Genomic DNA, 115,343 nt, shown 5'->3' on the forward strand with positions numbered 1-115,343 from the left:
GAGATGGTAGCCGTGTGGTTGACTATTCGATGGTAGATCGCTTGAATATGGTGTGGCTTTTGACTATCGCATCGTGGTCTATCAAGGATCGAAACATTGCTGCATCCCGACTTCAAAGACATGTTGTCCGAGTTCATCGACTCAGCCGTTGATTTCATGTTGGTGGGGGCTTATGCCTTGGCCGCCCATGGATACCCCCGCTCAACTGGAGATATCGATATTTGGGTCCGGGCAGACAAACAAACGGGTCCATTTATTTACTCTTGTCTCAGGAGATTTGGTGCCCCCCTGCACGACTTAACTGTTGACGACCTATCCACACCTGGGATGGTATTTCAAATTGGAGTCCCGCCAGTTCGAATTGATATTTTAACCAAAATTGATGGTGTCGTCTTCGAAGATGCCTGGGAGAATCGTACGACCGTAGATTGGGATGGGCTGAAGATATCGGTAATAGGTTTGGAGGATCTGATAAAGAACAAACGGTCCACTGGACGTACCAAGGACCTAGCGGACGCTGAGCAACTCGAGGCAAACCGAGGCGAACAGCGAAGGATGATAGAATGACAACAGTGAATTCCGCTTAAATCTTTTGGTGGTGCCTCAGGAACTTCCCGTTAAGTACTCGTTTGCCTCTCACGCCAGTGTTGATGCGTAGAGATAAGTGTTACTCCCTCATATCTCTCTCGAAAGTGCTACTCACCTTTGAGTGAATAGCCACGGAAAGCTCCTTCGGCATCCATTCTTTCCAAACCGTGCTGACTATCAAAATAAAGAACGGTCCAGCCGGGACGGAAGTCGGAATGATATACCCAGCTCGATTCCTTCTTCTCCGTCGGTTCACCCAATATCGAAAGCACCGTAGCTTTCTCCATACCAACTCGCAGCCGATTCAAACTCCACAATCCGCAAGGCGGCTCGGCAAGAAGCTTCAATCCAAAACCAGAGACTGCGAACAAGGCGACCAGGATAGCGCCAATGCTTAATCTTGATCGCATGTGCTTACTCAACACCTTGAGCATCCTTATGCCAGGATGATGATTACATCGAACAACATGTTCCGTTTGCCGCCCAGTCTCGTAGGGATTCAAATTAGATTCTGCAATGTGCAAGGATCTGTTCGGGGGACGATAGATAGCCGGTGTAAAATTGACCGAACTCGCCGAAGGTCGCGCTGGCTTTGTCGTAACGCATCGTATAGACGATCTCTTTCAAAAACTGAGGGTTGCGAGCCCAAAGGGTCACTCCCCATTCCCAATCGTCCAACCCGACCGATGAGGTCACCAGTTGCGTCACTCGGCCTGCGAATGCCATCCCGCTTTGCGCGTGTTCCGCCATCATCTCCATCCGCGAAGAAAATGGTTGCAAGAACCAATTGGCGCCGACATCGCGACTCTTGTTCATGGGATAAAAACACATTGCCGGCCAAGTAGGAAAGTCCGGTGCCAGTCGCTGCGCGAACATCATGGGGAGCCGCTTCTCATACGACGACACCTTGGCCAGAAAGGTCGGTGAATTGGGATCCTCGCCCGAGCGAATCAGCTTCTGTGCATACTGATCCTTATCAGGTAAATACTCACTGATTTCGGAAACCGAGACGAATGAGTAGACCGCTTCGACTGCGGCACCTATCTTGCTAGACATGATACGTTGATGAACGTGATCGATCACCAGCGGATTTGGGTCCATCATTACGAGACCAAAATCTGCTTTGTGCCCACTTACGATGAACGATTGAATCCGCTCGGGACGTGTGATATCCGCAGCCGTGATCGCTTGGCAGAAGTCACTCCGAGTAGCAGAGTCGATGAACAAATCTTTCAGAACCGTCCGATTCCAGCGGTAAAAGTAATGACCGCAGTGCCAACCTTGGACAGGTACGACGGATGGTTCGGGTAGTTGGGCTGGTGCTCCGTGTGGATTCATTTTTTGAACTCTAGGGTTAATTGGAATTGCGGGCGATAACGCGATGAAAGTGCAAGTGAACCTCTCGAGCGCAGACTCTTCGTACGCCTTCGACCAAACAGCGAGGTTCGTTCTCCGTTTGGCCACGAGCGATCACCTCCTCAAGCTTAGTGCCTGGTGGGACGGTGAAGGCGGTTTGTTGTATAGTCTGATTCCCGGCGTCGAGCTCTGGGACGATAAAGTGGCATGTTGCTCCGAAGGTCAACATTCGAGCTGCGTAGGCATCATGGTACGGACGCAAGCCGCGAAAGCCGGGTAACAATCCGTGATGGAGATTGATTATGCGTCCCCCCGCGAACTTCCAGCAGGTATCTGGTGGTAGGACCCGCATATATCTGGCTAGGATCACATAGTCAGCTTGATAGCGATCGATAAGGCTGACCATTTTCGATTCATCCGCGATTCCCTCGTCATCGCCAATCATCTCAAAGGGAATGCCGAACTCTCGGGCCAAGGGTTCACATCTTCGTCTGTTGCCTATCAGCACGACAGGGGTGGCGCGAATGACCCCGTCCCGAATGGCTTCCAAGACAGCTCGGGGCGTATGTTCGAGGTAGGTTACGCAAATCGCCAGATTCGGCCGAGCGGCTCTTGCCTCGGGGCTCCATACCCGGATTTCCAAGTTGGTTTTCTCCGCTATAGCCTGCATCGACTCCTTGAGTTGAGCAAATGCGTTGGAAGCAATCTGCAATCGACACATCATGGCGAACACGGCCGCTTCGTCGTGGTCGTACATCTGAATCTCGGCAATATTCGCGCCGCGACTGGTTACATCGTGAATGATCGGGTCGGCCAATCCGACATTGTCAGGCCCGACCGCAGTGATGACGACTTCCATTGGGGGTAATTCTTCCTAGGCGACGTGGTTGCTAGCAAAACGAAAGGCTAGCCGACAGTCAAGATTGTACAAAGATCCGAGATTTCGGTGAGCCCCCGGAGATAGTGATCTTGCGTCGCTTGCCCAGATTCTAGAGACTTCCAACGGGTGGCAATCAGCCGAGCTGGTCGCTGTCGATCATACCGGGAATGGATTCCTCGGCGATGAGTAAAGAGTTGAGTTTCGCATTGGTTCAGTAGGACGCTGCACGATGAGTTGCATTGGGAGCCGCATTTGGTGTGGTCGGATCTGGTTGCTTCTTTGGAGCGGGCTAATGGTCGCTGCGTTTATGTCAGGCGATCTGCAAGCCGCCGTCGAACCCAACGGTGATTGCGTCGGCATCTTTTTCTACAAATCCGGCTCAAAAGATTGTGAAGCCGCATGGCCCGATGTCCAACAAGCTATCAACGCGGGTTGGGCGATTCGAATTAGCAACGTAGATACCGAGTACGATTTGGCCAAGCGAATGCAGATTCGAACGCTGCCGACCCTGTTGTTGCTAAGAAGCGGACGGGAAGTCGACCGTATCCTTGGTACTACTTCGCTGCGAGACATTGAGCATCGCATGAAAGCCGCTTCCTCGCCCGATAGTTTGCGCCTCCAGGCTTCTCATTCCTTATCATCCGAGCCAACCGTACGGGGGCAATCCCAACCCGTTTCTGTTCCGATGGCCTCTCCAGGAATCGCTCCACCCCTGGACTCAACGGGAACAGTTGTGCAAGCGGGAAGTCACACATTTTGGCAGAGCAATCCGACTCAACAGCCCATCGACCAACGCCCACCCTCCGATCCGGCGGGAGCTACAGTTCGAATTCGAGTAGACGAGCCGTCTCACGAGGCGATTGGAACGGGAACCATCATCGATACCTACAATGGCGAAGCGCTAGTACTTACGTGCGGGCACTTGTTCCGTGACACCCGAGGCTCCACTCCGATCATCGTGGAAACCTTTTTTGGTGGTCAAGCTCGCTCCTATCAAGCCTGGTTGATCGATTTTCGTGCGGATGAGACCGACATTGGTTTGATTTCGTTTCGTCCCGAAAGTCCTGTGCCAGTTGCCCGGTTAATGGATCACCGAGAGCGGCTGCGAGAGGGTGAAACGGTTTTCAGTTGGGGGTGCGATCACGGTGCAACTCCATCGAGACGAGACAGCCAAATCAGCAAACTGAACCGATACCTGGGACCTGCCAACGTTGAGGTATGGGGCAAACCGGTCCAAGGACGAAGCGGGGGCGGGCTCTTCAACAGCCGTGGGGAACTAATCGGCGTATGCTACGCTGCAGACGATGAGCTAAACGAGGGATTGTACAACGCCCCTGAAGTGGTCTACGAGCAACTATTGAAGCTCGGTTTACGTCGATTATTCGAACATCAAACCGCGATGAGCCAGCCAACTCCGCAAAGTGTCCAAGACACTTCGCCATCGTTGGCAGCATCCATCGCTCTAGCGAGTGCAATCGCTCCAGCTCAGCCCAGAAACCGACGCATGCTGGTGACGCTCGAAGAAAACGGCCAAACGCAACAGATCGAAATCCAAGACCCATCGCCAACTCTCATTGATGCCATTCATCAACATCGCTTGATTCGATAAAACCATCGATCGGCGATTCGTGGTCGCTGCTTCTAATTTACTGCGCCAGAATCGCTGCTGGTGATCGCTGCCCGATATCCTAATCGCCAGCATTCTTAGAAAAAAATCCAATTTCGAAGCCTATTTCGCGTGAATTCTCCGCCAAGAGACTTAGGCCATGGGTTTTGGTTGTCGAGTGTCTTCGTTAGACTACCGCAAGACCAGACATAGGTGGACGCAAAATTCTGCGGTAAATTTTTTCGATGCCAACTAGCTAAGAACGAGGTAGGTGCGATGACGGGAACATTGATTACATTGGGGGTCTTGGTGGCGATCGGTTTGCTGCTGATATTCCTCGTCGTAGGGATCTACAACAACCTTGTTGCTTTGCGGAATCGCTACAAGAATGCCTTCGCTCAAATCGATGTGCAATTGAAACGTCGGTATGACCTTATCCCGAACTTGGTCGAAACCGCCAAGGGATACATGAAGCACGAGCAAGAAACGCTCGAGAAAGTGATCCAGGCTCGGAATCTAGCCTTCGCTGCAGGGCAATCAGCCGCCTCTAATCCCGGTGACCCGACCACAATGAAGAACCTTGGGCAAGCCGAAGGGAATTTGAATGGTGCTCTCGGTCGCCTCATGATGCTGGCCGAATCGTATCCTGATCTCAAGGCGAACCAAAACATGCTCGCCATTCAGGAAGAATTGACGTCTACTGAGAATAAGATCGCTTTTGCACGACAAGGCTTCAACGACTCCGTTACGCAGTACAACACCAGTCGAGAGCAGTTCCCAGCGGTGCTTTTTTCGGGGGCATTTGGATTCTATCCTGCACAGCTTCTAGAGATTGAAAATCCAGTGGAAAAAGAAGCGGTCAAAGTCCAATTTTGATTGCATGTTCGGACTTGATCGGATCGTTATTCGGAAGAATCTCTCTCGGAGGTTGATGTAGTGGATTTTTTTGCGAGCCAGGATTTAGCCCGCCGAAACACTCGCAAGCTGATCGGACTGCTCGCGGTAACGGTCGTAGCGTTGACTTTGGCGGTCTACGGTGTCGCGGCCGTCGCGTTCATGGCCGGCTCTACCTACCAAACGAAATCCGAGGCTACAGCACCATTCGACGTTTCGAGCTGGCTGTTTAGCTATGAGAGTCTGGTCTTGCTAGGAGCGGTCGCTGTCTTAGTGACTGGAGTGGTTAGCGTCGGCTCGCTGATGAAGATCTCCGAACTCAATCAAGGTGGCGCGGGGGTCGCTAATCAACTGGGGGGGCGTAGGCTTCAACCGGGAACAACAGACTTAGCCGAGAGACGTATTCTCAATGTCGTGGAGGAAATGGCACTCGCATCGGGTGTTCCCGTTCCACCGGTTTATTTGTTGGATAACGAACAGAGCATCAATGCGTTCGCTGCGGGTAACTCGATCGATGACGCTGTCATCGGCGTTAATAAAGGGACTATTCAAAAGCTGAATCGCGAGGAGCTCCAAGGAGTCATCGCTCACGAATTCAGCCATATCCTCAACGGGGACATGCGAATGAGTCTGCGCATGGTGGGGCTTCTTTACGGGATTCAAGCCATTGCGTTGATCGGGTTGACTTTGTTTCGCTTCACTGCCTACGCTGGGCACGCACGATCCAGCAACAACAAGAATGGGAACATAGCAATCGTCTTGATGATTCTCGGAGGTGGGCTCTTTGCGGTTGGCTCCATCGGTCTTTTCTTTGCGAGGCTTATCAAAGCGTCCATTTCCAGACAGAGAGAGTTCCTAGCTGATGCCTCGGCAGTTCAATTCACTCGGATTCCGACAGGCATTGCCGGTGCCCTCAAGATGATTGGGAACGATAGCCGGACTTCGAAAATGGAGTCCCCCAATGCGGAATCGATCAGCCACATGTTTTTTGCCAACATGTATGGTTCTCTTACTCAGAATTTGCTCGCAACGCACCCGCCCCTCGTTCCTCGCATTCAAAAAATCGAACCCGATTTCAATGGGCAATTCAAAAGCTACCTGGAGCGACGTTCGACCGCCTCCATCGTAGCCGCTGACGAGCGATCAAAGAAAAAGTCCAAAGAGAATGAAAACCCTTGGGGAAATCGCTTTGGTACCATGATGGGGCAACTCGGGATGCCGACACAATCCCTTCCGATTGAGCCGCACCTTTTCATTGCAGCGATCGGAAACCCCAATCAAGACGACATGCAGTTCTCGCAGAATCTTCTAGAGAATGTTCCACCGAAATTTTTAGAGCACTGCCATGACGTTTACTCGGCCCGTTGCATCGTATTCGCCTCATTGCTCGCCTCGGATGAGGCTGTCAGGCGTCAGCAGTTAGATGATCTTAAGAAACGCGAAGATGAACCGACGGCGGAAGAAACTTTGCGAATGTCTGCCGAGCTAACCAAAATTGGTGAACGCTTTCGACTGCCAATCTTCGAGATCCTACAAGGAACATTGGTGGGGTTGTCGAAACCTCAATTCCAGCGATTCCAAGAGACGGTCAAGTCACTGATCCTTGCAGATCGTAGCGTGTCGCTCTTCGAATTCTTCTTGCTTCACCATTTAGTTCGTCACCTTTCACGGCATCTTGGAGCTAACAAAGAGCGAGAAACGACGTTCCCCAATCTGACCCCACTCGCATCCGAGATCGAGCTGTTGTTATCGATTGTTGCGAGACAGGGGCACAAAGATCAGACGGAGATGGAAAAAGCTTTTCGGGCTGCCACGAGCTCTTTGCGAACGATGAACCGATCTTTGCGATTTACGGGCGGTGAGTGGGATTTCTCTAAACTCGACGCGGCTGTCCGACGATGTGGTTTTTTGGCTCCTCAAGCGAAGAAAGAACTGCTTGCCGCGATCGCTCATTGCATCATTCACGATGGGGTTGTAACCGTTGAAGAAGCAGAATTATTCCGTGCCATTGCCGAATCGCTCGATTGCCCGGTCCCGCCGATTGTTGCTACCTCCAATGCCAGTGCCGCGAGCGGAGGTTGAAAACAAGTAATCGTTTAACCGCACGGGCATCGCCCTGCGCTGAGGGCTCCAGCATCTTCACCGCCCGTCATTCTACCCAGTTATCTCACTCCGCCGATACTTTTGTATTCCGTCGCCAGAGGCGAGTCCCGGCTCGCTACGCATCGCCCGTCACCGTATGGCTTGCGCCATTACGCTCCTATTTGCTTAGGGGCCGCCTCAATCGTCCTGCCGGGGCGATCACATTTCTAGATTGCCAACTTTGAAAACAATTTCCGATCTCTGAAATCCGATCGACTCGTAAAGTTTGATAGCTCCGTAGTTGTGGATGGTCACCTCGAGGGTTACGTAACGGCAGCCTTGGGACTGAAACCCTAGGATCGCGCGTCGGATTAATTCGCGTCCGATTCCCTTGCCCCGAAAACTGGGTATCACCCCTATGTTCTGGATGGCACCATGCGTCAAGTTGGTACGAAGGCCCTGGATCGTTCCTACCGCAAGCAAATTTCGCTGATTGCTATCTTTAGCCAACGCTAACCAAGTCGCCTCGGGAACGAACGAATCCTTTTGAGAAATATCCCGCATCAGCCTGCGACAGCCCTCGCGATCGCCGAGACAAGGGAAAACGTTCACATCCATTTCCCTGCGAAAACTCTCCCATTTGCACATTCCGTGCATGGGCAGTAGCTTGTCCTCCCAGGCTGCGAAAAGAGTCTCTCCAGATAATTGAGACTCCGGGATGGCTTGGGAATGCACATCGAATTGCATTCGGAATCGCTTGAAAAAAACGGACGTCATTTTATCTATCCAACGCGGCTGCACGACCGCCTGCGCGAACGTCGCAAGCTGCCTCCAAGATGCCAGAATCGTCGATTCGCTGGACTCCATGCGCGACTGCCAGAGAACCGCTTACCTTGACATTATGCCCTAAGGTTTTGAGTTTCGCTAACAATTCATCGTTTCGTTGATCTGAACGATAAGATGCGCCGAGGCTCGCCTCGCACATTAAAGTATCAGGCTGCCACTGATGATGGATTCGTGACTCGCTGATGGCATCTCCGACATTCATGCCGTAATCAATACAACGCACGACGGTTTGCAACGTGGCGTTTATAATACGAGGCCCACCGGCCGCCCCGCACGCAAGCACAGGGACGCCGGAGTTATTCAGGACGATCGTAGGGCTCATGCTTGATAAAGGGCGTTTGCCTGGCTCCACCGAGTTTGCATTGGATCCAATCAAACCAAATGCGTTCGGTACCCCTGGAGAAACACTGAAGTCGTCCATTTGATTGTTCAGCATGACACCCGTGCCGGGAACCATCATTTTGTTTCCCCAACTCGTATTAACCGTGGCGGTCAACGCAACCCAGTTACCTTGGTCGTCCGCAGTCGAGAGGTGTGTTGTATGCTTCTTTTCATCGTCGTGCTGCGACGCTTGGCTAGGCAAATGCCCCGGCACTACTGAGGCATGCTGTAGATCAATTTTGGATGCTAACTCATCGGTATAAGCCGTCGAGCTGAGAAAGTTCGGGATATCTACAAAATCCGAATCCCCTAGATAATACGCTCGATCCGCGAACGCCAGCTTCATTGCCTCGGCCAACAAATGATAAAAGCCAGCGGTTCGACCGGTTTCTGAAACGTCCTGCATCGTGTAGCGAGACAACATCTGGAGCATTTGCAGAATGTGAAGCCCTCCCGAACTCGGCGGTGGGAAGCCTAAAACGCGGTAGCCACGATAGGATGACTCGAGTACCGTCCGATCTTTCGATTTGTAAGCCGAGAAGTCCGTTTTTTCTAAGATGCCCCCCTCTTCACGAAGATAACGCGAGCACTTTTCTGCAAACTCTCCCTCGTAGAACCAACCCGGCCCTTGTTCGGCAATCGTCTCGAGAGTCGCGCCGAGTTCTCGCTGTACCAGCGCTTGCCCAGCATCGAGGCCTGTGCCATCCGCCTTGAGCAAGACGGCTGCCGAGGAAGAGAAGCGACTCAAGACTCGTAATTCATTCTTGATGCTGGTGGCCACTCCCTTTGAAACAGCCACACCATTTTTCGCAGCTCGTATCGCAGGCTCAAAAAGATCGGACCACGGTAACTTGCCGAACCGCGAGTGCATCGAGTGAAGGGCTGCGATCTGGCCAGGAACCCCGCAGGCCAGCGGGCCATCTTGACTAAGCTGAACATCGCCGACTCCGTTTCGAAGGTACATGTCTCTATGTGCCAATCGTGGAGCGGTCTCTCGGCCATCGATCGCATGGGTCGTGCCGTCTGACAAGCGAATTAAGATTAGGCACCCCCCGCCGATCCCAGAGTTATGTCCGTCGACAACCCCTAAGCACAGTGCAGCCGCAGCAGCCGCATCAACGGCATTCCCGCCTTGTTCGATCATCTTCATAGCGGCCACTGACGCCAAGGGATGCACGGTCGCTGCAACATTGCGTCCTCGGATAACAGGTCGTGTTTCCGTCGTAGCATCAGCAGCTAAGAGACGTCGCGCCACGCCTGGTCCGCAGGCCGTTGCTGCTAGTAGCCCACCTAAAAACTCTCTCCGCTTGACCATCAATACACTCGTAGAAGTAAAAGATAAGATAACGAGATTACTTTTTTCGCAAGACAATTTTGCGAATGTCCATGACTGCGACGTTCGTTTTGTTTTGGGGGCGAACCTCGATGGTTGCTTTACCCATTTGCAAGTTCAGTGCACCGAGAGGTTCATAAATCATGTGCTGAAAGTGCCCCGTCTCTTTGACATTGAACTCGATAGCCTGATCCTGACATACGAGATTGACTCGCGAGCCACCATTTCCCCCTCCGCAACCATATTGCATTTCGATCTCGTACTCGCCATCTTCAGGAACAGTGAATTGCCACTCGGCCCAATCATCTACCTCGGTCCAGTAACCCACTACATTCTTGTGAGGTTCGGGCTCATAGCGAATGTTTTTTCCGTGAACTTTAACCTCGGAAGCCCATAGCGTAATGGTTCCTTCGGGAGACTTTAGGATCGACTTTTTACCCTGAACGGCTTGATCCATTAGGTTTCGCCATTCTCGCCAAGCCAAACCAATCTCATTCGCTGATCGATCGGCTTCTAGCTTGGTGGAATCCTTTTCCACATAAATCTTGCGGTGTAACTCCGGATCCCATTCTGGATTTAGCGTGCAGCGTTGGGCACCGACGGAGTCTCGCCATTTCTTGAGCCTGGCTGTCATAGAGGCCACCTTTTCCGGTTCCAGTTCTGCTAGATTGTTTCGTTCCCCCGGATCGGTCGCCAAGTCGAACAGTTCGAGCGTTTCGTCCTCATGATGAAAGACCAGTTTCCAATTCCCTTGTCTCATTGCTGATGCGGGGCGGCTCCCTTGGTTGGTGTAGTGTGGGAAGTCCCAAAAGAGTGGTCTGTCGATGGGGAGCGATTTGCCTTGAAACCAATGGTCGTACAAATCATTACCATCGATGGGGCCAACGCTGGTCGCTACTTTACCACCTGCGGAGCGAATCAAGGTTGGAAAAAGGTCGAGTTGACTGATTGGTTCGTCGACTATGCGTCCGCTTTCGATATTTCCTTTTATGGAACGCACGAGGAACGGGATGCGCAGACCACCTTCGTACAAGTATCCTTTGCCGGCACGGAAGGGGGCGTTGTGTGAAACCGGTTCGGGGTGCAACTCGGGAACATGCAAGCCGCCGTTATCGCTTGTGAAAATGACCACTGTATCGCGAGTTGTTGGCAGCTTTTCGATCGCTGTCATCAACATGCCAAACGACTGGTCCATGGATTCCATGTTCGCGGCGTACAGAGGGCTATATGCGTCTTTATGCTTAGCAAGAGCACCTTCGGTCGCTTCCAGCATGATGTGTGGGATGTGGTGTGGGATGAAGCAGAAAAAAGGTGCACCGTCGTCGGCATTCATGAACTTGATCGCTTCTCGCGTAATCAAAAACTCGTTCTTGCCGCCACCGATTCCCGTAGAGTCTGCTGTGGAAAGGTCACCCAAAGAGCCGCGGGCTGGAGCTTCGACGGCGATATCAAATCCTTGGTGAGTAGGACCATGTTTGCCACCACCCAGGTGCCACTTTCCGAAAAGCCCGGTCCGATACCCAAGCAGCTTCAACTCTTCTGCGATGGTCTTTTCTTCGAGTGGTAATGCCGAGTGGATTCTGGCGTTGAGAAGTTTCTGCGACGGGGCGTCGGCGCGACCCGGTAGATACGAGGTCAAATGCAAACGAGACGGAGATTTGCCCGTCATCAACGCTGCTCTCGACGCTGAGCAAATCGATAGCCCACAATAGGCATTCGTATAGCGAATGCCTTGTGCAGCAAATGCGTCTAGGTTAGGTGTCGCATGTTCTGTGCGACCATAGCAACCAAGATCGGTTATTCCCAAATCGTCAACGAACACCAAGACGATATTAGGGGGAAGCTCCTCGTCCCCGATGGCATTCGCTGAAGCGTTAAAGCTGAACCAAGCAATGCTCACCCCGTAGATTGCGATGAGGTTGATTATCGAGCGAGATGAAGAGGATAATGATTCTGGCATCGCCGGACTACTCCTATATTGAACCGCGTATGATGAGACGCACGAAAAGCAAAATAACTAGTATGTAAGGAACGCTGATCGCGGTGGCAACCCAAGCTTGAATCTTGTACTTTGAGCTCAGTTTCCCTTCGCCTAAAAGGACGTGAAAAACCAACAAGTAGACTGTGAAGAACTGGATTGGAGGAATAAACAATCCGATTATAGCTCCTCGAAACGCCCTTTTGGCACTATCCTCCCGCTCATTGACAGTTATTAATTCTTCATTGAGAGAATGTTCACTTCTTGAGTTTTGTTGAGCGAAATCACCAGCCGCTTGATTAAATTCTGCCTTGAGCTCAGCTGGATCGACTGGATTCTTGAGGATCTCGGCGGCTACTTTTGCATCAGAGGAGTCGACCAATATTTTGACCCCTCCAACAGTGTCAGTTAGGGTCCAAATCAAACTAGAGACCCACTCGTTGTCTAAATAGGATGGGATTCCTTCTGCGTCTAATGCAAATCGCGCGGCATGAGCAAGTTCCGTGGTTGAGTAGACTCCGACACAGACAAGCTCTTTTGGCATTTTATTTTCCTCTGTCACTTATTACTGAGTTATCGGAAAGCTAATCTCGAAACAACTACCTTCACCGAGGCGACTCGTCACTTTTAGTTCTGCGGACACCAGTTGGCATAGATGCTTTACGATTGCAAGCCCCAGGCCTGTGCCACCGGTTTCTTGGCTGCGAGCTTTCTCAACACGGTAGAATCGTTCAAAGATTCTTTCGAGATCTTCAGGAGGAATTCCAATGCCAGAGTCTTCGATTCTGACCAAGCAATGCCCGTCGACCTCTTGAGCGGTGATCGACACAGAGCCGTCGGGTTTGTTGTATCGAATCGCATTGCTGACAATGTTGGCCAAGATCGTTTTTAGTGACGCCAGATCGGAAAGGATGCGATCCGAAAACACTGTCCCAACGTCGACAGAAACCTTATGTCGTTTGGCGATGGCGGAATGATCGTCGACGCAGGAGTTTATGACATCTCGAATAGAAATGGGGACCAGAGCTGGTTTGTCGGGCTGAGACTGCAACCGGCTTAATTGAAGCAAATCTGCAATAAGCGCCTCCAGTCGGCTCGCTTGCTCCTCGATCCGCATGATGAAGTGTTGTCTGGCATCGGGATCGTCCATTGCTCCCATTAGTAGCGTTTCTGCGTAAGCTTTTATAGACGCCAACGGGGTCTTTAGTTCGTGCGATACGTTTGCGGTGAAGTCGCGACGGAGATTCTCCAGTTGTTTAAGTCTCGTCTCATCGGCTATGGATACTAAAACGCGATAGGCGTTGTTCGTGGGATCTTGCTGGCCAATGGGAATGGCTTTGAGGCGGAGAGAAGTTCGGCCCTGATTCCTTTGGAACTCGATTTCATGAGGTTTACCCGATTCGTGGGTTGCCAGAATGCAATCGAAGACTTCTGGTATTCGGACCACCTCGATGAGACGTTGACCGACCTCCGCTAGCTCGATCCCTAAGAGTGCTTTGCCGGCTGGGTTCACGAAATCTAACTTGAGCTTCTCGTTAAAGGTGAGAATGCCTATGGGCATGCTGGTCATGGCTTGCGACGAACGCTCGTAGGTTTGACTGACCCGCGAGATTTGGTTTTTCATGGAATCAGCCATGGCGTAAATGCTTTGTGCCAGCGATTCTCGTACTCCCATCCATTCGTTTGCTTTGAGGGTCTCTTGGTTGACACCGATTTGAGACGAAAAACGTTGTATCCAGGCTTCTTCCTGAGCTCGCTCAGCTCTCGCTTTGATCCACATGAGACCAATAACTGCACCGAAGATGCCAAAGCAATGTGCTAGCATGATGGCTGTTCCTACAACACCGGAGACATCGGAATCCGTAAATCTACGGATAAGAGTCGCGGAATATAGGCGACCATCCGCCGAATTCCAATCGTGTTCCAGTTTTAGTCGCCGATAGCCACTGGGCTCCGATTGCCACTGTACCCTTATTGGGCTGCTGTTGTCAGATGGGCGTGCTCTCTCCGTTTTTTCGTTCCAGACTAGGGCCCCTTTACTTAACTTAAAAAGCAGTTCATCCAGGTCTCTTTGTCCGTCAAGATCGGTTTTCAATGTCTGGATTACCTCAAAGTCTCTCACCGCAGACTCAGCAATTTGCGATTGCCAAAGCTGGATACGGCCTTCTTGAATGGGCCATTGCAGAACCAGCCCAGCCCCCCAAAAAAGGGCAGAGATACCCAGCCAAATGCCGATCGATTTCGGTGGTATGAGGTAATAAGGTGGGGTTGGAATCGAAGGGACTCCCGTTTATTCACGATTTGGTTGTAGATTGGCGAGATCCATGACTCATGGATTGGGGACGCCTGGATCGGACGGTTGCAAGACGCCTGTTTGTACTAGCTTGATCACCTATAATACTACACCATCCGGCCCTTACTCACTACACCACAAAAGATATGTCAGATCCAGCATCCCCTGCTCCCGTTGCGACCCGACCAGCAGCCCCCACGGCCCCGCTCCCGAGCTTGAGCGAAGTCCCTATTGATTCGATCCTTTTCGTATCCTTTGGGGGGCCTGAGGGCTTTGATGACGTCATGCCGTTTCTGGAAAACGTGCTTCGCGGGAAGAACGTTCCTAGGGAACGCATGCTCGAGGTGGCTGAACACTATAACCACTTTGGCGGCGTCAGTCCGATCAACCAGCAGTGCCGCGATTTGATCGACGCTGTCACGAGCGAATGTCGGGCGCGTGGCGTGGACTTGCCCATCTATTGGGGGAACCGTAACTGGAACCCGATGCTTCCTGAGGAACTGGCCAAAATGGCCAACGACGGTAGAAAGCGAGCTATCTGTTTCTTTACCTCGATGTTCAGCTGCTACAGCGGATGCCGACAGTACCGCGAAAACTTGGCGGACGCCCAAGCTGCCGTGGGCTCGGAAGCTCCGCTAGTGGAAAAGGTTCGGATGGGATTCAATCACCCCCGCTTCATTGCAGCTCAGTGTGATTGTGTCCGTGATGCCTTGAATCAGCTACCGGAAGAACATCGCAGTTCTACCAAGTTTTTGTTTGCCGCTCATAGCATTCCGCTGTCGATGGCACAGTATTCCAGATACGAAGCCCAACTGCGCGAGGCGGCGAAATTGATATGCGAGGAGCTAGGTCATGAAAACTGGGAGCTGGTGTTTCAGAGCCGATCCGGTCCCCCTCAGCAACCATGGCTAGAACCTGACGTTTGCGATCGAATAGAGGAATTGCACAACGGCGAAGGCCTGGCTAGTTGCGTTATCGTTCCGCTCGGGTTTATCTCGGATCACATGGAGGTCCTGTATGACCTGGATGAAGAAGCGGCCCATCTTTGTAAGGAAAAAGGGGTTCCGTTCGCACGGGCGAAGACGGTTGGAGTTCATCCGGAATTTGTCGGAATGATCGTTGACTTGATCCAAGAGCGACTTGCTGAGGGGACGGAGAGACCGTACGTCGGCAGTTATGGCCCGAGCCACGATCTATGCCCAGCCAACTGCTGCTTATACCCTCAGACCGGCAGACCTGGAGCACGGCCGCCACAATGACCGCCACAATGACGGGCAGGATGCCGGGCAGGATGCCTGTTACCCCACCGGCATCTCGATCTGGCGGATGCCGGTTTTCAAAGCCCATACTGCGGCGGCGGTTCGATCGGTTAACGATAGTTTTCGAAGCAGGTTTTGCACGTGCTCCTTGACTGTTTCGACACTTATGCCGATGGCTGACGAAATTTCGCGATTGCTCAAGCCGAGCGAGAGATGCAAAAGCACCTGCGCCTCACGCTTGGTGATCTGGGCAGGTAATGTTGTAAGATCGGCATCCATTCCATCTAGAAACGATTTCACGATCAACATGGGGGATCCGCTCGGCAGTTGCCCGGTGCCGACCGAATGGATCGACCGAATGAGTTTCTCGGCACTGCCGGTTTTGAAGACCGCGTCATGGAACTGGTGGGAAAGTGCCTGTGCAACTAAGCAAGCATTCGGGACCGCTGTGTAAAGGATCGCCTTCAAATCGGGTAACTGCTCTTTGAGAGTACCGACGTATTCGATCATGTTGATCGCCCCTAGTCGTATGTCTGTGATGAGTATGTCGTAATGCTCGCTTTGCAGAGCAGACTCCAGCTCCATTACACTGGTCACAAATCGATCGACCGGGCACTGATTTAGATTCGTAATGGCTTGAATACCTCTCCGGATCGTCTCGCACTCATCTGCGCAAAGAATTCGAAAGGACACACGAGGCCTCATTGAAAAGGGGGGGGCTTTAGTGGGACTAGTGGCACCGAAAAGCTGGTCTAGCGGGGGTTAACCCACTCCTAGACGACGCTGCTTCTTGGTCTGCGGTTTATCGTAGCAGATTTCTGTAGCGTTCTGTTCCAACTGAGATCTCTTTTTTGTGAAATTTTTGGGCGATTGAGGAAAGCGAAAAACCTCGAATCGACCTGCTCAGATACAGACACATTTGATTGATTGGAGCTGATTCGGAGTTTTTCTTCCTTTAGCTCAACGTCGTGATCCGTTTCGATCGATTTCGATTCTTGGTTCGATTGCATTTCCAACCCTTGGCTGAATTATGTCTGCTAGCATTACCGCGATCGAGAGACCCGTTCGTTGGGACCATCCCTTCGACCCTGAAATGCCATCGACTGATGTTTCGTACCTTTTTCGGTACACCCCTTTTTCGACTCTCGATCCTACGCTTTTTCCGGGCTTGGGCTCTCTGGAGATGATACTCAAGCACGATGCGCGAATCCGTCGGTATGAACCGGGGGATGTCATCGTGCGAGAAGGTGACTATGGCAATAGCGCATTTATCGTCCTTCGCGGTACGGTCAGAGCCTTTCTGGTCAGTTTGTGGCACAGGCAAACTCCGACAAAGCGCGAACAGACAAACAGCATCTTTGCAAAGCTCCTTGCTCCGTTCTCGAATCAAAAGACCAAGCCCGAGCAGGCAAAAGAACACGCTTCCATTCCCCAGGACGAAGAGAAACGGACCAATCGCAACCGAAGCCAGAATGGCCAATATGCGATGGCACCGCTACCCATTGTTGAAAATCATGAAGGACACAGTCGCATCTACCTTCAAGATTTACCGAGCGTTATCAATGGCTTTCAAAGCGAACCACTGTCCTCAGGGCAAATCTTTGGTGAGATGGCTGCCATAACCCGTACGCCACATCGATTTAGCGTGGTGGCCGATTCCCCGTGTGTGTTGGTGGAGATTCGCTGGCAAGGACTGAGGCTTCTGCGTAAGGATCCACGATTCAAGGCTTATCTCGACGAAAGATATCGACAGTCTGGCTTGGTAACTCATCTCCGCGAGACACCATTGTTTCGATTCTTGGATGATGAGACTATCGCTACAGTCATAAGCAGTACGCGATTGGATTCATTCGGGGAGATGGAGTGGTTCGCAGACTACAAAACACTTCAAAAGGAAGACTCTCGCAAGAGAATCGAATCGGAACCGTTGATTGCTGCAGAGGGGGCACCAGCAAACGATCTAATTCTGGTTCGTGCAGGCTTTGCACGCCTTAGTTATGAGCATGGCAACGGCCATCAGACGACGGCCTATCTTGGCTGTGGTCAAATGTTTGGTCTGGAGGAGCTTGCCGATTCCTTTCGTCATCCGGAAGCCAGACCTCTGCCCTACCAGCAGTCGTTACGGGCGTTAGGATTCGTCGACCTGCTCAGAATCCCTCGAGATACAGTTATCAAGACCTTGTTACCGAAAGTCCGGAAGTCAGAATTGCCACCCGCGATTATCAATCCACGCTATGATGCAGGGGGCAGCATTGTGCCTGACTTCGAACGTGATGATCGGCGTTCGGCGCTCGAGACTCCCCTTATTGAGTTCCTAGTGGATCAGCGCCTCATGAATGGTCGGCAAACCATGTTGATCGATTTAGATCGCTGCACGGGATGCGATGATTGCGTAAAGGCCTGTGCCAGTACCCACCAGGGGATACCACGCTTCGTTCGAAACGGCCCGCAATACGGCGCTCTCATGTTCGCCCATGCATGCATGCACTGTACGGATCCTGTTTGCATGATCGGATGCCCGACGGGTGCCATTCACCGAAATCCCGACTCTGGTGTGATCGCGATCAATGCTGATACTTGTATAGGCTGCAAGACCTGCTCCGAAAGTTGCCCCTACGAAAACATCGTGATGCAACAAGTCAAAGATGGCAAAGGTAACGACGTCATCGATATGGAATCCAAGCTTCCCATTCTTCAAGCTTCGAAATGCGACCTTTGCCAATCCTCTAAGTTAGGGCCAGCATGTCAATCAGCATGTCCGCATACCGCTCTGTTTCGTCTCGACACTAGTAGTACACAACCTCTACTGGATTGGTTGGAACGAAAGGCAAGTTGAAAACGATGAGCAATGCAACTTTGAATTCCAACCCTCTGCCTTCTACTGCAAGTAGTTCGCTATCATCCACACTCTTTGGAATACGTTCAGCAAGATTAGGACGGATCCTGAAAGCTCTCGGTATCATCGCGGTCGCTTATTGGTGCCTTCAAGGTTGGCAGCAATTCGTCGGAAACCGACTTGGAAATGAATCGTTCGCAACCGGCTACACGCTGTTGGCCGTAATTGTTCTCCTGGTGATGCTGGGGGTGCGCAAACGCCTGCCAAGGTGGAATGCTGGACCGGTGGCCGTTTGGCAAACAACTCATCATTATTTGGGTTTGTTCTGTTTACTTGCCTACATTTCCCATGCGGGTATCCTAACCAATGGCATTTTGGAGTCCGCGCTTGCTGGGCTCTTTTGGTTTATTCTCCTCACAGGATTTGTCAGTTGGTACGTCAATCGTTCGTCCCCCAGGTTGCTTCGTGCGGCGGGGCAAGCGGTCTTAAGATCCGATATACCAGAGGCACGAGCTAAGGTCGCGGAGGAAGCGTACCAGCTTGCTCTTTTGGCCGCAGGATCCTCTAGGGCCTTCGTGATTTCTGATTACTATCGGTCAGTGTTGAGCTCTTTTTTTTCAGGCTCACGCGGAGTCTGGTATTATCTAGTCCCCACCGGCAAGCGCCGCCGAGACCTTCAGTACCAACTTAGCGAACTCACTCGCTATTTGGATGAAGCCGGGCTTGAGCTCCAGGCGCAGATGATGACTTTGATTCAGCGTCGTGATGATCTAGATTTTCAAGCTGCAATACAAAACCGAATTCGCTGCGTTGCTGCCATTCATACTGTATTGCTGGGGGCATTCATCGTCTTTTCTGCTGCCCATATCGTGGTTGCTCACCTTTATTCCAATCAGTGGTGAGCCATGGAGTTTCGAAACTACTATCGTCGTCCAAAACAGACTCACCGCTGCGGCTTAGCAAGTTCTGGCCGCGCTTGTATTCACGGACCATTCGGTTCTCACTGTGGACAGTCCCGCGATGTACCTGAACGTTGTCGTCCGATGCGTACCTTGGTCGGTTGGACTCGATTAGCATCGGCGATTTGTACCCTTTTAGCCATTGTGACTGTTACCTACTGGTTGACACTTTCCAGGAATCCGCTCCCCATAGCTCCAGGACCGTTGACCAAAGCTCACGCTCAGCTCTTGGTGTCTGGTACAAGTGAGCATCCGCTCGCAATTGACGACGAAAAGCGCTGCGCCGCATGTCATATACAATCAACTCTCACAAACTCAACCAAGTCCCACGATCCTGCCGGTTCGCATCTCGTTAGTCGTAACGAGAGTGCTACACGGCAGTCAGAACTTTGCATGAAGTGCCACCTCGATACGATGCCCAATGGCTTACTGGGAAATCCGCATGATTTAGCGGGAGATGACTTGGCAATCCTTTTTGCATCAGTATCAGGACGCCCACCATCCAAGCTGGCCCAGACTCCGACCGAGTGCAGTCAATGTCACCGAGAACACCAGGGGGCTGACGGTCAGCTTCAATCGATTGCTTCCACAAAATGCCAGGCCTGCCATAGAAATCAATTTGAGTCGTTCGAACGTGGCCATCCCGAGTTCTCGACCTATCCTCCTGCTAAGCCACGAAGCATCGGATTCGATCACGCTCGCCATGCAGAGTTGCACTTTGCTAAGAAGGGAAAGCCTTTCGATTGCAGCGTTTGCCACTTAAAGAGTCAGGAATCAAGTCTGGTGGGGTCAGTCTTTCGCAGCGTCTCTTTTGAGCAAGCCTGCGCGGATTGTCACAACGACTCACTTAAAAGCGCCGGGCTTGAGGGAATCGTTGTGTTTCAAGTTCCCAGCCTGGACAAAGCCAAGCTATCTAGACAGGGTTTCGATATTGGACCATGGCCGGAGTCGGCGAGCCTGCTAATGGATGGCGAACTGACTCCTCTTTTGACACACATGCTCCGATCGAACGAAAAGGGGAGGGAGATCTTGGAACGATTGCCTGCTACCATGCGACTCCAGGACGTCGATATGAACACGGTGGAGCAATGTCAGGCTATCGTGGATCTTGCGGATTTCGTACGAGATGCTTGGGGACAAATCGCCAGCAGTGGCCAACCCATGCTTAGAAACTGGCTCGACACCAAGGTGCCTCCTCCCACGACCACGATAACGACCGCTACCCCCAGCACCTCGTCAAGTCTAGCGCTCTACTCGCGCTATGTGAACACTCGGGCTTCCAGGATGGAAACGCCACATCCTACAACAGAGACACCTCGCGATTCCGCAGGCAGCAAAGAGGTTTGGCTAGACCAATTGGCCAGAGGAGTTCCACCAGATTTGCTTCGGTCAGCCGAGAGAACTTGGTTCCAGCCAGCCAGTTCCGTCGACATTGCTAGGCTACCGGTGAGTATCCTCTTAAGCAGCGCAGAGTCGATCCCAATCTCTAATCGGGACGAAGATGATGACGACTTGCTCTCGAATGTTGGTGACGACGATCTGCTGGGCGATGATGACGATAGTCTGTTGGGCACTGTGGATGAAGGATCCGTAATGCCCAGCCAGCAAAAGAATCTTGGGGAGATAACTAAGCCGCTAAAGGCGTGGGAACATCTTCCTTTCGGCGGGTGGATGCTCGATGAAAGTCGGGTCGCCTTGGTGTACGTTCCAACGGGACACGCTGATCCATGGCTCGCCAGATGGATCGAATGGAACGAGTTGAGCCAGCATCACTCAATGGATGTCAACAATGGTTCAACTAGAAATGATCCCCTTTCAAAGCAGTGTATTCAATGCCACTCCTTTGATGCTAACAGAGTCAGGCTTATGCTGTCAGGTAAATCAGACAGCAACGACGCATTAAAATCTGTTGCGTTGCGAAAGCCTGCTGATACCGCTTTAGATCCAGATTGGCTGCAGCAGTGCTGGAAAATTGAGCAACGGCCTAACGGCCTTCGCGAGTTAACTCGATTTAATCATACTCCCCATTTGACCATCAATAGTTTACGGGACTGCCAGTCTTGCCACGCGATGAAAAAGTTGGATGCGACTCAGGTGTCAGAACAGGGTTGGAGCACAATGGGGCGGACAACTAGGAGCGAGTTCCAATCTCTTCAGAAGGAGATGTGTGCGACTTGCCACACGAAAAAGGCCGCCGGTGACGCGTGTACGCAATGCCACAATTATCATGCCCACATTGCGCCTGGGCGTTAGGCTGGCGTTGGGCGGTCGTTAGGCCCGTTTTCTCGGAGTTGGGGCCGGAGCGTCAATCCATTGATCGTCGTAGCGCAGCCAGTATTCACGCACCCAATCGACAGGTCCAAATCCATACCGTCTCTTTGTTCCCCATCGATAATTGCCGAGAGGTACAACATCGATGGGTCTGGGCCGACCATGGAACACGACAACCTTTGCCTCGGTCGGTTCTATGACTTTTGGCAGAAACCTGTTCGCGGGAAAGTACCGGGTGCAGTGCCATTTAAAACTCGCCGTCCAGTCGTAGGGCCAGTAATGCCGGGGCTCAAGGCAATCCGTTAGAAAGTCTTGATCTAATCCATAACGCTCAGGAATAGTCGGGTCTGCAAGAAAGTCATGATAGATACGATGGCAATCCTGCGGAATAAATCCCAAAATGGAACCTTGTACACCTCGATCTGGCCGAAGTGACAACGGTGCTAGATTCCATAAGGTTGGGTTCCATTCACGCAGGGCATGCAATCCAGGTCTCGACTGGATCTGTTCAAAAAATGGACTCAAGTCGTCGCGAATCAAAACATCCAAATCGAGGTATAGTGTCGGGACATCAGCAGGTAAAAGTCCGGGAGCAAAAATCGATAATTTCGGCCAGCAACCTGATTTTTGAAAGCGTAATGGGATACCCATATCTGGTAGAGGCACCGACTCGATTCCAGTATCCAAACCACCCGGGTTATCCGTTACGCAAATAAAACGGTGCTCTACTGGTAAGTTAGCCCTGACCGCGTTCCTAAGAACTCGGATATACGACGCGGGAAAAGCATCGAGCCATCTCGTGCAAACGACAGTGACCATAGCCACATTTCCAGAATTTTACCCCGGGCGGGATTACGATAGGCCCATGCATCGGTCGCCACTTGGCAACAACGCATGAGGCGGGTCGGATTCTATCCATCTCTTTGCAAGAAGTTTAGAGTCCGGAAGATTCAACCGTCAGATTTCTTCCGAAATTTCCCCTTTCGGTTTGGTAGTAGACGGCTATCCACGCAGTGCTTGCGGCACTATAAGATCGCCTTAAGAAGATCTGAGACAAGGTTGCTCAATGGTCTTCAGCGGGAGAACGTCCATTAAGAATGGTATCCCAGATGGTTCCTGCCAATTGGTTGACGCTACCTTTACCGTTCGGATGTAACCGACTGCTCAGAAAACAAAAGTACATGCCGCGTGCCCGATCAATCCAAAGCACCGTTCCGGTGAATCCGCCATGGCCGATAGACTGTTCAGAAAGGAGAGTCCCTTTGTTGCTAGAATAACGCGATTGCATATCCCAACCGGGACTGCGAAGATCTCCATGAACGTCAAAGGAGGAAAATAGAGTGTCGATGGTTTCCTTTTGAAAAACCTTTCGCACGGATCCATCAGTGCTAACAATCGCCCCGTCGTTAAGGATGAGCCTAGCAAATTGGCCTAAATCCCCCGCTGTGGAGAACAGCCCTGCATGCCCAGCAACACCTCCCAATAGATGCGCTCTTGGGTCGTGTACCTCACCTCGAATCCATTCACCGTTCCTCTTCTCTGTTGGTGCGACGCGATCGATCTTTTCTGCATCGACGCCAAAGTTCGTCTCATGCATGTGACACGGAGTCAGCACTTTCTCCTGAACGAATCGCTCCAAAGACTGCTGGGACAGTACCTCCACCAACTTGCCGAGCACCAAGAAATTGACATCGGAATATTGAAACTTCTGACCGATCGGGGCATGTAAAGGTAATTCGTAAATCCGTTCCCATGCTATTTGTGGACCTTGTTGATAATCGCGAAGTGCATTGTCGGGAATCAATCCGCTGCGGTGCACGAGACAATCTAGAACTGTGATTCGATCCTTTCCGTTTTGCCCAAAGTGCGGTAGGTGTAGCGAAACGCGATGATCAAGCTTGAGTTTGCCCGATTCCACTAATAGGTGGATTGCAGATGCGGTAGCGATAGGTTTCGTCAAAGATGCCAAATCAAAGATCGTGTCGGTGGTCATAGGCTCAACCAGTGGTTCGATGCTTCTGTTTCCAAAAGCTTTCAAGAATAGAGGTCCCTCCGCATTCCCTACTTCGATAACACAACCAGGCAACGAGCTTGAACGAATCGATTGATCTACCAGTTCAGATACAACCGCTTTTACTTCGGCGGAAAACAGATGTGGACGATCGTCTGGCTTACCAATGTCGTCAAGCCGTCCGAAGCCAAGTTGAATAGCCGACGTAAACAAGAAAACGAAAGCGACCAGCTGTGTAGAGCGCAAACGGTACATTTCAACTAAGCAACTGAGATAGTTCGCCTGCTGCTTCTCGTTCCATTCGATGCTCTCCGAATACTTCTACCGCATTGACAACATACAAGTTTCTCGTCGCAGAACGAATGGTTTCTTGAGCGAGCTGCTTTAGATAGAAAGATTCTACCCTACCATACAAGTGTAGATGATCATCCTGAACACAGACTTTGAGGTCGCGGATCGACGACACTCCACTGTTTTTAAGTAGCTTAGTTGCTAAACCAGCAACGTCCTGAAATCCTGAGTCAATCATGAGACAACTCTCCTAGGCGTCCAAAAAATTCTGCCGCAATAACCTTCCTAGAGTTTCTCGAAGATAAAGGAGTTAGAGTTAATGTCAAGCATTTGTTCGGGACAATCGGTTGATTTGTGGTAAACAACATGACCGACCGAACCGGCACACTCGGAATTTACCATCGCAATCTGCGTGTTTCACATTACTTGAAGCGGGGTAGTAAAAGGTTTCCCTACAATCTGCCCGATAGAATAAAGATGGCTCACTCCGCCTTCCCTTTGGTCCGCGATCTATGTCTTGGTCAAGATTCATTACGGTCGAAAATCTATGCATAGCTGCGGAGGTAACAGCGGCATTGCTATTGCTAGCTTTCGCGTTCCCGGAAAAACGGACGCCGTCTAAAGGATCCGAGGGGGGGGATTCCAGGGACTCGATGGAAGATTTGAAAAAGCTCTTCATGGCTTGGAAGCTTAACCAAGGCCTAGCGGTTCTCGCGGCCCACAGAGCCCTGCAGCCGATACCGCCAGAGCTGGAGTTTCCCGAGGACGATTTGAGCAGCGTTGATCGTCTGAATTGGCTCGACCGTTTAAGCGGTACTTACAACCGGTCTTTTTTTGATCTGTTTCTGACCAGATGGCTTTCCTTGCCCAGCGAATTGCGGGCAGGGTCTTTCCTATCGATGATCTCGATCGAGGATTACTCGGAACGCGTTCGGGAATCGGGGGCGATGAATGTCGAGCTTACTCTGCGAGAGATTGGTAAGAAGCTTAACGACGAGTACGCTCATCGGGCAATTATCGCTCGGCTACCTCCGGATCGGTTCGTGCTGGTGAATTTTGATCTTGATCCATCGATGAGCCTTGAGGCTATGGAAGTCGCGAATGCCCCCGCAGATGAGGACGAAACAACAGCTGCGTCCGAATCCAACAAGGTGCCTTTTGTTGCGAGCTGCGTAGATCTCGCCGATGAGATTGGTTCCCCGGATGATGCCCTGGGAAGCCTTGAGGAGGGGGCGGCATTGGCTAGTCAGAGTAGCCAGAAATGCGTTCTGAAGCGAGGCGCCGACTGGTCTGAAGAAATTCCACGCAGCAACCGAAGCCAACCGAGATCCAACAAAAATGGTAATCGCGGAAACCGTGCGAGAGGAGCCTCGGGCAACACGGAAACGAACGCTGAGTCTCCTGCGGAGTTGGCAAAAGAAAGTGCAAACTTAACAGCAGGCGAGCTGGAAAACGCAGTAGCGAGGGAGGCCAATTCTGAAACCAATACCAGTCAAGACGACGGACCGCTAGTTTCGAAGCAAGTGGAGTCGGAACCAAGCAAAGCGGCAGACGTATCGGCCGTCGCTAGCAACGAAGAAATCGCAGCCCTATTCGCGCAGATCAAAAAGAACGGCAAGAACGCGGCTAGTGGCGATTCGGTCCCTGAATCTCCCCAGGTGCAGCAGGCGACTTCTAAAGATTCGGGGGCCTCTCCGGCGCAGGTTGGTGGTAAATCAGAGTCGGATCTGGTTTCCGCAGACGACATCAGCGCGTTGTTTGCTGCGACGAAGAAACCAGCCACACCTTCCGCTGCTCCCGCAGCTACGCCCGTTCCCGCTAAGAAACCGAGTGCGAGCGTCTCAGAGCTAGATGATATGTCCGAGACGGTATCCTCTGATGATATCTCCGAGTTGTTCAAAGCCGTGCAAAGCGAACAAGCAAAACCATCATCACCGACTTCTGCCAACCCAAAACCCAAGGCTACCAAAAAAGAATTCGTCGCAGAAGTCGAAGATCTCTCAGAGACCACCACCACGGATGATATCGCAGAGCTATTCAAGGCGGTTCAATCTGGAATGGCACGCGGAGGTTCGGCTTCGTCGCAAACGCCACCTCCTGCACCCCAATCTTCTCCGGTAGTAGACGATCCTTCCGAGACGGCTACCGCAGACGATATCGCAAGCCTTTTCGCGACGGTCAAAGCGGCTTCATCCCCCGCCACAAGTGCTACTGCATCAAAGACAGAGACGCAATCGAAACCTGCTACGCCCGCCCTACCTGCCGAAGATCTCTCGGAGAAAGCGTCGTCCGACGATATCGCAGCGTTATTTGCGCAGGTGAAATCTGGTAATTCGTAATTCTGTAAGCACGCAAAATAACAGCGTAACGCCGCAAGGCGTACGGTGACTCCCGCAATGCGAAGCGAGCCCGGGGAGTCGCCTGCGGCGATGAAATCCGAAAGTAACGGCGGAGGGAGACAACTGGGTAGAATGACGGGCGGTGAGGGCGATGGAGCCCTAAACGCAGGGCGTTGCCAGTGCGGATAGGTATGAAAAAGCAACTTGCTGCACCTCGAATTACAATCGAGCAGTTAGCCCATAATCCTTGTGGTGCAGCAAGTTGCTTCCATTCTATCCCAAATCCCTGAAAGTTCCATCATGTCGCAAATTCTAGATTTCCCGCAAATTCCTGTGTTCGCCGGGTTAGATTACCATCAAGATTCCGTGCAAGTCTGCGTTCTGGACCAGGATGGCAAGAAACTTCTCAACCGCTCGGTCGCCAATTCTACACCTCTGATTTTTAGTACCCTTACCCAGTTCGGTACCCCTCTTCGCATTGGTGTGGAAGCGTGTTGCGGAGCTGCGAACTTAGCCGACGAGCTGGTAACGCAATACAACCTGCCCGTTCAGTTAGCCCATCCCGGTTACGTTAACCGCATGAAACGCTCTCCTGACAAAACCGATTTCGGTGATGCACAAATGCTTGCCGATCTATCACGCGTCAACTACCTGCCCAAGGTTTGGCTAGCTCCCAGCTATCTGCGTGAACTGCGCCGACTGGTGCGGCACCGTGGCCAATTAGTCAAACGACGCACTGAAACCAAGCTACGCATCCGTGGCTTGTTACGCGAGAATCGCGTTAAGTGTCCAGAGCCTGTTACGGCTTGGAGCAAGCCTTGGTTGGCGTGGCTACAACAAGGAGCCTCACTGAGTCCTTCGGACAAATGGGTGCTCAAAGACCACCTGATAGAGCTCAATTCCTTGACCGAACGCATCGGAGCGACCGAGGCGCAAATCTCCGAACAAACCAAAGACGATCCTGTGATTGTCGAGCTTCTTAAGCTCAAAGGGGTTGGACTAATCACAGCTGTGACGTTGAGGGCTGAGATTGGCCGTGTCGACCGCTTCTTGACAGGAAAGCAGTTGGCCCGTTTCTGTGGTGTGACACCTCGCAATGCCAGCAGTGGTGCTAGGCAAGCCGATGCGGGTTTAATCCGCGCCGGTAATCCAGACTTGCGTTGCTTGTTGATCGAGTTAGCACACCGTCTGATTCGCTATGACGAGTCCTGGCAAAAGCTGGCCTACTCGCTGATCTCGCAGGGCAAACACCGCAACGTGGCCGTGGCTGCTGTGGCCAATCGTTGGGTGCGAAAGTTGTTTCACCTTTGGAGAGCGGACTTCACTCCGAACATGGATTTTTTAAGGGATGGCAGGGTCGATAGAATCTCATCTAAATCCGAGCCGTCACCCAAGAAAAAGAGCCTGAAGAAAGCTCCTCAGGCTCGACGAGATTCCCCCGCCCTGACCTGATTATCCCTTGTGAGGTTGCTTCCCAGCAGAGCCACACTCCGTTTCACCAGGCGTTTTTTAAGTTAGTAAGCGTAACGATTTAATCAAGGAAAAATTCAGTAAGACATTCAGTGATCTTCGGGGAAAGGTGAGCTCGAGTTTAACCTGGGCCACAATCAACATGGGGCTCGTCTGCGGATGGGGCAGCCTTTCCCTCTTTCGAAAACAGCCAAATGGGCTATCCCATAACTGGGAGATGCTCGGATAGAGGAAGGGGATTACCGAATGGAACAACACTGAGCATTTCCGCGAAAAAAATCGTTCACGACTACTTGACGTTATCCGTTTTTCATAGAGGTTAAACGCAATGTAAGCGTAATGACTGTTTAGGCCGTTCCTGCATCTTGCGGTAGATTTCTTTCCGCGTTCGCATTACCCACCGGATAACGCGGGCACGAGGAGCAATTCGTCACCATCTCGCAGTGTTTTTGCCTGCCCAATGTCGACAACTTGTTGGTCATTGTGAAAGATGGAAATGTAGGACTGTGGTTTTCCGGTCTCGTCGGAAAAATGGTTGGCGAGGCCCGGATATTTTGCAACCAAAATTTTCAACGCGGGTAATACTTCGGGTTCGGAGATTTCCACTTGGACTTCGGAATGACCATCCGTATGCTGCCGGAATAGACTCGGTATGCACCAAGTGATTTGAATCGAGGATTGCTCTTTCTGATCGACGGAATCTTTCATGGATGTTTCCTTGTGTTTCAGATGTGGCCGCAACACTGGCAATTTTTTCGGCGCTCGATGTTTAACGTTCTAAAGCTCATAGCGCCGAGATCGCACCTCAACATTTTGCCAAACAACGGCTTGCCAAAGTTAGCTAAAATCTTGATCGCTTCCATTGCTGCCATACAGGCAATCGTGCCTGAAACGGCCCCAAAAACCGGAAACTGACGCTTCCAGTTGGCGGGAATTTCGGGATAAAGACACTCCAGGCACGGGGTTGTGCCAGGTTGTATGCATGTGATTTGCGCTTCGAGTTCATACATCGCGCACTCTACGAGCGGTTTGCGTTGTAGAACGCATTGTCGATTCATGGCAAAACGTTCCTGAAACAAAGGGGCACAATCGATCACGATGTCCGCTTCATTTACGAGTACTTCTGCGTTGGAATCACTGATGTTCTCACTCACCACCGTCAGGTCCATGCGAGGGTTGAGTTCGGCCAGTCGCCGCTGAATGGACTCTGCCCTTGGTTTTCCAATCCAATCATAAGTCATCAATAGCTGGCGGTTCAGATCGCTCGGACGCACATTCCCAGCGTGGGCGATGGTCATCTTGCCGACTCCGGCCGCTGCAAGCTGCAAAGCGACCAACCCTCCGACACCACCACATCGGGATATCAGAACCGACGCGTTCTTGAGCTTGCGCTGTCCCTCTTCCCCGAAATCCGAAACCCACATCTGCCATTCGTAAACAGAACGTTCTTCTTCGGTCAGCTCAGGAAGTGCGATTTCGTCGTCCATATCTAGTTCGTCATCAGGTGCGGAGGAGGCTGTAATGTAGTGAAGTCAGCTGACGAGTACATGGAGCAATAAGACCAACTGGGAAAATTCGCGGAATCTTGACATTAATTCGGGGGGCGGCTCAAGTGTCGGCCTGGACGTGAGAAAACATTCGGGATTCAATGCTACAGTAGCCAGTGAGAGAATACCACGCGAAAATAGTCTAGTCGACCATGACACCGATCGAAAGCCATTTACGACTTCACGTTGATCGATTGGCGGGATTGATTGGGCCGCGATACCTGAAGAAACCAAAAACGATAGAAGCGACGATTGGCTACATCGAAGGACAATGGCAATCGATGGGCTACGATGTGCAGAGTGAAAGTTTTGATGCACTCGGCGATGAGGCCTGCAATCTAGTTGTTGAGAAACGTGGGACAGCACGCCCTGAAGAGATTGTCTTGCTCGGTGCTCACTACGACACGGTACTCTCCACACCAGGAGCAGACGATAATGCGTCGGCAGTCGCTGTGCTGCTCGAGGTTAGTCGGTTGCTTGCCGAACAGGATTGCAAGCGAAGCGTTCGATTCGTCGCCTTTGCTTGTGAGGAACCTCCTTACTTTTCGCTTGATTCGATGGGGAGCCAAGTTCACGCTCGCGAGTCGCATCGCCGTGGAGATAAGATAGTCGGCATGTTGTGCCTGGAAATGGTCGGTTACTACACCAAGGAGGCAAATTCGCAAAGAATTCCTCCGCTGATCCCGAGATGGCTGCGACGATTCTTTCCCTCACGCGGAGATTTTTTAACCGCTGTAGGAAATCTTGCATCTTGGAAACTGTGCTGGCAGTTTCGACGTGGGTTTAAGAGAGGTGCTCGCGAAATGCCATTGTTTTCGATCTGCTTGCCTGAACGAATCCATGAGATTCGGTTGAGCGATAACAGTTCGTTCTGGGACCAAGGTTATCCAGCCCTCATGCTTACAGATACGAGCTTTCTTCGAAACCCAAACTATCACCGCTCGACCGACACCCCTGAGACCCTAGACTATCCGACCATGGAGCAAGTAACGCTCGGAGTCGCCGCAGCCGTACGGCATCTGGCCCGTTAGCGGAATGTTTCCAGCCATGGTCGTTTGACCGCACGGGCAACGCCCAACGCTGCGGCCCCCAGGGCGGATGAAGTTCGAACTAAGAAGTATGAAAACAAGTTCAGAGGCCATAGGCCGTAACAAGGCTCTGCGCTGTTACGGCATGTTTCCCTTTGACACAGGCCTATTCCCACAAGTCGCAAGCCAGCGGGATTCACTGCTCAACCGAGCTTACTTCTTGTTAGCTTTTTCTTTCTTAAGCTCTTCAAGAAATTGCTTGATTTCTTCCTGGTCGCCATCCTCCAAGGTTACGGCTTTACTCTGCAATTCGATCGCTCGATCTAAATCGCCGGCCATGTGAACCAAATGCGATAGCGTATCAAGAGTCGCACCGGACTCGGGCATAACCTTGACCGCCTTTTCAGCCGCCACAATGGCACCCTTTAGCAATTCTGGTGCTGGCTTGTCCATCTGGGCCAGCATTTCGAATGCGTTCCAAGCCATCATGTTGAGCATCATGCCATCATCGGACTCGGCAGCCTTTGCGAGCACTTTACCCATGCCGGCGTAGTCCTGAACCTGGGAGTAAATCATCATTTTAATATTCAGTACTTGTTCGCCAAACTCTGCATTTCGGGTTGCAAGCTCATCCAGTAACTTCATCGCTCCCTCGATATCGTTCTTTTGCATCAATGGTCCGAGACCCTGCAATTCAACCTGTAGTACGAGGCGATCGAGTTGTTGCTTGAGGACTTCGTTGTCCCCGGCGTCCGTGCGAGCTTGTTCAATGGCTTCCAGCGCCTTTTCCTTCGGCATTCGCATAATCCGATTAGCCAAAAATTCGATCCGCTGCATCGCTTTAAACTCGGACGCGAATGCGTCTCGATCCCATGTGCCATCCACAACGGCAGCAAGCGGGTCGTCCATCTCGATCGGGTGACCAATCCACTCGATTTGGCCAGTCTTTCCCACGATAAAGCAGCATGGGATACCATTTTGGCCAGCAGCGTTCATGTAAGCAGAATGAACCGAACCGTCCGGATCGGTCGTCAAGCAGTAAGCACTGGTTAGCTCGCCGTAGGTAGATGCTTTATCACCCTCTTGGCTGCCACGCACCTTACGACTCAAGAAGCCTTCGACCGTTTCGAGATCTTCATCGCTTACACTGATGATCTGTACGCCTTTTGCAGCGAACTTGTTTTGCATCTCTACTAGGTGGGGCATGCTTTGAACGCACGGTCCACACCACGTGGCCCAAAACTCTACGACGTAGACCTTATCCTTTTCAAAGCTCTTGATCGCTTTGAATCGGTCATTGCCTAGGCTGACCCAATGCTCGATATCAATCTCAGGCGCCTTAGACCCGATGGTTAGCGTGGGTTCATTCTGTGCCTGCAACGGCAAAGAACCTGGAACTAAAGAAACCGCGATCGCCAAAAGCAGCGAAAAAAACTTTTTACGCACGAAGGAAACTCCGTAAAGATTGGACACTATTGGCAGAGCTCCCCGTTGCAGTTCTATTACGAACTCCTACCGAGTTCCAAAACCCAGCCTTTCCCCCCGTATGATAACGAATTAGGGAGGCTCATAAAAGGCAAGTGAACTCGCCCCCGCAGTTTTACTTGTTCTAAATGGTGGTATTTGCTTTGAAAATCGTATCCTTGATCCCAGCAGCCACAGAAATCGTTGCACTTTTGGGATTCGAAGACAGTTTGATTGGGATCTCACATGAGTGCGACTTTCCATCCAGCGTAGCGCAAATCGAGCAACTCACGTTTTCCCGCATCCCTGCGGGAGTTGACAGTGCGCAGATCGACGCTTTGACAGTCGAGAATGCGGGAACGGCTGACGGATTGTTCGGAATCAAATCAGACCGTCTCTTGGAACTCGCCCCAGATTTCATCATTACGCAAACCATTTGCGATGTCTGCGCGGTCTCTTCGAATGCGTTGTCGGGGGTCATGAAGGTTTTGTCTCCCTCGACGCGATTAATCGCGCTGTCCCCCACGTCGCTAGCTGACGTATTGAATTCGCTAAAGCAGGTCGCGGCCATGCTCGAGTCGCCCGAACGTGGAATGAACGCATATAAAGAACTATGTGAACGATTGGATCTATTGATGGCCAAAAAGCGAAATGTTGCGCCGAAGACGGCGGTCCTACTCGAGTGGCTCGATCCGTTGTTCTCCGCAGGCCATTGGAATCCTGAGATTGTGGAATACGCTGGCGGACAGGAGCTGATTGGTCGCAAGGGAGAAAAGTCACAGCGAATCGATTGGAATGACCTGCGCAAGGCTGATCCTGAGCATTTGATCGTTGCCTGCTGCGGCTACAACAAGACTAAGACTCAGAACGATTTCGATCGCTTCCTAAAAGCGAACCCGGCTATCGAGTTGGCGGCAGTCCGTTCGGGGAATGTTCATATCATGGACGGTAACGCCTATTTTAATCGCCCCGGACCAAGACTCATTGAAGCCGCAGAGATCCTTTGCGATCGGCTTTCCGGACCGAGGGGCGCTATTGCAAAATCGGGAGCACACGATTCAGCGAACCGCTTTGACGTGCCATAAGATCCATGGTCACAAACAGAAAACCCATCTTGATTGCTGCGTCGTTAATCGCATCACGAACCTCGTGATCCAAGAGCTTACTCCAGTCTTCTTGGTGCAGTTCGAGTCGCAGGAGTTGGTCGCCATGTATTCTGGCTCGCACGTCACGAAAACCAAGCTCCTGCAAACACGACTCCATGTTTTCGACCCGTCGCAAATTCTCAGGAGTCACAAGTTGACCATAGGCGATTCGACTGGCGAGACATGGCGAAGCGGGTTTCTCTGCTACGATCAAGCCGAGCGTGCGTGCCATGTTGCGAACAGATTGCTTGCCTAGGCCGAGCTCTGCGAGTGGTGCCCGCACAAGATTTTCCGCTGCGGCTTTGAGTCCGGGGCGATGGTCTCCTAAATCATCGAGGTTGGTACCCGACACTAGTGTATGAAACCCGTTCGGAATCGCCCATTTTTTGATCGCATGGTAGAGCGTCGATTTGCAAAAGTAACATCGATTGGAATCGTTTCGTACGTAATTGGGATTCTCGATTTCGTTCGTTGGGACGATGACATGCCGAATACCGATTTGATCTACAACCTTTTGGCAAGATTCCAGCTCTGATTGCGAGACAGCTTGCCCGAGGCCGGTAACCGCTACTGCTCGATCACCCAATACAGAGTGGCAGACGGCTGCGACAACGGCACTGTCCACACCACCTGACAGAGCCACAACAGAGTCTCCGTAGCTCATCACAAGTTCTCGGAGCTGGCCAATCTCAATTTGGGTTTGGGAATCTTTTGATTCAAGCGCGGGTAGCGACGTCATGGTTTACGTAGGACTTTTATCGCCTTCCGATCAAGCGTGAGTTGGATCATGCGTGAGGTAGTTGTAAGAGACTAACTCGGATCAGCCCCTTGCTTCGAGTCTGTGTCTCCCTCTTTCTCTTTAGACTTTGGTTGCGGCAAGGGCATCGGTCCGCCAAAGGCGTCGAAGATTACCAAAAGGTTCAACAAACCCGCTACGGCCGTAAACAACGAACCTAACTCGAATCCAGCCGATGCGTGATGGTGCCATTGCGATAACTGGGTGCGATCCTTGGGGGGGGCCATAAACTCGGACCATTTCCACTCCGGGGTAGACTGAGATTCAAAATCATTTTCCATTGCAGATTGATTCATCTTGCTACCTCGAGCGAAATGATAGACGGCCGGGAATGCCGGCACCCCCACGCAGACTTGGGCCGGAAAATGCAACAGCCGAAAATCCTCAGCAGCAGTCGATGCGTAAACCACCCTGCCCTTGCCGAGGTACAACCCGAAGAAAAAGAGCCCCAGGATACAAACGGAAAATAAATAGGCTTTGTTCGTCCTGCCTTGATAAAAATGTCCAGCCCCCGGAACCAGAAACGCAAGCAACGCGGCAAAGTATCGATTCTTGAGGTCGATTGCGCATTCATCCACGTGAACGATATGGCCTGATCCGGAGGATGCACTCATTCAAATTCCTAATATTTTGGGCAAATCCACGCTTTAGCGGGAGAGCTTGCGGCGGTAATACGTTTTGGGGAAACGCCATGATTTTAACCTATCATTCGATCTTTTCACCACAGCAAATCGATGTCAAATCAAAGTTCCCGACATACTTCTCGGGGAAAAATACAGGGCAATCGCGTGATGCTGTGAAAACCAGGAGCGGTAGAATGGCTTGCCGAGTTTCACCGGCGCTTCGCTGGCTGCAATAATGGGATAGACTGTAATTCCGGTACGGTTTACTCCCCACAACTCTGTTGCACCGCACATGATCTCCAAGCGTTTATCGCAATTCTTTACGTTCTTCGACAGTCGCTTTGAAGATCTCACCAAGGACAAATGGAAGAGTATCCTATACCGCGACTTTAGCGCGGGGCTGATCGTTGCAATGACCGCGATTCCCATGGCCATGGGGTTTTCCATCGCCATGGGGCTCCGGCCGGAACAAGGAATCATTGCCGGTGCGATTGCATGCCTAGTCGGTCGGACTTTCGGCGGCTCCAAGTACCAGGTCTACGGTCCTACGGCGGCATTCATTCCGCTCATCGCTGCTCTCATTTACAAGTATGGCGAAGCGGGGGGCGGAAGCACGGAACAAGCCCACGGATTCTTGGTTCTCGTAAGCATCGTTGCAGGACTCGTTTTGATGCTTATGGGTGTATTGGGAATGGGTCAATATGCTAAGCATGTCCCTGACTCAATCGTGGTTGGCTTTACCGTCGGCATCGGGATCGTTATCGCATTGTCGAATATCGGTCAAGCGTTAGGGGTTGAGTTACCTATCAAAGGTAGCATCGTTAACAAGGGACGCACACTGATCGAGAACGCAAGCCAGTTCAATTACTTCGCGTTTAGCTTGGCTGTTTTGACCTTTATTCTGACTCGAGGCTTATTGAAGATTTCGATTTACATACCGGCTCCGCTTATCGCTATGGGAGCCAGCACCTTGATCGCTGTTTTCCTTTTTCCCACCGGACGTGTGGCCCTTATCAAAGATGTGTTTCCGGGAGGGATTCCTACTGATTTTTTCGTGTTCACCCCTCCCTATTTGCCAGCGTTAACGACAGGGGTTGTGTTCGATATCGCTTACTTCGCATTTGCCATCGTTTTCGTTTCTGCGGTGGAAAGCGTCCTGTGTTCGACAATGGCGGATCGCTTGGCCGACAATCGCAAAACTCCATTCAATCCAGATAAAGAACTTTGGGGGCAGGGGCTGGTTCAGATCATCACCCCGCTCATTAATGGTTTCCCTTGTACTGGAGCGTTAGCCAGAACAGCAACCAGTATTAAAGCAGGCGCTGTTACTCCGATTGCGGGCTATTTCAAGGGGGTTTTGAAGTTAGCGTTGGTCTTCTTTCTGGCCCGATATCTTGAGTATGTCCCGATGGCATGCATCGCAGGGATTCTTCTTTGGGTCGCTGGCAATATGATCAAGTGGAGGGAGATAAGCTACGTTTGGGGGCAAAGCCGCTTGCATGCGGGACTTATGGTTTATACGGCCGTCATGGTCCCACTAACCGATTTTCTGACCGGTGTCTTGAGTGCGTTAATTCTGTATGCGATTGCATTTCCCTTTTTTGAAAGTCGACCTCCTAAGCCGCAAACTCACAACGCAGAATCCCCTCAGGATTAGAGTTTTGGAAAACCCTTTGCACATAAAGTCGTCTGGAAGCAGCGTGCTTTGTGGAGGCATTCTCTCTCGTTGGTCAGTTTAGTTTGTCGCTTGAGATCGGGCGACGCATGGCACGAATCCGGTCGTATTCAAAGTGGTACTTTCCGTCATTGCGTTTGTTTCCAACCTGAGTTGAGTAAAACAGGTAGAGCCATTCTTTTCCATCGATGGTTGTCGTGAATGCTTGGGGGACGTGATTCGCATCTGCGTCATCGTCTGGCGGGACGAAATCAAGCAGTTTCCAAGAGACCCCATCACTCGAGACCGCTTCTCGGATCTGTCGTCCTGCCCACCCCTTCTTTCCAGGGAATCCCGGCGCATCCGAGAAACAGTGGTACGTCTTGCCGATCCGGATTACGTCAGGATTGGGCCAACCTCGCAGGAGAGGCTTGTCCAGATCGTGCTGGATTTGAAAGCCCCCCTCCGAACCAAACCCTGCCGAGTTCTCTGCATAGCCCATACAAACTCCTTGACCTGGGATCCAATAATCGAACCACAGACGCCATTTCCCCTTGTCCCAAAGGAGTGATGGACGGTGAAAGTCACCAATCCGACTTGGTTCAGGCATCGGATCCGGCGTGTCACCCTCGCGAAAGAGGAGTGGTTGCTTCGTCTTTCGCCAATGGATTCCATCGTCGGAGACCGCCCCCATGACGCATTGAACCATCGTTGCGGGGTATCCGTCGCGTTTGCTGAAGTGTTTCGATGTAGCACTGTAAGCCATATAGAACTTACCTTTTCGGAAGACGACCGACGGGTCTCCGACATGCCAAGCTTCGTACCATCGCTCACTGGCGGTCAAAACAGGCTGCCAGACCTTAGAGTTCATAGTGTTGTCCCACTGATCGTTCCCGCAGTAGATCTCCCAATTCAGCAAGTCTTTCGAGCGTGCATGGAAGATCGCGTCGCAGCCTGGCCAACCAGGATTAGTCTGAGCCGCGGCCCATCCAAAAAACCACATTTTGTATCGGTAGTCACCACCTGTTTCCACAACACACGGTTGGTACATATTGTTGAAATCAAAGAGCAAGTCCCGTTGATCTCGTTCCCACAAAGTCGCATCGTCAATCGTGGGAACAAGTAGAACTATCTGGCAGAGTATCAACCAGGCAACTTGGATCAACATTTATGGGTAGGCTTATTGGGGAGGGGATAATGATAGCAGTAGGGCTTGGATTCGTTGCGATTCGAAGCCGCAAGTCGACCCGCTGCTCCTTTATTCTATTCCATGCGTCCCTCCCACGCGACCTCCTCATCGTTCAGCCACAAGAGGACCCTCCTGTGCCATTTCAGTCCAGGTGGCACGCCCTGGGGAACGAAATGCGTGATGGTTCTCCTCGCAGTCTTCTGGGCAAGCGGTCAATCGCCCCTTCACACAACTAACCATCCTCCTCGCCACACCGCGAAACCAATTCATCAACCGCGTAGGTGTCGTCGCCGGTTGCGAGTTCACATCCTCCGATACAGCCGGATTCACCAACAAACCGTCCTGTCCCGTTCCCTCATCGCTTGCCGATTCGCGGTTTACACGTACAGCATCCTCTCTCCCTCTAGACTCCTGCGTTGCAACCCGTTTCGCAACCGTTACCCGCTTCTGCACCTTGGTTTCTTGATCTGACCCAAGATCGCTGAGCATATTCACAACCTTTCGATCCAATGGAATTCTCGGCTTAGAAGCCTTTGCCCCCGCTTTACTAACCTCGACCGATTGCGGTAGATGATCAAGCGGACTGGTGATCTTCAGATCGGGGCGTGCCAGGACGTGGGTGTAGATCATGGTTGTCGCAATATCTTTGTGCCCGAGTAACTCTTGAATCACTCGGATGTCCGTGCCAGACTGCAATAGATGGGTTGCGAACGAATGCCGAAACGTATGTGAGGTCGCATGCTTTGGCAGTTTACACGCATCAACAGCCTTTTTAAGCTGATCGGGGAATGTGTCGGTGTGAATGTGATGTCGGTGCATTCGACCGGTCTTGGGATCTCTGGAAAGCTTATGCGAAGCAAAAAGAAATTGCCATTTCAGTTCGCGATTCGCATTGGGGTACTTGCGCTCCAAAGCAAAAGGTAGCCAGACCGAGGCAACACCATCTTCAACATCACGTTCATGAAGAGTCGTTCGCTGCGAGACGAGCTGCCGTAGCGGCTCTACCAGCTGCTCGGGAAAGGGAACAAATCGGCTCTTTTCTCCTTTGGAACTATGGATTTCGATGAGTCTTCGATCGAAATCCAAATCTTTAACTCTCAGTCTCAAGCACTCTGTAAGTCGAAGACCACATCCATAGAGCAATCGTCCGATGATCGCGTACTTTCCAGATAAATGCTCAAGCACTCGGGATACTTCCGCTTGGCTCAATACTGTCGGTATCCGAGTCGCTTTGGTGGAGCGTATCGCCTCAATCGAACCAAAATCCCGCTTAAGCACATGTTCGAACAGAAACAGGCTTTGATCTTAACACGGGCCGGCGACAAGCTTCATTGGAATGGATTCTATCGGGTAATTATCGCGATGGGTGGCTGTTCTGCGAATTGACCTATTTTGTGGAAATGCCCCACGCTTGACGTGGGGAATGTTACGTTTCTCGCTAAATAGGTGGAGACTCTCCCCCTCCTCCCGGTTCGGCGGCGAAGCCGCCGAACCGGGAGGAGGGGGGAGCGTTGGATGAGCTATTACTTAGCGAGAAACGTGAAGCTCCGCAGGGCAAGCCTGCGGCATCTTCCCTCTATCTGCGGCCCGAATTAAGATCGAAGCAGCAACGTTGCCATCGACAGCAAGGTCGGTGAGATGGGATTCCACGTCCCTGCTCGTTATGGAATCAAAATCAGCTAGCGTTTTAAGGTTCCGCTCGGCCATAAAGGCTCGAACCTTCTTCACGTAAGCTTTTTCCGTGTTGTAAGCATTCCCTTTGGCTCTCATGACCCGTCGAAGCTGTTGAATGACATCTGGTTCGTTCGGATTAATCTTGCCAACAATCCCCTCGATCTCATCCTGGTTGGGCATTGCCTCAATCTTCTCTTTCACCACGTAGCGTTTGAGAATTTTTTCCAGGTCTAGCAGAAAGTCGGGAGTACGGCGTTGGATATGGACGCGATGCCAGATGAGCCCTTCGACGATTTTCAGACGTTTCCAAGTAGGAACGCCCGAATTCATACGGTCCCGAAGAAATTCGATCACGTCGGATTTCTCGTAAGACCAAGAATTGGAAGCAGGTGTTTTGTGGAACTTTGCTAAATTCGCGAACCAGATCTTCGCATACTTTTCTGTTTTGTCCTGGCTTTCAGAACGGCGATGAAACTCAGAGGAGGAGAAGCGTTTGGAGTCGACCATTTTGTCCCTCGCGATTAAGGTCAATACAATCCATTTAGAGTTGCCTCGAGTTTGGCGGCAACGGGCGGCAGATGCAACCCGGGGGCAACCGTTAAATTGCATCAAAACAGAAAAAGTCTGCTCACCCCCCACATTAGAGGGGGACGATAGTGGAAACCGGGATAATAATTATCCCGGTTTCCAATCGAGTGAGGAAAAAATGTTTGACTTCCGGGGATAACACCCGACAATAACGGCTTTCCCGGTACCGAAGCCGGGATAATTACAAGTTCGGCAACAACATGACTCAATATATCCTTCTTATCCAAAATAACACCAAGACCGATTCGACCTCGGACGAATGGGAACGCTTCATCACTATAGCGAAGCAAAGTGGCCACTTTAAAGGGGGTAGCGAGATCGGAAAAAGAGTGCTTATCGGGGACGTCATTTCAGCAAACTCGACCAGCCATATCGTGGGCTATATGCGATTTGATTCAGAAGATAAGCAGAAACTCTTGGACTTACTTGAACAACATCCAGTGATCCTTCATGGTGGTTCGGCCGAGCTGTGTGAAATGCCCAAATCATGAAAGAAAAGCCGAACCAAAAAATGCACCCGAGTTGCCGCTTGGGCGTTTCCTTAAATCAACGTCTCTTGGCGGCAACCGGGTGATTTTTGTCGTTACCCACGCAAATTCATATGGCTTACAACGACTTCCTTGATTGGGGACATAAACAGGGCATCGGTGAAGATGCGCTCGCGGAGATCGAGCGGATTGCTGCAATTCCAATTGGCGACAAGACTGTGCGCACTGACTGCCTTTATACGCCAGAGGACATCGTTCACCTTTGGGAGACGAACGGAATGCACGTTGATCCTGCGAGCCATGAATTTGCAATCGTAGGAGGTTGCGCAAACGGCGATCCGATAGCGCTGAGCTTACGCGCTCACGAGATTGGGTCGGTATGGTACATTGATCATGAACGAATGCACGATGAAGATCTGAGAAATATCGGCGTCAAGGTGGCCGACTCAATTACCGCCTTCTATAGAACCTTGTGTGAAGACTCAAAATTCCCTTACGACTTCTACAATGCATCGAAAGGGAGCCGTGGGTAACAAAAAAATGCACCCGAGTTGCCGATCGGGCGTTTCCTGAAGTCAGAATCACTTGGCGGCAACCGGGTGATTTTGGTCGTTACGTGACAAAAGTTGCTGCTGTTTAACTGGCTATCGCATGGAACTGATCAGAATCTCAGCACAATCACCCGAATCCGTCTACGATTTCTACGCACGGGAGTCTCTTGAGCGGAAACGCGAAGGCGATCGAGTGACGCCCGATATGCTCGACTTCATGCGAGTCTGCCTCGAACATATTCGCACTGCTATAGACTTGCCGCCTGTCTTTGTCGTTACCTCCCACTACAGACTACGTTTGATCGCAGGTGACAGCTATGAACTCCCAACTTTAGTGATGTTGGAACCTACAGTAGATGGAATCGAAGTATCGTATTTGTTGACGGACTCGGAAGCTCCGTGGCACAATGCTCGCGTAAGTGGATTAGCAACAACTCCCTATTTAGCTGCCGAAATGGTGCGTATATCGCTTGCACGCAATGCAAACGCGCGTTCAACTGATATTTCACGTAACAATGGATCGGCATAGGGGCCGCATTGCTGCGGACCCCTGCCACACCACCTAGCATGCGGGTCCGCACTAGGCGGTTCGTCCGTTAGAAGCAAGTTTAATCCAGATCGCTAACAGACTCGACAATCCTAACTCCTTGAGGTAGTCCAGTGATAAGGCGATGTGAATCGCCTTGCTCAAGGACATAGTCCAGGGGCCTTTACTACTGTTGCCGTGGGTATGGGCTTCGCGAGGACTAACCCCTAACTTAATCAAGTTACGAACTCGAGTGCGTGGATTACGCCATTGCTGCCAGATACAGGCACGCACGCGGCGTCGGATCCACTGGTCTAAGTTTTCGTAAAAGGATTTGAAAGGGACCAAGCGAAAGTAACCTACCCACCCCTGAGCGTATCGTCGAAGTTCTACGAGTCGAGATTTAATCGAGGTCCCTCGATTGCGTCGAGTGATCTCGCGTATCCGATCTTTGAACTTCTTGATCTTCTTGGGGCTCACGTGGAGTTGACCACCGAAGCCGCGAAATTGAAATCCTAGGAACTCAATTCCGTCGGTGCGACTTGTCCGGCTCTTCTGATGGTTTACCACCAATTTGAGCTTCTTCGTCAAGTAGTTGCCTATCGACTCGTAGACACGCTTGGACGCTGTCTCGGATTTGGTAAATACGAGAAAGTCGTCCGCGTAGCGCACAAAGCGAAGTCCTCGCTTCTCCAGTTCCTTGTCGAGATCATCCAGTAGGATGTTCGCTAGAATCGGGGAGAGAGGTCCACCTTGCATCGTGCCTTCATCTGTCGGTAGACATAGGCCGTCTACCAAAATGCCTGCTCGCAAGTAGCGCCCGATGAGGCCAAGTAGTCTCTTATCCCGTACTTTGCGCGCGACTCTTGCCATCAAGACATCGTGCTGGACGGTATCGAAAAATTTGGCCAAATCCATATCAACGCAATAGCGGTAGCCGTCGCCGATGATCTGTTGTGCCTGCTTGATTGCTCCATGAGCAGATCGTTTAGGTCGAAAACCGAAGCTCGATTCCGAGAAGCCGGGATCGAAAATCGGTGTTAGGATTTGCATAATGGCCTGCTGAATCAATCGTTCCATGATATTGGGAATACCAAGATGTCGTTCAGAGCCATCGTCTTTGGGAATGGATTTCCTACGCGCCGGTTGCGGTTGGTAGGTTCCTTCCAACAGTTGTTGTCGGATCGTTGGCCATTGTTCGCGAAAGACTTTGGGAAATGCTGCGAGCGTTACGCCGTCGGGGCCAGGGGCTCCGTGGTTGGCTCGAACATTGTTCCAAGCGTTCTCGACGTTGGCTTCCTCGACAATCTGTTCCGTTAGGTCTTCTAGATTAGAACTCAAGGCTTTCGTCGCCATGGCCGCCACACCGGTTTGTTCCCGTTCGGGAGCCTCAAGAGCACGTGCCTTTATCGTGTCGTCACTCGTAGAGTCGGACGAGCTAGGTTCTGTGTGTTTGATTCGGTCTGAGGTCATGGTTTCGTGTTTCCTTGTTAAGTGACGTTAGTCCTTCCCGTTTCCACTGGGGGTGGAAGCTCGGTACTATGACACCTGCTGACTTCTGCAAGCACGAGCATCGAGTCGCCTCGAGTCGTCCGGCCTTTCGGGCAAGCCCTACTCACCGGTACGCGTTGCAGTTTCTCCCCGGATAAGAACGTGAACTTTCGCTGCACAAGCTCGCCATCTACCCTGGAGTCTGTTGGGAACGGTTTCGCACGTCCATCGGCGGCTCACCTCAGGGTCTCTCTAGGCCTCTATAGCGTTTCTGTACCGTGTTGATGTGCAGGGCCTCACAGCTTCGACGAGAAGGGTCCGGGTGGCGGAATGTTGTCTTTTGGGACAACGGACAAACCCGGCGTTTACGCACACCTTCGCAGGCTTCCTCTCCACGGTTTGTCGCCTCCCCGCAGTTGCCTTCGTCTAGTACTTAAGTTGTTTGGTTACATTTGGTATACTGTCCTCCAAGCAATTCCCATTTTCGTACAGGGGACTTGCACCCCATTAGTTCACGCCCGTGCCGGGCGTACGATGCATTCAACGTCTCGATTCCGGGGTCTTGGGCGGTCCACGATACCCGCTCGACGTGAATGATCCTTATTCGTTCGTCAGGGCAGTCGTACTCGTACTCAGTGCAACGGTACTCGTACTCGTACTCGAAAGGATCGCTGATGACTGAACCAGTCTTTGACCATGAACGACTTGACGTTTACCGTCTCTCGATCGACTACGTGGCATTCTCTTACGAACTCGCTAAATCCCTCGGCGGAACAAATCGTCAAGCTCGCGACCAATGGCTTCGCGCTGCTCAATCGATTCCGCTGAACATTGCCGAGGGCAACGGGAAACAGAGCCTCAAAGACAAGAATCGGTTTTTCGAGATTGCTCGGGGATCGGCCCTTGAATGCGCCGCAATTCATGATGTCCTGCGGGTTTGCGATGCGATTGACGATGATTCGAACCAAATTGATAAATCTAACTTGAAACGAATCGTATCGATGTTGACTCGACTGATCCAACGAACCACCGGGGTATCTGAGGATCAAATCGAGTACGAGTACGAGTACCGCGATGCTGAGTACGAGTACGATCCCAGCGCGGAATCCTGACGAACAAAGCGATGCAACGGAGCGGAAATGGCGTTCCGATTTTTCCTGACTTCAAGATCACTCGCGCCATTTCCGCCCGCTGATCGCCGCCGTTCGTGCTTGAGGTCGGATTTCCTCGTACTCGTACTCAGTGAAACGGTACTCGTACTCGTACTCGAAAGGACGCAGATGACCGATCCAATCTTTGACCACGAACGACTCGATGTTTATCGACTTGCTATCGAGTACGTTGCTTCGTCTTATCGAATCGCGAAATCATTAAACGGTGCGGAACGTCATGCTCGGGATCAGTGGCTGCGAGCGGCACAATCCATTCCGCTCAACATTGCCGAGGGAAACGGGAAACAAAGTCTTAAGGACAAGAATCGATTTTTCGAGATCGCGCGTGGTTCAGCTTTGGAATGCGCTGCGATTCACGATATACTCCTATCGTTCGAGGCGATCGATCCTGAACTGAATCGGGTTGGCAAGACCAACCTGAAACAGATCGTGTCGATGTTGACTCGATTGATCCAACGAACTGATTCGGTATTGGAGGGATCGATCGAGTACGAGTACCGCGATGCTGAGTACGAGTACGAAAAACCGCACGAACGGTAGCATTGGACCGAAGTGCTCGATCGAGTGCTTCTGACTTGCGTTGAGTCAGCTACTCGCACTCGGTCAATGCTACCGGTAGCTCAGAAGTAACACGACGAGCGTCATGGCTCTGGAATGCCTCCCGCTTGCCGGGTGGATTGTTACGTTTCTCGCTACATAACCGCTCAGCCCCCGTCCCCCCCTCTTTGCTCGGCGGCAAAGCCGCCGAGCAAAGAGGGGGGGATGCAGGTGGTGCCAGCGTATTAGCGAGAAACATGAAACTCCACTGGTCAAGCCAGTGGTATCTAAAATCGGTCGCTTGCACTCCTGTCCCTGCTGAATGTTGACATCGCCTGTGCTACGATAGTGCGATGTCAGTGACGGTCTCTGACTGAGAATAACACGTCAGCAGTGCAGATGACGGCGCTCGATCCTCCGGGCAATTACGCATGCCCCGGTAACCTGCGGATGCATTAAGCATTTCGATTCCGGGGGCTTGGGCGATCCACGATTCCCGCTCGACGCGAAAGATCATTTTACATTATCCGACTAGACCAACCCATCATAGGTCACGACTCGCATCGAGTATTCTCGCTACATCAATTCCATTGCCGTTCGGGCGAAAGACCACGACATAACGACTAATTGTGAAAGACCTGCAACTAGGCACCCCAAAACCCTTGCCGGATTTCGCCCAACCCAGGATTCTCGGCGAGCATCTGGCACGTCTCCTCAATTCTACCGAGCATCTTGATCGCCGCCATGACGTTTCGATGTGCGATGTAATCAATGATTCCCGTTACGTCTGACTCTGTCTTGTTGGATAGAATGTAGGTCGGCATCGTTACGACTCGGTTCGCTCTTGAAGCCGAGCTCGTAATTTTGCGAACGCTTCGGGGCCGCTTACGCAGTGCCCTTCGTCAATCTGCTCGACCCCCCTTTGGACTTCATCGGCCAAGGACTCCCGGGCCTGCAACAAACGGAGGCTCTCTGCCAACACTTCCCTTTCGGAAAGAAAACGTCGCCTAGCGACTAGCGATGCGACGAACGACTCGAATTCTTGCGGAATATCTATGGTCGTGGTATTCTCCTTTACGGCTAGGTTGTACTCGATGTTCGACGGCTGCACACCGCCTGCTTTGGGCCGCAGAATCGCACAAACACCCCCGGATAATATAAAAGGCTTAGAAGTTGCGTCGTATAGTCGGGGGAGGGCCTGCGTCGAGCCTTAGGTTTCTCTTCGCTTCTTTGCGGGCCAGAAGATTGCCAACATTGAAGCTCGCCTAAAGAAGCCCCGAGTCCGGATCGTTAGGTCAGGGGTTTCTGTATCTTTGGGAGGCACTTTCCCGGGTTCGTCTCCATATCTCGATTGCAGGGTAGCACCCGAGGAAATCGGGATGGCAAAATGATGCAGGATAAAATGATGTCATGACGAAAATCCATAGTTGCTTCGTCCTAAAACACGAGTTCGGCGATGAACTCAGTCTTACTTAAAGAACGGAACACATCTTTCGGCAATATTCTCAACGTGTTGATGGTCGGTTCCACAGCAGCCTCCCATTACGTTGAGGCCATGGAAGTAGCTTCCTTTCAACTCTGCATAGTCATTGGCTAACTCAGACGGATTTCCACGATCTAGTTCGACAGCTTCATCCAGCTCGGCATGACTCCGCTTTGAGGAGTTGGCTCGAAGGCCGCGAATTCGAGCAAGCCATGATTCGTTACCTTGTAGCAAAGGTATGAAGTGACTTGGATGGGCACAATTTATCATGTAGTAGCTCGGGTAGTTATCCGTCTCATTGTCCACTTCGCGAATCGCATCGCCTAAGGTCTGGCCGGTTGGAAGTTTCCCATTCTGCTCAACAGTGAATGAGATGACGGCAGGTATGCCAATGTTTTTTGCGACTTTCGCAATCCCAATCGCCTCGTCTGCACAATTCATCGTCATTGCTGTGAGTAGATCGGCTTTCGTTTGGGATAATGTTTCGATCTGTGGGGCGTGATAATGCTCCGCATGGCTAACAGACATGCAGTTTTTTGGCGAGTACCCATCCCCTCGCGGGCCAATACAACCACTTATGATAATGGGTGAAGAGTTGGTCTCGAAATGTAGGCGGATTTGTTCCAATTCGCATACCGCTAGTCGGTTCGCTTCTGCAAGTTCATGTTGTGTGTAGCCGAGTTTGTGGCCCCAATCGGTGTTGGCTCGCCAGGTCGCGGTTTCAAGTACGATGCCGACATTAAACTTTCTGGCGATCTCAACATACGACAGAAAACATTTTTGCAATGCCCTACGACCTTCCCCGGTTCTCAGCAAATGAAAGGCTGCAAAGTAGGGGAGGTCGATCCCCTCGTTGAAGACAAGTGTCGTTTCTATTCCACCGTCAGACAGGAAAAGACCACCATGAAGTTGAGGAAGGTCGTCTCGGTACATCTTCTAGTTTTCTGGAAAGGTGTTGCTCAGTTAATGGATCGAGGAAATTACAAAAGCCGTTGGGGTGATTGGCCCTAGTCTCCGCAGGCCGATTGATTGCCTGACCCGCATATCGAACCGCCTGCCATAGATTGATTTCTTCGTCAAATTCGCCTGGATCTTGGTCCAGCGTGTTAAAAAATCGTCCTCGTTCGTCTATGAATTGCGTCGCGAGTTTGCTGGGCATTTGAGAGCGCGTACGGAATTTCGTTGCTGTTCCACTGCCAAATTGAGTTGGGAGAGAGGGAAACTCGATGGAAAAACTCAACCTAAGCAGGTTTGGTTTGGCCTTGAGTAATAGAGCGTTTGGTTGACGTTTAGGTGGTGCCCATATATAAAGGAAGGTTGGTTTGAGGTGGCATTTAGGAGCCACCCCACGTGTTTTACGGTTTTTGCGCTCCCCGCCTTCCATCCTGGAGTTGATTTAACATGCGTCGGACGTTTGCTGCCGGTTTAATTTGGGCCGTGTTCGCCTCCAACACCACGCTTCTCAAAGCGGACTGGACTCATTGGCGTGGCCCTGGGGCAAACGGCGTGGCTTCTGATACGGGGCTGCCGGACTCATTCAAGATCTCTGAGCCTGGGAAAGTTAATCTCATTTGGAAGGCCCCCCATGGTTGTAGGTCGACGCCTATCGTTCACGATGGGAGGGTTTTCTTCAATAGCCACACAGGGGTGGAACGGATTGAAGAGCAAGAAAGTATCGTCTGCTTAGATTTGCAGACTGGAGAGACATTGTGGCAATACAAGTTCAATGTCTTCATGACCGATATTGTTAGCAACCGCGTCGGTTGGACCAACCTTACGGTCGACCCAGTGACGGGTAACGTCTACTGCCACGGTACACAAGGCTACTTGATGTGCTTAGATCGTGACGGCAAGTTGCTGTGGAACAGGTCGATGACAGAAGAGTTTGGGCGAGTCTCCGGTTACGGTGGACGGTTAAGTAGTCCCATCATCGATGGTGACATGGTCATTATCGGGATCAATTGCGCCGTTTGGGGTAAGTATGGTCGAGGGGGCTGTCGTTTCGCGGCCTTCAACAAAAAGACAGGGGAACAGTACTGGTGGGGCTCGACGGGGTTTCGAGTGCTGGACAGTTTTCAGTCTGTCCCCATCGTGGCAGAAATCAATGACCAACGCTTGCTTATCGGAGGCGGCGGTGACGGCGGCTTGCACGCTTTCAAGATTGGTACTGGCGAGAAGGTCTGGAGCTATCTATTCTGCCAGGGCTCAGTGAATACCTCACCGGTTATCGATGGAAATCTGGTCTACATCGCGCACGGGGATGTTAGCCCCGAGGGTGGAAACATACAAGGTAGAGTGTCTTGCATTGATGCCAGTGACGTAACCGATGGAAAGCCCAAAGTGGTTTGGCAGAAGGATGGTCTTAAAATCAAATTTGCCAGCCCAATACTAGACAATGGTCGATTGATTCTTAACGACGAAGATGGTCGGTTGTATTGCTTGGATGCTAAGACCGGTGACGAAATCTGGAAGTTCAAGTACGGTGGAGGCGGTAACATTCGTTGTTCACCAGTCCTAGCCGATGGCAAGATTTACGTAGGAGATTCTCGGGGACGCTTTTACATCATCAAAGATGATCCAAAAAAGCCCAAGACCATTTCCAGCGTTAATTTCATCAGTCGCGATGTCAAGACCGGGGACCCTGTCTATGCAGAGCTAGACGGGTCGGTTTCCATATCAAATGGTTGTGTTTTTGTTGGTACGGGGACAGAGCTGTATTGCATTGGAACCGCTGCACCGAAGAAGAGTACATCGTCGGCGGTAAAAGAGGAGGTTGTAAGCCAAGCCAAGAAGGGAGAGCCAGCATCGCTGTTGGTCTATCCGAGCGAGGTGACGCTGGCTCCGGGTGAAACGACCAAGCTGACTGCAAGACTATTCGATAAGAATGGGAACTTCTTGAAGGAGACAGAGGCGGAATGGGAATTGGGAGCCATGGAGCCTTACGAGCCCGTACCAGGGTTGCCACCTGCTCCCAAGATTGCCCCGCCAGTTCTCAAAGGTGCGATCACTAACGATGGAAAACTAACCGTCTCCAGTGAGGCTCAGGGGCAGTTCGGACTCGCCGTAGCTAAGGCTGGCGGGCTGACCGGCGCGGCACGCATTCGACAGACTCCGAACATTCCGTACTCGCAGGACTTTGAAAAGGTTCCGGACAACGCGGTTCCCGGTGGTTGGTCCAACAGCCAAGCCAAGTTTGCAGTACGAACGGTGGACGACCAAAAGGTGCTCGTAAAGACTGCCACGAACCCGAGCCCGCTCGTCGCTCGGGCCAGTGCATTCATCGGCCAGCCGAGCTGGACGAATTATACGATCCAAGCCGACATGATGTCTGGCAAGGTGCGTGACTTGCAAGCCGATATGGGAGTCGTCGCGAACCGCTATTACTTCTTCCTAAGTGGCGAGACCAAGCAGTTGCGTTTGGTGACATGGGAAAGTTTGCCACGGGTCGATCGCAGTGTACCCATGAACTGGGAAGCGAACACTTGGTTCACACTCAAGCTAACCGTTGAGCTAAAGGACGGAAAAGCATTTGTGAAGGGCAAGCTGTGGAAACGTGGTGACCCCGAACCTGATGCTTGGACATTGGAAGTAGAAGATCCCTTGCCAAATACCGTGGGAGCACCAGCAGTTTACGCCAACGTGCCGGCAGGGAGCATTGAGAGCGCGACCGTTCCAGGTTCCGAGGTGTTTTTCGACAATTTGCTCGTTGTGCCCAACACAAATTAGTCATTCGTTCACCACTCGAATTTTTAACGAGGTGCGCGGATGGCCGCCTCGTGTAATGCGGCTCGTTTCAAACACTCGCCGTCCCCCCCCTTCACCAAAGTACATATTCCCATTCCGACAGGCTAAGGTTTTTGAGATGCATCATCCAGTTAAAAGAGCGAACACCTTGGGATCAGGATTTTCCTCCGTACGGTTCCGCAGACGCACCAGGTTTCTCAGGTCGACATTGGCGTTGGCCATCGGAGTTGGTTGCAGTCTAGGATCAGCGATTTCCATGGCTGAAGACTGGCCAATGTTCGGTGGAAACTCGACGAGAAACTTCGCCAACACCGTCGAAAAGGGTATACCCGGTACGTTTGACGTGGAATCCGGGGAGAACATCCTATGGGCTGCAGATCTGGGCTCGAAAGCTTATGGAGGCCCGGTTGTCGGCGCAGGCAAAGTCTTCGTAGGGACTAATAATCAAAACCCGAGAGATCCCTCGATTCAAGGGGACAAGGGGGTGATGATGTGCTTTGACGAGGCGACTGGCGAATTCCTCTGGCAAATCGTCTTCGATAAGCTCGGTGCGGGCCGTGTGCAGGATTGGCCAGAGGAAGGTATCTGCTCCAGTCCCATCATTGAGGGGGATCGCATCTACTTTGTTAGCAATCGGTGCACGGTTGTTTGCGCTTCCGTAGACGCAGACCCAGACAAGCCCGGCAAGGGAAAGATCCTCTGGGAGTACGATATGATCGGTGTCAATTCGGTGTTTCCACATAACTTGGCAGTCTGCTCTCCGATGATCGTCGGAGACAAGCTTTACATCGTCACGGCTAATGGCGTCGATGAAGGACATATCAACATTCCCGCTCCGGAGGCACCTAGCTTTCTGTGTCTGCACAAGGGCAACGGATCTTTTGCTTGGAAGAGCAATTTGCCCACACAATCGTTAGTGGATGCGAGGAAGCAAGGAGGAGATGTGGATATTCGAGCCTTGGTGGACCAGGGCAGCTTGGCGATGCACGGACAGTGGTCAAACCCAACGTATGCCGAACCCAACGGCAAGCCGATGGTGATTTTTCCAGGAGGGGATGGATGGATTTATGCCTTTGACCCCAACAGTGAAGGCGATGGGGAATTGCTTTGGAAGTTCGACTGTAACCCCAAGGACTCGTTTTATGTGCTCGGACCGCGAGCCACCCGAAACGACTTTATCGGAACCCCGGTTGTTTATGACAACAAACTTTACATTGGTGTCGGACAAGATCCAGAGCACAAAGAAGGGGTGGGGCACCTGTGGTGCATTGATTTAACCAAGACACCCAAGAACGCTGACAAGGATCTTTCGCCCGGGGTGCGGCTCGAAGAGGGCAAGCCTCCACAGACCGTATTCGATCCTGCGGCTCCGGAGAACAAGGATTCTGCGTTGGTATGGCATTTTGGCGGCATGGCCGAGTGGGGTTCGGATCGGATTTACAATTTTGGACGATCCATGTCGACCTGTGCGATTCACGATGATTTGCTTTACACCAGCGATTTGAATGGCTTCGTTTATTGTTTTGACGCACAGACGGGGGAAAAGTACTGGGATGTCGAGACAAATGCCTCGATTTGGGGATCCCCCTATTACGTTGACAACAAGGTGTTTGTCGGCACTGACGACGGTATCTTGTACGTACTGCCTCACGGGAAAGAAGAGCCAGAAGCCGAAGAGATTGAAATGGATGGGAAGGTTCGGGCGACGCCAGCGGCTGCAAACGGTAAGCTGTTTGTTTTGACCGAGAGCAAGACGAAGCTTTTCGCGATCGGTACGAAGTAGATTCACGAACCAAGCTCAAAACAAAAGAGGGTGTGCGTTTTGCACACCCTCTTTTTTTGTATCGAGCGGGACTTTTGTTGGAATGGTTGATTAGACCATGTCCTTCAACTTCTTCAGAGGTCGCACTTTAACAGTGGTCGAAGCAGGCTTTGGATCAGCCCAAATCATTTCGCCAGACTGTGGGTTGCGAACTTGACGCTTCGGCAAGGCCTTTTTCTGGTGACGAACGACTTTGCAAAGGTCAGGAATTACGAAAGTTCCTACACCTTTCTTGCCCATCGCGCCCGAGATTTCTTCCTTGAGAGCATCGAAAACCTCAGCAATTTGCTTCTTCGAGAGGCCAGTCTTCTCGGCGAGATTGGTGAACAATTGTACCTTGGTGAGTGGCTTTTCAGCTTTGCCAGCGGATTTGGCCATGTGTTAAATCCCTTTCAAACGATCACGGAGTATGTCCATGTCCGACTACGAACATGCGAGTTGGCTGAATTAAAGGATGCGGCAAGCAAAATGCAACCGGGGAACCCTAAAAAACCAACAAAAACACTGTACTTTTCGGCATAAAGTTCAAAAAACATTGGAAAAACAACATCTTTGCCCACTAAGCCGGGTATTTCTTGGCATTTTCAGCCATTTTTTGCGCTAGAGCCTTCCCCAGGTCGATTTTCAATACCGAGCCCAGTCTCAGAAGATAAGCCAGGATGTCCGCCATTTCCGCCGCAGCGGCTTCGCGGTTGAGGGTTGACTCACCCTCGCGCCACCGCCCACCGTCAGTCCACTGGAAATGCTCCAGGAGTTCTGACGCTTCGATCGAGATCGAGATGGCGAGATTCTTGGGGGAGTGGTATTTGCCCCAATCCCGGTCGGACGAAAACTGATCGACCCAAGCTGTCATCTCGGCTAAGGTCGTCTTATTTTCGTTTCCCTCGGGCGTTCGTCCATGGCATTCGCTCAATTTCTTGCTCCTTGACAAATCACGATAATCCCCAGATGCAGACCCGACTTTCGTATCGTGGTCTCCATAGCGGTCGGGTCGCTAAGAACCTTCTTCTCGATCGAATTAATAGACCGAGTCAGCCAGCTTAAGACTATTAAGATTTTTCGAAATCGAACATACTACACCCACCGCGTGACACCAGATATTTCAAACAATCTTTCTTTACATACGGAGAAAAATATGGCCGTTTTGGTAACCAAACCAGCACCCGATTTCAAGGCAACTGGGGTTCTCAAGGATGGTTCGTTCAGCGACGTAACTTTGAGCTCGTTCAAGGGTAAGAAGTACGTCTTGTTGTTCTTCTACCCACTCGATTTCACCTTTGTTTGCCCCACCGAAATCATCGCCTTTTCGGACCGTGTAAACGAGTTTGAGCAACTGGATGTCGAGGTCTTGGGAGTTTCCGTCGACAGCCATTTCTCCCATCTCGCATGGAGAAACACCCCGCGAACGCAAGGTGGCTTGGGGCAAATCGACTACACACTGGTCGCTGATCTTAACAAGCAGATCGCTCGCGACTACGACGTTTTGGTCGGTGATTCGGTTGCATTGCGAGGTCTGTTCTTGATTGACAAGGAAGGGGTCGTTCGTCACCAGGTTGTGAACGATTTGCCGCTCGGTCGAAGTGTTGATGAAGCCCTCCGCATGGTTCAGGCTCTACAATTCTTTGAGAAGAACGGTGAAGTTTGCCCAGCCAACTGGCAAGAAGGCAAGCCGACGATCAAGCCGACGGTGAACGACAGCAAGGAATTCTTCGAGTCCGAGTACTCTGTAAAAGCTTAGTTAGGCAAAGGCTTAATGGCGGTTTCATCGCCATTGGCTTAACTTGTTTTGCTACCCGCTTCGGTCATCCGAGCGGGTTTTTTCATGGCTGTTAACTCGTTACGGTAAATTCGGTCATCCCGCAGGCTTCCACGGTCGATTTTTAGCCCTGCGAGCGAGAGAATTTGTTTTTTCGGTCGCTCGTCGGGGATACAAAGGACATAAATGTCACAGAGTGATTCAAACAATCAATCGGTTTCGTTGACCCATGTCGACGATCGTGGAGCCGCCAAGATGGTGGATGTAGGGACTAAGTTGGATAGTCGGCGCAGTGCTACAGCTCGTGGGAGAGTTACCATGAGTCTCGAAGCGGCGGACGCTATTCGAAGCAATGCTCTCGGAAAAGGGGATTGTATCCAGGTGGCCCGAATCGCCGCCATCCAGGCAACCAAACTAACTTGTCAACTCATCCCATTATGCCACGCGATCCCCATCGATGGAGTCACAACCGACTACGCTTGGATCTCGGATTGCGAATTGGAGTGGGCCGTCACGGTAACCACGACAGGCAAGACAGGTGTTGAGATGGAGGCCCTGACGGGTGCAAGCGTGGCCTTGCTCACCGTCTATGACATGTGCAAATCGATAGACAAAGGGATGACCATCGGCCAGGTTTATTTGGAAAGTAAATCGGGTGGGACCAAAGGGGACTACCGCCGAAACGAACACCACGAAAGCAACTTATTATGACTCCATCCGCCGCCGCTTTAGATTTGATGAAGGTCTCGATGAACCACCCTATCAAAAATAATTCGCCACTAAGCGGCGGAGCTCTGGACTACCGAAAGGTTTTGGCAGAAGCGATGGGATTAATCCGACCGGAGCTCATCGCAGTGGAAAAATTGTTGCAAGGTGGATTGAGCACAGACTCGTCACCCGTGCAATCCATGCTAGAGCATGTACGCGATCTGGGGGGAAAGCGATTGCGTCCTTGTTTGACCCTGCTTTCGGCGAAAGCTGCTGGTGGGATCACGGAGGAGACCATTCGACTAGCCGCCTCGGTGGAACTGGTCCATACAGCGACATTGGTGCATGATGATGTTATAGACAACTCTGATGTTCGGCGTCATCGTCCCACTTTGCACACGGTCCACGGAGTTTCCCGGAGCATTCTTCTCGGTGATTGGTTATTCACGCATGCCTATGATCTGGCCAACCAAGGGGAATCGACTTTGCCTGGCCGCTGGATTGCAGCCGCGGCGAAGAAAGTGTGCGAGGGAGAGATAGAGCAAGGAGCTTTAGGGGGGCAATTTGGTATTTCAATCCCACAACAGCTAGAAGTTCTTGCACGAAAGACTGGATCCTTGTGCCGAGTGGCATGTGCACTGGGAGCTTGGTCTGCGGGAGCATCGGCAACCACTTGTGAACACTTCGGTGCATTCGGGGAGCATCTCGGTATCGCCTTTCAAGTTTTCGATGACTGGCTAGACGTTTGGGGCTCGCAGGCGACTGCCGGGAAAACGCTCGGCACCGATCTGGATGGATTCAAGCCGACGATTCCTACGTTGCGAGCACTAGAGGTCTGCTTTGCCGGAGAGGAAAAGATGGAGCTGCTAGAAGCTCTAGAGCGCCGCGACATTAGGGGCTTAGAGCGACTCAAGGTGGCTTTGTTGAATTCTGATGCCGGGGACTACACGCTGGGATACGCACATAAATTAGTATCGCAAGCACAAGATTGCTTGACTCCCTATATCGATGATGGTCGCTATTGCCCACAGGCGATCAATGGGTTGCTACGTTTGGCAGAAGCTGCCGCGAATCGAGCCGCTTAAACATCACAAATCACCGAATGGGAGGTCTTTCTGGGTGCGTTCCGCAAGTCCTTCTTTGAAATGCTTGCGGCAAACGGAAACGTATCGTTCGTTGCCACCGATTTGAATCTGCTCTCCTTCTCGGACAGGGCGGCCGCTGGAGTCAAGTCGTAGAACCATTGTGGCCTTTCGTCCACAGTGGCAAATGGTTTTCACCTCGTTCAAATTATCCGACCAAGCCATTAGGAATTCGCTGCCCTCAAACAGATTGCCTTGAAAATCGGTTCTTAGGCCATAGGCCAAAACGGGGATGTCGAGTTCATCGCAGACATCGGATAGTTGTCGGACTTGTGTTTTCGAAAGGAACTGAGCTTCGTCGATCAGCACGCAGTCGACTTTGACTGTTTCGTTTTCCTTTTGCACGATACGAAAAAGATTTGCGTTGGCAGAGAATGGAATCGCGTTGGCTTGGAGGCCGATTCGAGAGCTAACCTTTCCGATGCCGAAGCGATCGTCCACTTCGGGAGCGAAGACGAGCGTCCGCATTCCGCGTTCTTGGTAGTTGTAGCTCGACTGCAACAGGATCGTCGACTTGCCCGCATTCATCGTCGAGTAGTAGAAGTACATCTTTGCCATGGTGTTACTGCACTGCGGCTATCTCATCCCATTCCTTGGGCAAAGATGTTAGGACTCGGTTGCCAGTTTTGGTTACCAGCACGTCGTCTTCAATGCGAACTCCCAGAACACCCGGAAGATAAATTCCCGGCTCGACGGTAACAATCATATCAGGCTCGAGTGGCCGATCTTGGTTTTGTGCCAATCGAACCGTTTCGTGAATTTGGAGCCCGAAGCCATGGCCTAATGAGTGAGTAAACTTTTTTCCAAACCCCGCCTGTTCGATGACTTTTCTTGCAATGGAATCGACTTCACTCATTAGCACGCCTGGTCGGATGGCGTTTATGGCGGCTCGTTGAGCGTCCAAGACAACTTGGTAGACCTTCCGGAGCTTGGCCGATGGGTTACCAGTCACCACGATTCGAGTAATATCGCTCAAATACATTTCTTCTTTGGCACCCCAATCGATTAGCACAAAAGAGTCTTCCTCGAGACGTTTGGCGGATGGACGACCGTGAGGCAAAGCGGCTCTGGGGCCAACGCCGACAATAGGCTTAAAGGCTGTTCCGGCACCACCGATATGGCGAATGTTAGATTCGATGGAGTCCGCAACATTTTTCTCGGTTGAGTCCGGAGTCATCATTGCGACCGTGGCCAAGAATGCTCGCTGAGCCATATCGATCGCACGTTCTATCGCCTGAATCTCGGATGTGTCTTTTCGTTCTCGAAGTCTTTCGACCACGCCGGCACAGGGAACCAAAGTGGTGGCTGACGCGATCTCTGACAACCTGCTCCATTGTGCAAAGGAAGTCGAGGTTGGTTCGACATGGAGCGCTTGTTTTAGGTTCTTGTTCGCGAATCGTCCAAACGCATCGACCAACGGCTCGGTCGGACCTCGCAGCTCCAGAGCGAGGTCTGGGCACTCTTCACGGATTTGCTCTTCGTAGCGAGCGTCGCTCCAGATTGTCAGGGAATCTTGACTGACAAAAAGGTAACTATCTTCACCTTTGAAACCGGTCAGATACGTGACATTGTGAGGGCAAGTGATCAGAAAGTGGGAGATCTTGTGCTCTTTTAAGGCCCGGAAAAGTTTTTGCTGCCGCTGGTGAATCATGGATGCCGGTATTCGAGGAACCAAAACGAAGTAAAGGTCGGGATTATACGGCAAGTATTAGAATGCGTCACCTGAAATGGAGATGGCCCGCTGAGCCAGTCCTAAAAGAGGGCTACATACTTGAATCGATAGCAAATCCGTGTCATCATGGACTTTTACGATTTGAATATAGGAACAAAACGAATGAATCGAGATGCGTCTTCTAGTTGGGCCGTTTGGAATCGTTGGGCCGTTAGGAATCGTTGGGTAGCTGCAATGTATGGAGTTGGCTATGCGACCATGGCGATGGGGATAGCTATTGTCGTCGCTCCCATCAGTTTCGGTGACGATTCCGGTGCTGATGCCAAAGGGGGAGAGGAGAGGATTGTTGTTTCTGAAGAAGCCATGGCGATTCATCGACGTGGATATGTGTTTGATGGACACAACGATCTTCCTTGGGAGGTTCGGAAGTTCTCCAAGCGGTTTGATCAGATCGATTTGCGGCAGGCTCAGCCCAAGCTGCATACCGATATCAAACGGCTTGCCCAGGGGAACGTCGGAGCTCAGTTCTGGTCGGTGTACGTCCCCTCCGAGACGATGCGGGCTGGCAATGCATTCCAGACTACAGTCGAGCAGATTGAATTGGTTCACGATATGATTGCCCGATATCCCGATGTCTTTCATTTGGCGCTCAACTCGGATGATATCGAAGAAGCACGACGGCTGGGCAAGATCGCATCTCTTATCGGAATGGAGGGTGGGCACAGCATTGAAGAGTCGATTCCCAAGCTTCGCAAGCTTTACGATATGGGTGCCAGGTATATGACTTTAACTCACTCCGATACTTTAGCGTGGGCCGACTCTGCAACCGATTCGCCGAAGAGTGATGGTCTGAGTCCGTACGGCGAAGAGATTGTTCGAGAAATGAATCGGTTGGGGATGCTGGTCGATATCTCTCACGTATCGCCGGCAACGATGCATGCTGCGCTCAACGTGTCGAAAGCTCCGATCATCTTTTCCCATTCCTCCGCGAGAGCCATTGCTGATCATCCACGAAATGTGCCCGATGATGTTCTCAAGCGCTTGCCTGAGAATGGCGGAGTGGTGATGGTGAATTTCTTTTCTGGTTTTGTGGTTCCCGAGAGTGCCCGCATCATGTTGAAGATGTTCGAGGTAAGACGCGAACTAATGGACAAGTATCCAAACTCAAAAGGGGATGTCGATCGAGAATACAAAGCATGGCAGCTCAAGAATCCGTATCCGGCAGGCGATGCATCCATCGTTGTCGATCATATTGAGCACATCATCAAGCTAGCTGGGGTGGATCACGTCGGACTGGGATCAGACTACGACGGCATAGGCAAAACGCCCGTTGGGATGGAAGACGTATCGACTTATCCTGTCATCACGGAACTGCTCATGAGACGAGGATATAGCGAAGAGGACATCCACAAAGTACTTTACAAAAATACTTTGAGAGTCATCCGAGCCGCCGAGCAAGTCCGCGACGAACTCGCCAACTAGAGTGTTTTGTCATTACGGTGAGTTTTTCGTGTGACAATTTGTTACATGTCGAGTCGCCAAAATATTTCACTTAGCTTGCTCTTTTTGACGCGATGGCTTGCGATAAGTCCGTTCGTAGCAACTCTTTCAACCGTATGATAGCCATGGCTGAGATTTACTTTCCTACCGTTAATACTTACGATTGGCGCCATAGGGGCTGCATGGTTCGCTGCGACGACAACGGCGCATGTATGGTCGTCTAATTCGACAACTGAACCAATGGGGTACATGGACATGTGCTCGACGAACAGGCGAACTAGCTCTCGATCAAATTTTCCCCGTGCCGCATGGTAGCACATATATGCTACAGCATCACTAAAGACCGTTGCACTTCCAGTAAGGGGCTGGGTTAGATTTAAGTATGCATCTACTAGGTTGAGAATCCGTGCTCCTGGAAGTATCGCGGTTCCCTTTAAACTTCTAGGAAATCCTGTTCCATCAAATTGCTCGTGTACCTGCTCAATGATGGCAAGCGATTCCCACGAGATCCCGGGGATGCGTCTGAGTAGCTCGACCGTTATTAATGGGTGTGCTCTATACCGAGCAAGCCATTCGGGATCGTTCCTGCACTGCTGGCTGTTGAGCGTGCTGGTTTGTAGAACTAAGGATATGTCATGCAGTAAGCCTGCTATCCCAATATCGACTGTCGTACGTTCATCATGACCACACGTTATACTCAATGCCATTCCCAGACTCGATAGTTGGGACGATCGTTCCATCATTTGATTTGCTGAACCTATGTCGGTAGAAGACAACTTTAGCGTAAGTGCGGCAACAGCATTGCTTACTCCACGTTTCGTTTCCAAAGCGACCTGGGAAACCGAGTTGAAGATCGTTGATGCTCTTAGTTCCGATTGAGTTCGAACGGCTTCTACCGTCTCAGATAGTGTTTGGACCACGGCGTCCTGTACTTCATGGAAGCGTGCAAGATCGTCTGCGGGAAAGGCACGCATTAGTTCCATGCGAACTTGTTCCCGATCCAAATCGTCGGCTTTTTGGGGAAGAACCCGGCTCGGATCACCAACTTTTCCGATGGATGATAGGTCAACTGTCGAATCGGGAGAAACTGGGGAATAAATATCTTGGTCGAGAATATACGACCCAACACGAAGGCCACAATTTTGCATGATTGAGGACTTCGTACCGGAAGAAAGGGTACTCATCTTGGGGGCAGTCTTTTAATGCGTTATGGAGACAATTCTGGGGGGCAGTTCTTGTAAACTCCGATTGCGTAATCGACTTGAGCAAACTCGACTCGCGCACCGCGTTTTTCGGATCGAGTTAAGAAACCCATTAATCCGAATGCCATCTCGAAACGAGAATTACAATCAATTTCAAAATGGGGTCTACCTATTCAACGGTTATTCCGTATTTGTCGATTCTAAGATTTTGAGTACTCACCCTCTAGGATTGTTCAGGCAGGTCAGTCGTGAGGTCGCCAGCTCCATGACCGCAACAACAGCTGTATTCCTCGGGACTATACTTCCAGGGTTAGGTCCCGCAGAATGTTTGATATACCTGCTGGCTTGGGGCGGGAGGTGATGTGTAGTCTGCTTTGTCAGGAGTCTCCTCGTAGGGAGACTCAATGGCCTGAAGTAGCTTCCTCAAAGGCTCGAAATCATTTCGGTACGTCGCGCTGTCCAGGGCTTCCTCGACGCGATGATTGCGAGGGATGACGAGAGGATTAGCTTTGGACATGGTGGAGTGAGCAACCGCAATATCGGACTCGTATCTTTGCAGTCGAGCTCGCCACTGCTGATGCCAATTTAAAAAACGAGCTTGACGGTATGGTTCAGATTGGAGGTCGACTCCGCGCGTCAAATCCGAGAACGTGAGCGTAAAGTCTAGTTTCTCGTCTGCCATCCATTGCAGAAGCTCCTCGATTAGAGGTTTGTCCGAGGTGTTGGAATCTAAGAGTCCTAGTTTTCGTCCCATCTGCTCGAGCCAGTGTTTTTCAAAGATGGCAGGAAATCGCTCCAGAATTTCGGTGGCGATCCGGATCGCTTCTTGTTCGTCCTCATGAATGATAGGTAGTAGCGTTTCGGCAAAGCGCACAAGATTCCAATGGCAAATCGAAGGTTGGTTTCCGTAGGCATAGCGCCCACCGTGATCGATCGAGCTGAATACGGTATGAGGATGGTAACGATCTAGAAAAGCACATGGCCCGTAGTCTATCGTCTCACCCGAGATCGCTACGTTATCGGTGTTCATGACACCATGAACAAATCCGACTCGCAGCCATTGTGCTACCAATGATGCTTGTCGTTCAAGAACGGATTCTAGAAATGGGATGTAGCGATTCTCGTTATCGCTGAGTTCTGGATAATGTCTCTGAATTGTATAGTCGGCTAAAATCCTTAAGCCAGCAGGGTCTCGCAGTGCAGCAAAATACTGAAACGTTCCCACTCGAATATGGCTGTCAGCGACTCTCGTTAGAACGGCACCGGGCAAAGCTTCGTTTCGATAGACAGGTTCGCCCGTGCTGGCTACGGCAAGAGAGCGAGTTGTAGGAATACCCAAGGCATGCATAGCTTCACTGATGATGTACTCTCTCAGCATGGGCCCCAGGGCTGCTCTACCATCACCGCGTCGCGAATACTTGGTGGGTCCTGCTCCTTTGTACTGAATGTCGTATAGTTTTCCGTCGGGTGCCCGTTGTTCCCCCATCAGGATCGCTCGTCCGTCACCGAGCATTGTGAACCCGCCGAATTGGTGCCCTGCATAGGCTTGGGCAATGGGTCTTGCGCCGTCGGGAAGCTGATTGCCAGTGAAGTAATCCGCTGCGAGCTGGGTTGAAAGTGCATGGAGATTCAGTCCTAGCTCACGCGCGAGGCCGTGGTTGACTATAACTGCTTCCGGACGAGCCACCCGAGCTGGAGATGCGTCAGCGAAGAAGGTGGTTGGCAGGTTGGCATAGGTGGTTTCTAGGTTCCAGCCGATCTCGTCAACGGTGCTCCTTTCTTTTTCCGAGGGAGCTGATGAGGTCAGGCGGCTAGAGTCTTTGTCGGACATAAATGCAATCGTTTGCTCGTGAATGCTGCGGAAATTCGTCTCTATTATAGAGCCAAATGCCCAGACCTAGACCGCCAAAGAAACTGGGTTAGGAAAAGAATTTGGAGGGCTTTACACCAATTGCAATCATCCAGTTACTTGGGGGTGCTAACCCTGGGGTCGCGGAAATAGCTTCGCATTCTGTTCGGATCATAAAGGTCAAAGTATTCCCTGATGGAAGGTTTTGTTCGCTCGTACTCTGCGAGCATGGACCCTTCGGAGACTAGACGGTCGTCAAATAGACTTTTGGCAAGAACCTCGAGTTGATAATCCTTGCGAACCCGGCTGAGTATATCATTTGCTTCAGGGGAAAGCTTTTCGACAAGCATCGGCATGATTAGGTCTTGGAACGGGTAGGTAGAGTAGTCGTCTGACTGTCGGAGGCTTTTATCGTTGGACTGTCGAACAAAACGATTGATCGCCAAGTTCACGAAACGAGCTTCTTCGCGATTTTGGTAATATTCGAAGTAGAGTTTTGTGATGGCTGGGAGAAACATTTCTTCCCCCCAAAGTTTCAGATGCTGGGTGTCATCAGCAGAGATCATGTTAGAAAAATAGTAGGTCGCGGCCATCCTATTCAATTGTTCTCTGAGGTATTGGGTTCGATTTTCCGCAGAGAGTCGTTCCAAATACAATCTTTCGGCGTTGGGAATTTGGTCCATCAAAAGCCCGACGATTCTAACCGTTTCTTGAAGTTCATCGGAGTTGGGTTCTGCCTCGATTTTCTTCTGGATTTGGGAAAAGCGACTGGCCAATTCTGGATTCAATGATTGGAGCTGTTCACGTTCGGATTCCAATCGCGATTGTTGGAATGCGTTCAGGGACTTATACCAATAAGCTCGTTCCGTAAGGTTGACTGGTATACGCGGAATCAGATTATCAGCGAATTGTTTTTTGAGTATTTGCAAGGCCGACCGTTCCTTTGCTAGATCCGCAATCACAGGAAACTCATAAGTGTCGGCAAACCCCGAGACGTTAGCCGCGAGTGCAAGATCCCCCAATTCGTCATCCAGATTTTTGTAGTGGATGATAACACCAGCGACTGCGCCCAAGCAAAGGGATCCAACGATGGCCAACACCCAGGGCATCCAGGAAGCTTGACGGAGGCGATTTGGGGCGGCCACCTGTGCTTGCGGCTGGGTGCCCGCGATATCTCGAACCACCAACTCCAAAGTACTTCGCGTGAAGCGTTGGTTATGTGGAGTGTCTTGGATTTCATCTAGAAGATCATAGGTTTTTCGTAGCTCTCCTAGCCGTGTGCGTAGACTGACTTCGTTTACAAGTCGGCCCTCGAGCATAGCGGACTCGGCCGGAGACAGTTCTCCATCCAGGTAGGCCGTCAGTAGCTCATCAATTTCTTCGATCTTTTGATTGGGCGAAAAACTCATGAATCAACTCCTTTGTCTGCTCCCATGGCTGAATCATCCGGTACAGCGGTTACATTCCCAACACCGGATTCCAAGTAAGGTTCCAGCATGAGTTTCAAATTGACTCTGGCCCGACTGAGCAAGGATTTGACAGCTTGAACAGTCAGCCCCATCGTATCTGCAATCTCTTGGTAACTCATCGATTCGAATTTACTCAGCATAATCGCAGTCCGTTGCCGTTCCCCCAAAGCTTGAATTGCTTGGAGAATAAAGTCTGCACGCTCTGTATGATCCATGTTGCGTGTTGGTTGAAACCCACTTGGAGCCACAGCCAAATGTTCCAGCGAAACTGCTTCGGAGAGAGCGCCATCTCCACTGAGTTGATACTCTTTTCGGTTTGAATTGTCGCGAATATGGTTGGAGGCGATGTTGTGAGCGATTCTATACAGCCACGTTGTAAATTTCGCCGTAGGTACGTACGACTTGCGAGCCTTGTAGACCCGAAGAAAAACGTCTTGCGCGAGATCTTCTGCCTGTTCAGGGGTGACCGTCCAGCCTCGCATGAACCTGATGATTTTACCTTGGTGGCGATCAATAAGCTCTTCGAATGCAACGGCATCATCCTCCTTCACGCGCAGCATGAGGCCAACGTCGGGGTCTATTGATCCACTGTTTGTGTTCGGAGTAGGTTCGCTCAACTTCCGGTTCTTTTTGTTGGGAGGTAGGGTTTGAAACCCGGAAAGCCGATTTTTGTTTCTAAGAAATTGCTAGTGACGCATAAGCTTTGGTTCTGGAAACGAAAAAAGGGCGGTCTGCTGAAGGACCGCCCTCTTAGTGTACAAGATTATCAGGGATGCGAAAACGACTAGAAGCCACCTCCGAAACCGCCGCCGCCGCCGAGTCCGCCGCCCCCACCGAGTCCTCCGCCGAGACCGCCTGCACCGCCGCCCCCTTCACCGGTGACGATATTAAAGGTAGTAACCCCTCGAATTTCCATGTAGTTGGGGAAACCGCCGATCGTAACGTACCTGCGATCCCCGGAAATGACGGCACTAGTGAATGGCCACATCGTTCCCTCGGGGACTGGCATAATCGTCGGCCGATAGCCGACAGCTCCACGTCCGAACATGGGGCGACCTTGTCGATTGAATCCCCAAAAAGGAACGGTTCCGCTGCCGTAGTTGGAAGACGAGCTCGAAGACGAACTAGCAAGGTTGCCGACCATGTTTTGTAACTTTTCCCCTTCTGCAAAGACACCGCCGGGTTGAGCCAGAACGGCTTCGCCCAATCGAGCTTTATTTTCGCGCACCTTCGCTAGTTGAACTTCAGCAGCGGAATCAGTTCGCTGCCCATTCTTGACCTGCGTGACGATTACCACTGTCTGTGCTTCATTATCTAAACTGACCGTCTTGCGGAACACTTGCTGTTCCGGAGTTCCATAATCGGACAAAATATTCACGGTCACTTTCCCACCGGCTGGTTCGCCCCAAACCTTTTTCACGACGATCTTGTAAGCGCCCGAGTAACCTCTAGCACAGACATACATCTCGGAGAACCCATCTGGATCAGCCTTGGACCGGGAAGACTTATCGCCCAAATGCATTCCTCCAGAAATCGCGATCGGGTTCGCCATATCGCAGATAACGCCTGTCGGGTCCTCAACAGCGAGATCAATGTCAGCGTCTCCGGACCATACCACCCGAACGACTAGGTCTCGACGTCTAGCGTCATTGAGTTGCTCTGCAAAGACACCAGCTTTGACAATCTGCTTCGATTCGTAGAGTCGGATCAGGTTGGCCTCGGCAGCGTTCCAGGCTGTACGGATCAATGGCAATGCGTCATCTGTCCATGGCTGGCTGAGAACGCCGACTGTCGCCCATTCGATCGTATCGGCATGCTCGAGCTCAACTCCAAGCTTCAAAGCTAGAAACAGTGGTCGCTTGAGTGCAGGGTTCGACATATTGACATCCTTGAGAACCTGCAATGCCTCCAGTTTCATACCTGATGCGGCCAAGAACTCTGCGATTCGTACTGCACTGACTTCGTCGGCTCCGAAGTCCATACTAGACATCAGAACACGACGTACCTCAGCTGACGATCGCCCTGCACCCACCATCGCAGTGGTCATTGCATCATACATCCAAGCAGCCGGGAGGGCTCCCTTCATGCAATCGCCGATAACCGAAATCACTTCCTCGAAATGAGCTGTCGCTTTCTCGAATTGTTTGTTGATAGCGGCTCTTTTTGCAAGGTTCATTTGCACGCCAACCCACTTTGCAAGCTCTTGTTCAGCAGCCATCTTCACATCGATGTCACCAGATGCACAGTCGAGGATGAGTTCACGGACAGGCCTGTCTGTTTGGGATGCTTTGGTCGGCGAATCTGGAACGGCCATCATGCCCCCCATGCCACCTCCCATGCCACCCATGCCCATGCCTCCCATGCCGCCTCCCATACCACCCATGCCCATGCCGCCCATGCCGCCTCCCATGCCTCCCATGCCGCCCATACCACCCATTCCGCCCATGCCACCCATCATTCCGCCCATACCGCCTCCCATGGCAGGAATCTGAACGACTAAGTCGCCAACAGGGTAGATACGAGTGACTTCGCTGGCGGAACTCGATTTGGTCGTGATCTTCATGACTTCGTCTTCGATGACGTATGTCAAATCCAAAGGTGATAAGATCAGTTTGAGAACCGAACGGAAGCGGATCGAAGGTACTTGCAATACAACAGGTTCGTCAGGCGAGATACCTTCCTGATCGAGAGCCTTGTCATCGATAATGATGGGGATCTCAAGCTCTTCGGCAAAACGCTTCAGCACTTGAGATAGGGGAAGCCCCTGAATGTCCTGTTCAGATAGCGATCTGTTAAGGGACTGATAGATTCGTTTCTCGCTGGGGTTACCACCGGACAAATCGATCGTTGCATACTTTTCAAGTCGTCTAGCCGATAAAGCTCGCCACACATCTGCGGGGGGGTAACGAACGGGAGGATTGTCCACGAACGGAACCATGGCCTCTTCGTTTAACATGAGTGAATCCACGAAAGCTCTACGACGCTGGTGCACTACATCATCGAGCAGTTTGGCACTTGAAGCCAAGTTGGACTCTACATCGGTAACCATATCAATTACCGTACCGGGAGCGATCTCCTTAATTTGAGGAGCAACTTCATTGTTCGCTTGTGCGAACAACTGTTGTCGCATCAACGAATCATAACGCTCCACGAGTTGCTTGATTGCTTCTTGTCGGCGTTCTTCCTCTCCCAGGATTCGCTCCGTTGCCGCCTTGGCTGCCAGAACGGATTCCTGAGAAGCGAGCTGATCCTCTCGTCTGCTGATAGCCGAACTTGTACTCTGAATCGCATCTTGAAGAGAGCGTTCCAAGCGAAGGCGGGTGCTATTCTCAATGCTAGGAATCCGTCTTACTTGGTCCAAAAGAGTGCTTAGATTAATCTTTCTCAACGCGAGATTACTGCCCGATACAATGTCAGATCTCGTCTGGCGAATCGCATTCTGAACATCCATCTCCAAAGCTTGTGCAGCTGCTCTACGCTCGCTCTCTGCATTTCTCAAGAAATCGCCTGTGTTCAAGGAATCCTCGAATGCTCTGAGCGATGACACACCGGCAGAATTGCCTCGCGATGGGGCTACGGCAGGTGGAGAGGTAGCTTTGTCATCGCCAAACGGATCGTCATTAGCGGCCCCCGATTGGCCACTTCCGGACTGATTTGCTGGTGGCTGCGTCACTTCGCCGAAGGGATCGCCGCCATCCTGAAAGGAAACAAAGCGAACAGTAGGTCTTCGAAGCGTTGAGGATTGCTTGTCTTTTTTGCCCGAATCAGAATCCACTTTAGGAGTCGAAACCGGAACATCTGCTTTTGTGGCGGCCTCTAAAACAGACTTAATGGAAGGGTCGTTGGGAGATATTTTCAAAGCTGCTGTCGCGATGGCGATCGCCGCTTCCTTGTCACCAGCCGCTAACGCGAACCGTGCATCCTTGAGCATTTGGTCAGACGAATTCATCAGAGAATTGCCAAACGCTATCAACGCTTCGGATCCTGCTGTTGGCAAGGTCAGGCCGTTATTCAGCTCCGCTTTCTCGATGACCTCTCCGAGGAACGCCAGATCCTCGCTCTGGGCCTCGTGCTTGATGCTCCACACAAGCTTTGAAGGGGTTGCTCCCCAGCTTCCTTCGACGATCAAGTCGCCGCTAGCATTCTCGTTTGAAAGCTTGCCCAATACGATCGAGTCCCGGTCTCCACGCAAAGGGGGAAGCTTTGCGGGGTAATGAGCCGTAACGGCTTGCGGGAATTTGGTATCGCCAGGCCAAAACACAGGAACGGTACAGGCCTTTGCCAGTCCCTCTGCAATTTGCTGATTCGATAGGTTTTCAAGATTCTTATGTATGTAAACCGTGCCGCCAGTGTGGTTGGCAATCGTGGCCAAAAATTCCACATCCAATTCGGGACCGATCGCAAGCGATATAAGATTGGTGCGGTCATCGCGCAGATCGCCAACGAAAGACTCGAATCCCTTGGGATTCAGCAAATTGAAACGATGAACACCGTCCCCGACGTACACGATGGTCAAATCCTTGCCATCGTTCGCCTCGGATAGCACCGATTTAGCCTTTTTGACAGCGGCTACCAAGTCGGTAGAGCCCAGCGGCACAATGTCGGAAAGCTTCTTGAGCCCATCCGCAAAGCTGGCCTCTCCAGCAAGCCCCTTGGCCAACAACCTCGGTTCAACGTCGCAGGAGAATAACGCTATCTCGGTCGACGTCGGCATCGAGCTCAAAAGCCTCTCGGCAATCTCGAGGCTGTCTGTCCGGTAAGAGCCGGACTGCGAAGCGGACGTATCCACTATGATGGCCACTCGCATCTCGGCCCGCGGACTGACGACTGCGTCAGTCGCGAGACTCAAGGCAAAAAGGGTTTGGTCCCTGTCTTTGTAGGTCAGCAATCGGGAGCTGTTCTCGAATGCGTGCAGCGGAGTGCAAAACCAAAGGCCTGCTCCCAGACAAACGACTCGACCAATACTTAAAAACTTTCGCATAACGATTCGCTCCAAAACCGGCTCGAATGATTTAGATGAGGTGTAAAACGGATTTTGATGTTTCTAATCCTATTTCTGACTGACGCTGGATGCTAACAAAAACCGGCGGAATCCCAAACAATCTAGGTTTCCCACCCCTTCCGTCAGCACTGCGTCTTCAAACGCGCCCGGCTCGACACCGAATCAATCCGGTTGTAGGGCCCTGGCTGCTTAGAATTATACCCACAACCACTCTGGAAGCGAGTTTCGTGCCAAATTGAAGAAATAATGCATGGGATTGCCTTTTTTCTTCTTTTGTGTCAGTTCCGCACAGAAAACCGAGCCTACAAAGGCTGAGATTCTTCCAAAACTGGATCGCTCAGGAGATCCCAGAAGTTGCTTTATGCAGCATTGCCCAACGCGGATAAGCAAAATTGAACAAAGTGATCGCTCGTCGGAAATGTAGTTAAATTCGTCAAAATCCCTCTGATCGCTTCATTTCAACACTCGCGGCAGCCGATGAACCACGGATGAGTAGGTTTAATTGTAGATATCCAATTTACCGGTGAAGAAATCATGCTTCCTATCAAAAAATCGATTCGCTTGATTCTCTTGGGCCTGATCGCTCTTGCTGGACTGCCGACGCCAGGCGTGTCGCAGGACGATCATTACGAGGATCGATTCGCCGGGCAAAACCAATTCGAAGATGAAAAACCTAACGGATTCTCAGCGGCAATTGGCAAAATCTTTGCCCGAAAAACGCAAACGCCGACGAACCGAGCCGAATCGCAAATCCCCAGTACGAGCCGTGAGTCTAACTCGCCAGACTCGTTTGGGCCGGATTCTTACAGCCCTCAAGACTCCCGCGGCAGGTCTGTCACGGCTCAGACAACAGGTGGTCCCAGGGGTACAGGCGGGATGTTCGTACCTTTGAGATCGTTTACCAATCGAGTTTTTCGAGGTCACGAAGAAATCGACTACAACGAGATGAGAATGCAGGCCTTTCCGGAAGAGTCTATCCTTAGCCAGCAAACACAACTGCCATCCGCGACTCCATCTCTTGAATCGGGTGGCGTGGGGCGCTCGGCCGGAAATGGAAATTCGGGCGGCAACGAAATCGGCTCCGCTTTAATGCCTCAGGCCGTTGAAAGCCAATCTTCAGAGCCTTTCATTTCTCGCGATTCCGCTGCATCACCCACGAACCAAGCGAAAGTGTATTCTGGAGCGGGTGGAAGATCTGTTAACGCAACCGGAATTGCACCAAATCCTCTTTCCCAGCAGCGGCAGAGTGCTCCGATAATCAACAATCCACCCAACCTCGAGAACAAGTCGACCTCGCGACGAACTCCCGTCGGAACCTCAGGGATCGCCGAATCCATTGCTCTGCCAAAAGAGAACAAGCAGGAGTTGAGTCCTCCCACCAGCTTGGTCGATCTATCTGTCGAATCGCAGGCAGCGAGTTCTCGCGACAAAAGAGCCCAAACATCCAATACAGATCGTGGCATTGAAACTGCGATCGAGGGGACGCCGGAGCGAGAGCAATCGCCCGAGGGAGCTGGTCCTGTTGTTTCCAGAAACAGAGTTCCGAACCTTTCGGAAGACCGGCCAACCAATGCGCAGTCAGCTAGGCCGCAATCCAATACCGCTGGCTCAGACGCATCATCCCAGCCACGAGCAAAACTGGATTCGGGGTTAACGCAACCTGCAAGTGCGAGTCGAGAGTCTCTCCTGGAACTCAATCAGCCCGGCATATCGATACAGATTTCCGGACCAAACGCGATGGTAGTTGGCCAAGAGACCATTTACGAGGTTAACGCCGGCAATCAGGGGCGTTCGGATCTGAACGGCTTGCTGGTACGGCTCTCACTCCCTGATTCCGTTGCTATAGGCAATTTGTCAGCCACTTCGGGAGACGTGCAGCCAGATCGCGAGGATGGTGACAACGCGATCATCTGGGAGGTCCCAATGATCCGCCCGGGGGAAAAGCAGACTTTGGCCCTTCCCCTCAGAACGATGTCCGCCGAACATTTTTCGATGAATGTCGAATGGACAGCCTTGCCGCAAACCCAAGAACTAAAGGTCCAAGTGCACGAACCCAAACTGGATCTCGCTTTGGAGGGACCAGCAGAGGCCGAGTACGGTGTTCCAGTCAAGTATCGCTTGAGGATCAAGAACCCAGGCAATGCAGTTGCAAAAATGGTAGAGATCCAGCTTGCTGCGGAAAGCTTTGGCAGCAACCAATCGGTCATCGGCGACATTGCTCCCGGAGCGGAACGCTCGATCGATGTCGAACTCCTCTTTGAACAGGGGGGAGTCATTCCTCTACGAGCAACTGCCTCCAGTGCAGTCTCCCAGATTCAGACGCAAAGCACGATCGATGTACGCGTAAAGCAATCTCGATTGATTGCCAGCTGGATAGGACCGGCCACCTACTTTCAAGGTAATGTCGCCGACTATCAGCTGACTCTTACCAACCAAGGAGACGCTACAATTGAGTTGGCAAAGTGCACGGTCATGCTCCCCAAGGGGGCTGATCCTCAAACTCTGCCTCCAGGATCGTCTCGCCGAGGAAACACGGTGCAATGGGACGTTAAAAAACTACCTCCCAATGAATCGATTACCATGCCCTTCGGTTTGACCTTTTCAGACATGGGAAATACGGAGTTGGTATTCAACGCTGAAGTTAAAAATGGCGAACCCGTCTCTGCAAGTCAGAAAATTGTCGTCGATGCGATTGAGGACCTAAAGCTCGCTGTGATCCCACCGGTTGCACCCGCGCCGGTCGGCCAGGCCGTAACGTACGAAATCGAAATCCACAACCGAGGGATGAAGGCGGCTCAAGAAGTCGCGGTCATCGCTCAGTTCTCCGATGGTATTGAGCCGGTCAAAGTAGAAGGGCACACTGGGCAAATCGTTCCCGGACAAGTTGTCTTTCAAACCATCCCAAGGATTGGGCCCAACGAGCGCCTGACGTTGAAAGTCTTCGCAAAGGCTAGCACTTCTGGAGTCCACCGCTTTCGAGCTGAAGTCAAAGGCTTGAATGCAGAAGTCGACCTCGTCCAAGAGGGATCGACCCGATACGTCGCATCGGGAGTCCCCTCATCCACCCGCAGGTAGTGGCAGCTAACCGCTATTGCCACAAATCTCCAAAGTTGATAATTCCGTCCCATCATGAGGTTGAACCAAAGATGGGAATCGGATAGATGAAGTCCAAGCAAATGACAGCAATAGTGATGGGGGCCGTTTTTGGCTTCTTTTTGTGTGGCTGTCAGTCCCCCATGGGCCAAAATGGGATGGGAGTCGCGCTGTTTCAACAGGGGCGGTACCCAGAAGCGTTGCAACAGTTTGAGCTGGCTAGACAATCGGAGCCCAGCAATCCCGACGTTTACTACAACCTCGCATCCACTTATCACCGACTCGGGAGCAACGCCAAGGACTCCAAAATGCTGGAAGCTGCGGAGTCCCTCTACAACCAAGCGCTCGATCTCTCACCCGATCACGTGGATACGCATCGAGGCTTGGCGGTACTGCTTGTCGATACTCAACGAGCAGATAAGGCGTTCTCCCTTTTACGAAACTGGAGCAAACGCAATCCTATGCAGTCCGACGCTCGGGTGGAACTCGCGCGACTGCATCAAGAATTTAACCAGCTAAAAATCGCAGAACAGTACTTGGATGAGGCCCTGGCTATCGACTCCAATAATGCCAAGGCTTGGGCTGCAAAAGGTCGCCTGAGGGAAACCAACGGCGAACTGATGCAAGCCATGCAAAACTACCAACAGAGTCTTGCAATCAACACCAATCAACCCGATCTGCATCAAAGAATCAGCTCCCTGCAAGTTCGAATGGCATACGGCGGATCGCAGCCGGGGTCCAATCTGGCGAATAACTCAGGGGGCCAACCTGGCAATCTGGGACAAAATGATCGCTACTAGTGCCCTGGTAAGAATTCGGCACGACTTCTGCATGACTGGTGGCTTAGGCCAACTCGCTGTAAGCTTGTGACGAATTGAAGCAGCGGGGCATGTGCATAATGCGTTTCCGGTCAAACGTGGCACACTTTCGACCCTTTCCCAGTCTATAAAGAGGCATCAATGAGAGTTAGCAACCTGAAGGTATTCTCCTACGGCGCGGTTGGTTTGGCTATCTGTTGCGTTTTCTTCGGAGCTTATAAATTGCATGCGACACAGCAGCAGCAACAGCGTTCCCAGATCGACGCCTTTATGCGTAAGAAATTGGATTTGTCAAAGGATATTCTCGAGGGGCTCACCACCAACAATATGAACCAAGTCGCTTCCAGTGCGCAGGGGCTGAGCGCCCTTAGCTTGGAAAGCGCCTGGAATGTCTACACCACAGAAGAGTATCTCCGAATGAGTGAGGATTTCCGAAGGTCCCTGACAGCCGTTCGAGAAGGTGCTCGGAGCGACAATTCTGACCGAGCGACCCTCGGCTACATCAGCATGACCGTTCAGTGTGTTGAGTGCCATCGGTTTCTGAAAGATAAGCGATAGCGAATCGCTTGTACTGAACTCCCTGAAGGCCAGGCACAGACTGTCCAGACAGAGGGGGCTGGGTGGCACGCTCCGAGAAACCATCTGGGTGACACGCTCTGAGGAACAAAGGGCATGGTCGCACTGCAGCGCATTTACTCTTTGAAATGCCCGGTCCCCACTGGGCTCCAACGAACGGGCTGCCGACGTATTCCTCAGGCCATAGCCACAGCGCCTCTTTGGTCCAAACCGTTGACCGCTTTCGACACGGGACGTTTTTTAAGCCGCCCTTTGATACGGTACTGCTGCAAACGTCTGTTGCTGCGCATCTTGGTCCAATTTGGCAGCGGCAGCAACTAGCCGGTTCCGAATGGCTTCGTCATGCGACCGGTCTCTAGCTCCCATCACCCAGCCAAGCCTCTCGGCGACCGACTTGGGATTCATCAGGCCGGATGCTAGATGTCCGAGTTGTTTCGCTAAAGATTCAGCGGATACCCCGCTCCCTTCGACACTGCCGTAGGCACTCGCAACCAATCCGCTCTGCCGACCGGTTTCGTAGCCCCGCTCTAGCCCATAGGCCGCCTTGGCTGTCGCCGAAATGGTTGATTCTGCAAGGCAGAGGGCATCCAATTCCATGGCCATTAGCAACAATTGGAGTTCGAGTTCAGCACCTTCCCTTGGTAGGTCTTCGTATAACCATCCCACGAGTTGCAGGTCTCTCTTGTTCACCACCAGGCCGTTGAGCAGCGGCGTGACATCCGTTGGTTGCTCAGCAACTTTCCTACGCGGAAATGCCGCAGCCTCCATTCCATACACAATTTTTGAGGTGTTTTGGATGGCGCAGGGGATGCCGACTGCTGTTACATCCTCGGCATGTAAGACGTCGAGTGCATCGTCAGCCCAGCCCGGCGTCACGACGGTGCCTGGGAACAGAATCTGGATTGAAGGTGCGGTGGCTGCCGAAAACCCAAGATTCAGCTGCTGAACAAGCGTAAAGTCCTTCGGTGCCTCAATCATGACCACCTCGTCCTTGCCGAGCTGATAAGGATCAAAATAGCTACCGTTGTGGACTACGACAATTTCTTGGTCGCTTCCCCGATTTTCGAGCAGGGAAATCAGCGTGCTTTCGAGGCAGCTGTCGTCATCATGATGTGGAACAACAATTGAGAGGCGCAGCACAGAGCTTACTCCGACGATTCTCGTGATTGAGGGCGACGAACGTAACTACGGTTGTAAATCGTTCATCGGCAGATCCGCTCGAGACAGCATGATCACTAAGGTGGCCCCACTTTCTCGAGAACACTCTTCGGATCGGCTCGAATTAGATGCGAATTCACTCAATTCGAAGCATACCAGTTAACCAAACCTGGCAATTGGTAGCGGTAGCGTAAACTGTGCTAGACTGGCTCGTCGTGGGTGGAAGTAGTTCGGGGAATGACTACTCCTTTGGAAAGCCGGCTGCTACCAGCTCGTCGAAGCCCGGCTTTAGTGGACGGACGTCATATCCTAGTTTATTAAGAATTTGCCCAGCTTTCAGCGATCTCACCCCTACCGCACAGTAGGTGTAGACGATCTTGTCTTGCAGTTCATCTTTGATTTTCTTCGCATCTACCTTTTCTTGAAGTGCTCGGAAAGGCATGTGGACCGCTCCCCGAACGTGTCCCCCTTTCCATTCCACTAACTCCCGAACATCCACCAAAACAGCTTTCCCAGAGGCGACTGCTTTTTTGACGTTTTCCAAACTGTCTTCGGTGTGGGTCAGTGGGTTCTTCTTCGGATCTTCAATAGCTTTTGCGGGCAACACTAAAAAGGTAGCCAAAGAAACCATCGAAAAGAACACAGCAAAACCACTTTTTGCGGAAACACTTTTGATTCTGAACATTAGGTAGACCTGAAAACCCAACTGATAATAAAAGGAACTGCTACAACAGGCTGCCCGCTCAGCACGGCTCTGCCCTCGTAGCGTGGAAGATTTGATGAAGTAGGTAGTTTACACAATGTTTGTTGTTCGGTTTAGACGGATTTTATGTTTGGTCCGGTTTGGTTCGATGTCATAGATCAACTGAGAGGTAGATTTCATCTCATTCGCCCCGCCACCGCGCGACAAAACGATCTTTGGAAGGACCCAAGCATGAAAAACGGCATTCGAGCATTCGCTCTCTTCGGACTCACAATTTCTCTCTTCAGCGGCTGCGGAATTCTCGGTCGACGTTGCAATGATTGCAATGGCTGCAACGCACAGATCGGCTGCCGCCCCTGTGCCATCGGCTGGCAACGAGGAGGAACAGACTACGGAAACCACCTCCGGGGCAACGGCGGTTGCAACAACTGTGGACACCATGCCTACGCCCAGGATACCCAAACCGGATCGGGAGTCCCCGCTCCGGCTACAGCCTACCCATACTATACGGTTCGTGGGCCGCGAGACTTCTTCGCAGACAACCCACCAAACTTGGGTCGCTAGATTTGGCAAGTGCCGAGCAGACCCTCGGCCCAAGATGGGCACTGATTACGATACGGCAACGGATTACAATGCGGCCCTAAGATTTAATGCTATCTTGGGGCCTTTTCCGGGGAAAAGCTTGCTAGCCCAAACTATCGAGCAGATCCCCTTCTGTGATCATTCGGAATCCCTTCCTGGACAATGTCTCGAGGGCCTGTTCGGTGTTATCAACCATGATCGCCACAGCGGGGACCCCATTCGGCTGGCAGATCAGCGGGTAGGCTTGAATGATGTTTAGCTCGGCCTGCAGCAGAGCCGTGCAAACCTGTAATAATGGCTGCGACCCGCTCGGCAGCTCCACGCCGATCAAGTCGGATTCGATCATCGCCAAGCCTGCTCTCTCAAGCAACTCGCGCCCCCTCTCGGCGTGACTGACCAGGAAGCGGACAAAGGCGCACTCGGCAGAATCGCTAATCGAGAGTGCAACAATCCGGATCCCCGTCCCCTCGAAGCGACGAACCACCTCGAGCAACTGCCCGACCCTATTCTCCAGGAACACCGTAAATTGTCGCAACGTGGGGTAATTGTGACCACGCATCGTCTCATACGATGTCGAAGCTCCATCTCCAGAACTCATTTAAGCTATCTCGCTAATCATTCAAAATTCCCAGTAAATGCTGCCATAACACGGGAGTATAGCACATTTTTCATGGGTTCGGGCGGCGCACCAAGCAATTCACAAAGGTAATCTACAGCAAAAATCCACATCATAAGTCCGAATCTGCTGCGTACCTGGACCGTGCTAGTGGGCTGTTTTGTGAATTCTCCTCGCCAGCTTTGCTAGCTCGATAAACTCGCCTCGGAGGCCATTCACGTCCTCTCCCTTGCTTTTCTCGGCAGTCGCAACGACCCAGTCCCAAGTTGCACTCCCGCGATAATCGCTGTTTCGAAGCAACATGCCATAGGCCAAAACGCTTGCCGCAAACTGAAATTCCGCGTTGCCTTCCTGCCCTACCGAGGACACGGGTACTCGATGCTGGAACTCGAGCCCGTTAGCTTCCAATGGCTTCTTGTAACGGAGGTTCACGGTTAGTATTGCGTCAGCGACTCCCGCCAGCTCTGACTTAACGAACTCGGACCCACGGTTTAAACTTGAGTCACTTGAATCAGCTAATCCGACGGGGCGGAGTTCGTAAAACGCCGTCACCTGATGCCCTGCTCCCAACTCGCCAGCATCTTTGGCATCGTCACGAAAATCCTCAGCATGCAACAGTCGGTTTTCGTAACCAAGCAACCGATAGGCCTCGACAAATTGAGGATTAAAGTCCAGCTGCACCTTTACGTCCTTTGCGACCGTCTCCAACGTCCCGCCGATCTCTTCCACGAGTACCTTGCGTGCCTCGAGCAATGAATCAATATAGGCATAGTTTCCGTTTCCTCGGTTTGAGAGTTGTTCCATTTTCGAGTCCTTGAGATTGCCCGTTCCAAATCCCAGGATCGTTAAGAAGACCCCCGATTTTGCCTTCTCCGAAACCAACTCCACCAATGCGCTTTCACTCGATAGGCCAACATTGAAATCTCCATCCGTGCACAGGATAACTCGATTGTTCGCTTCAGGAGAGAAATACTTCTCGGCAGTGGCGTACGCGAGCATGATGCCAGCTCCACCGTTGGTAGATCCGCCCGCCTTGAGTCGATCCAAAGCGTCCGTAATCGCAGTCGCATCAGAAGCGAGTTGCCCATCCAAAACCAGACCACTAGCTCCCGCATAAACCACAAGAGAAACTCTATCCTCCCCGTCTAGCTGATCTACCAGCAGCTTCATAGAGGACTTGACCAACGGCAGCTTGTCCGGCGCATCCATCGACCCCGAAACATCGATGAGAAAAACGAGATTGCTGCGTTTCTTGTTCTCGATCGCCACCGGTTTTGCGGCAAGCGAAACTCGCATCAAATGATGCCCTGGTTGCCAAGGGCAAGGAGCCAGTTCGGTGACTACGGAAAACGGCTGCTCGGTGGTGGGAGTGGGGAGAACGTAGGGGAAGTAATTCACGAGCTCTTCTAACCGAATCGCTCCTGGTTCTGGCCACTTACCCGCTCTTAGCATTCGCCGCACATTCGAGTAAGAAGCTGTATCGACATCGATGCTAAAGGTCGAAAGTGGCGAACTCAAGGCGCTCACCATCGGATTCTCCCTGATCGACTGATACTCCTCTGTGTTTAGCATCTCTGCATTTGCGGAATCCCCCTCGCGTTCCGTGCCAATCTCAGAGCCAGCCTGTAAGTCGATGATCCGTCGCATCTCCGATCGCTTCGATCCGTTTGCATCGGCAACAGATTTTTTGGTTGAGCTCCCGTTACAGCCTACGATAACCAACAATCCCATAGCAAGAATAAGTGGAACCGAAGACGCAGTAATCCCAGCAGTTTTCTTCATTTGTGTCATAGAACGCAATCGCCTCCCAGTTTTCATTGCTTCCAATCTGCCCCCTCAATTGCTTAAATGTAACGTACGCCTCGTCGCAGGGGATCGTTCAGCAGTTATCGAAATCAAACACGAAGCACCTTGTAGGCACCGAATTCGGTCATTTGCTCTCCACTGAGTTCACTCAGTGGAAGCACGACTGACAAGCTAACCTCGACGCACTCCTGTTGCAAGCAGGTGATCGTTTCGCCAACTTCGAGCTCACTGATCGATGCGTATTCTTGGCTCGTGTACCACCAGTCCTCGAGAGTGAGCTGCCGCCTTATTCACCCTCCCAAAGAATTTGGGAGGGTCGAGTGAAGGAACGATCACGAGGGGAGGGGGCTTTAGGAAGGGCTGGCTGGTCGGAGTCGTTATGCACTGCGGTGCGGTCGCCCCTCTCCGATTCGGCTCTCGACTTGAAGTTGCGTAGGAGCCGAACACGGTACAAAGGCAGAATGATGAAAGGCAGAATAATGACAGGGGCGGTGGGTAGGCGGTGTTTAGCGCGGGGATGATCGTGAACGGACGCACCCACATTAACACTCTAGATTCCTGAGATCATTATGCCACACATCATTCTGCCTGTTTGGGTGCTGCTGCGGGTCGTTTTTAAGAAACGATCACGAGGGGAGGGGGCACTACGGGCAATTAGCTGCTATAGTTGTCGAATCCGCTAAGCTCGGAGATTGTTATAGCTAGCCACTCCTCAAACCGACTTCGAACCAAATGATTTATCCTCTCATCGTTATGGCTATTGGCATCACAATCGTCATTGGCCTGATCATGGGACTTCGCGTCAATGCCTTTATCGCGTTGCTCTCCGCCGCTATCGTTGTAAGTTTGCTCGCCGTGGATGTTCATCCGGCTACGGGCAGTGTGTCCTTAGCTCCTAACGCCATATCTCGCGTTGCGGATGAGTTTGGAAGTTCGTGTGGTAAAATTGCGATCGTCATCGCTTTGGCTGCCGTCATTGGCACCTGTATGATGGACAGCGGAGCTGCGGATCGGATCGTACGGGCGTTCATGAATTTGCTGGGTGTCAAGCGTGCCCCCTGGGCGCTCATGGGTAGCGGGTATCTTCTTTCGATTCCCGTTTTTTTTGATACGGTTTTCTATTTACTCGTGCCATTAGCTAGATCCTTTCAAAAGCGTACTGGGGCCGCCTACCTTAAGTGTATTATCGCGATCGCTGCTGGCGGGGCGGTAACGCACACCTTGGTACCTCCCACACCAGGTCCGCTCGCGATAGCCGCCAATCTTGGAGTCGATCTTGGGAAAATGATCATCATCGGTGCCATCACAGCCGTTCCTGCATCCATTGTTGGGTTCTGGTTCGCTGGACTGATGGATAGAGTACTCAAAATCCCCATGCGTGAGCTGCCAGGTACCGAAGAAAGGGAACCATTGCGAGATGACCAGCTACCAGGTCTGTTTGTTTCCCTGCTGCCTGTGGTGTTGCCCGTCGCCTTGATCGCCATGCAGACTGTTACTAGCACCATCACCGAACGTGAACTGCTCAGGAGAAGCGAACAACTGGCCGTTGAACGCGGATCGACTCTGGAGTCCGATGTCCAATCAAGGATCGCCCAGGCAAAGACCGAAAACAAGGAGATGAACCGAAGCGATGCTCTGAAGGAGATTCGACAATCAACCTTGAATGAAATTCAAACGGATCCTCGCGGTGCATCTTTCTGGCTAACGCTAGATCGCTACGCGCAGATCTTTGGCAATCCCAACCTGGCGTTGTTACTTTCCGCTGTTATTGCTTTGGCTGTCTACGTACGACAACAAGCCCCGACGGCAGAAAAGCTCGTCAATACCGTAGAACATTCTTTGATGAGCGGTGGGATTATCGTACTGATCACTGCGTCTGGATCTGCGTTTGGGGCGATGCTCAAGATCGCGCAGGTGGGGGACTCGATCAAAATGATGTTCGGAGGAAGTACACAAGGACTCACGATTCTATTTCTAGCTTTTGGTATTGCGTCCCTTCTCAAAGTGGCTCAGGGGTCGAGCACTGCCGCCATGATCATAACCTCGGGTATGATGCCGGGTATGATTGCGGGCTCGGAGCTGCCGTTTGATTTAGTTTATTTGGCCACAGCGATCGGAGCAGGCTCTCTGTTTGGATCATGGATGAATGACTCAGGCTTTTGGGTCTTCGCAAAAATGGGCGGACTTACGGAACGCGAGGCTTTAGCAACCTGGACACCTCTCTTGGCATTGCTGGGACTCACGAGCATGATCATCACCGTGATCCTGGCGGTCTTGCTGCCGCTGAAATAGTTTGAGACGCAATAAGACATCAGTGCAGGGCGTTGCCACGGCGATTAACCGCAATACCGTTCGATGAACGGCTAAATAAGTAGTGGACGAGGTTACGAGTCCCTAGGATTCCCCGCAGGAAGGACTCGTGACCTCGTCCACTACGAACTTCGTTGAATGCTATTGCGATTAAACGATTCATCGCCCGTGCGGTGAATCCAGATGGCATACTTCAACCGACCGAGTTATCGATCTAGATAGCGATTGAATACGTTTTCGAGGTACTCTTGTCGGCCACTTTGGTTCGGAGCTGCTTCCCCCTTCTCCATGATGAATTTCTCGAGATCTGCAAGCGAGGTTTGACCCGCCTCGATCTTCTTGCCAAGGTTAGAGTCCCAGCTGCTGTAACGCTGTGCTACGTGCTTACTCAACGCTCCGTCCTCGATCATCTTGGCCGCAACCTTGAGCCCCTTTGCAAAGGCATCCATGCTGCCGATGTGTGCGTAGAATAAATCGATCGGCTCAAAGCTCTCTCGCCTTACCTTGGCATCGAAATTAACCCCGCCAGGTGCGAGCCCGTACTTGAGCAATACCAACATGATCTGCGTTGTGAGATAGTAGTTGGTCGCGAACTGGTCGGTATCCCAACCTAACAGCAAATCTCCCGTGTTGGCATCGATCGACCCCAACGCACCTTGCATGCCGGCATACTCAAGCTCATGCATCATCTCATGCCCAGCTAGCGTAGCATGATTGGTCTCGATGTTTAGCTTGAAGTATTCGGTCAAACCGTAGGTTCGCAAGAAGTTCAAGCAAGCTGCTGCGTCGGAGTCGTACTGATGCTTGGTCGGCTCCTTAGGCTTTGGCTCGATCAAGAACTGCCCCTTGAAGCCAATCTGCTTGGCATAATCCACCGCCATGTGGAAGAATCGACCCAAATGGTCGAGCTCTCGCTTCATGTCGGTGTTGTAAAGGCACTGATACCCTTCTCTACCGCCCCAGAAGACGTAGTTCTCACCACCGAGCTCGTGTGTGACTTCCATGGCCTTTTTGACTTGAGCTGCGGCATAGGCATAGACCTCAACATTGCATGTGGTCGCTGCCCCATGCATGAAACGAGGGTTGCTAAACATGTTAGCGGTTCCCCACAACAACTTAACGCCCGAGCGTTGTTGCTCTTCTTTAAGAACCTTGGCGACTGCATCCAAGTTCTTATTCGACTCGGCCAGAGTCTTCCCCTCAGGAGCTACGTCTCGGTCATGAAACGCGTAGAAGGGGGCATCAAGTTTTTCGAAAAACTCAAACGCGACTCGAGCTCGGTTGCACGCATTCTCAACCGAATCGGTCCCATCATCCCAGGGACGAAGCATGGTTCCGCTACCAAAGGGATCGCTCCCCGTTCCACGCATGGTGTGCCAGTAAACGACTGTGAATCGCAAATGGTCTTTCATGGTCTTACCAGCAACGACTTCGTCTGGGTTGTACCAACGAAACGCCAATGGGTTATCGGAATCCGGACCCTCGTATCGAATCTTGGTCACTTCAGGAAACGCCGACATCAGAAATCCTTAAATACTTGGAGAGTATAAAACAGCCACATTCCAAGGCCCAATTGCCTTGCGAATTAAACGTTTTTCAACAGCACTGCAATGTTTTATCACATCCTTTGCGTTGTGTGGAGGAGGTGAAACGCCCCCTTTCTCGTTTCGGAATGGATAAGTAGGGCACCAAAGCCTATTCCATCCATGGCTTTAGCAGACTTAATAGTCCCAGCCCATAAAACGTATATTCCACATCTTCTGCGGGATCGAGCTCAAAACCGGCAAACCCGCCATCCCCTCTCGCCATCGAGGAACCGTACCGAAACGCGGCGGCGACATCGATTTCCTCCAGGTTTCCGAGATCCCATAATGTCACGCACGCCGTAAAGGTGCTTAGTAAATCAGGTAACGGCATTCGCGTATTGGCTTGGAATCCCCCCTCATCCGTTTGAATGTTGACGAGAAAGTCTGCCGCCGTTTCCGAAACCTCCGGGCTGAGAGCCCCCAGCGTTCTGAGGGCACCGATCGCCGCAGCAGTAGGGTTGGTGCCCGATCGTTTGGCGACCCGAACCTCTAGAAACCCACCATCAGTGCGACGCTGGGCTAACAAAAACTTGACGCATGGGTCATCCGATGGCAGCGAATACCCCATCAACTCCAAACAAATCGCCACCAAAAACGTTTGGTAAGTGCTGCCTACATTGGCTTCTAACGTCCTGGCAAACCCACCATCCTCCCGTCGCAATTGATGCAACATCGATTGCAAGCGCTCCTGCCAGACCTCGCGATTTCCCTCCAGCGGATTGACCTCGGTCGAGGCCTCAATCAACGCCGCACCATATACCAACGACAACAGGTCGATGATCGACTCCTGGCTCTGCGTCTTTTTTAGCAAGAATCCCGATGCTCGATCCGCAACATCACCTGTTAGAACTCCCAAAATGGCTAGAGAACGAAGCGCAAAAGCGGTGTAGTACAAATCGCTACTTCCCTCGCGTCCCCCCCAACCGCCATCAGGCTGTTGTGATCGCAGTATAAAGTCGAGATGCGGCTTTACGACCTGCTCTTCCAGCAAGGCCGCACCCGCTGTTAACTGAATGGTCAATCGCTCGAGATATCCGAAATCCATCAGCCTGCTTGATCCTGTAAGCGTGTTCGGACGAGATGCAATGTGCGTCTCTTGTCATCATCAGGCAACGATTCGCTGATCGGCCCAACCAAACAAAGTAATGAAGCGATTCGCTTGAGGGACAAATCGTCGACGACCAATAACGCCTCAAGCCAATTCTCTAAATCGGAGAAGTCGAATTGTAACACTTCTGCAATTCGCAAAGCATTCTGCACCTGCGTCCCCTGGGCATGAGCCCTCAAAAATCGAAGCAGCTCCGATGTCTTTGGCAAGCGACTGCGCCGAAGCACATCGATGCTTCGCAATTGACCAGAACGACTATAGTCCGCAAACCGATCTGCAATCAGGCTGAGTACGTTGTCATTGCGACATCGAGCCAGAGCTATGGCACATCCGTCGGCGATCGAGGTATTCTCGTCGTCGATGCCATCAGCGAAAACATGTTCGTAACCCACCATCCGGTATCGGGAGGTTAACTCTAATGCAGCCTCGAGAACATGCGGCTTGCGATCACCAGTCTTGAGCTGCTCAAAGGCAACCTGTAACGCGGGCTCGGCTCGCCCCTTCAAAAACTGTGACTCCAAATAAGGATAATACCCATACGAAAGTATTGGCTGAACATCGCCTGAAAACCAATCTGCCACCGACTCATCTGAATAGGATTCGAGCAGCGAAACGCGAAAACGAAGGCGATCTAAATCAACCCGAAAGAAGATTTTTGACGTTTGCTTGAGTGATTCGATCTGCTCGAGATGTTCGCGGAACAAGACGGGGGAGGAAACGGATATCGCCTCCAGCAGTTTACCAGCGCACCGACATTCGCGATCGGTGAGGGGGCGTCCTGCAGCCATCAACTCAGCTCGCTTCAACGCGTCCGCCATGAATTCCTTTGGGATCTCAAGATGGCTTATCATCGGGAATTCGGGAAACGCTTCCTGCGGCGTAAACTTATCCCATGCAGCAAAAACCGCTTCGCAACCACGTTGGTCGGTGCTGTAGCCATTACTTAGCAATTCGAGCGCAGCGGTCCTGATGTAGACGCTATCGTTGGTTAGCCAATCAACCAGAGTTAAATCACGCAATGCCATATTCTACCTTGATCCAGCTTTCCTGCTTTGCACTTTCGAGTATGGCTTCGCAAAGAACAATCTCTCGATGCCCTTCTTCCAAGGTTGGATAGTTCGCTAGGTTGTCATCATGCCCTTCGATCGAACTATAAAACGATCGAAACAGCTGCTTGAATGTATCGGGAAAACCCTCGTTGTGGCCTCCGGGGTATTGTGCGTGCGATGCAGCTCGAGAATGCAACATGCTCGGGTCACGCAACATGATCTGATTCGCTTCTCCTCGCTGGCCGATCCAGAGTTCATCTGGGTGGATGCTGGACCATGACAGGGTTTTCTTGCTGCCAGCGATTTGGAAGCGAATGGAGTTTTTATGACCAGCCGTCACCTGCGAAACATGCAAAGTACCGCGTGCCCCACCCCGAAAACGTAGCAACATGTTACCACTATCCTCGGTATCGATGGCAATGTCTTGTGTCTCGCGCTGCGTCTGCTTCATCCCTGAAAAAGTCTCGACACCACCCAAGGGACGTTGTCGCACAGGATGCACAGTCTGCAGATCCGCCATCACCGAATCGACTTCAAGACCAGAGACGGCTTGAACTAGATCGAGCCAATGCGTTCCAATATCTGCCACAGCCCTCAGTGCCCCTCCCTCGGAGCTAAGGACACGCCAATTGAAATCGGTCGGCTGATGTAACCAGTCTTGTACGTACTCTCCGGTCACATGAAAGATCTCACCGAGTTCTCCCGATCGGATGATCTCGGCAGCTTCGACGCAAATGGGATAGAAACGCACGTTGTAGTTCACTCCCGCATGCAGTGGGCTCGCGCGTGCGATTCGAACCAGCTCACCACTCTCGACCGAGTTCATGGCTAGCGGCTTCTCGCAAAGCACATGTTTGCCTGCCCCCAAACACTTCACGGCTTGCTCGTAGTGGTATCGATTGGGGCTGGTTAGGTGAACGACATCGACGGCATCATCTTGCAACAATTCCTCAAGCGACCCGTAGGCGCGCTCGATCCCAAAACGCTGTGCTGTTCCGAGAGATTTGCTCGCGTCCGATCCGAGAACGCCACGAACCGAGACTCCTGCCCTGATGAGCCCCTCGATGTGGACCGGACCTATAAAGCCTGTCCCCACCACGGCTGCTTTGCTCTTGTATTTGCGATTCATTGACGTGCGAATTCCGATCTATTGCGTGCGATTGCTATTCCAAAAGTCAAACCAGACACCCTCTGGGGCGTGTGACTGGCGGCGAAGGAACAGATATTAATGCCTTCAATAGGACGAATGCACAAGCCGAGTTTCGTACAAGATTCTAGCGAATCACGCGAATTTGCACCGGAGCAGATGTCGGGCTACCATGCCCCTCGGCTCGTAAATGAAAGTAACGCGTCTGCTCCGGAACCCATGGAGCGGCCGTAATAAATACTTCTCGCGAGGATTCGGAGGCCGGGATCAGCAACCCATTGAGCCCAATATTGTCGACGAAGACTCCGTGCGGCAAATTTCTGCCGGATTCCTCATTGCCGAACGGTAAATCACCACCAATTCCACCTCGATCGATAGCTAATTGAACACGTACGGTTGTGCCCGCTCTTACGGTAACCTCGTTTAACTCTTCACCCTGGAACTCTTGTCCGCTTGCGACGATTCTCACCTTGAGCGGTACAGGCTCACCCTTCTTTACCAGCAACTCCATCGGCTCAGCCTGGATTTCCATTCCGTTTTTCAGTCGAGCCTTGGGGGTAAAGCTTATCTTGAACTCATTCGGGATTCGATCGGTTACACCCTCCGGCAAAAACAAGATGCCGCGCGTGGTGATCTGTTCCGTTTGCATGGTCAATTCGCTCGTGATCCGCGCCCCATCAGGTACACCATCGACCGCGAACCGAATTTCCTCGGTCATGCCATCCCAACGCTCCGCCACAAACGAAAACTCCGTTCCCGAGCCTGGCCTTAGAGCCAACTCGGTTTGTTCGAGCCTCACCGTAAACCGTGGTTGCGGTGGATGCAGTGAGAGCCTGTAGTGATAGTCGTCGCCGGCTTGTCCGCGAGAATCTCGTACTCGAATCAAATAGGTCCCGTCCTCGGGAGCCGTGAACGTTAGCTGACTGTCGGTACCAAACTGACGATGAGCCGCATCGTCATTGGTGTAATAAATAGGAAAGACAGGCAGTCCGTTGGGGACCGGTTCAGCACCTGCCGCTAACTCGGTTACGATCCAAGCTGGTTCGTTCAAAGCGTGTGTGGCTGCCGTGGTGTCAAAGTAGGTCGCTCGGCTACCTCTACCCGGATAAACTCGAAAACCAGAGTCAGGACCGCGCGGATAAAACCATAACTTGACGACTTCACCAGAGGCGTACAAATACTCGTTCAACTCCATATCTTCCCAACGATGCAATCGGAAGTCATCCGCATTTGTAGAATCCTTGCCGCGAAAGGTAAAATAGGTTTCTCTGACCGCTTGCAAGCGAGTCCGCAAAATCGGGGCAGCGGATGGATCCAGAATATCGATCAAGCTGTCGAGCTTCGAACCAGACCGAGCGGCATCGATGGTAATCATCAAACGTTCCCCCTGGCGAGCTTCAAAACTATACCAGTCCCCTGGTTCGTCACTTGAATTATCTGACTCCGTTAACACACCTTTCACGATCGAGTTGGTAGGCAATCTTTGCGGAGTCTTGGACGTACGAACCCGTGAATCCTCATTCAATTCTTCTGGAGCACCGTCCTCGATACTTGCACTACGGGCTGTGTCTCGCACGCTTTCTGAACTTGTTTCCCCGCCCGGAGCATCGGAGTTTAACGCGCCCTTTTGAGCAGCATAATGCTTTGCGGAAAACGTTGTCGTGCTGCCATCAATACTTGTAACAAGTACCGTCTCGTCATCAATCCAAACGAGCCCAGTGGGAATATCGTCCACTTTGCCTAACACAGCAATGGGGGTCAGATCGTGGGCATCCCACAGCTTGATCGTTCTATCCTCGCCAAAGGTAGCGAGTCTTTCTTTAGAACGCTCCCCCACCGAGCATGGACTCAATTCCATCCCCAAGACTGCCCCTTCATGAGCGAAAACCGAGTGAGTCATCGGGCTAACGGCTGATACCGTTTTGGATTGCAATCGCCAGCTACGAATTCGCTTGTCAGCCCCCGAAGCCAAGATCTGATTGCCGTCTGCAGCAAAACGTACTGTGTACTGTTCTCCTTCGCTTTGGCCAAAGGTATCGAGCCGCTCGCCCGAAGCAACATTCCAGACCTTGATAGTTTCGTCAGCGCTCGCGCTGGCAAGAACCGTCCCAGTTGGATCAAATACGATGTCGTAAACGGCACCGTTGTGCCCCTTGAGCGTTTGGATTAGTTCTCCTGACTCGCTCTCCCACAGGTGAATCAACTTGTCATGACTAGCGGTTGCCAAAATCTTGTTGTCTGGACTCATTGCGGCAGCGTTTATCACATCCGAATGAGCCTCGATCGTTTTCTCGACTGCGAGTTTGCCGTCGAACCAACGCACCATCGTGACTTGCCCTCCGACACCGGGGACACCAGAACTGACTATAAATCTAGAGTCATACACCGGACGGATTTGCGTCACTTTGCCAGCCACTGCGACAGCACGGTTCAGATCGATCTCACCCGAGTTAGGCTTCACAGCAATGCCACCTTGCAATCCTACTAGTTGACGTAAGCCATCCAATTTGGCGATTGCAAACAAAGGATTCTTACCATCTTCGCGAAGACTGAGTTGCCCCGAAGAGAATCGATCCATCAGAGAACTCTTCGTAACTTCGCCGATTGCCCCCGCTTCGATCCATTTTCGAACAAGTTCGATTTCTTCAGCAGTTGGTTCCAACTCATCCTCGGGGGGCATCTTGGGTTCCTCGCCCAACATCAACAGAAGAATCTTCGAGTTGTCGGGATCGCCTGGAACGACAAGTTGCCCTTTGGGATACCCGGCCTGAAGACTCTCAAAGCTGGTCAGGCTTACATCAGACTCGCCACCGCCATCGCCATGGCATCCGGCACAGTACATCGTGAAGATCGGTTGGATTTGCGTCGCGTAATCGATCTCGTCCGAACCAGTAGCTGCACTTGGGTTCTGGCAGGCAAGCAAACCGACCAGCAAACAGAAAAACGCTAGGGAAGTGAAGTGAACGAATCTATGGAGCAAAGTTTGCTGACGAAGAAAGACAGGCTGATGGAGCGAGAATGGAAGGAGTAGCAGACTCATGGTGGGATAATGCGAGAGGGGAATTGCGACATAGTATCTATACGTCGGAGGCTTGATCTAGTCTTGGGTGGTTTCGACTCCAAAAATCTAGATTAACCCCACCCCATTTTAACAGCTTCACCTCTACCTGTGAGCATCTCTCCCAAAAAATTGCAAAACCGAAAACGGTTGAATACGTATCAGAAACCGGACGCCCCAAAATACAGGGATCGAGGTTATACTAGGTAGCCCGGACATTCCCCACCCCAAAAAAAACTCCTACCCATATTGGTACCTCTCATGCGTTTATTGCTCAACTGCCATCTAATTTGTGCTTTGTTTGGATTTGTATCACTCACCTCAGCCTCGACGCAAAACGCTTACTCGCAAGCGTTCTTTATTGCAGGTTACGGGCCGGGGATTTATTCCAGCTACCTAGACCCAGTCGGTAAACTTTCGGAACCAAAACTATTGGCTGAACAAAAGAGCCCCTCGTTCTTTGGATTGCATCCTACCCTAAACGTTCTTTACGCTGTCACGGAGACGATGCGCAACGACGCGAATTACCCTGCCGAAGTGGTCGCTTACCGTTTCACGACCGAAAAAGTTGCAAGGGATAACGAGAACCAAGCAACAGAGAAGATCGCTTCGTTGACCAAGCTCAATTCTCGGAAAATTGATGGCGATATCCCTTGTCATGTGACTGTGGATAAGACCGGCCGGTTTCTTATCATCGCTAACTATACGAATGGCTCCGTAGTCGTGTTCGCGATCGAAGCCGATGGCAAGGTCGGTGCAGAGACTTGCAACATTGTGCATAAAATTGTAGACGGAAAAACCAAATCGAACGGGCATTGCTCGGTAATTGATGGCACCAATCGATGGGTGTTGGTTGCGGACCTCGGTCTGGATCGCGTTTTTGTTTACGAACTCGATCACGCAACAGGTAAGCTGGTACCAGGCAAATACCCTCATCTATTGTTGCCTGAGGGAAGCGGTCCTCGACACCTTGCCTTCTCCCAAGATCAGAAACAATTGTTCATCATCAATGAACAAAACATGACCATGTCGAGCGCGAGCTGGGATCCGGAAACTGGCAAACTGGAACTGATCAACACCGAAGCTACACTGCCCGAAGGCGAGTCCAAGCCAGGATATTCCACCGCAGAAGTGATCGCCCATCGCAACGGACGGTTTGTGTACGGTAGTAACCGCGGACACGACTCGATTGTTGCTATGAAGATTGATCCTGCAACCGGCAAGATCAGCCGCACCGGTAACTACTCGACCTTAGGGAAAACCCCGCGAAACTTTCGCTTTTCACCGGATGGCAGGTTTTTGCTAGCTGAAAACCAAAGCAGCAATTCTGTCATTGTGTTTCAGGTGAATGAGCAGACCGGGGCACTTGTCGCGACAGAAGAGAAAATCTCGGTCCCTTCCCCCGCATGCATTCGGTTCCTGTCGGACAGGCCATAAAGCAGGCCCGGTTTGCCAACCCATTCATTAGAGTATTTGCACCAAGCCTAACGCGATTTCACATTTTGTTCCGAAGTTGCACACTAAACGAAATGGAGCGGATGCAAGGCTCTCTGCGTGAGCCAGTGACTTTTTAGCTGATTAGCACAGCGAAAACAACGCCGTGACCGGCCCATCACCACGAAAGAAGACTCCGTTCCTGTTTGGTGCTGATGTGCTGATGCCTCTTACTTGTAGCTTGGCCATTTATGGTGAGACCAACATCATCATGCCTAGCGATACGGGAACGGTCGACGCATTCTTAGGGATTCAGTGGACACTGGTGGGAACTCCTATCGTGACCGTCGTGGGCGTTACAGTCCGCTGCTACAATCGATACGATTGGCAGAGTCGTCTATCAGCAACCGCGATTGCTTCCTTCATTCGCCGGGTGAAATCTTCCTACAATGGAAACAGAACCTACCGTTCCGCTGAACGCTTCGTATCGATTCAGGCCCCTCGGGGCAAAGGTTCTGTCCGGCCGATGTTACCAAATGCTACTGCAACATTGTTGCAAACCTCATTAACGCCTATCCCCTTGGCAAGTTTTGGAGACAAAACTCTCGATACTGGCGGTTTACAACAGACCTCATCCCCTTCTGTCAAATACATCGACTGGAGTCCTGTGGAGGCAGGGGAAAACGCGTTCTTCCGCGCCTTCGATGCCAATAACGCTCAAAGCGTGTTTGTCGCTCTCGTTCCCAAAACGCTTGAGCAAGCACGACCGACTGTAGACGTTCAAGCTCAACTGGATCGCTTATCACGTCATCCGGATGTTCCCGCGCTTAACGTTTGGGAAGTGGTCTCGCAACCCACTCGCTATCAAATCTTTCTTCGGGACCACGGCTACCGCTCGCTATCGGATACCATCGCGACCTATACCACAACCGAGAGGTTAGAGATCGCTCTACAGGTACTGTGGTCCGTTCACACCGCATGTTTGAGGGACATATACCACGGTTGTTTAACAACGCGTTCTCTATTTGTCGAACAAGCCGATTCCAAGCGACTATGTTTGAATTTCTTGGAACGCTTCATGCTTTCAGACAAGTCGATTCGATGGTCAACCGATCAGCTGTACTCATCAGATTTGCGAGGTGCGATAGCCATTGTCACTAGTCTTATCGAGCCTTTGCACGCCCTGGATGAGCCGAGCCCAGAACTTTCCGGTCGAAAACTGGCCGCGCTCAAACGACTCTGCCGCGAGGAACCAGATGACAACAAATTGGAGTCCCATTTCGATCGCTGGTGCGCTGCTCTGGGAGAATGCGTCGCGGATCAAAAGAATCCATTTAAAGCGAATTGGCTCGAGCCCCTAAAAGGAATCGAAAACCAAAACGACTCCGAGCTCGAAAACTCAAAAACACAAGTGGTCGAATCGGTTCCCATGCAACCAAGAGAGCTAATTACGGGTACTACTGAACTCTTGACAAGAGAACCACTTCTTCCTGGTCAAACGCTCGGTCGCTACAAGCTTGAGAGGATCTTGGGCAAGGGGGGGATGGGGATCGTTTTTCGAGCCATCCAGGAAACGACAGGTCGAATTGTTGCGATTAAGGTTCTTTTAGCAGTAGGGAATGACAATACCCATGCGGTCAGAAGATTTCGCAAAGAAGCCAGAATTCTCGCGAGCGTTCAAAACGAGTTCGTAACGGAACTGCTCGAAGTGGGCGAAGAACGTGGATACCATTTCTTGGTGATGGAGTTTGTCGACGGCCCGAATCTGAAACAATGGCTCGGTGGACGAGTTCCACTCCCTGAACAACAAGCACTAACGCTGATTCGTGATATAACCAAAGCATTGGTACAAGCTCACGGGCAACAAATTGTTCATCGCGATATCAAACCCGAAAACATACTACTAGCCCGCGCAACTCACGTAGATACCACCGCAGATTTAGGGCTTTCCGTCTATCGCGTCAAGTTATCGGATTTTGGAATCGCTCGCCATATAGAGCAATCGGTTTCCATGGAGGTAACGCGAGCTGGAACCATGCTGGGAACCCCCTGGTATATGTCCCCCGAACAATGCAAAGGGAGCAGTGAGATCGGGCCGTCAGCCGATGTGTACGCTCTAGGAATTATGCTGTTCGAGTTGCTCGCAGGGGAACTCCCTTACTTTTCCGAAGATCCGATGCAGATCGCAGCCATGCATTGCTTTGATCCTCCTCCAGATGTGCAAAAACGAAATCGACAGATATCGGATCGGACTTCGTTGCTGTTGACACGCATGATGGCTAAACAACCCAAGGATCGCCCAGCAGACGCGTCTCAAGTACTCAGAGAACTCGAAGCTATCCTCCTGGGAACTCCAGCCGACATCGAAGATCATCCCCGACTTCCCAACAAGAACACAGACAAGCTCTGGAGCCGCGTCTTTCAGTGGGACCTAAAGAGTACACCAAGCCAGTTATGGCCATTCGTTTGCGATACGGATCGGCTGAATCGCGCGGTTGGGTTGCCGTCAGTCATCTACCGAATCGTAACAGATCCCAATCGCGGAATTCGTAAATTTGGATCGTTCAAAATTGGCGGCATGAGAGTCGAATGGGAGGAGCACCCTTTCGAATGGGTCGAGGGGAAGCGAATGGGTGTATTGCGTGAGTTTTCCGCAGGGCCCTTTCGCTGGTTCATGAGTTCCGTTGAGTTCCTACCGTTGCCTTCTGGTGGCACACGTTTGATTCATACCGTTAAGATCGAGCCCCGCAACACCCTGGGCAAAATCGTGTCCACCATCGAAGCCGGTTGGAAAGGGGGACGAGCCTTGGACAAGGTTTATCGTCGCATCGATGAATATTTGCAACAAAATCAAAATGAAGAGCCGATCCTCGACGCTTTCGAATCATCGACCAAGCTGGCTCGAGAGTCCGTGAAACGAATCGAGGAACGACTGGCTCAAATGCTAGATATGGGAGTCGATTGGGAGGTCGCCTCGAGATTATGCGAGTTCGTTAAAACCGCAACACCTCAAGCGGCTGCCAAGATTCGCCCTCTCGAGTTGGCTAATGCACTCGAATTGGATCCCGATGAAGTGGTTGATGCATGCATCGTTGCTGCTCATTGCGGATTGTTACAATTGAAATGGGATATCCTATGCCCGACATGCAAGGCACCTGCAACATCGGAGCCGCTTCTCAGCCGAATCGCCAGCCACACCGAGTGTGAAGCTTGTGCATCGGAGTTCCAATCCAATCTTGGCAACGCGATTGAACTGGTTTTTAGCGTGCATCCAGAGATTCGCGAGTCCGATTCGGCCAAGTACTGCGTCGGTGGACCAGCACACTCACCGCATGTAGTAAGCCAAGTGCGATTGCAAGCGGGTGAGCGGATCGAGCTTCAAGTTCCAATGGAAGTCGGAGATTACCTCGTTCGAACAACGCAGAGTATTCTGCTTCAATCGATTCGTGTAAGAGCAGACCATGCCCCGACTAGCCTCGAGCTAGTAGTCAGTGATTTGGGAAAGTTGCAGTCTGTTCCCAACGCGCGAGCCGGCATGGTTTCGATGGCGATCGCGAACAATACGGATCGCCAACAGTTGGTACGAGTTGAGCGAACCATCAATCGCGCTGATGTCGTAACAGCTTCTGCCGCATCGACCTTGCAACGATTTCGTGAATGCTTTCCAGAACAACTATTCGATCGCCATGTACCGATGGACAGCGAAGAACTCACCTTGGTCGCACTCCAGATCAACAATGCTGTGTCCATCTATCAGACTCTCGGCGATACAGAGGCTTATCGCTGGTTCCAAGCCTTTCAAGAGCAGGCCGAAAAATCGATTCTCGCTTGGAATGGCGCTGTGGTAAAGACTCTAGACGAAGGATTAATCGCTACGTTTTATAATGCGTCGGCGGCCGTCCAAGCTGCATCGGAGATAGCTAACAGTCGTAGCGAACTCGATCCTCGTGGAGAAGCGATTCTAGGTATAGGGGTGCACCGAGGGCGAACACTGGTTTCGACGCAAAACGGGCGTTTAGATTATTTTGGGAGTGCCCCGCGAACGGTGCAACAACTGGCACATGCAGCGAGTGATGCAATCCTGCTATCCGAAGCCGCTTTTGTTGATGCCTCAGTCAATGAAGTGCTCAGAGGTTGGCCAGGTGAGCGAACCACCTCCACTATTGCCATACCTGGCAATTCGCACCAGATCGTACAACGCTACACATTGAACGCTTAACACTGATTTTCACACACAGAACTCTGCACGCAGGAGAAATGCCCCATGCTAGCTCAACTCGAAGCCACCGCAGTTAGTTGCTGGACATTGATCGAATATGGCCAGGGACAACAACAAAAACGCAAGATACCGCTACCTAAACGTAACCTCGTCGTGGGTAGAACCACCGATTCCGATATCTGCGTACCGGATGCGTCCGTTTCCAAGCGACACGCCGAGATACGATTCGAGGGTGATGCGATGCTAGTCGTTGACGAGGGAAGCACCAACGGCACGTACCGGAACTGCGAGCGCATTCACAGTTGCAGCGTTCAAGACGGAGATTTGTTGCAGTTCGGGAATGCTTTATACCGAGTGGGGCTCGAACGTCGGGATGACACGGGTTCAACTCAGGAGCAAGGAATCTTGCCCTGGGCACAGACGCTTCTGCATTTTGATAAGCTCTTGAATGAAAGAGCTATAATTCCATTTTTTCAGCCGATTATTACCCTCGCGGAGAGGCAAACGGTCGCTTTCGAGTTGTTGGTGAGGAGCAAATTTGAGGGGCTTACCACACCTGCCAATATTTTTGGTGCCGCCGATCGTTTAGGGCAAAATGCAACGCTCAGTGAGATGATTCGCGACGAAGGCTTGCGGGTTGCCATGCGGTCCGAGCATAGCGACTCCGAGTTTTATCTCAACACCCACCCGTCCGAAGTGGTCAATGATAGATTGCTATCGTCCCTTGTTGCATTGCGAGATGCTTTTCCAGAGACACGAATCACTTTAGAAATCCACGAAGCCGCTGCGACCGATCCCGGGTCGATCGCTACATTGAGACGGCTCCTCAACGATTTAGGGATTCGATTGTCGTACGATGACTTCGGTGCAGGACAAGGCCGGTTGTTGGAGTTGGGCGAGCAGCCACCCGATGTGTTAAAGTTTGACATGTCTCTTATTCGGGATATCGACAAAGCACCCGCGACCAAACAGGAGATGTTGGCAACATTGGTCAAGCTGGCTCGGGATTTGGGGACTACTCCCTTAGCCGAAGGGGTCGAGACTGAGGAAGAGCATGAAGTCTGCAAGCAAATGAACTTTGAGTTAGGGCAAGGTTATTTGTACGGACGACCGGCACCGTTCTTCTAGAATGCGGGCGAGACGTTACAATCGCGGGTTGGCATTAGCGAAGGAACTAAGCTGATGCGTCGGTCGGGGTTGATTGAGCTTGATCGAGCTCCGGATATGCGGTCTGTAACGAAAGGTCTGATTAATGAACGTTGAGATTTACTCTGATGCCCGTCAGTTGGGGGCTGCGGCTGGGGCGACGGCGGCTGAGGAGTTGCGGCGTGTTTTATCGCAACAGGAACGAGCACGAATCATTGTTGCGACCGGAGCGAGTCAGTTTGAAACACTTGCACAGCTGATCAAGGAGAGCGGGATCGACTGGTCCCGCGTCGACGGATTCCACCTGGACGAGTATTTAGGGCTGTCATCGGAGCATCCGGCTAGTTTTTGTCGGTATCTCCGGGAGCGATTCGTGTCACAAGTCCCCATTGGTAGCTTTTTCTATCTCGATGGGACGTTGCCAAGTCAGGAAGTAGTCGAACGAGCGTCTGAAGCGTACCGAGCAGCACCGATCGATTTAGCATTGATAGGGATTGGCGAGAATGGACATCTCGCCTTTAACGATCCGCCGGCTGATTTCGACACCGAGGCGATCTATCATGTCGTGGAATTGGACAGGGCGTGCCGGTTGCAACAGGTTGGGGAGGGGTGGTTTAAGAGCTTGGAGGAGGTTCCAACGCAAGCCATCAGTATGACCGTCCCGGCTATCATGAAAGCGAGAAAAATTGTTTGCAGCGTCCCTGATGAGCGCAAGGCGAATGCGGTTGAAGGGGCCTTAACGGGAGAGATTACGCCGGCCAAGCCAGCCTCTATTCTTCGGAAACATTCGAATGTAACGGTCGTGCTTGATAATGCGAGCGCTTCGCTGTTATCCATGGCAAATAGAAGTTGCTAGAATAATGTGATTTTGTTTGCGGGCAGGCGTTACAAGCATCATTAGCATACATTTTCGGAAAGCGGTATACGGGAGTCATTTAGGCACACTTGTTTGACGATACACCGGAGGTCAGCAGAAAAGAGTCGGTACGCCCGAACTCAGATCGGCTGGCACGCACTTGTTTGGTCCCAACCCTGTTGCACTGGATGCAACGTATCAGAAGAAAAGGAGTCTCCAATGCTGGTACTCTCGCGACATCGAGATGAAAGCATCATGATCGGCGATGACGTTGTCATTACGGTTGTGGATATCCGTGGGGATAAAGTGCGGCTTGGTATCGAAGCCCCAAACGACATACCTGTCCACAGACAGGAAGTCTACGAGGCGATCAAACGTGAGAATCGCAAAGCGAGTCACATCCAACCGGCTGAAGTACGCGGCCTCAAGGAAGATCACTCATAACTAAATTGACGTCCAAGATCTGTTTCTTTTTGGAATGATGATCACGGATAGAAAACTGTCGTTCCCCCCCTGAGCTGGATTTTCCAACGCAGGAGATACAATAAAACCTTGGATAGGCCTTGAACCCCACGGGGTTCGCCTGTCCAAGGTTTTTTTCTTTGTCCGTGCGATTTTTTATGCGATAAGAGACAAGAGAATTCACTTTCGACCTAGCATCTTGGAAACCGAGTGTCTAGTCCGAGAGAGCCAGGCTCCGCGCAGCGAGACTTGCTTACGACCCTTTGCAGAAACGACCTCCCAGAGAAAATTCCTTATCAGGGAGGCCAGATAAAGGGGCCTACGGGTAGGTTGCCCACTCGATTCTTCCGGAAAAAACTTGATCATCGACTATTGTCTTCACCTTCAGGTGTCTCAGCAATTAGTTTCTGAATGACACGTACTTTGGAACCGATGAATAGCACATTTCGAACATGGATTTGCTGGCGCGTAGCTCCGGTGGTATATATCTCTAGGTCGCCTGAGCCGACGCCGATTAACCAATGTCGGAACAAGTCGTCGCGATGTTTTTCTAGCGCCATGCCCTGCGTGTTGTAGCTTTTTGAACCGCTTCCGAAGATGGCATGGTAAGTGAGCTGACCGGGTTTAATTTCCCAGTAGCTGGTGCGATCTACAACAAATACGCTGACGGCCCATATGGTAAATAGTAGTGTCGAGAACCAAAAATATGCTCCTAAATTCATGCTGATTTCCAGACCTCCAAACCAACGAAGGACTTGGTCCCACCAGCCGATATAGGCCAGGATAACGATAACCAGAGCGAGGCCCATAATGACAATCCCTGAAGCTAATCCGCGTACCGAAAGGTTGGTGATCAGAATCACAAGGAAGAGAACAAAGAAAAAAATCAGCCCAAGGTTCGAACTCGAGTGAATCCACGTCCGAGTTTGGCCTATAAGGTGCTCCTGCCCAAACCCATAGGTTATCGCCGCCATGATGTAGCCAACCACCCAGACGGGCCACCAGTAAAACAATGCGGAGTGGCTGTAGACTCGTAGTTTGCGAATGTGTGGCGGCCCTTCTTGGAATGTTGACAGCTGGACTTCTCTGGCCGGAAGATCCCACTGCGATGGCGACTTTGAATTATCGATCTCAATCTCCACTTACCCAATGGGGCTGTTCAAGGGGGAATTACGTGAATTTGTCGAGCATCTGTTCCTACACCGCAGGCACAAATTTTGTTTGGAGTATTATCGCTGGTGACGAAGGATTATAGCATCGAGGGGATCATGGAATCGGCATGGCGTATTTTCTTAGTAAAGTGCCACTATGAATTAGGGATGCAAACGAATTTCTCATCGAAATTCGGCCAACCTTGGTAATTGAGGTCGCATCCTCTTCGTTTCCCATCCAAAAAAGAGCGCCCAGTTGGTTGTTGACTGGTGCATGTCACCAAATCGTGCTGATCGAACGGCTTGCCGAGATGGGGTTGGTCGCTCACGGAATGCCACTCGCGATCGAAGGTTTGCCACTTTCAGCTGACATACCGTAACGAATGTTAAGCAAGGCTTTGCGGCCGAGTACGTGTCAGTTGTATTCCGAACTGTGGCAACCCTGCTCTTAAATCTTCATGCCCAAAGTTGCGTACATGCTTTTCCATTCGCTTGGTTCGAAGAATAATTCGCAGTCCATCTCCGGGCACTCGCGGCCCAGGTGGCATATGTACATTGAACGCCAAGCTACGATCTTATGGAGTATAGGTAATCATTCATTCTCCCTCGAGGGAGAGTCGAGCGTAGCTCGGAGAGGGTGAAAGGCACAGCAATGCATAACGGCCCGACTAGCCAGCGATCTTAAACCCCCCTCCCCTCGTGATCGTTCCTCCACTCGACCCTCCCGAATTCTTCGGGAGGGTGAATGAGATTGCAACTCACGCTGGAGGACTGGTGGTTCACGAGCCAAGAGTTCGCCTTGATCAGTGAGCTTGAAGTTGGCGAAACAATAACCTGCTCACAACTAGAGTGTTCGTGCACTCGTGTGAGTAGCTTTGAGTTGTTCGCGAACGCCTCCATTCCGACCTTGCGTCGGTGGAGCGATGACTAACAGGCTAGCAACGGATACCCCAGTATATACCTCCCCCTTCCCTTCTGTCTCGCCTGCGGCGAGACAGAAGGGAAGGGGGAGGAGAGTGCGTCGTGGCTAGCTTGTTAGTCGTGCTTCCACTGAGTGAACACAGTGGAGAGCTAATGACCGAATTCGGTGCAACAAAGTGCTCGAAAACGGTCTCTAATCGCTCGCTTGAGCCCCGATCGGGACAATAGGAAAACCAAAACCCCTTTGGAAATCCTATAAGGAAAAGATTGGCTTTCTTTCAAACTTCCCCCCTTCACCCTTCAAACTTCTTCCGCCCGACCGCAGTTGGCGGAGACCTTACTGACTAAGTCTATCTCTTATTCTGTGAACGGTTAAGCCGGAGCGTACTTTTGCGAAGGATGGTCTAATTTCCGTATTTTTTTCTCCACGTTGGCACGTCTTCTAGGTCGATAATAAATTCCCCAATAGAAAGCCAACCTCGGCCAGCCTCGTCGAGAATTCGATCCAATACTTTGCGATCGATATCTTCAACCTCAGAACGGATTGTCAGACACTTTGAGTCGATCGACTCGAGAAGAATTCTTATCGCATCCACATTGTCCATTCTATCGAATGACAGATTTAGGCTCTCAACGTAAGGTAAAACGCTCAGAGCTTTTGCATGAGTGATACTTAATTCAACACCGCTCAAGTCGAGCCTTCGGACGATTCCGAAGGATGGAACTTCATCAAACTTCGCATTGTTTAAGTTGAGCCCCAAGATGTCAATCCTTGAAAAACGACTCACTAATAGGAATTCTCCAAGAGCAAGTTGGTAGCCAATCACAGAAATGTCCGAGTCATCGGGCAGGCTATTGACCCATTTTACAAGTCTATCAGAAAACCTCGGAGCGACGGACGATGGTTCAACGTCTAAGATGACATTTACTTGAGTACGCGAAGCTAATCTTAACGCGTAGAGTGGTGAACGCTCTAAGTCCTGGGCCTTTCCGGTAATACCATAAACGCGTCTATCGCTTTCGGGACCGATCAGATCAGCAATCCATGGAGGTATAGTACTCTTAAGCCAAGTTTGCCTTGTTTTCTTGTTGTCTTCTACCGATAGTTTTACGCCGCCATTTCGAGATTTAATTATCGCATTCTGGTTTCGAATATACGGATAAATCCAAATAAAAGTTAAGGCCGCAATCCAGAGGAAAGTAGCGAAGCAAAACCCGCCCCGTACTGTCCGCGAAACTTTCCGCATTGTCCTCCAATACCGACCAACTAATACTAGTGTTCCCCATAGACAAACTGCGTAGAAGTAGTTTTCTGAAAAAACAATTAAGGTTAACAGGAGTAGAAATCCTACGGCGTAATATAGGATACTACGGTATCTCCAACCTAAAGAATTACGATCCATTTGATCTTCAGTCAAGACTTGACGCACCTACTTCCTTCTTTTTGCACAATCTTCTTCTATGCAACGATCACAAATAGCCTTACAGGCCGTTGAGATCGAATTGCTGAAGGCAGCAAAGGTAACATGAGGACTCAGCGAGCCCGAGTGAAGTAGTCTTTCATTACATCTATCAGCATTGGTCGGCGATTGACTACCCGCGCCAACATGCGTTTGAATCCTATTGCAGCCTCTACAGTCTCCATTCGCCGCATTGCTGATTCCATTGATAGCGTCGATATACCATTGTCTGCAATGACCATCGCGAAACTCAGCTAAGCTGCTTACGTAACGCTGAATATACGTCGTAATGAAATTTGACGAATCTAGCCCACCCACTTTTTGCGGGCAGCGAACCGCTTCCAGGATACTAATTAATGACCAGCTATCAAAGAGGTCGTCGATTCCAGTATTCGGTCCATCTATATCCGGGCATTCTATTCGTTGAAAACCGCCGTTTGGCGCACGTACATGGCAATACTGTCCCGACCAGAAGATCGTATTGCCATTGTCATCCGACCCGACAACGAAATCTAAGCCAGATGGGTCCATTCCTCGGTTAGAAAAATAGTTTTGACAAAGAGAAATACCCGCTATATACCCAATCGGATCTCTTCCTAAGAACCTGCCCGCCAGCGGCCTCATCCATCTTGCTCGGAAGTGATGTAGGCCTAAGGTCTCGTCCCATTCTCTGCCTGTATACGTATATCGATTGCCAACAGCAGAACTCGTAAGCACAGTTCCGCTGGCGTTTAGGATCGTAGGTTGACCATAGGCGGTGTAAGCGTAGCGCTCTGCGACCGCGCCGGTCGACGTGGTCATAGCGGTGATGGAGTACTGTTGGTTGCGATGGTAGCCTAGTGCAACTTCGGTGACCGTCGTGGTTTCTAATGTAGGTACTACAGACGCGGTGAAAGAGGTGGGCAGCGAGTCGATAGAATCCAACGAGGCATCGAATGGCAGCGATGCGGAAGTGGGGGCTTCGCAAGTGATGGTCGGGTGATGTGTCATACCCGAATTGTAAACGGTCAAAGAGGCGGATTGGTAGCTGATTTTTGGGATTTTTTTTAGGGTGTAGTGGACGAGGCAACGAGGCCCGACCGCCTGGCACGAATACGGCAGGAGACCTATTGGTATAAGAACAGGCGGTCTCCAGTGCAAAGGGACTCGTTGCCTCATCCACTACAACAGCCGGGACTCCTTGCGTCGTCCACTACAAGCACCCTCCCCGAGTGATCGTCCCTCCACTCTGGTCCTCCCAAATTCTTTGGGAGGGTGAATGACGACTCAAACGCTATCTGCATCCCTCGAGCATCGCTTGCCACCCGAACCAAAAGGCAATGTACTGGCGACGCTACGTCGGTATGGGCAAGGCTTCCTTTACGATTCCAGCATTCCACGCCACGCCAGACGATCGCTGGACAAGATTCTAGGCTGCCGAACCGGGGAATACGGCTCCAGCGTCTTTGATTGCAAGGCTTGTTCTGGGAAACGCATCTTGTACTCTCCTTGTACGGATCGCCATTGCCCCAACTGCGGGTGGCTCAAACGCAAGAAATGGCTTGATACGGTGCAATCGTGGGAACTAGATACCAAATACTACCACATCGTCTTTACCGCTCCCCATGAGCTCACGGAGTTCTTTGAGAACAATGCGGCCGAGTGCTACAACCTGTTTTTCCGAATCGCTTTAAGAGTCCTCATGGAAGTGTGCGAGAAACAATTCGGCTGCAAGCCAGGTGTTCTCATCACGCTTCACACCTGGGGCCAACGGATGCTCATGCATGTTCATGTCCATTGCATGATGACCGCCGGAGGCATCGATCTTAAAACGGGCCAATGGGTCGATATCCCGCAAGATTCTCCAGCATTGAATCCACAAGAATTAGCAGCCCTCTTTAAGAAGAAGTTCGTACGGTCTCTGAAATTCCACAAGAAGTGCGGACGATTCGACCTGAGCCATCTCCTCGAAGACGAAAGCTTCGACGATTGGTTAGCACCCATCGCAGCTAAGAACTGGATCGCCGATGCGCAGATTACTCCCGATTGCTTGGCCACCAAAGAACAGTGCTCGGTGTATCTATCGGAATACGTCCAAGGGACCGCGATTAGCGATACTCGCATGGTAGAAGACGACGAAGAGTAATGCTGTAACAAGGCTTTGCGCAGTTACGGCATTCACTCTCCCTTCGAGGGAGAGTTGAGCGTAGCTCGGAGAGGGTGAAAGGCACTGCAATGCATAAAGGCCCGACTAGTCAGCGATCCTAAAGCCCCCTCCCCTCGTGATCGTTCCTCCACTCGACCCTCCCGAATTCTTCGGGAGGGTGAATAAGAAAACGTGAGATCGACGATCCCGACGGGGTAAGAAACACCAGAACCCTCCTTCAAGAGAGCATCTCGGAAGCAGAGTATCAAATCCGAGAGAATCAAGCGCCGCGAACAGAAGCCATCAAAGCTCTGAGTAAACCAAAGTGCAAACAATGCGGTCAGCGCGAGATGGAGTTCACGGAATATCGAAGCCCGTGGCACACCAAAAACGATATCTCGACGATCTATCATTGGATGCAATTCTTTGCGGTGATCTACACGACGATGGACGACAAGGTTCATCAGATATTACTTGCCGCCAGTCGACAGCTCCGGATCCCGCAACTCACGCTGCAGGACTGGTGGTTCACGAGCCAAGAGTTCGCGTCGATCAGTGAGCTCCAAGTCGGCGAAACAATAACCTGCTCGCAACTGGAGTGTTCGTGCACTCGTGTGAGTAGCTTCGAGCTGTCGATGGTCCAATTACCACTTCCGGAGAATTAAGTGCATTGCATCGAAAGAAACAATGCCCAAACTTCTGTGAAAGTTGCGTTCTCCATGCGACCTCGTGGATCGTATTCGCCAAAAGCCAAAAACCCTCTTTTAATGACCGAATTCGGTGCAACAAAGCGCTCGAAAACGGTCTCTAACTGCTCGCTTGAGCATCGATCGGAACGGTAGGAAAACCAAAACACCGTTGGTAATCCTATAGGGAAAAGATTGGGAAAACGGCAAATCAGCCCCAAGAGACCAACTGGCTACCCGACCGCAATTGGCGGAGACCTTACTGACTAAGTCTATCTCTTATTCTGTGAACGTTCACTGTGGTTCCGCTAGAAACGGTTTCGAATCTGCAAAATACAACGCAAAACCCTCATTATCGAAGTCAAACAGAGTTCCCGAAGTATTCGTCCTTAATATGGATATTCCTTCGAACACCCTTAGCTTGTCGGCCAATTTAAAATCAGACGGGACTTCTCTTATCGAGTATCCATATGCGCCATATTTCAGCTTTTGAAGCATCCGAAAGTGATCAAACGTACAAGTGAAAACTAACTCCTCGTATCCAGAGTGATGGTTTGTCATGGAATGCCCTGTGCCAAATCCACCGTTGCGATCTCCCACTAAAGACGCTTTGAATGGTCTATTTGACTTCGCCAGAACTTCCAGTACGACAATATCGTTAGCGTTCACCAGCTGTCTTACTTCGATTCCAATTTCATTACTGAGAAGTCTTCTTGCCGATGGCTGATCGCCATAACGCAAAAGCCTCTGCCGAACGAAACTCAATTCTGTTGATAGCATATAGCAACAAATTGCAATCGCGACGATGACCATCAGAAAGAACATCTCGCGTAGAGTTAGCGAATTCCACTTCATTTCGAATCGACTCCGACACTATTTACTCGTTTGGATCCGATCTTTCTACGCACTCTTTCGCGCACACTGTATGTCCAATTGTATCCCCGTAGCGAAAAGTCGTTGTATCTTGAACAATCGTCCAGTTGGCCTGATCCAGCCTCGCTCTCCAATGTAAGAATCTTTCAGTTGTCTTCCAGGCAAGTATCTTAACTTTAAAAGCTCTGCATTTTTTCTGGAATGGTCCGAGAGTGCTCTCCATGAAACTTCCGTTGCCATGGGTTTCTCCCCAAGACCAAGATCGCTGTCCGGATACGGTTATTTCAATACCTCGAAAACGACCGCTCACACCGACACCAATTCCCACTTCGTTACCCGTTGAATTTTCGTGATATTTAGTCGTTCCTAAACTGAGCGATAGGGGATCCCCACATCCACCTGTATGAGACTCAGCAACAACCTCCCAATCGGAATGCGTTACCCTTCGGAAGATGGATACGTATCGTCCACTTATACTTGTACTACCGGTTATTGACGAACTCGAGGTGTTCTCGAGTATATCAGTGTTAGTACTGTGAATATACCATCCATCTTCACACGGCCACTCCTTCGAGCGAGGAGGAAAACTAATTGCATCATCTCCGACACTTCCAGAATCCACAATGATATCATTCAAGCCAAGTGGGTCGGTTCGAGATATGCTAAAGTATGCGAAGTACAACAAAATCCCTCCTTCATACCCAATCGGGTCCCGTCCCAAGAACCTACCCGCTAGCGGGCTCATCCATCTAGCTCGGAAGTGATGGAGACCTAAAGTCTCGTCCCATTCTCTACCGGTATAGGTGTATCGATTGCCAACGGCAGAATTCGTAAGTACAGTTCCGCTGGCGCTTAGAATCGTAGGTTGACCGTACGCCGTGTAAGCGTAGCGCTCCGCGACTGCGCCGGTCGACGTGGTCATAGCGGTGATCGAGTACTGTTGGTTGCGATGGTAATAATGGATCGTGCCACCAGTTCCTGCTGCCTTGCGGACGACCGGTTCGTCGATGTAGCTGGCGTAGACGTATCGGTACAGCGGTGAGCTTGGTGCATCGCCGTATCCGTAGTCTGCAATCGTTTGCTGATCGTGCTGCACGAAGACGAACGAGCCACTGCTCCCGAGTCGTGCCACACGTCTTCCCAAAGCGTCATACTGGAACTCAACGTCTACGCTACTGTTGTTGCCGAGGTCGGCTGCTTTGAGCTTGTTATCGAAGTCCCATTGGAGGCCGAGGGGTGAGGCTTGAGGGGTGAGGTTGGCAGGCAGGACGGTGATGTTGCCTTTGACATCAGTGGTGATGTTTTGGCCTGCGGCGGTAAGAAGCTCGTGCGTGGGGCCGTGGGTGCGGTTTTGTGCCGTGCCGTTGGTGGTGATGCTGTTCCAATCGCCGACTGGAGTTAGGTTCCAAGCTTGGGTGAAGGTTCCGCTGGCGCGAGCATAGCCTGTGAGACGATCTTCGTCGTCGTAGCTCGTGCCTGCTGAAGTGAACCCGTAGCCGCTCATTGTTCCGCCAATGGTCTCGGAAGTTTTGTTCTTGTTCGCGTCCCAAGTATAACTCAGGTTCCCGATGGCAGTACCGGTTCCTCCATAAGAAATCCCCGTTAAAAGATTATCCGTGGAGTAGGTTCTCGTTTCCGTGACCCCGTTTCCAAGAGTTTCTCCGGTGAGCCTGCGACCGTCGTCGTAGGTTCTGGTGCTGATGGTGGAACCGTCCAGTTTGAGGAGGTGCAAGGCTCCAGTGTCGTGGTAGGTTCGCTCGGAGATGGAGCTGTCGGGATAGGTGACTTTGGTGAGTTCGCCTCGCGAATTGTATTCGCTTGTGGTGGTGTAGGTTCGGCTGGCGATGGCGAGGGATTCGGTGGCTTTCCTGCCGATCGGGTCATAGGTGTAGGTCACAGTATTGGAGTACCGACCGTTGACAGCCGTAAGCATGCGGCTGGCTCGGTCAAAGGTGAAGGTATAGGAATCGGCGATGGTTCCTGAAGGGCTGTTGACCCGGGTGCGGTAGTCTCGCTGCGTCATTCGACCTGCTAAATCGTAGAGATACGTCACGGTATCACCGAGTTGGTCTTGTTTGCGGAGGACCCGTCCGGCGTTGTCGTAGACGAAGGTGACGATGCCATAGGTAGAGTCTCCAGGGGAACCGCCCGTGTGGTCGGGATAGGTTTCGGTGAGCTTGTTGCCACGAGCGTTGTAGGTGTAGCTGGTGGTCTGGGATTCGGCGTCGGTGAGGGAGGCCAATTGGCCTACATTGTTGAGTTTGCCACTCATGACGGTGCGGCCAGCCGCATCGGCGATGGAGAAGCTGATTTCGTCTTCGGAGTTGATGACGACGGTGGCGCGACCGGGAGCGGTGGCGCTAAAGGTGATGCCTGCTCCGCCGTTGGCGGTGGTTTGGGCTAGTTTGGCGATGGCGCTGGAGAGGGAGACGCTAAAGGTGCCAGTGCCTCGGGTGCCCAGTTTGGGAACGGTGACTCCGCCTGAGCTATCGAGTCCGACGCCGTCGGCATTCATTCTCCCTTGGACGGAGAGTCGAGCGTAGCTCGGAGAGGGGGCAAAGGTACGGCATCGCATTAAGGCTGCGGCTGGTCAGCGATTTTAAAGCCCCCTCCCCTCGTGATCGTTCCTCCACTCGACCCTCCCGAATTCTTCGGGAGGGTGAAGTACGAAAGACATCTACCATACCGTGTCCGAGGGGGTCGACGGAGGCGGATTGTTTGTCGCAGCAGGAGTCGTAGATTTGGGTCCAAGTGTTGGAGCCGTAATCGGTGCGCGAGAGTTGGCGGTTTCTTAGGTCGTAAGTGAGGGACTCTGTGGCGGCGATTCCTGTGCCGGTGGCGGTAGTCTTTTTGGTTTCGCGTTCTTGGGCATCGTATTCGAACCGGGTTCTGATGCCTCGGGCGTCGATGTCAAAGCGACCGATACCAAAGGGCGAATTTTCTGTTGTCGCTACTCTTGCCGCTGCTCGCCCTTTACAGTTCTCTTGTTCGATGGTTCGAGGCGTTGCCTTACCCTAAATCCGTAATCTTTGGAGGATTCGTTCCCATTGTTGCCGATCCATTGCTTGGCAGCCCACCTGACTCCGCTCAACCGGATACCGCCGGGCCTGGCAATTCCTAGCCTAGCCAACGCTGGAGTTTGACGGTCGCGGTCGATGAAACGACTTTAACGGAAAGCTATGCCAACGATGTCTCCGAAAGGAAACTCGGCCAAATCGGTCAAAAATCGGGGAAAGTGACCATGACAAGATGTCGCTCCTTCCTACAATACTGGTATAAGTTTGTGAAAATTTTCACAAAGTCGCCAATTCAAGCCTCCCGCAGTTGTGATTGCTAGCAAATCGTAACGTTTTGCCTGCATACCACTGAGGGAGTGCGCGGGATCGAACAAGGGATTTGACGAGGGCTTCGACGTTGGGTGCTTATTTACCAATCCTTATTTATCTTGTTGCCGTGATCGGTTTCGCGGCGGTTTCGCTGCTGCTCCCTCACGTGGTAGCTCCGCGAAAAAAGACCAAGGTCAAGGTGATGCCTTACGAGTCGGGGATGGACCCGGTGGGGGACGCTCGCAAGCCGTTCGACATTAAGTTCTACTTGATGGCGATCATGTTCTTGGTCTTCGACGTGGAACTGATGTTCCTTTATCCTTGGGCGGTATCGTTGACCGCTCCGGACGGAATCCCTGGCGATTACCGACCTATTGTATTTTTGGTGATGATGTTCTTCCTCGTCACCTTGGTCCTGGCTTACTTGGTGGACTATTTCAAAGGAGTATTCGATTGGCGACGGAAATAAACAAAACAGTCGGCGACAACGTTTTCCTTACCACTTTAGATGCGGCTGCATCGTGGGCTCGGGCCAACAGTTTGTGGCCTATGCCGTTTGCGACGGCGTGTTGCGGGATCGAGCTGATGAGCTCCGCCGGGAGCCGTCACGATTTGTCTCGCTTCGGCAGTGAAGTCATGCGATTTACACCACGGCAATGCGATCTCATGATTGTTGCTGGTCGGGTGGTTATGAAAATGCTTCCGGTCCTGCAGAGAATTTGGCTTCAAATGCCTGAGCCAAAGTGGTGCATCTCCATGGGTGCATGTGCTTGTTCGGGCGGTGTGTTCGACACGTACGCCGTCGTACAAGGCATCGATCGGTTTATACCGGTAGATGTATACGTACCTGGCTGCCCGCCGCGACCAGAACAGCTGATTCGGTCGATTATTGATTTGCAAGAGAAGATCAAGTCGGGCGGTACTTACAACGCACGCGAGTTCAAGCTCCGTATCCTCCCCGAAGGTCCACAACGATTCGACGAAGACGAACTCATTCGAATTCGTGAGCGTAACGGCTTGAAGCTGGAGCCTTCCAAGTATGATCCTGTCCATTAAGAGTGGTTGCACCGATGTCCAGTGTAGAAAGTGAAACTGTGGATAGTTTGCAGAGCCGTCTCAACAAGGAACTGCCGGGGTTTTTTCCTCGGTGGTCGACGTACCAAGATCAGATTCGAGTTGTTGTGCCATCGGTGCAGATACTTGCTACGCTCAAAGCGTGCAAGAAGATTGGGTTCGATCAGTTGACTGACATCACGTGCGTCGACTTGCTCGAATACGGAGCTTCGGAGGATCGTTTCGAAGTGGTTTATTTGTTGCTTAATACTGACTCTGGCGAGCGACTAACCGTCAAAACGTATCTCAACGAGCCAGACTTGACGATTCCATCGGCGACATCGGTTTGGTTCGGAGCTGACTGGCTAGAGCGTGAAACGTACGACATGTACGGGATCGTGTTCGAGGGGCATCCCAACTTCAAGCGGTTGCTATTGCCTCAAGAGTTTCAATCGTTCCCGCTTCGCAAGGATTATCCCGTCAAGGGGCGAGGTGAGCGTCACAATTTCCCGGTCATAACCCGAGCAGAGAGTTAATCGAGGAGACAGCGATATGCCATTAGAGTTGCTCGAACGCCCTGATTTAGGGGACGAACACAAAGAAGGTCATTGGACGCTGAACTTCGGTCCTCAGCACCCGGCGACCCACACGACTTTGCGATTGGTTTTGCAGTTGGATGGCGAGATGATCATCTCGGCCGAGCCTGACATTGGGTTCTTGCATAGCGGATTCGAGAAGCTGGGAGAAGTCCTCGATTTCAATCAGTACGTCACGATCGTAGACCGCATGAACTACATCTCCCCGCTGGCTAACGAGATTGCGTGGCACCATGCGGTTGAGAAGTTGCTCAAGATCGAACTCACACCGCGATGCAAATACATTCGAACGATCTTCGCCGAGCTGATGCGGATCCATGATCACTTGCTCTGCACGGGTACATGTGTGCTCGACCTTGGAGGAGTGACCGCCTTTATGTACGCGTTCAATCAACGGGAGTACATATACGAGATTTGCGAGCGCGCTTCGGGCCAGCGTTTCCACACTTCCTACACCCGTGTAGGTGGTTTGCTGTACGACATCACCGACGATTGGGTCGAGATGATTCGCAAGTTCTGCATCACGTTCAAAAAAGCGTATCGCGATTTCTCCGGGTTGGTGATGAAGAATCGAATCTTCATCGAACGGACCAAGGGAGTAGGGGTGTTAAGTTACGAAGAGGCGATCGCCGGCGGAGCGACCGGACCTGTAGCACGCGCCAGTGGTGTTGTAAGGGATTTGCGACGGGATGAACCCTATCTTGCCTATGAAGATTTCGATTTCGATGTCTGCGCGACCAAGGGTGGCGATTGCTACTCGCGGTTTCAAGTTCGCATGATGGAGATGCTTGAGAGTCTCAAGATCATCGAGCAAGCCATCGAAAACATTCCAACGGGCCCCATCTATGCGGCTGGTACTGGCAAAGAGACGATTCCGGACAAGACCGAAGTATATCGCAGCATCGAGGGATTGATTCATCACTTTGAGAGCATCATGCCAAACCGACAGATGCAGTCGCCAAAGGAATCCATCTATGCAGCAACGGAATCGCCGAACGGCGAGCTCGGTTATTATATCGTCGGGGATGGTTCATTCCGAGCCTACAAGGCGAAGACGCGGGCTCCATCGCTGCTCCATTTTTCATTATTCCCCCGTTTGATACGTGGTTGCATGTTGAGCGATGTCGCCACGGTATTGGGAAGCATTAACATCATTGCTGCGGAGTTGGATCGATGAGTGAACTGAGGGATAGTGACCTAAGTGACAATGCCAAGAAGGTGATCGAGGAGCATCTTGATCGTTACCCGAATAAACAAGCCGTAACGCTGCCCGCTTTGCACATTGTGCAGGAAGAGCGAGGTTGCGTCAGCGACCGGGCGATGAAGGAGATTGCGGAGATCCTCGATCTTTCTCCGGCGCAAGTACACGACACGATGTCGTTTTACGGGTTCTTTCGCACGGAAAAAGATCCGCTCGGTAAGGTGCGGGTTTGGATTTGCAGATCGCTGCCTTGCATGTTGCGAGGCGGAGAGGAATTGCTGGCCGAACTGTGTGAACGTTGGGGCATCCAGCCCGGTGAGACGACAGCGGACGGGAGCGTGACTTTGGAGTTGGCCGAATGCTTAGGTGCTTGCGATGGTGCACCATGCATGTTGCTCAACGACGAGTTGTCGCTGTGTGTAACCGCGGATGATGTCGAACGAATTTCACGAGGACAAGCATGAGCAATCAAGAGTTTAAGCCAGTATTACTAGGCCGCGTGGGTCGCCCCAACAGCCAATCGCTCGAGTCTTACAAAGCAGATGGCGGGTACAAAGCTTTGGAAAAGGCTTTGTCGATGGCCAAGACGGATGTCGTGGAGATCGTCAAGGCTTCGGGGCTTCGAGGTCGCGGGGGAGCAGGCTTTCCAACCGGTCTCAAGTGGACGTTTTTGCCCAAGGATATCAACGGACCGGTTTACTTGTGCATCAACGGTGACGAAAGCGAACCAGGCACCTTCAACAATCGCGTTTTGATTGAAGAGGATCCGCATCAAGTACTGGAAGGGATCGTTATCAGCAGCTTTGCGACGCGAACGACGACCGCCTACTTCTATCTTCGGTATGAGTACGGACGTTGCTATCGAGTCTTGAAGAAAGCCATTGACGAGATGTATGCCAACAATTTGTTGGGCAAGAATATTCTCGGTTCGGGCTACGATTTGGACATCCACTTGCACCGAGGTGCGTGTGCCTATATCTGCGGTGAGGAGACCGGTCTTATCGAGAGTTTGGAGGGCAAGCGAGCTTGGCCGCGTATCAAGCCTCCGTTTCCTGCGATCGAGGGTGCGTTTCGTCGTCCGACCGTGGTCAACAACGTCGAGACGATGGCATGTATCCCACATATCCTCAACCATGGACCAGAATGGTTCATGTCGATGGGAATCCCCAAGGATCCGAACAATCCCCGCGATGCTGGCTCATACGGACCCAAGCTTTATTGCATCAGCGGGCACGTCAACAAGCCCGGCTTGGTCGAATTGCCCATGGGGATTTCGGCTAGAGATTTGATCGACAAGCATGCTGGCGGTGTGTGGAAGGGGCGTAAAGCCAAGGCTGTCGTGCCCGGTGGTATAAGCATGGGATTCATGTCCGAGTCCGAGCTGGATACGCCGTTGGATTTCGCTGGCCCGGGACGGGTTGGATGCTTGGGGTTGGGAACGGCAGCGGTCATTGTTGTCGACGACCAGACCAGCATGGTGGATGTGCTTTACAACGCGTGCCGATTTTTCGCACACGAATCCTGCGGGCAATGCACACCTTGTCGTGAGGGGACCGCTTGGTCAACGAAGATTCTTGAGCGAATCCGCCAGGGGCATGGCAAGCTGAGCGACATCGATACGTTGCTGGAAATTTCTTCCAGCATTGGTACCATCCCGGGGACGACGATTTGCGGATTGGCAGACGGGGCAGCTTGGCCGATCAAGACGGCGATCAACAAGTTTCGTCCCGAGTTTGAAGAGTACATCAAGAGCGGCCGCAAGTCGGAAGCTCGGCAATTGGCGGGTGCTCACTAGTAGAGCGATGCCACAACACGTTCCAACAAAACTCCTTTTGTTAACAAGGGTATACTGTGCCTAAGGTCATAGTCAACGACGTTGAAATCGAAGCCGATTCCAAAGACAACTGCATTCTCGCAGCTCGCAAGGCTGGGGTAGAGATTCCGCATTATTGTTGGCACGAGGAACTGTCGGTTGTTGCGTCATGCCGTATGTGTTTGGTCGAAGTTGGCGAAAAGAAGCCTGATGGCACGGTCGTCATGGGGCCTAAATTGGTCCCTGGCTGTCAAACGCCGATCAAGGAGGGGACGGTCATCCGAACCGACAGCCAGAAGGTGAAAACCTCTCAAGGCCAGACGCTTGAGTTTTTGTTGCTTAACCATCCCTTGGATTGTTCGATATGTGATCAAGCGGGTGAGTGTTACCTGCAGGATTACACCTATAAGTTTGGGAAAGCCACGAGCCGATTGGATGAGCCAAAGATCCAACGGGAGGACAAGTATCATATTGGTGAGCAAATCGCTTTGTTCACGGATCGTTGTGTGATGTGCACACGTTGCGTTCGCTTTACGCGAGAGATCAGCGGTACAGCCGAATTGCAAGTTGTTGCTCGCGGGAGTCACGAGGAGATTGACGTTTTCCCAGATGAACCTTGCAACAATAAACTAGCCGGCAACGTCGTCGACCTCTGCCCGGTGGGAGCACTTTGCAGCAAGGATTTCTTGTACAAGAAGCGAGTTTGGTGGCTCAAGTCAGCCGACAGCGTATGCACCGGTTGCTCTACGGGTTGTTCTATCCATATTGACCAAAACGAAGACAAGATCTATCGCTTGCGACCAAGAGCTAACCCGGATGCGCAGGGGCACTTTATGTGCGACGAGGGGCGATTTGGGTTCAAGTATGTGCACGGCGAGAATCGTATTTTGGCACCGCGAGTTGCGCCGTCTGCGACGAATGGTGCGGGTGGGACTGCTGCGACCGGTACTGCTGCGACCGGTACTGCCGCGATTGAGAAACTACCGCTCAGCGACCTTAGCTTTGCCGATCCTTGGAAGAACGCCTTGACAGTTGCTCGCCAAAAGATCAAACAAGCGGTCGATTCGGCTGGATCGACTCTGATGGTTATGTTCTCTCCGTTCATGACCGTGGAAGAAGCTTATTTGTTGGCCAGTTACATGAAAAAGGTCGATCCGAAGGCCCGGTTGGTGATGGGGCCAGTTCCGAGGGTTGGTGAAGACGATTGCTATCCCAAGGGGCGTGACGGTTCGGCACCTGAGGCTGACAAGGTTAAGTTCACGATTCGTGCAGAAAAGTGTCCGAATAGGTTGGGGGTCGAGGCCGTTCTGAAGCACTTCCAAGGTGAAGTGATGACGCTCGATCGGGTTCCGAATTTGGCTAAGGCGACTGCGGTTTATGTTGTCGGTGGTTATCCGCAGGAATGGGTGACACCAGAAGTGGTGGCTGCGGTGGGATCGCCGTCGTTGTTGATTGTACAAGACATCTTTGAGTCACCGCTTTCCCAGAAGGCTGATATAGTTCTCGCGGCGGGAAGCTTTGCCGAGCGCGACGGGACTTATGTGAATCACGCGGGATTGGCTCAAAGCACGAATGCTGCGATCCGTTCTCCCGGTGAAGCTCGTGCCGATGGACGAATCCTATTCGATTTGGCTGAACGCAAAGGGTTGTTCAACGCCATGACGATACGCAAGGAAATTGGAACGGCGATTCCAGCCTTGAAAGTGCTGGCGGTTGGGGATTTGGGAGAGCGAGGAGTCCGACTCAGCGCACAGCTCAAGCAAGCGGTAACGGTTTCGTAACGACAAGAGTAGAAGAATCGATGATCGAATTATTCAATGAGATGTGGCCCTCCTTGTGGCCAACCCTAGCGGCCATCGCCGTTATCTTAGCATTCGTGCCGATACTCGGTCTCTACATGACCTTTATCGAGCGCAAGCTTGCGGCTTACATTCAAGACCGAGTAGGACCGAACCGGGTCGGCCCGTTTGGATTACTACAAGCGGTTGCGGACGGGATTAAGATTTTTCTTAAGGAGCAAGTTATACCGGATCACGTGTACAAATTTTTGTACTTCGTTGCTCCGACGTTCAGCTTAATGACCGCGATGTTCGCATTGGTCGTGTTACCGTTTGGACCAGTACCGCCCGAATACGAATCCGGCTTTCGATTCATCATTGCTCCAGGAATTGATATCGGCCTTATTTTGATTTTTGCGATTAGCTCCTTGTCAGCTTACGGAATCATTCTTGGAGGCTGGGCATCGAATAACAAATACTCGCTTTACGGAGCGATCCGATCTTGTGCGCAGTTCATCAGCTATGAAATCCCTCTCGGCCTTTCTGTCATCGGGATTATCTTGGCCTCTGGGTCGTTGAATATTGAAAAGATTGTCGCGTCGCAGGGGATATCGATTTGGGATTGGAATGTGTTTTGGCAACCGTTGGCTTTCGTGATCTTTTTTACTAGCTCACTTGCAGAAACCAATCGTTTGCCGTTCGACTTACCTGAGTGCGAGCAAGAGTTGGTGGGTGGTTTCCATACCGAGTATAGCGGTATCAAGTTCGTGTTGTTCTTCTTGGCGGAATACACCCACATCGTCGCTTCCGCATTTCTAACTGTGTTGTTGTTTTTTGGCGGATGGCATTTCCCTGGTTTGACCGGACCGGTTGATGGCACGACGGGGGGGATGTTGCTGCGATTAGCTGTCTTGATTTTCAAGGTTGGCGGAGTGGTGGCGTTTATCATGTTGCTGCGATGGGCGTTGCCTAGGTTTCGGTTTGACCAGTTGATGGGCTTGGCATGGAAGGGTTTGATCCCGTTGGGGCTGGTTAATTTGTTCCTCGTTGCGGCCGTGTTTAGCTTTGATCTCAACAAGCACTTGTTAGCAGCTACGATTATCACCATCCCCATCGCGGGTTTGATCAGCACTTGGAAGCTACGACAAGAGCTAAACAGTGTACCGTCCTATCGAACTGGAAAAACTGGATTGGGAGGAGTTTCGGCGTGACAACGAGTACGAAAAAATCAAAAACGGTTAAGTGGGGCGAGGAGCCGAAGATTGGCTGGATGGAAGCAATGTATTTGCCAGCCGTTTTCTCTGGGGTAGCAACGGCGGTCAGGCACGTCATGGAAGGTAAAACCATGACCAGGCAGTATCCCGAGGTCGAGCCGGAGATACCTGCCAATTATCGCGGCGTTCATCGTTTAAATCGCGACGAAGAGGGTCGAGTCAAATGCGTGGCATGCTACATGTGCCAGACGGCTTGCCCTGCGAACTGCATTGAAATCATTGCGGCACCTGCACCCAAAGATGATCCGCACTGGAAGGATCGGGATAAGTATCCAGCATCATTTGTTTTGGATGAACTGCGTTGCATTTATTGCGGCATGTGCGAAGAGGCGTGTCCAGTTGATGCGATTGAGCTAACCAGCATTTACGATCTCACGGGTATGACTCGTGAGGAGATGATGTTCGACAAAGAGAAGCTTCTTTCGGTATATGACCAAACCATAAATACTGGCAAGGATCCGATCCGAACGAATCGAGGTGCTTTAGGTCCAGCATCAGAGGTTGCTCCGACGGCAAACCAAGGGCCACCGCCTCCAGGGCGAGGACGGCCGGGCTGATTCAGTGCGGCAAACAACGAACCAGCATCGGTTGGTTGGTTGCTTATAGCAACCAGAAATTAGATAGGTGCTAAGCTAAATTTTCAGCGGTCCAGCACAAAGATTGACAGGATCAAAACCAATAGTCGCAGGATTATTGTTCACTAAACTTTCACTTATACGACACTATGACACTTCCAAGTTTGCAGACCATCGAGGGATTCGTTTCCCTGCCGTTTGCACAGTCGGATCCAACCGAGGCTGCGAATCAGTTGTCTGGTTCCTGGAGTTTCTCGATGCTGGTTCCCATCGTTCTCGGGGCTGCCGGGTATTTGTTGCTCCAGCATGGGATCGTGAAGGGTAAGCAATTTTTTTGGTTGGGGGTGATCTCGAGCGTCGCTTCGATTGTAATTGCAAGCTTGTTCATTCAGCCCTCGTTCGAGAATTACATCCTCTTTCTCTTTTGTTCACTAGCAACCGGAGGAGCGTTTGGATTCTTAACTGCGAGGGAGCCTGTCCACGCAGCTTTGGGATTTGCGACGGCGGTGCTGTCGATCTCGGGTGTGATGTTTATGCAGGCAGCGTTGTTCGTTGCGGCGGCTAACATGATTGTTTATGCAGGGGCAATCATAATCATATTCTTGTTCGTTCTGATGTTCGCTCAGCAGACCAATCTGCGAACCTACGATGTGAAATTAACCCAGCCGTTTGTCGCAGCCCCGATCGGAATCGTGATGCTGGGAACGTTAGTTTATTGCCTCACATCCGACGGCGCGTTTCCACTGTCCCGTCCTGATGCGACCCGTGCATGGAGCGAAGCAGCTCCGCCCGCTGACTTGATGAGCGAGGAAGGAAATGCGGCAATTAAGAAAATGAAAACGATTGAACATACTGGGGCTTATACCAGTGTTTCCCCAAGTACGACTTCAGGCTTAGGACGATCGCTGTATACAGACTATCTCTTGGCAGTCGCTTTGGCAGGAACGATTCTGACGGTTGCAGCAGTCGGAGCGGTCTCATTGGCGACCAAGTCATCGGGAGGTGAGGCATGAGTGACGCCATGACAGTCAACTTACTAGTATTTGCAGCGGTACTGTTTACCGCAGGTTTTGTAGGATTTCTGACTCGCCGGTCGTTGATCCTCATGTTTCTGTCCTTGGAGTTAATGCTTGCTGGCGCGAGTATGAACTTTGTCGTGTTCTCCAGCCATTTCGGAAATTACCAAGGCCAGGTATTTGTGATCATGGTCTTAACCGTTGCGGCATGCGAGGCAGCCATTGCTTTGGCGTTCGTCACGTTGTTGTACCGCAGCAAACCGACGCTTGATA

98 protein-coding genes (1 of these 98 cut by a window edge) are annotated in these 115,343 nt (G+C 51.6%); 46 read left to right on the forward strand and 52 right to left on the reverse strand.

Annotated elements, in window-relative coordinates; genetic code table 11:
* Window positions 1–96: 96 nt before the first annotated feature.
* Complete coding sequence (locus tag SH449x_RS26875) at window positions 97–567, forward strand: nucleotidyltransferase (RefSeq protein WP_482379166.1); 471 nt, start codon at window positions 97–99, stop codon at window positions 565–567.
* A 128-nt stretch (window positions 568–695) separates the two neighbouring features.
* Here the strand turns inward: SH449x_RS26875 and SH449x_RS26880 are convergent, their stop codons facing one another.
* The 3 genes from SH449x_RS26880 to SH449x_RS26890 form a co-directional block, all read right to left on the reverse strand.
* A complete protein-coding gene (locus SH449x_RS26880; RefSeq protein WP_482379167.1) occupies window positions 696–998 on the reverse strand; it encodes a hypothetical protein in 303 nt (100 codons plus the stop codon).
* A gap of 94 nt (window positions 999–1,092) precedes the next feature.
* A complete protein-coding gene (hemQ, locus tag SH449x_RS26885) occupies window positions 1,093–1,926 on the reverse strand; it encodes a hydrogen peroxide-dependent heme synthase (protein WP_482379168.1) in 834 nt (277 codons plus the stop codon).
* A gap of 16 nt (window positions 1,927–1,942) precedes the next feature.
* Window positions 1,943–2,803 carry a formyltetrahydrofolate deformylase gene (locus tag SH449x_RS26890; protein ID WP_482379169.1) on the reverse strand — a complete coding sequence of 287 codons (861 nt, stop codon included), beginning with the start codon at window positions 2,801–2,803 and terminating at the stop codon, window positions 1,943–1,945.
* Between the two features lie 250 nt (window positions 2,804–3,053).
* On the opposite strand from SH449x_RS26890, the gene SH449x_RS26895 reads away from it, so the two are divergent.
* From SH449x_RS26895 to SH449x_RS26905, 3 genes are all read left to right on the forward strand, one after another.
* Window positions 3,054–4,433 (forward strand): S1 family peptidase, encoded by a 1,380-nt coding sequence (locus SH449x_RS26895; RefSeq protein WP_482379170.1) that lies wholly within the window; start codon window positions 3,054–3,056, stop codon window positions 4,431–4,433.
* Between the two features lie 273 nt (window positions 4,434–4,706).
* Window positions 4,707–5,306, forward strand: a complete 600-nt coding sequence (locus SH449x_RS26900; RefSeq protein WP_482379171.1) for a LemA family protein — start codon at window positions 4,707–4,709, stop codon at window positions 5,304–5,306.
* Window positions 5,307–5,366: 60 nt separating this feature from the next.
* Window positions 5,367–7,406 carry a M48 family metallopeptidase gene (locus SH449x_RS26905; protein WP_482379172.1) on the forward strand — a complete coding sequence of 680 codons (2,040 nt, stop codon included), beginning with the start codon at window positions 5,367–5,369 and terminating at the stop codon, window positions 7,404–7,406.
* A 219-nt stretch (window positions 7,407–7,625) separates the two neighbouring features.
* Here the strand turns inward: SH449x_RS26905 and SH449x_RS26910 are convergent, their stop codons facing one another.
* The 5 genes from SH449x_RS26910 to SH449x_RS26930 are packed head-to-tail and all read right to left on the reverse strand — an operon-like array spanning window position 7,626 to window position 14,039.
* Window positions 7,626–8,183 (reverse strand): GNAT family N-acetyltransferase, encoded by a 558-nt coding sequence (locus SH449x_RS26910; protein ID WP_482379173.1) that lies wholly within the window; start codon window positions 8,181–8,183, stop codon window positions 7,626–7,628.
* 1 nt (window position 8,184) lies between these two features.
* The gene (ggt, locus tag SH449x_RS26915) at window positions 8,185–9,948 is read right to left on the reverse strand and encodes a gamma-glutamyltransferase (protein WP_482379174.1); all 1,764 of its coding nucleotides are present in this window, start codon (window positions 9,946–9,948) and stop codon (window positions 8,185–8,187) included.
* 37 nt (window positions 9,949–9,985) lie between these two features.
* The gene (locus SH449x_RS26920) at window positions 9,986–11,926 is read right to left on the reverse strand and encodes a sulfatase (RefSeq protein WP_482379175.1); all 1,941 of its coding nucleotides are present in this window, start codon (window positions 11,924–11,926) and stop codon (window positions 9,986–9,988) included.
* 13 nt (window positions 11,927–11,939) lie between these two features.
* Entirely contained in the window at window positions 11,940–12,488 is a 549-nt protein-coding gene (locus tag SH449x_RS26925; protein WP_482379176.1) for a hypothetical protein, read from the reverse strand.
* A gap of 21 nt (window positions 12,489–12,509) precedes the next feature.
* A complete protein-coding gene (locus SH449x_RS26930; protein WP_482379177.1) occupies window positions 12,510–14,039 on the reverse strand; it encodes a sensor histidine kinase in 1,530 nt (509 codons plus the stop codon).
* 413 nt (window positions 14,040–14,452) lie between these two features.
* On the opposite strand from SH449x_RS26930, the gene SH449x_RS26935 reads away from it, so the two are divergent.
* Window positions 14,453–15,496 (forward strand): ferrochelatase, encoded by a 1,044-nt coding sequence (locus SH449x_RS26935; RefSeq protein WP_482381857.1) that lies wholly within the window; start codon window positions 14,453–14,455, stop codon window positions 15,494–15,496.
* A gap of 39 nt (window positions 15,497–15,535) precedes the next feature.
* Here SH449x_RS26935 and SH449x_RS26940 read toward each other — a convergent pair whose 3' ends face one another.
* Window positions 15,536–16,189 carry a LuxR C-terminal-related transcriptional regulator gene (locus SH449x_RS26940; protein WP_482379178.1) on the reverse strand — a complete coding sequence of 218 codons (654 nt, stop codon included), beginning with the start codon at window positions 16,187–16,189 and terminating at the stop codon, window positions 15,536–15,538.
* Window positions 16,190–16,526: 337 nt separating this feature from the next.
* On the opposite strand from SH449x_RS26940, the gene SH449x_RS26945 reads away from it, so the two are divergent.
* From SH449x_RS26945 to SH449x_RS26955, 3 genes are read left to right on the forward strand one after another with little or no spacing between them, the layout of a single operon-like run.
* Window positions 16,527–18,332: a cyclic nucleotide-binding domain-containing protein gene (locus tag SH449x_RS26945; protein WP_482379179.1), complete on the forward strand. Its 1,806-nt coding sequence runs from the start codon at window positions 16,527–16,529 to the stop codon at window positions 18,330–18,332.
* 5 nt (window positions 18,333–18,337) lie between these two features.
* Window positions 18,338–19,234, forward strand: a complete 897-nt coding sequence (locus SH449x_RS26950; protein ID WP_482379180.1) for a hypothetical protein — start codon at window positions 18,338–18,340, stop codon at window positions 19,232–19,234.
* A 3-nt stretch (window positions 19,235–19,237) separates the two neighbouring features.
* Complete coding sequence (locus SH449x_RS26955; RefSeq protein WP_482379181.1) at window positions 19,238–21,544, forward strand: cytochrome c3 family protein; 2,307 nt, start codon at window positions 19,238–19,240, stop codon at window positions 21,542–21,544.
* 18 nt (window positions 21,545–21,562) lie between these two features.
* Here SH449x_RS26955 and SH449x_RS26960 read toward each other — a convergent pair whose 3' ends face one another.
* The 3 genes from SH449x_RS26960 to SH449x_RS26970 all read right to left on the reverse strand — a co-directional run bounded on the left by SH449x_RS26960 (window position 21,563) and on the right by SH449x_RS26970 (window position 24,102).
* Window positions 21,563–22,381, reverse strand: coding sequence for a glycosyltransferase (locus SH449x_RS26960; RefSeq protein ID WP_482379182.1), 819 nt, complete (start codon window positions 22,379–22,381; stop codon window positions 21,563–21,565).
* Window positions 22,382–22,625: 244 nt separating this feature from the next.
* The gene (locus SH449x_RS26965; protein WP_482379183.1) at window positions 22,626–23,828 is read right to left on the reverse strand and encodes a serine hydrolase domain-containing protein; all 1,203 of its coding nucleotides are present in this window, start codon (window positions 23,826–23,828) and stop codon (window positions 22,626–22,628) included.
* A gap of 1 nt (window position 23,829) precedes the next feature.
* Complete coding sequence (locus SH449x_RS26970) at window positions 23,830–24,102, reverse strand: BON domain-containing protein (RefSeq protein WP_482379184.1); 273 nt, start codon at window positions 24,100–24,102, stop codon at window positions 23,830–23,832.
* A 274-nt stretch (window positions 24,103–24,376) separates the two neighbouring features.
* Here SH449x_RS26970 and SH449x_RS26975 point away from each other — a divergent pair, with 274 nt between their 5' ends.
* Entirely contained in the window at window positions 24,377–26,203 is a 1,827-nt protein-coding gene (locus SH449x_RS26975) for a diguanylate cyclase domain-containing protein (protein ID WP_482379185.1), read from the forward strand.
* A gap of 300 nt (window positions 26,204–26,503) precedes the next feature.
* Window positions 26,504–27,655, forward strand: a complete 1,152-nt coding sequence (locus SH449x_RS26980) for an IS110 family RNA-guided transposase (protein WP_482378499.1) — start codon at window positions 26,504–26,506, stop codon at window positions 27,653–27,655.
* A gap of 411 nt (window positions 27,656–28,066) precedes the next feature.
* Here the strand turns inward: SH449x_RS26980 and SH449x_RS26985 are convergent, their stop codons facing one another.
* Window positions 28,067–28,381 carry a ubiquitin family protein gene (locus tag SH449x_RS26985; RefSeq protein WP_482379186.1) on the reverse strand — a complete coding sequence of 105 codons (315 nt, stop codon included), beginning with the start codon at window positions 28,379–28,381 and terminating at the stop codon, window positions 28,067–28,069.
* 17 nt (window positions 28,382–28,398) lie between these two features.
* Window positions 28,399–29,160 carry a HesA/MoeB/ThiF family protein gene (locus SH449x_RS26990; protein WP_482379187.1) on the reverse strand — a complete coding sequence of 254 codons (762 nt, stop codon included), beginning with the start codon at window positions 29,158–29,160 and terminating at the stop codon, window positions 28,399–28,401.
* A 212-nt stretch (window positions 29,161–29,372) separates the two neighbouring features.
* Here SH449x_RS26990 and SH449x_RS26995 point away from each other — a divergent pair, with 212 nt between their 5' ends.
* Window positions 29,373–30,251, forward strand: a complete 879-nt coding sequence (locus SH449x_RS26995) for a M28 family metallopeptidase (RefSeq protein WP_482379188.1) — start codon at window positions 29,373–29,375, stop codon at window positions 30,249–30,251.
* A 210-nt stretch (window positions 30,252–30,461) separates the two neighbouring features.
* Here the strand turns inward: SH449x_RS26995 and SH449x_RS27000 are convergent, their stop codons facing one another.
* A complete protein-coding gene (locus SH449x_RS27000) occupies window positions 30,462–31,694 on the reverse strand; it encodes a redoxin domain-containing protein (protein WP_482379189.1) in 1,233 nt (410 codons plus the stop codon).
* A gap of 182 nt (window positions 31,695–31,876) precedes the next feature.
* On the opposite strand from SH449x_RS27000, the gene SH449x_RS27005 reads away from it, so the two are divergent.
* Window positions 31,877–32,797, forward strand: a complete 921-nt coding sequence (locus SH449x_RS27005; RefSeq protein ID WP_482379190.1) for an ABC transporter substrate-binding protein — start codon at window positions 31,877–31,879, stop codon at window positions 32,795–32,797.
* Here SH449x_RS27005 and larE read toward each other — a convergent pair.
* Window positions 32,745–33,596 carry an ATP-dependent sacrificial sulfur transferase LarE gene (larE, locus tag SH449x_RS27010; RefSeq protein WP_482379191.1) on the reverse strand — a complete coding sequence of 284 codons (852 nt, stop codon included), beginning with the start codon at window positions 33,594–33,596 and terminating at the stop codon, window positions 32,745–32,747. The two genes, SH449x_RS27005 and larE, sit on opposite strands and share 53 nt — an antisense overlap.
* 71 nt (window positions 33,597–33,667) lie before the next feature.
* The gene (locus SH449x_RS27015) at window positions 33,668–34,267 is read right to left on the reverse strand and encodes a DUF6677 family protein (RefSeq protein WP_482379192.1); all 600 of its coding nucleotides are present in this window, start codon (window positions 34,265–34,267) and stop codon (window positions 33,668–33,670) included.
* A 301-nt stretch (window positions 34,268–34,568) separates the two neighbouring features.
* Between SH449x_RS27015 and SH449x_RS27020 the strand changes: the two genes are divergently transcribed.
* Window positions 34,569–35,933: a SulP family inorganic anion transporter gene (locus tag SH449x_RS27020; RefSeq protein ID WP_482379193.1), complete on the forward strand. Its 1,365-nt coding sequence runs from the start codon at window positions 34,569–34,571 to the stop codon at window positions 35,931–35,933.
* A 73-nt stretch (window positions 35,934–36,006) separates the two neighbouring features.
* Here SH449x_RS27020 and SH449x_RS27025 read toward each other — a convergent pair whose 3' ends face one another.
* The 3 genes from SH449x_RS27025 to SH449x_RS27035 all read right to left on the reverse strand — a co-directional run bounded on the left by SH449x_RS27025 (window position 36,007) and on the right by SH449x_RS27035 (window position 39,300).
* A complete protein-coding gene (locus tag SH449x_RS27025) occupies window positions 36,007–37,098 on the reverse strand; it encodes a hypothetical protein (RefSeq protein WP_482379194.1) in 1,092 nt (363 codons plus the stop codon).
* 126 nt (window positions 37,099–37,224) lie between these two features.
* Window positions 37,225–38,415, reverse strand: a complete 1,191-nt coding sequence (locus tag SH449x_RS27030) for an integron integrase (protein ID WP_482381858.1) — start codon at window positions 38,413–38,415, stop codon at window positions 37,225–37,227.
* 231 nt (window positions 38,416–38,646) lie between these two features.
* The gene (locus SH449x_RS27035; RefSeq protein WP_482379195.1) at window positions 38,647–39,300 is read right to left on the reverse strand and encodes a phage integrase N-terminal SAM-like domain-containing protein; all 654 of its coding nucleotides are present in this window, start codon (window positions 39,298–39,300) and stop codon (window positions 38,647–38,649) included.
* Between the two features lie 281 nt (window positions 39,301–39,581).
* Here SH449x_RS27035 and SH449x_RS27040 point away from each other — a divergent pair, with 281 nt between their 5' ends.
* The 3 genes from SH449x_RS27040 (at window position 39,582) to SH449x_RS27050 (ending at window position 40,949) form a co-directional block, all read left to right on the forward strand.
* Window positions 39,582–39,872 (forward strand): hypothetical protein, encoded by a 291-nt coding sequence (locus SH449x_RS27040; RefSeq protein ID WP_482379196.1) that lies wholly within the window; start codon window positions 39,582–39,584, stop codon window positions 39,870–39,872.
* 110 nt (window positions 39,873–39,982) lie between these two features.
* Window positions 39,983–40,402 carry a hypothetical protein gene (locus SH449x_RS27045; protein WP_482379197.1) on the forward strand — a complete coding sequence of 140 codons (420 nt, stop codon included), beginning with the start codon at window positions 39,983–39,985 and terminating at the stop codon, window positions 40,400–40,402.
* Window positions 40,403–40,520: 118 nt separating this feature from the next.
* Window positions 40,521–40,949 (forward strand): hypothetical protein, encoded by a 429-nt coding sequence (locus SH449x_RS27050; RefSeq protein ID WP_482379198.1) that lies wholly within the window; start codon window positions 40,521–40,523, stop codon window positions 40,947–40,949.
* A 51-nt stretch (window positions 40,950–41,000) separates the two neighbouring features.
* On the opposite strand, the gene ltrA is transcribed toward SH449x_RS27050, so the two are convergent.
* On the reverse strand, window positions 41,001–42,419 hold the full coding sequence (gene ltrA / locus SH449x_RS27055; RefSeq protein WP_482379199.1) for a group II intron reverse transcriptase/maturase: 1,419 nt from the start codon (window positions 42,417–42,419) through the stop codon (window positions 41,001–41,003).
* Between the two features lie 692 nt (window positions 42,420–43,111).
* Here ltrA and SH449x_RS27060 point away from each other — a divergent pair.
* Both SH449x_RS27060 and SH449x_RS27065 read left to right on the forward strand, forming a co-directional pair.
* A complete protein-coding gene (locus SH449x_RS27060) occupies window positions 43,112–43,549 on the forward strand; it encodes a four helix bundle protein (protein ID WP_482379200.1) in 438 nt (145 codons plus the stop codon).
* Between the two features lie 168 nt (window positions 43,550–43,717).
* Window positions 43,718–44,149 carry a four helix bundle protein gene (locus tag SH449x_RS27065; RefSeq protein WP_482379201.1) on the forward strand — a complete coding sequence of 144 codons (432 nt, stop codon included), beginning with the start codon at window positions 43,718–43,720 and terminating at the stop codon, window positions 44,147–44,149.
* 49 nt (window positions 44,150–44,198) lie between these two features.
* Here the strand turns inward: SH449x_RS27065 and SH449x_RS27070 are convergent, their stop codons facing one another.
* The 4 genes from SH449x_RS27070 to SH449x_RS27085 all read right to left on the reverse strand — a co-directional run bounded on the left by SH449x_RS27070 (window position 44,199) and on the right by SH449x_RS27085 (window position 46,562).
* A complete protein-coding gene (locus SH449x_RS27070) occupies window positions 44,199–44,453 on the reverse strand; it encodes a hypothetical protein (RefSeq protein WP_482379202.1) in 255 nt (84 codons plus the stop codon).
* Window positions 44,454–44,790: 337 nt separating this feature from the next.
* Window positions 44,791–44,970 carry a type II toxin-antitoxin system RelE/ParE family toxin gene (locus SH449x_RS27075; protein WP_482378528.1) on the reverse strand — a complete coding sequence of 60 codons (180 nt, stop codon included), beginning with the start codon at window positions 44,968–44,970 and terminating at the stop codon, window positions 44,791–44,793.
* Between the two features lie 2 nt (window positions 44,971–44,972).
* Window positions 44,973–45,257 (reverse strand): ribbon-helix-helix domain-containing protein, encoded by a 285-nt coding sequence (locus tag SH449x_RS27080; protein WP_482378527.1) that lies wholly within the window; start codon window positions 45,255–45,257, stop codon window positions 44,973–44,975.
* Window positions 45,258–45,614: 357 nt separating this feature from the next.
* On the reverse strand, window positions 45,615–46,562 hold the full coding sequence (locus tag SH449x_RS27085) for a homocysteine S-methyltransferase family protein (protein WP_482379203.1): 948 nt from the start codon (window positions 46,560–46,562) through the stop codon (window positions 45,615–45,617).
* Window positions 46,563–47,030: 468 nt separating this feature from the next.
* Between SH449x_RS27085 and SH449x_RS27090 the strand changes: the two genes are divergently transcribed.
* Together SH449x_RS27090 and SH449x_RS27095 are read left to right on the forward strand one after the other, a co-directional pair.
* Window positions 47,031–49,355 carry an outer membrane protein assembly factor BamB family protein gene (locus SH449x_RS27090; RefSeq protein WP_482379204.1) on the forward strand — a complete coding sequence of 775 codons (2,325 nt, stop codon included), beginning with the start codon at window positions 47,031–47,033 and terminating at the stop codon, window positions 49,353–49,355.
* A 274-nt stretch (window positions 49,356–49,629) separates the two neighbouring features.
* Entirely contained in the window at window positions 49,630–51,156 is a 1,527-nt protein-coding gene (locus SH449x_RS27095) for an outer membrane protein assembly factor BamB family protein (RefSeq protein ID WP_482379205.1), read from the forward strand.
* 90 nt (window positions 51,157–51,246) lie between these two features.
* On the opposite strand, the gene SH449x_RS27100 is transcribed toward SH449x_RS27095, so the two are convergent.
* Window positions 51,247–51,573 (reverse strand): HU family DNA-binding protein, encoded by a 327-nt coding sequence (locus SH449x_RS27100; RefSeq protein WP_482379206.1) that lies wholly within the window; start codon window positions 51,571–51,573, stop codon window positions 51,247–51,249.
* Window positions 51,574–51,754: 181 nt separating this feature from the next.
* Window positions 51,755–52,108: a nucleotide pyrophosphohydrolase gene (locus SH449x_RS27105; RefSeq protein WP_482379207.1), complete on the reverse strand. Its 354-nt coding sequence runs from the start codon at window positions 52,106–52,108 to the stop codon at window positions 51,755–51,757.
* 222 nt (window positions 52,109–52,330) lie between these two features.
* Between SH449x_RS27105 and SH449x_RS27110 the strand changes: the two genes are divergently transcribed.
* The 3 genes from SH449x_RS27110 (at window position 52,331) to SH449x_RS27120 (ending at window position 54,744) form a co-directional block, all read left to right on the forward strand.
* Window positions 52,331–52,933 carry a peroxiredoxin gene (locus SH449x_RS27110; RefSeq protein ID WP_482379208.1) on the forward strand — a complete coding sequence of 201 codons (603 nt, stop codon included), beginning with the start codon at window positions 52,331–52,333 and terminating at the stop codon, window positions 52,931–52,933.
* Between the two features lie 204 nt (window positions 52,934–53,137).
* The gene (gene moaC, locus SH449x_RS27115) at window positions 53,138–53,662 is read left to right on the forward strand and encodes a cyclic pyranopterin monophosphate synthase MoaC (protein ID WP_482379209.1); all 525 of its coding nucleotides are present in this window, start codon (window positions 53,138–53,140) and stop codon (window positions 53,660–53,662) included.
* On the forward strand, window positions 53,659–54,744 hold the full coding sequence (locus SH449x_RS27120) for a polyprenyl synthetase family protein (RefSeq protein WP_482379210.1): 1,086 nt from the start codon (window positions 53,659–53,661) through the stop codon (window positions 54,742–54,744). The genes moaC and SH449x_RS27120 overlap by 4 nt, the downstream gene beginning before the upstream one ends.
* A 3-nt stretch (window positions 54,745–54,747) precedes the next feature.
* Here the strand turns inward: SH449x_RS27120 and SH449x_RS27125 are convergent, their stop codons facing one another.
* Window positions 54,748–55,359, reverse strand: coding sequence for a thymidine kinase (locus SH449x_RS27125; protein WP_482379211.1), 612 nt, complete (start codon window positions 55,357–55,359; stop codon window positions 54,748–54,750).
* 4 nt (window positions 55,360–55,363) lie between these two features.
* Window positions 55,364–56,452 carry a M24 family metallopeptidase gene (locus tag SH449x_RS27130; protein WP_482379212.1) on the reverse strand — a complete coding sequence of 363 codons (1,089 nt, stop codon included), beginning with the start codon at window positions 56,450–56,452 and terminating at the stop codon, window positions 55,364–55,366.
* Window positions 56,453–56,635: 183 nt separating this feature from the next.
* Here SH449x_RS27130 and SH449x_RS27135 point away from each other — a divergent pair, with 183 nt between their 5' ends.
* On the forward strand, window positions 56,636–57,955 hold the full coding sequence (locus SH449x_RS27135) for a dipeptidase (RefSeq protein WP_482379213.1): 1,320 nt from the start codon (window positions 56,636–56,638) through the stop codon (window positions 57,953–57,955).
* Between the two features lie 41 nt (window positions 57,956–57,996).
* On the opposite strand, the gene SH449x_RS27140 is transcribed toward SH449x_RS27135, so the two are convergent.
* The 5 genes from SH449x_RS27140 to SH449x_RS27160 all read right to left on the reverse strand — a co-directional run bounded on the left by SH449x_RS27140 (window position 57,997) and on the right by SH449x_RS27160 (window position 67,474).
* Window positions 57,997–59,121 carry an HD-GYP domain-containing protein gene (locus SH449x_RS27140; protein WP_482379214.1) on the reverse strand — a complete coding sequence of 375 codons (1,125 nt, stop codon included), beginning with the start codon at window positions 59,119–59,121 and terminating at the stop codon, window positions 57,997–57,999.
* A gap of 364 nt (window positions 59,122–59,485) precedes the next feature.
* Complete coding sequence (locus tag SH449x_RS27145) at window positions 59,486–61,006, reverse strand: protein adenylyltransferase SelO (protein ID WP_482379215.1); 1,521 nt, start codon at window positions 61,004–61,006, stop codon at window positions 59,486–59,488.
* A 134-nt stretch (window positions 61,007–61,140) separates the two neighbouring features.
* Window positions 61,141–62,433 carry an anti-sigma factor family protein gene (locus SH449x_RS27150; protein WP_482379216.1) on the reverse strand — a complete coding sequence of 431 codons (1,293 nt, stop codon included), beginning with the start codon at window positions 62,431–62,433 and terminating at the stop codon, window positions 61,141–61,143.
* Window positions 62,430–63,053: an RNA polymerase sigma factor gene (locus SH449x_RS27155; protein WP_482379217.1), complete on the reverse strand. Its 624-nt coding sequence runs from the start codon at window positions 63,051–63,053 to the stop codon at window positions 62,430–62,432. The genes SH449x_RS27150 and SH449x_RS27155 overlap by 4 nt, the downstream gene beginning before the upstream one ends.
* Before the next feature lie 224 nt (window positions 63,054–63,277).
* Window positions 63,278–67,474, reverse strand: coding sequence for a vWA domain-containing protein (locus tag SH449x_RS27160; RefSeq protein ID WP_482379218.1), 4,197 nt, complete (start codon window positions 67,472–67,474; stop codon window positions 63,278–63,280).
* A 555-nt stretch (window positions 67,475–68,029) separates the two neighbouring features.
* Between SH449x_RS27160 and SH449x_RS27165 the strand changes: the two genes are divergently transcribed.
* The 3 genes from SH449x_RS27165 to SH449x_RS27175 all read left to right on the forward strand — a co-directional run bounded on the left by SH449x_RS27165 (window position 68,030) and on the right by SH449x_RS27175 (window position 71,964).
* On the forward strand, window positions 68,030–70,570 hold the full coding sequence (locus SH449x_RS27165) for a COG1361 family protein (RefSeq protein ID WP_482379219.1): 2,541 nt from the start codon (window positions 68,030–68,032) through the stop codon (window positions 70,568–70,570).
* Window positions 70,571–70,656: 86 nt separating this feature from the next.
* The gene (locus SH449x_RS27170; RefSeq protein WP_482379220.1) at window positions 70,657–71,388 is read left to right on the forward strand and encodes a tetratricopeptide repeat protein; all 732 of its coding nucleotides are present in this window, start codon (window positions 70,657–70,659) and stop codon (window positions 71,386–71,388) included.
* Window positions 71,389–71,547: 159 nt separating this feature from the next.
* On the forward strand, window positions 71,548–71,964 hold the full coding sequence (locus tag SH449x_RS27175; protein ID WP_482379221.1) for a hypothetical protein: 417 nt from the start codon (window positions 71,548–71,550) through the stop codon (window positions 71,962–71,964).
* A 258-nt stretch (window positions 71,965–72,222) separates the two neighbouring features.
* Here the strand turns inward: SH449x_RS27175 and SH449x_RS27180 are convergent, their stop codons facing one another.
* From SH449x_RS27180 to SH449x_RS27200, 5 genes are all read right to left on the reverse strand, one after another.
* Entirely contained in the window at window positions 72,223–73,122 is a 900-nt protein-coding gene (locus SH449x_RS27180) for a glycosyltransferase family 2 protein (protein WP_482379222.1), read from the reverse strand.
* Between the two features lie 259 nt (window positions 73,123–73,381).
* Window positions 73,382–73,825 (reverse strand): rhodanese-like domain-containing protein, encoded by a 444-nt coding sequence (locus SH449x_RS27185; RefSeq protein ID WP_482379223.1) that lies wholly within the window; start codon window positions 73,823–73,825, stop codon window positions 73,382–73,384.
* Between the two features lie 108 nt (window positions 73,826–73,933).
* Window positions 73,934–74,284 (reverse strand): hypothetical protein, encoded by a 351-nt coding sequence (locus SH449x_RS27190; protein ID WP_482379224.1) that lies wholly within the window; start codon window positions 74,282–74,284, stop codon window positions 73,934–73,936.
* A gap of 244 nt (window positions 74,285–74,528) precedes the next feature.
* Entirely contained in the window at window positions 74,529–75,023 is a 495-nt protein-coding gene (locus SH449x_RS27195; protein WP_482379225.1) for an acetolactate synthase, read from the reverse strand.
* A gap of 165 nt (window positions 75,024–75,188) precedes the next feature.
* Window positions 75,189–76,823, reverse strand: a complete 1,635-nt coding sequence (locus SH449x_RS27200; protein ID WP_482379226.1) for a vWA domain-containing protein — start codon at window positions 76,821–76,823, stop codon at window positions 75,189–75,191.
* Window positions 76,824–77,579: 756 nt separating this feature from the next.
* Here SH449x_RS27200 and SH449x_RS27205 point away from each other — a divergent pair.
* On the forward strand, window positions 77,580–79,139 hold the full coding sequence (locus SH449x_RS27205) for a GntP family permease (RefSeq protein ID WP_482379227.1): 1,560 nt from the start codon (window positions 77,580–77,582) through the stop codon (window positions 79,137–79,139).
* Between the two features lie 224 nt (window positions 79,140–79,363).
* Here the strand turns inward: SH449x_RS27205 and xylA are convergent, their stop codons facing one another.
* The 5 genes from xylA to SH449x_RS27230 all read right to left on the reverse strand — a co-directional run bounded on the left by xylA (window position 79,364) and on the right by SH449x_RS27230 (window position 87,087).
* Window positions 79,364–80,677: a xylose isomerase gene (gene xylA / locus SH449x_RS27210; protein WP_482379228.1), complete on the reverse strand. Its 1,314-nt coding sequence runs from the start codon at window positions 80,675–80,677 to the stop codon at window positions 79,364–79,366.
* A gap of 175 nt (window positions 80,678–80,852) precedes the next feature.
* The gene (locus SH449x_RS27215; RefSeq protein ID WP_482379229.1) at window positions 80,853–81,788 is read right to left on the reverse strand and encodes a prenyltransferase/squalene oxidase repeat-containing protein; all 936 of its coding nucleotides are present in this window, start codon (window positions 81,786–81,788) and stop codon (window positions 80,853–80,855) included.
* The gene (locus SH449x_RS27220; protein ID WP_482379230.1) at window positions 81,788–82,876 is read right to left on the reverse strand and encodes a hypothetical protein; all 1,089 of its coding nucleotides are present in this window, start codon (window positions 82,874–82,876) and stop codon (window positions 81,788–81,790) included. The genes SH449x_RS27215 and SH449x_RS27220 overlap by 1 nt, the downstream gene beginning before the upstream one ends.
* Entirely contained in the window at window positions 82,863–84,029 is a 1,167-nt protein-coding gene (locus tag SH449x_RS27225) for a Gfo/Idh/MocA family protein (RefSeq protein WP_482379231.1), read from the reverse strand. The genes SH449x_RS27220 and SH449x_RS27225 overlap by 14 nt, the downstream gene beginning before the upstream one ends.
* 145 nt (window positions 84,030–84,174) lie before the next feature.
* Window positions 84,175–87,087 (reverse strand): c-type cytochrome domain-containing protein, encoded by a 2,913-nt coding sequence (locus tag SH449x_RS27230; protein ID WP_482379232.1) that lies wholly within the window; start codon window positions 87,085–87,087, stop codon window positions 84,175–84,177.
* A 279-nt stretch (window positions 87,088–87,366) separates the two neighbouring features.
* Here SH449x_RS27230 and SH449x_RS27235 point away from each other — a divergent pair, with 279 nt between their 5' ends.
* The 5 genes from SH449x_RS27235 (at window position 87,367) to csrA (ending at window position 95,204) form a co-directional block, all read left to right on the forward strand.
* On the forward strand, window positions 87,367–88,542 hold the full coding sequence (locus SH449x_RS27235; protein WP_482379233.1) for a lactonase family protein: 1,176 nt from the start codon (window positions 87,367–87,369) through the stop codon (window positions 88,540–88,542).
* A gap of 163 nt (window positions 88,543–88,705) precedes the next feature.
* On the forward strand, window positions 88,706–92,758 hold the full coding sequence (locus SH449x_RS27240) for a protein kinase domain-containing protein (protein WP_482379234.1): 4,053 nt from the start codon (window positions 88,706–88,708) through the stop codon (window positions 92,756–92,758).
* Between the two features lie 45 nt (window positions 92,759–92,803).
* The gene (locus SH449x_RS27245) at window positions 92,804–93,886 is read left to right on the forward strand and encodes an EAL domain-containing protein (protein ID WP_482379235.1); all 1,083 of its coding nucleotides are present in this window, start codon (window positions 92,804–92,806) and stop codon (window positions 93,884–93,886) included.
* A gap of 124 nt (window positions 93,887–94,010) precedes the next feature.
* Entirely contained in the window at window positions 94,011–94,760 is a 750-nt protein-coding gene (locus tag SH449x_RS27250) for a glucosamine-6-phosphate deaminase (RefSeq protein ID WP_482379236.1), read from the forward strand.
* 219 nt (window positions 94,761–94,979) lie between these two features.
* Window positions 94,980–95,204, forward strand: a complete 225-nt coding sequence (gene csrA / locus SH449x_RS27255; RefSeq protein WP_482379237.1) for a carbon storage regulator CsrA — start codon at window positions 94,980–94,982, stop codon at window positions 95,202–95,204.
* Between the two features lie 380 nt (window positions 95,205–95,584).
* Here csrA and SH449x_RS27260 read toward each other — a convergent pair whose 3' ends face one another.
* Both SH449x_RS27260 and SH449x_RS27265 read right to left on the reverse strand, forming a co-directional pair.
* Window positions 95,585–96,196, reverse strand: coding sequence for a hypothetical protein (locus SH449x_RS27260; RefSeq protein ID WP_482379238.1), 612 nt, complete (start codon window positions 96,194–96,196; stop codon window positions 95,585–95,587).
* Window positions 96,197–96,821: 625 nt separating this feature from the next.
* The gene (locus SH449x_RS27265) at window positions 96,822–96,959 is read right to left on the reverse strand and encodes an IS4 family transposase (protein ID WP_482381859.1); all 138 of its coding nucleotides are present in this window, start codon (window positions 96,957–96,959) and stop codon (window positions 96,822–96,824) included.
* Between the two features lie 159 nt (window positions 96,960–97,118).
* Between SH449x_RS27265 and SH449x_RS27270 the strand changes: the two genes are divergently transcribed.
* Window positions 97,119–97,304, forward strand: a complete 186-nt coding sequence (locus SH449x_RS27270; protein ID WP_482379239.1) for a hypothetical protein — start codon at window positions 97,119–97,121, stop codon at window positions 97,302–97,304.
* A 394-nt stretch (window positions 97,305–97,698) separates the two neighbouring features.
* Here the strand turns inward: SH449x_RS27270 and SH449x_RS27275 are convergent, their stop codons facing one another.
* Window positions 97,699–98,541, reverse strand: coding sequence for a hypothetical protein (locus SH449x_RS27275; protein ID WP_482379240.1), 843 nt, complete (start codon window positions 98,539–98,541; stop codon window positions 97,699–97,701).
* Window positions 98,542–98,724: 183 nt separating this feature from the next.
* Window positions 98,725–99,744 (reverse strand): RHS repeat domain-containing protein, encoded by a 1,020-nt coding sequence (locus tag SH449x_RS27280; protein ID WP_482379241.1) that lies wholly within the window; start codon window positions 99,742–99,744, stop codon window positions 98,725–98,727.
* A gap of 268 nt (window positions 99,745–100,012) precedes the next feature.
* On the opposite strand from SH449x_RS27280, the gene SH449x_RS27285 reads away from it, so the two are divergent.
* The gene (locus SH449x_RS27285) at window positions 100,013–100,879 is read left to right on the forward strand and encodes an IS91 family transposase (protein WP_482379242.1); all 867 of its coding nucleotides are present in this window, start codon (window positions 100,013–100,015) and stop codon (window positions 100,877–100,879) included.
* Between the two features lie 32 nt (window positions 100,880–100,911).
* On the opposite strand, the gene SH449x_RS27290 is transcribed toward SH449x_RS27285, so the two are convergent.
* From SH449x_RS27290 to SH449x_RS27305, 4 genes are all read right to left on the reverse strand, one after another.
* Window positions 100,912–101,292 (reverse strand): hypothetical protein, encoded by a 381-nt coding sequence (locus SH449x_RS27290; protein ID WP_482379243.1) that lies wholly within the window; start codon window positions 101,290–101,292, stop codon window positions 100,912–100,914.
* Between the two features lie 57 nt (window positions 101,293–101,349).
* On the reverse strand, window positions 101,350–101,523 hold the full coding sequence (locus SH449x_RS27295) for a hypothetical protein (RefSeq protein WP_482379244.1): 174 nt from the start codon (window positions 101,521–101,523) through the stop codon (window positions 101,350–101,352).
* Between the two features lie 336 nt (window positions 101,524–101,859).
* Window positions 101,860–102,420 (reverse strand): hypothetical protein, encoded by a 561-nt coding sequence (locus SH449x_RS27300; RefSeq protein ID WP_482379245.1) that lies wholly within the window; start codon window positions 102,418–102,420, stop codon window positions 101,860–101,862.
* A gap of 22 nt (window positions 102,421–102,442) precedes the next feature.
* On the reverse strand, window positions 102,443–104,953 hold the full coding sequence (locus SH449x_RS27305; protein WP_482379246.1) for an RHS repeat-associated core domain-containing protein: 2,511 nt from the start codon (window positions 104,951–104,953) through the stop codon (window positions 102,443–102,445).
* Between the two features lie 938 nt (window positions 104,954–105,891).
* On the opposite strand from SH449x_RS27305, the gene SH449x_RS27310 reads away from it, so the two are divergent.
* From SH449x_RS27310 to nuoK, 11 genes are all read left to right on the forward strand, one after another.
* Entirely contained in the window at window positions 105,892–106,233 is a 342-nt protein-coding gene (locus tag SH449x_RS27310; RefSeq protein ID WP_482379247.1) for an NADH-quinone oxidoreductase subunit A, read from the forward strand.
* Window positions 106,218–106,820 (forward strand): NADH-quinone oxidoreductase subunit B, encoded by a 603-nt coding sequence (locus tag SH449x_RS27315; protein WP_482379248.1) that lies wholly within the window; start codon window positions 106,218–106,220, stop codon window positions 106,818–106,820. The genes SH449x_RS27310 and SH449x_RS27315 overlap by 16 nt, the downstream gene beginning before the upstream one ends.
* Before the next feature lie 14 nt (window positions 106,821–106,834).
* Complete coding sequence (locus tag SH449x_RS27320) at window positions 106,835–107,353, forward strand: NADH-quinone oxidoreductase subunit C (RefSeq protein ID WP_482379249.1); 519 nt, start codon at window positions 106,835–106,837, stop codon at window positions 107,351–107,353.
* Between the two features lie 16 nt (window positions 107,354–107,369).
* Window positions 107,370–108,590 carry an NADH-quinone oxidoreductase subunit D gene (locus tag SH449x_RS27325; protein WP_482379250.1) on the forward strand — a complete coding sequence of 407 codons (1,221 nt, stop codon included), beginning with the start codon at window positions 107,370–107,372 and terminating at the stop codon, window positions 108,588–108,590.
* Window positions 108,587–109,078, forward strand: coding sequence for an NADH-quinone oxidoreductase subunit NuoE family protein (locus tag SH449x_RS27330; protein WP_482379251.1), 492 nt, complete (start codon window positions 108,587–108,589; stop codon window positions 109,076–109,078). Before SH449x_RS27325 ends, SH449x_RS27330 begins: the two co-directional genes overlap by 4 nt.
* The gene (gene nuoF, locus SH449x_RS27335; protein WP_482379252.1) at window positions 109,075–110,409 is read left to right on the forward strand and encodes an NADH-quinone oxidoreductase subunit NuoF; all 1,335 of its coding nucleotides are present in this window, start codon (window positions 109,075–109,077) and stop codon (window positions 110,407–110,409) included. The genes SH449x_RS27330 and nuoF overlap by 4 nt, the downstream gene beginning before the upstream one ends.
* A gap of 56 nt (window positions 110,410–110,465) precedes the next feature.
* The gene (locus SH449x_RS27340) at window positions 110,466–112,208 is read left to right on the forward strand and encodes an NADH-quinone oxidoreductase subunit G (RefSeq protein WP_482379253.1); all 1,743 of its coding nucleotides are present in this window, start codon (window positions 110,466–110,468) and stop codon (window positions 112,206–112,208) included.
* 20 nt (window positions 112,209–112,228) lie between these two features.
* Window positions 112,229–113,416: an NADH-quinone oxidoreductase subunit NuoH gene (gene nuoH, locus SH449x_RS27345; protein ID WP_482379254.1), complete on the forward strand. Its 1,188-nt coding sequence runs from the start codon at window positions 112,229–112,231 to the stop codon at window positions 113,414–113,416.
* Window positions 113,413–114,036 carry a NuoI/complex I 23 kDa subunit family protein gene (locus SH449x_RS27350; RefSeq protein ID WP_482379255.1) on the forward strand — a complete coding sequence of 208 codons (624 nt, stop codon included), beginning with the start codon at window positions 113,413–113,415 and terminating at the stop codon, window positions 114,034–114,036. The genes nuoH and SH449x_RS27350 overlap by 4 nt, the downstream gene beginning before the upstream one ends.
* Window positions 114,037–114,203: 167 nt before the next feature.
* Entirely contained in the window at window positions 114,204–115,067 is an 864-nt protein-coding gene (locus SH449x_RS27355; protein WP_482379256.1) for an NADH-quinone oxidoreductase subunit J family protein, read from the forward strand.
* A protein-coding gene (gene nuoK, locus SH449x_RS27360) for an NADH-quinone oxidoreductase subunit NuoK (protein WP_482379257.1) crosses the window boundary here: on the forward strand, window positions 115,064–115,343 show its 5' portion. Its footprint extends 224 nt past the window's final position; 280 of the gene's 504 nt are visible here — the first part of the coding sequence; its start codon is at window positions 115,064–115,066; the stop codon falls past the right edge of the window. The genes SH449x_RS27355 and nuoK overlap by 4 nt, the downstream gene beginning before the upstream one ends.

Source organism: Brakhagea baltica (assembly GCF_052161605.1).
Classification (GTDB): domain Bacteria; phylum Planctomycetota; class Planctomycetia; order Pirellulales; family Pirellulaceae; genus JBKCUI01.

Excerpts from the sequence above, each read along its gene's own strand:
- SH449x_RS27250 (WP_482379236.1), top strand. The coding sequence starts at position 94,011 with ATGAACGTTGAGATTTACTCTGATGCCCGTCAGTTGGGGGCTGCGGCT.
- SH449x_RS26980 (WP_482378499.1), top strand. The coding sequence starts at position 26,504 with ATGTCGCAAATTCTAGATTTCCCGCAAATTCCTGTGTTCGCCGGGTTA.
- SH449x_RS27220 (WP_482379230.1), bottom strand. The coding sequence starts at position 82,876 with ATGGCATTGCGTGATTTAACTCTGGTTGATTGGCTAACCAACGATAGC.
- SH449x_RS26965 (WP_482379183.1), bottom strand. The coding sequence starts at position 23,828 with ATGTACCGTTTGCGCTCTACACAGCTGGTCGCTTTCGTTTTCTTGTTT.
- SH449x_RS27140 (WP_482379214.1), bottom strand. The coding sequence starts at position 59,121 with ATGCAAAATTGTGGCCTTCGTGTTGGGTCGTATATTCTCGACCAAGAT.
- SH449x_RS27325 (WP_482379250.1), top strand. The coding sequence starts at position 107,370 with ATGCCATTAGAGTTGCTCGAACGCCCTGATTTAGGGGACGAACACAAA.
- SH449x_RS27125 (WP_482379211.1), bottom strand. The coding sequence starts at position 55,359 with ATGGCAAAGATGTACTTCTACTACTCGACGATGAATGCGGGCAAGTCG.
- SH449x_RS27100 (WP_482379206.1), bottom strand. The coding sequence starts at position 51,573 with ATGGCCAAATCCGCTGGCAAAGCTGAAAAGCCACTCACCAAGGTACAA.
- SH449x_RS27050 (WP_482379198.1), top strand. The coding sequence starts at position 40,521 with ATGGAACTGATCAGAATCTCAGCACAATCACCCGAATCCGTCTACGAT.
- SH449x_RS27020 (WP_482379193.1), top strand. The coding sequence starts at position 34,569 with ATGATCTCCAAGCGTTTATCGCAATTCTTTACGTTCTTCGACAGTCGC.
- SH449x_RS27175 (WP_482379221.1), top strand. The coding sequence starts at position 71,548 with ATGAGAGTTAGCAACCTGAAGGTATTCTCCTACGGCGCGGTTGGTTTG.
- SH449x_RS27120 (WP_482379210.1), top strand. The coding sequence starts at position 53,659 with ATGACTCCATCCGCCGCCGCTTTAGATTTGATGAAGGTCTCGATGAAC.
- SH449x_RS27200 (WP_482379226.1), bottom strand. The coding sequence starts at position 76,823 with ATGAAGAAAACTGCTGGGATTACTGCGTCTTCGGTTCCACTTATTCTT.
- SH449x_RS27040 (WP_482379196.1), top strand. The coding sequence starts at position 39,582 with ATGACTCAATATATCCTTCTTATCCAAAATAACACCAAGACCGATTCG.
- SH449x_RS27110 (WP_482379208.1), top strand. The coding sequence starts at position 52,331 with ATGGCCGTTTTGGTAACCAAACCAGCACCCGATTTCAAGGCAACTGGG.
- SH449x_RS27085 (WP_482379203.1), bottom strand. The coding sequence starts at position 46,562 with ATGTACCGAGACGACCTTCCTCAACTTCATGGTGGTCTTTTCCTGTCT.
- csrA (WP_482379237.1), top strand. The coding sequence starts at position 94,980 with ATGCTGGTACTCTCGCGACATCGAGATGAAAGCATCATGATCGGCGAT.
- SH449x_RS26990 (WP_482379187.1), bottom strand. The coding sequence starts at position 29,160 with ATGGACGACGAAATCGCACTTCCTGAGCTGACCGAAGAAGAACGTTCT.
- SH449x_RS27185 (WP_482379223.1), bottom strand. The coding sequence starts at position 73,825 with ATGTTCAGAATCAAAAGTGTTTCCGCAAAAAGTGGTTTTGCTGTGTTC.
- SH449x_RS27285 (WP_482379242.1), top strand. The coding sequence starts at position 100,013 with ATGACGACTCAAACGCTATCTGCATCCCTCGAGCATCGCTTGCCACCC.
- SH449x_RS26975 (WP_482379185.1), top strand. The coding sequence starts at position 24,377 with ATGTCTTGGTCAAGATTCATTACGGTCGAAAATCTATGCATAGCTGCG.
- SH449x_RS26995 (WP_482379188.1), top strand. The coding sequence starts at position 29,373 with ATGACACCGATCGAAAGCCATTTACGACTTCACGTTGATCGATTGGCG.
- SH449x_RS27330 (WP_482379251.1), top strand. The coding sequence starts at position 108,587 with ATGAGTGAACTGAGGGATAGTGACCTAAGTGACAATGCCAAGAAGGTG.
- SH449x_RS27245 (WP_482379235.1), top strand. The coding sequence starts at position 92,804 with ATGCTAGCTCAACTCGAAGCCACCGCAGTTAGTTGCTGGACATTGATC.
- SH449x_RS26890 (WP_482379169.1), bottom strand. The coding sequence starts at position 2,803 with ATGGAAGTCGTCATCACTGCGGTCGGGCCTGACAATGTCGGATTGGCC.
- SH449x_RS26985 (WP_482379186.1), bottom strand. The coding sequence starts at position 28,381 with ATGAAAGATTCCGTCGATCAGAAAGAGCAATCCTCGATTCAAATCACT.
- nuoH (WP_482379254.1), top strand. The coding sequence starts at position 112,229 with ATGATCGAATTATTCAATGAGATGTGGCCCTCCTTGTGGCCAACCCTA.
- SH449x_RS27170 (WP_482379220.1), top strand. The coding sequence starts at position 70,657 with ATGAAGTCCAAGCAAATGACAGCAATAGTGATGGGGGCCGTTTTTGGC.
- SH449x_RS27135 (WP_482379213.1), top strand. The coding sequence starts at position 56,636 with ATGAATCGAGATGCGTCTTCTAGTTGGGCCGTTTGGAATCGTTGGGCC.
- SH449x_RS26960 (WP_482379182.1), bottom strand. The coding sequence starts at position 22,381 with ATGGTCACTGTCGTTTGCACGAGATGGCTCGATGCTTTTCCCGCGTCG.
- SH449x_RS27015 (WP_482379192.1), bottom strand. The coding sequence starts at position 34,267 with ATGAGTGCATCCTCCGGATCAGGCCATATCGTTCACGTGGATGAATGC.
- SH449x_RS27130 (WP_482379212.1), bottom strand. The coding sequence starts at position 56,452 with ATGATTCACCAGCGGCAGCAAAAACTTTTCCGGGCCTTAAAAGAGCAC.
- SH449x_RS27045 (WP_482379197.1), top strand. The coding sequence starts at position 39,983 with ATGGCTTACAACGACTTCCTTGATTGGGGACATAAACAGGGCATCGGT.
- SH449x_RS26970 (WP_482379184.1), bottom strand. The coding sequence starts at position 24,102 with ATGATTGACTCAGGATTTCAGGACGTTGCTGGTTTAGCAACTAAGCTA.
- SH449x_RS27155 (WP_482379217.1), bottom strand. The coding sequence starts at position 63,053 with ATGCTGCGCGTGAAGGAGGATGATGCCGTTGCATTCGAAGAGCTTATT.
- SH449x_RS26910 (WP_482379173.1), bottom strand. The coding sequence starts at position 8,183 with ATGACGTCCGTTTTTTTCAAGCGATTCCGAATGCAATTCGATGTGCAT.
- SH449x_RS26895 (WP_482379170.1), top strand. The coding sequence starts at position 3,054 with ATGAGTTGCATTGGGAGCCGCATTTGGTGTGGTCGGATCTGGTTGCTT.
- SH449x_RS26920 (WP_482379175.1), bottom strand. The coding sequence starts at position 11,926 with ATGCCAGAATCATTATCCTCTTCATCTCGCTCGATAATCAACCTCATC.
- moaC (WP_482379209.1), top strand. The coding sequence starts at position 53,138 with ATGTCACAGAGTGATTCAAACAATCAATCGGTTTCGTTGACCCATGTC.
- SH449x_RS27300 (WP_482379245.1), bottom strand. The coding sequence starts at position 102,420 with ATGAAGTGGAATTCGCTAACTCTACGCGAGATGTTCTTTCTGATGGTC.
- SH449x_RS26900 (WP_482379171.1), top strand. The coding sequence starts at position 4,707 with ATGACGGGAACATTGATTACATTGGGGGTCTTGGTGGCGATCGGTTTG.
- SH449x_RS27165 (WP_482379219.1), top strand. The coding sequence starts at position 68,030 with ATGCTTCCTATCAAAAAATCGATTCGCTTGATTCTCTTGGGCCTGATC.
- SH449x_RS27320 (WP_482379249.1), top strand. The coding sequence starts at position 106,835 with ATGTCCAGTGTAGAAAGTGAAACTGTGGATAGTTTGCAGAGCCGTCTC.
- SH449x_RS27075 (WP_482378528.1), bottom strand. The coding sequence starts at position 44,970 with ATGCCGACCTACATTCTATCCAACAAGACAGAGTCAGACGTAACGGGA.
- SH449x_RS27195 (WP_482379225.1), bottom strand. The coding sequence starts at position 75,023 with ATGAGTTCTGGAGATGGAGCTTCGACATCGTATGAGACGATGCGTGGT.
- SH449x_RS27225 (WP_482379231.1), bottom strand. The coding sequence starts at position 84,029 with ATGAATCGCAAATACAAGAGCAAAGCAGCCGTGGTGGGGACAGGCTTT.
- SH449x_RS27160 (WP_482379218.1), bottom strand. The coding sequence starts at position 67,474 with ATGCGAAAGTTTTTAAGTATTGGTCGAGTCGTTTGTCTGGGAGCAGGC.
- SH449x_RS27060 (WP_482379200.1), top strand. The coding sequence starts at position 43,112 with ATGACTGAACCAGTCTTTGACCATGAACGACTTGACGTTTACCGTCTC.
- SH449x_RS26945 (WP_482379179.1), top strand. The coding sequence starts at position 16,527 with ATGTCTGCTAGCATTACCGCGATCGAGAGACCCGTTCGTTGGGACCAT.
- SH449x_RS27150 (WP_482379216.1), bottom strand. The coding sequence starts at position 62,433 with ATGAGTTTTTCGCCCAATCAAAAGATCGAAGAAATTGATGAGCTACTG.
- SH449x_RS27205 (WP_482379227.1), top strand. The coding sequence starts at position 77,580 with ATGATTTATCCTCTCATCGTTATGGCTATTGGCATCACAATCGTCATT.
- SH449x_RS27280 (WP_482379241.1), bottom strand. The coding sequence starts at position 99,744 with ATGACACATCACCCGACCATCACTTGCGAAGCCCCCACTTCCGCATCG.
- SH449x_RS27305 (WP_482379246.1), bottom strand. The coding sequence starts at position 104,953 with ATGAATGCCGACGGCGTCGGACTCGATAGCTCAGGCGGAGTCACCGTT.
- SH449x_RS27230 (WP_482379232.1), bottom strand. The coding sequence starts at position 87,087 with ATGAGTCTGCTACTCCTTCCATTCTCGCTCCATCAGCCTGTCTTTCTT.
- SH449x_RS26925 (WP_482379176.1), bottom strand. The coding sequence starts at position 12,488 with ATGCCAAAAGAGCTTGTCTGTGTCGGAGTCTACTCAACCACGGAACTT.
- nuoF (WP_482379252.1), top strand. The coding sequence starts at position 109,075 with ATGAGCAATCAAGAGTTTAAGCCAGTATTACTAGGCCGCGTGGGTCGC.
- SH449x_RS26880 (WP_482379167.1), bottom strand. The coding sequence starts at position 998 with ATGCGATCAAGATTAAGCATTGGCGCTATCCTGGTCGCCTTGTTCGCA.
- SH449x_RS26955 (WP_482379181.1), top strand. The coding sequence starts at position 19,238 with ATGGAGTTTCGAAACTACTATCGTCGTCCAAAACAGACTCACCGCTGC.
- SH449x_RS27095 (WP_482379205.1), top strand. The coding sequence starts at position 49,630 with ATGGCTGAAGACTGGCCAATGTTCGGTGGAAACTCGACGAGAAACTTC.
- SH449x_RS27260 (WP_482379238.1), bottom strand. The coding sequence starts at position 96,196 with ATGGCGGCGATAACCTATGGGTTTGGGCAGGAGCACCTTATAGGCCAA.
- SH449x_RS27270 (WP_482379239.1), top strand. The coding sequence starts at position 97,119 with ATGAGATTGCAACTCACGCTGGAGGACTGGTGGTTCACGAGCCAAGAG.
- ltrA (WP_482379199.1), bottom strand. The coding sequence starts at position 42,419 with ATGACCTCAGACCGAATCAAACACACAGAACCTAGCTCGTCCGACTCT.
- SH449x_RS27025 (WP_482379194.1), bottom strand. The coding sequence starts at position 37,098 with ATGTTGATCCAAGTTGCCTGGTTGATACTCTGCCAGATAGTTCTACTT.
- SH449x_RS27290 (WP_482379243.1), bottom strand. The coding sequence starts at position 101,292 with ATGATAGATCGTCGAGATATCGTTTTTGGTGTGCCACGGGCTTCGATA.
- SH449x_RS27035 (WP_482379195.1), bottom strand. The coding sequence starts at position 39,300 with ATGGTCGACTCCAAACGCTTCTCCTCCTCTGAGTTTCATCGCCGTTCT.
- SH449x_RS27215 (WP_482379229.1), bottom strand. The coding sequence starts at position 81,788 with ATGGATTTCGGATATCTCGAGCGATTGACCATTCAGTTAACAGCGGGT.
- ggt (WP_482379174.1), bottom strand. The coding sequence starts at position 9,948 with ATGGTCAAGCGGAGAGAGTTTTTAGGTGGGCTACTAGCAGCAACGGCC.
- SH449x_RS27190 (WP_482379224.1), bottom strand. The coding sequence starts at position 74,284 with ATGGTGTCCACAGTTGTTGCAACCGCCGTTGCCCCGGAGGTGGTTTCC.
- SH449x_RS26950 (WP_482379180.1), top strand. The coding sequence starts at position 18,338 with ATGAGCAATGCAACTTTGAATTCCAACCCTCTGCCTTCTACTGCAAGT.
- SH449x_RS27090 (WP_482379204.1), top strand. The coding sequence starts at position 47,031 with ATGCGTCGGACGTTTGCTGCCGGTTTAATTTGGGCCGTGTTCGCCTCC.
- SH449x_RS27235 (WP_482379233.1), top strand. The coding sequence starts at position 87,367 with ATGCGTTTATTGCTCAACTGCCATCTAATTTGTGCTTTGTTTGGATTT.
- SH449x_RS27355 (WP_482379256.1), top strand. The coding sequence starts at position 114,204 with ATGACACTTCCAAGTTTGCAGACCATCGAGGGATTCGTTTCCCTGCCG.
- SH449x_RS27065 (WP_482379201.1), top strand. The coding sequence starts at position 43,718 with ATGACCGATCCAATCTTTGACCACGAACGACTCGATGTTTATCGACTT.
- larE (WP_482379191.1), bottom strand. The coding sequence starts at position 33,596 with ATGACGTCGCTACCCGCGCTTGAATCAAAAGATTCCCAAACCCAAATT.
- xylA (WP_482379228.1), bottom strand. The coding sequence starts at position 80,677 with ATGTCGGCGTTTCCTGAAGTGACCAAGATTCGATACGAGGGTCCGGAT.
- SH449x_RS27145 (WP_482379215.1), bottom strand. The coding sequence starts at position 61,006 with ATGTCCGACAAAGACTCTAGCCGCCTGACCTCATCAGCTCCCTCGGAA.
- hemQ (WP_482379168.1), bottom strand. The coding sequence starts at position 1,926 with ATGAATCCACACGGAGCACCAGCCCAACTACCCGAACCATCCGTCGTA.
- SH449x_RS27275 (WP_482379240.1), bottom strand. The coding sequence starts at position 98,541 with ATGCGGAAAGTTTCGCGGACAGTACGGGGCGGGTTTTGCTTCGCTACT.